The organism is Streptomyces sp. NPDC059816 (genome assembly GCF_042732055.1).
GTDB lineage: Bacteria > Actinomycetota > Actinomycetes > Streptomycetales > Streptomycetaceae > Streptomyces.
In genome coordinates, this window is sequence record NZ_JBHWIQ010000001.1 from 56,447 (window position 1) to 165,344 (window position 108,898).

Consider the following 108,898-nt stretch of genomic DNA (forward strand, 5'->3'; position numbering starts at 1 on the left):
GTCGTGAGCCCGAGGACCGGGCCCGACAGCACCGGCCAGCGACGGACCAGCAGGGCCAGCGGCACCGCCACGAGCACGCCGATCAGCACCGACACGGCGGTGATCGCGAGGTGTTCGAGCGTCGCGTCCACCAGTTCCTGGCTGCGGGAGCGTACGTACTCCCCGCAGATCCAGTCGTTCGCCACCAGACAGTCGCGCGTGCTCATCCGAACACCCCTCCCCCCGTTCCTCCCCGGCCACGACCACCCGGGGCTCCCCGTGCAGCCGGTCCCGCCGGTCTTCCCGCAATCCCGGTTTCCCCGCTTTTCCGGCGGGCACTCCTCGAACGTACATCTGACAACCTTGGACATTCGGTCGTGCTGGCGACCTTAACCCCGGCCACTGACAACCACCGGCGCGGCCCGTACCGGTGCAACACGGCCTTCACACTTCCCGTACCCCTGGGGGACTGCATGATCCGGTTCGAGAACGTGAGCAAGCGTTACCCCGACGGCACCACGGCCGTGGACGACCTCTCGTTCGAGGTCGCGGCCGGCGAACTGGTCACGCTGGTCGGCCCGTCGGGCTGCGGGAAGACCACGACGATGAAGATGGTGAACCGGCTCGTCGACCCGTCGAGCGGCCGGATACTCCTGGACGGCGCCGACATCGCCGACGGCGACCCGGTCGAACTGCGGCGCCGCATCGGCTACGTCATCCAACAGGTGGGGCTGTTCCCGCACCGCACGGTCCTCGACAACACGGCCACCGTCCCGCACCTGCTGGGCGTGCGGCGGGCGAAGGCGCGCGAACGGGCCGCGGAACTCCTCGACCTGGTGGGCCTCGACCCCTCGGTCTACGGCGACCGCTACCCCGACCAGCTCTCCGGCGGCCAGCGCCAGCGCGTCGGCGTGGCCCGCGCACTGGCCGCCGACCCGCCGGTGCTGCTGATGGACGAGCCCTTCGGCGCGGTCGACCCGGTGGTCCGCGAACGCCTCCAGTCGGAGTTCCTGCGCCTCCAGCAGTCGGTGCGCAAGACCGTGCTCTTCGTCACCCACGACCTGGAGGAGGCCGTCCGGCTCGGTGACCGGATCGCCGTGTACGGGCAGGGGCGCATCGAACAGTTCGACGTCCCGGCGACCGTGCTGGGCGCCCCGGCCAACGACTACGTGGCCGACTTCGTCGGCGCGGACCGGGGCCTGAAGCGGCTGTCGGTGACGCCGATCGAGGAGGGCGACCTGGAACAGCCCCCCGTGGTGCGGCTGGACGACGCGCTCCCCCGGGAACTCGACGCGCGCTGGGCGGTCGTCCTGGACTCCGCGGGCGCCCTGCACGGCTGGCTCTCCGCGGAACGGGCCCGACAGAGCACCGGCACGGTCCGCGAGCACGCCCGCCGGATGGAGGCGTGGCTCCCGGTGGGCGCCTCGCTGAAGCAGGCGTTCGCGACGATGCTCCAGCACGACGCGGGCTGGATCGCCGTGCTCGACGACACCGGCGCAGGGGGTGCCGGGCGGTTCCTGGGGGTGCTCACCCCGGCCGGGCTGCACGAGGCGCTGCGCAGGTCCACGGCGGCCCAGCTGCGGGACGTGCCCCGTACCGAGGTGGCGCTGGAGACGGTGTCCGGGAACTGACCCGTCCCCGGTTGCCGCAGGGGGACCGGGGCGGCCGGAGGGACCGGCACCGCCCGCGCGGGCCTACGCTGGGAGCATGAACCAGTTCCCAGGCCGCGGACGAGTCGCCGGACTGCCCGAGTGGGACCGCTGCGCGGTCATGGGCGTCGTCAACGTGACCCCGGACTCCTTCTCCGACGGAGGCCGGTGGTTCGACACCACCGCCGCCGTCAAGCACGGCCTCGACCTGGTCGGCCAGGGCGCCGACCTGGTCGACGTCGGGGGCGAGTCCACCCGGCCCGGGGCCCGTCGGGTCGACGAGGACGAGGAACTGCGCCGGGTCGTCCCCGTGGTGCGCCAGCTGGCCGCCGAGGGGGTCGCGGTCTCCGTGGACACCATGCGCGCCAGCGTCGCCGAACGGTCGCTCGCGGCGGGCGCCCTCCTGGTCAACGACGTCAGCGGCGGCCTCGCCGACCCCGCCATGGTCCCGGTGGTCGCGGCGGCGGGCGCCCCCTTCGTGGTGATGCACTGGCGCGGCTTCCTGGAGGGCCCCCAGATCCGGGGCGTCTACGCCGACGTCGTCACCGAGGTGGTGGACGAGCTCCGCACCCGGGTGGACGCCGTGATAGCCGGCGGGGTGGCCGCCGACCGGATAGTCGTGGACCCCGGCCTCGGCTTCTCCAAGGACGTCGACCACGACCTGGCGCTCCTGGCCCGGCTGGACCGGCTGCGCGCCCTCGGCCACCCGGTGCTGGTCGCCGCCTCCCGCAAACGTTTCCTGGGGCGGGTCCTCGCGGGCCCCGAGGGCGCCCCGCCACCGGCCCGCGAGCGGGACGCGGCCACCGCCGCCGTCTCCGCGATCGCCGCCCACGGCGGCGCCTGGGCCGTCCGCGTCCACGAGGTGCGGGCCACGGCCGACGCCGTCCGGGTCGCCCGCGCCGTCGAGGGAGCCCGATGAGCACTCCCGGTACGCCCGGTACGCCCGGCACGCCCGACGGCCCCGCGGGTCCCGACGGACCGGCCGGTCCGCAGGCCCCCCGCACCGAGCGGGACGAGGTCGAACTCGCCAACACCGCCTTCTACGAGGCGTTGGAACGGGGCGACTTCGACGCCCTGTCCGACGTCTGGCTGGACGAACGCGACCTGTCCGACGTCTCGGGCCCGGCGCCGGAGATCTCCTGCGTGCACCCCGGGTGGTCCCCGCTCACCGGCCGCGGCGAAGTCCTCAGGTCCTATGCGCTGATCATGGCGAACACCGAGTACATCCAGTTCTTCCTGACCGACCTCTTGGTCTCCGTGTCCGGCGGGACCGCCCTGGTGACCTGCACCGAGAACATCCTCAGCGGTGGCCCCGCCCCCGAGGACGGCGGCGAGCTGGGGCCCCTGGTGGGGCAGCTCGTGGTCGCCACGAACGTGTTCCACCACACCCCGCTGGGCTGGAAGCTCTGGTCGCACCACGCCTCCCCCGTGCTCTCCGAGGCGGTCGGCGACCCGGACGGCGAGCCCGGTGAGCCCACCGGTTGACCCCGGTCGGACGCGTCCGGGCCTGCCCACCCCGCGGACGGGTGCCGCCGGCGGGCCCGGGTAGCCTCGTTCGACATCCCATTTCGACGACGAGCAGGAGGACGGGCGTGGATCGTGTCGCGCTGCGCGGCCTGAAGGCCCGTGGGCACCACGGCGTGTTTCCCCGGGAACGCGAGGAGGGTCAGACGTTCCTCGTGGACGTGACCCTGGGCCTCGACACCCGTCCGGCGGCGGCCGGCGACGACCTGGAGAAGACCGTCCACTACGGCATCGTCGCCGAGGAGGTCGTCGCCATCGTCGAGGGCGAGCCGGTCAACCTGGTCGAAACGCTCGCCGAACGCATCGCCACCGCCTGTCTGGGCCACGACGCCGTCCAGGAGGTCGAGGTGTGCGTCCACAAGCCGGACGCGCCCATCACCGTCCCCTTCGACGACGTGACCGTCACCATCACCCGGAGCCGCGTATGACAGCCCAGCCGGACCCCACCGTGCAGCCGGTGCCCGCCTCGGTGACCGCGCAGGTGGACGCCGCCGACACCACCCTCAGCAACCCGAAGCTCGCCGTGCTCTCCCTCGGCAGCAACCTGGGCAACCGTCTGGAGACCCTCCAGGGGGCCGTCGACGCCCTGGAGGACACCCCCGGACTGCGGGTCACCGCGGTCTCCCCCGTCTACGAGACCGAGCCCTGGGGCGTCGAGCCCGGCTCCCAGCCCTCGTACTTCAACGCCGTCGTCATCGTCCGGACCACCCTGCCGCCCGGTTCGCTGCTGGAGCGCGCCCAGGCGATCGAAGAGGCCCACCAGCGGGTGCGGGACGAGCGGTGGGGACCGCGCACCCTGGACGTCGACATCGTCACCTACGCCGACGTGGTCTCCGACGACCCGCAGCTCACCCTCCCCCACCCCCGGGCCCACCAGCGCGCCTTCGTCCTGGCCCCCTGGCACGACGTCGACCCCGTCGCCGAGCTGCCCGGCCACGGCGCCGTCGCCGCACTGCTGGCGGGTCTCACCCCCGGCGCCGTCACCCCGCGCGGCGACCTGGAACTCCAGTTGCCCGAGTAGTCGTTAAGGTCAACCGAGGGCACCACCACCGGCTGCCCCCACCACCGGCCACCGGGCCGGTCGTAGGACGGCTGTAGGACTGCCGTAGGACTGAAGGGACGACGTGAATCAGCTGCGCATCAGGACCCTGCTCGGTCTCTTCGTCGGGACCGGGGTCGTGTCCTGGGCGGGAGCCCGCCTGTGGGACTCCGTCGGCACCCTGCCGGGCGTGCCGCTCGCCGCGCCGATCGTGCTCGCGGTGATCGCGGCGGTGCTCACCGCCACCGCCCTGTCGCTACGGGCGCGGCTGCGCGCCCAGCGGGACCGGGAGCCCGGGGCGAAGGGCGTCGACCCGTTGATGGCGGCGCGGGCCCTGGTCTTCGGCCAGTCCAGTGCGCTGGTCGCGGCGCTGATCTCGGGGCTCTACGGCGGGATCGGCATCTTCCTGCTCGGCTCCCTCGACGTCCCGGTCCGTCGTGACCAGGCCGTCTACGCCGGGTTCTCGGTGCTCGCCGGAATCGCCGTGGTGGCCGCCGCGCTCTTCCTCGAACGCGTCTGCAAGCTCCCCGAGGACGACGACACCCCCCACCCCCCGGGCACCGAGGCCCGCGGGGTCTGAGCGCCCGCTCCCCGGGCGCCGCACCGGCCTCGGCTCACCTCGCCAGGATCAGGCTCATCGCCTCCGCGCGGGTCGTCGCGTCCCGCAGCTGCCCGCGCACCGCGGACGTCGTGGTCTTGGCGCCCGGCTTGCGGATGCCCCGTACTGACATGCACATGTGCTCGGCCTCCACCACGACGATCGCGCCACGGGCCTCCAGGATGCGCATCAGCGAGTCGGCGATCTGGGTGGTCAGCCGCTCCTGCACCTGGGGGCGGCGGGCGTAGACCTCGACCAGCCGGGCCAGCTTCGACAGCCCGGTGATCTTGCCGGACTCGGCCGGGATGTACCCGACGTGGGCGACGCCGTGGAAGGGCAGCAGGTGGTGCTCGCAGAGGCTGACGATCTCGATGTCCTTCACCAGGACCATCTCGTCGTGTCCGAGGTCGAACGTCGTCGTCAGGACGTCCTCCGGCTGTTGCCACAGCCCGCCCAGGATCTCCCGGTACGCGCGGGCGACCCGGGCCGGGGTGTCCCGCAGGCCCTCCCGGTCGGGGTCCTCCCCCACGGCGATGAGCAGCTCCCGGACGGCGTCCTCCGCGCGCTTCGCGTCGAACTCGCCTATCGTGCCCTCGCCGTCCAGCGTCACGGGGTCGGTCATGGTCTGCCTCGTTCCTTAGCCGTACAGACGGGTACGTGCGGGACACACGAAAATGCCGCGCCCCCCAAGAGTAACTAGGGGGACGCGGCACACATTCCGAGCCCGATGGACACCGGCGCGGCCACGGAACGGGGCGGGTGGGCCCCGTGGCGGTCGCGCCGGCGACGCGCGGTCAGCTGTCCGCGCGGCCTTCCTCCTGCGGGGACGGGGCCTCGGCCGGGGCGACCGGGGTCGCATCGGCCTTGGTCGTCAGCGACGGGGTGGCGCCGCCGGCGCCGTTCGTCAGCGACAGTTCCTTCGGGGAGAGGACCGGCGGACGCGTCGAGGGCGTACGCCGCGAGGAACCCGTCCACGCCGGGCGGGCCGGGCGCTTGATCAGGGAGGAGAAGATCTCGGCGATCTCCTCCTTGCCCAGGGTCTCCCGCTCCAGCAGCTGGAGCACCAGGTTGTCGAGGACGTCGCGGTTCTCGACGAGGATCTCCCACGCCTCGTTGTGCGCGTTCTCGATGAGCTTCTTGACTTCTTCGTCGACGAGCGCGGCGACCTCTTCCGAGTAGTCGCGCTGGTGACCCATCTCCCGGCCGAGGAACGGCTCGGTGTTGTCGCCGCCGAACTTGATCGCGCCCAGACGCTCGGTCATGCCGTACTGCGTGACCATCGCGCGAGCGGTGGTCGTGGCCTTCTCGATGTCGTTGGCCGCGCCGGTCGTCGGGTCGTGGAAGACCAGTTCCTCCGCCGCGCGCCCGCCCAGCATGTACGCGAGCTGGTCGAGCATCTCGTTGCGCGTGGTGGAGTACTTGTCCTCCTCGGGGAGGACCATCGTGTAGCCGAGGGCCCGGCCGCGCGACAGGATCGTGATCTTGTGGACCGGGTCGGAGTTGGGCGAAGCCGCCGCGACCAGGGCGTGTCCGCCCTCGTGGTACGCGGTGATCTTCTTTTCCTTGTCCGACATGATCCGGGTCCGCTTCTGCGGGCCCGCCACGACGCGGTCGATGGCCTCGTCGAGCATGTGGTTGTCGATCAGCTTCAGGTCGCTACGGGCGGTGAGCAGGGCGGCCTCGTTGAGGACGTTGCTCAGGTCCGCGCCGGTGAAGCCGGGGGTGCGACGGGCGACGGCCGAGAGGTCGACGTCCGGTGCGACCGGCTTGCCCTTCTGGTGGACCTTGAGGATCTCCAGCCGGCCCTGCATGTCGGGACGGTCGACCGCGATCTGCCGGTCGAAACGGCCCGGACGCAGCAGCGCCGGGTCGAGGATGTCGGGCCGGTTGGTGGCGGCGATCAGGATGACGCCGCCCTTCACGTCGAAGCCGTCCATCTCCACGAGCAGCTGGTTCAGCGTCTGCTCGCGCTCGTCGTGGCCACCGCCGAGACCGGCGCCGCGGTGGCGACCGACCGCGTCGATCTCGTCGACGAAGACGATCGCCGGGGCGTTCGCCTTGGCCTGCTCGAAGAGGTCACGGACCCGGGAGGCACCGACACCGACGAACATCTCGACGAAGTCGGAACCCGAGATCGAGTAGAACGGCACCCCGGCCTCGCCGGCGACGGCGCGGGCCAGGAGCGTCTTGCCCGTTCCGGGGGGGCCGTACAGCAGCACGCCCTTGGGGATCTTGGCGCCGACGGCCTGGAACTTCGCCGGCTCCTGGAGGAACTCCTTGATCTCGTGGAGTTCCTCGACGGCCTCGTCGGAGCCCGCCACGTCGGCGAACGTCGTCTTCGGGGTGTCCTTGGTGATGAGCTTGGCCTTCGACTTCCCGAAGTTCATCACTCGGGAGCCGCCGCCCTGCATCTGGTTCATCAGGAACAGGAAGACGACCACGATGAGGACGAAGGGCAGCAGGGAGAGCAGGATGCCGAGGAAGGGGTTGTCCTTCGAGGGCTGGACGGTGTAACCGTCGGGGATCTGCTTGTCCTGGTACTTGGCCTGGAGGTCGGCAGCGAGGTCGGCGCCCTGGTCACCGATGTAGCTCGCCTGGACCTTGGTCTGGCCCTCGACCTTCTGGCCGTCCTTCAGCGTGATCTTGATCGTCTGGGAGTTGCCCGTGGTGAGCTGGGCAGACTTCACCTGGTTGTTACTGATGGCCTGGATGACCTGGCCGGTGTCCACCGTCTTGTAGCCGCCGGACGAGCCGACGACCTGCATCAACACGACCACGGCGAGGACGGCCAGCACGATCCACATCACGGGCCCACGGAAGTATCGCTTCACGTCCATCCATACGGAGCGGTGCCGCCCCGTCCCTCCTGCCATAGTGAGTTTGATAAAGACTGTTCTTCGGACGGTACCCCAGCATTGTCACCCGAAGCCGCAGCGTGCTGGTGCCAATCCCGCGGCAATGCCGCGGTGATCCCGCCTCCGCTTGCTCCAACGGCGGGAAGGCCCCGAGGGTTCCCGGGCCCCCCGTCCGCCCGGCCCGGGGGCCGTGCCGAACGGCTCAGCCGCCGTACACGTGGGGCGCGAGCGTACCCACGAACGGCAGGTTGCGGTACTTCTCCGCGTAGTCGAGGCCGTAGCCGACGACGAACTCGTTGGGGATGTCGAAGCCGACCCACTCGACGTCGATCGCGACCTTGGCGGCCTCCGGCTTGCGCAGCAGCGTGCACACCTTGAGGGTCGCCGGTTCACGGGAGCCGAGGTTGGAGATCAACCAGGACAGGGTCAGCCCGGAGTCGATGATGTCCTCGACGATCAGGACGTGCTTGCCCTTGATGTCGGTGTCGAGGTCCTTGAGGATGCGCACCACCCCGGAGGACTGGGTGCCCGCGCCGTACGACGACACCGCCATCCAGTCCATCGTGACGGGGGTGGACAGCGCGCGTGCCAGGTCCGCCATCACCATCACAGCGCCCTTCAGGACACCGACGATCAGAAGGTCCTTGCCCGCGTACTCCGCGTCGATCTTCGCGGCCAGCTCAGCCAGCTTCGCGTCGATCTCTTCCTTGGTGATGAGCACCGACTGGAGGTCGGTGCCCATGTCTTTCGCGTCCACCCGCATCACTTTCGGTCGTCCGAGCCGCTGCCGGGCCCGCCCGGGCCCGGCTCAGCTTTGCCGGATCACCAGTCTGCCACCCTGCCGCTGGGCCACGACCCGGCCGGGGAGATTGATGGCGCCCTGTCCCCGCCAACCGGTGATGAGACGGTCGACCTCCTCGATGTGCCGGGCGAAGAGGGAACCCGCGGGGGCGCCCGCATCGATGGCCGCGCGGCGCAGCACGCGCCGGCGCACGGCGGACGGCAGGGCGTACAACTTGGCGCACTCGAGGAGCCCGGACGGGTCACGGACCGCGCTGTCGGCCTGGGCGGCCCAGGAGTCCAGGGCGTCGGCGTCGTCCCGGGACAGCTGGGCCGTCCGGGCCAGCGCCTCCACGACCCCCTTGCCGAGCGCCTTCTCCAGCGCGGGCAGGCCCTCGTGGCGCAGCCGGGACCTGGTGTAGGCGGGGTCGGTGTTGTGCGGGTCGTCCCACACCGGCAGGTGTTGGACGAGGCACGCCTTGCGGGCGGTCTGTCGGTCGAGGTGCAGGAACGGGCGTCGGTAGCGGCCGGCAGCGCCCGAGACCGCGGCCATCCCGGACAGCGAGCGGATGCCGGAGCCCCGGGCGAGGCCCAACAGGACGGTCTCGGCCTGGTCGTCGCGGGTGTGGCCGAGCAGCACGGCGACCGCCCCGTGCCGCTCGGCGGCGGCGTCCAGGGCGGCGTAGCGGGCGTCCCGCGCGGCGGCCTCGGGTCCGCCGTCGCGGCCCACCCTCACGCCGACGGCCTCGACCGGGGCGAGACCGAGGGCGGTGAGACGGGCGGCCACCTCGTCGGCGCGGGCCGCGGAACCGGGCTGGAGTCCGTGGTCGACGGTGATGCCGCCGGCCCGGATGTCGAGCTTGGGGGCCTCGAAGGCGAGTGCGGAGGCCAGCGCCACCGAGTCGGCGCCGCCGGAGCAGGCGACGAGCACCAGGGGGGAGGAGGTCGCGGCGGTCCGCGGCGCGCGGGGCGTGCGCGAGGGCGTACGGGGTGGGGGTGCGCTGGCGGCCGGGGGTGCGGGGTCCGCGCGCAGATCGTGTTCGGTGAGCAGGTCGTGGAGGACGCGGCGGACCGCCAGGCGTATCGCCGCGACCGCAGGATGGGGACCCATGTCCGGTTCCCTTCGTGAAGTTCGGGGGTGGGGGCTCGGATCTGTCGACCGATCTCCGGGCTGTCCGGGGTCACCGGAACCTCGTGGATCGGGGCGCCCTTCCGGATCGCCGGGATCACCGGGATCTCCGGGCCGACCGCCGGCGTGCTCCCGGGAGTCCCCGGGTGCGCCGCCCGTGATCGTGCTGCCGTTCGGTCTCCGGACGACCGGAACGGGCCGCTGTGCCGCCGCGCCCGGTCACTCAGAGTGTGTCGATGGTGACAGAGCCGAGCCGTTCCCCGAGCATTGCACGCCTGTCAGGGGCTCACGGTCCCTCGGACGGGTGATTGCGAAGGCGTTCCCCTGCCGTCGGCCGCCGGGGGTTCACGCCTCTGCCTTACCGTGCACCCGCGCGATCCAGTCCGCCGGTTTGCTGATCTCCGCCTTGGTGGGCAGCGTGTTCGGGGAGGTCCAGGCACGGTTGAAACCGTCCATGCCGACCTGGTCGACCACGGCCCGCACGAAGCGTTCGCCGTCGCGGTACTGGCGGAGCTTGGCGTCGAGTCCGAGGAGCTTGCGCAGGGCCTGGTCGAGTCGGGAGGCGCCGCGCGCACGGCGCTGCTGGAACTTCTCCCGGATCTCCGCGACGGACGGGACCACCGCCGGGCCCACTCCGTCCATGACGTAGTCGGCGTGCCCTTCGAGCAGCGACATCACGGCCGTCAGCCGGCCCAGGACCTCGCGCTGCGCCGGGGTCTGCACCAGTTCGACGAGCGACCGGCCGCCGTCGTCCTCCTCGCCCTCCGGGCGGCCCCCGGCGAGCGACTGCGCCGCTTCCCTGATGCGTTCGAGGAACGTCATCGGGTCCACATCGGTCTCGGCCAGGAACGTCTGGATCTCGCCCTCCAGATGGTCGCGCAGCCAGGGGACGGCGGTGAACTGGGTCCGGTGGGTCTCCTCGTGGAGGCACACCCAGAGGCGGAAGTCGCGCGGGTTGACGTCCAGCTCGCGTTCCACGTGGACGATGTTCGGCGCCACCAGGAGCAGTCGGCCGCCGCCGTTGGCGCCGGCCGGCAGTTCCCGGGTGGCCGGGGCGAAGGTCTCGTACTGGCCGAGAACCCGGGACGACAGGAACGAGAGCAGCATGCCCAGTTCCACGCCGGTGACCTTGCCGCCGACCGCGCCCAGGACCGCGCCGCCCGGGGTGCTGCCGCGGCGCTCCTGCATCTTCTCCAACAGGGGTTTCAGGATCTCGCGGAAGCCCGCGACGTTCGCCCGGACCCAGCCCGGGCGGTCCACCACCAGGACGGGGGTGTCGTGTTCGACCGGGTGTTCCGGTCCGACCATGCGGGTGTAGTTCCGCACGTGTTCCTCGGACGACTTGGCGTGCCGACGCAGTTCGGCGACGATCGCTCGCGCCTCGTCCCGGCTCACTTCGGGGCCCGGTCGCACGAGTCGGGTCGCGGTCGCCACCGCGAGGTTCCAGTCGACCATCTCCGCACCACCGATGCTCGTCATGCGTCAACGGTACGGGACCCGTGCGGGTCCCTGCGGGGCTTGGGGGGTTCGGGGGGTGGTCGTGGCGGTTCCCCGCGGGTGCGTGGGGTGTTGCCCGCGCAGTTCCCCGCGCCCCCTCGGTGCGTCCCGCTGCGCGTGCGTGGTTCGGCTCGGGTGCGCTGATGGTTCGCGCAGTTCCCCGCGCCCCTATCGGGGCACACCTGTGGCAGCGGCGTCGGAAGGTGCCCCGTCAGGGGCGCGGGGAACTGCGCAACACCACAGCGCACGGCACGCGACCGCGCACGCCCAGCGGAGCGTTTATGCGCAGCCGCAGGCGACGAGCGTCGCGGCCATGCGGTCGAGACGCGACTGCGCGGCAGCGGGGTCCGCCGCGGGACCGTCCGTCATGAAGGAGAACGCGAGCAGCCGGCCGTCCCGGTCGACGACCGTCCCGGCCAGCGCGTGCACCCCCGTGAGCGTCCCGGTCTTCGCCCGGACCAACCCCGTGCCCTCCGCACCCGCACCGGAGGAGTAACGATTTCTCAGAGTTCCGGTGAAGCCGGCGACCGGCAGCCCGGTGAGCGCCGGGCGCAGCTCGGGGCTGTCCGGCCGGGCGGCCCGGGCGAGCAGCGCGGTCAGGGTGCCGGGCGACAGCCGGTCGGCCCGGGCGAGCCCGCTGCCGTCCGCGAACCGCACCCCGCCCAGCGGGACCCCGACCTTGTCGAGCTCCTGCTTTATGGCCGCGCCGCCGCCCTTGAAGCTCGCCTCCCGGCCCGCGGCGATCGCCGTCTGCCGGGCCAGCGCCTCGGCGAGGTCGTTGTCGCTGTACGTGAGCATCCGCTCGACCAGGGCCGCCACGGGCGGCGAGGTGACCGCGGCCACCGCACGGGCGCCGCCGGCCGCCTTCCTGGAGGCCGGTGCGCCCTTGACCTCGACGCCCCGGTCGGCGAGCAGCTCGGCGAACCGGTCGGCCGCGTCCTTCGCCGGGTCCGCGCTGCGGGGCGCGGGGCCGCTGGAGGAGTCGTCGAGGCGTCCCTCGTCCACCATCAGGGCGGTGACGGTGGAGATGTTGTCGTTGCGCCCGATGGGGTGAACCGGGGGCCCGGCGTACAGGGAGGTGTCGTACGCGAGCCGCACCTCGCGGGTGCCGGTCTTCGTCAGGGCGCGCGCCGTGCGGTCGGCGAGGTCGCGCAGGGAGGCGTTGCCGCGGGCGTCCGCGCGCGCGGTGAGGGTCGGGTCGCCGCCGCCGACGAGGACCAGCCGGGCCGGGTCCTTGCCGGCGGCCGGTTCGAGGACGGTCCGGGTGCTGATCCGGTGCTCGGGCCCGGCGGCGGCCAGGGCGGCGACCGCGGTCGCGACCTTGGTGGTCGAGGCGGGGGTGAGCGCGTCGGCGGGGTCCTTGCCCCAGAGCAGTTCGCCGGTGGCCGCGTCCACGACGGCCGCCGCGGTGCGGGTCCCCGGGGGCGCCTCCTTCAGCAGGGGCCCCAGGCGGTCGGCGAGGACGCTGCCGCGCGGCAGGGGGTCACGGGCGTCCGGCACCCCCAGCGCGTCGAGCACTACGGGGGCGCGCGGTGGGACCTTGCGCGCCCGGGCTCCCGAGCCCCCGGCGGCCTCGTGATGTGCGCCACCCCCGGAGCGCAGCGCATCGGCCCAGTCACGTTCCGCCGTACGCTGGCCCGACGCATCCCACGGGCCCGCGATCGCCAGGGATCCGGCCGCCAGCGCCAGACCGGCCACGGCGGCACCCGTCGTGACCTGCCAGGTCCCGAGCTCCGTCGGACGTAGCGTCCGGACCGCGGTGAGCAGCGCCTTCGAGCGCTCCACGAGCCGTCTGACGTGCAGCGACGGCTTCGGCTCCGGCAGCTCCGGCACGACCGACCAGCCCCTTTCGCGATCACACACATGCGTGAGGGACACTTAACCACTGCGTCTTGCCGGGGGTATGACATCCCGGCGGACCCCGACCACCATCCGGGCGGGGGCGGGGGGCCGTACGGCGGTAGCCGCCCCCGGGCGCCGACCGCGTCGGACGCCCCGAGGGGTGGCCCCCGCGGGCGGCAGGGCGTTGTCAGAATTATGGGCTGATCATGGAGGAGCCACCGGTGGAGTTCGACGTCACGATCGAGATTCCGAAGGGTTCGCGCAACAAGTACGAGGTGGACCACGAGACCGGTCGCATCCGCCTCGACCGTCGACTGTTCACGTCGACGAGCTACCCGGCGGACTACGGTTTCGTGGAGAACACCCTCGGCGAGGACGGTGACCCGCTGGATGCGCTCGTCATCCTGGACGAGCCGACCTTCCCGGGTTGTCTGATCCGTTGCCGGGCGATCGGCATGTTCCGCATGACCGACGAGGCGGGCGGCGACGACAAGCTGCTGTGCGTGCCCGCGTCCGACCCGCGGGTGGAGCACCTGCGGGACATCCACCACGTGTCCGAGTTCGACCGCCTGGAGATCCAGCACTTCTTCGAGGTCTACAAGGACCTGGAGCCGGGCAAGTCGGTCGAGGGCGCCGACTGGGTGGGCCGCAGCGAGGCCGAGGCCGAGATCGAGCGGTCCTACGAGCGGCTCAAGGAGCAGGGCGGCCACTGACGGTCGCAGCCGTACGCCAACGGGCCGTGCGTCCCCCATTCGGGGGGCGCACGGCCCGTTCCGTTGGGGGCGCGCATACTGAGCGTGCGCAACGGGACCGCTGTGCGGGAACCGTACGGACCTCCGGGAACGGCAGGACGTGACGGCCCGCTTCCCGGGTACGCGGTCCCCATGCGGCCGTTCCCCGGGCGAGCCCGTACGGCGCCTTCCCCGTGCGGTTCCCGGGTCCGCGTGGAACAAGTGGAAGACGGACGGGAGAGGCGGCACGCGGGCACGGTACGGAGAGGGGTGCGGTGAGCGAGCGGAAGACCCCGGGAGCACGGAACGCCCCGGAGCAGACGGGCCGGTCGGCCTCCGTCGAACCGGGCGGCGGTCCGGTGGACACGAAACCGGTGGCCGACGAGGCGCACAGCGCCTTCAGCCAGCCGACCGGGGTGCAGCCGCAACCGGCGGCGGCCGACGAGGACTCCCAGACGACGTCCGAGTTCACGGTGCCCGAGGGCGTTCCCGAGCCGTCCGTCACCGAAGCCGCCGAGACCGCCGCTTCAGGGGGGTCCGCGTTCAGCACGCCGCGCACCTACCGTGCCAAGACCGCGCCGCCCGCCTTCACGCCGCCCTCCGGGATGCCCCTGGTCCGGCTGACCGAGGAGGCGCCCTGGCAGGACCGCATGCGGACCATGCTGCGGATGTCGGTCACCGAGCGCCCCGCGCCCGAGGCGGTGCAGCGGCACGAGGACGACGCCGGGCCCGCGGTGCCCCGGGTGCTCGACCTGACCCTGCGGATCGGAGAACTGCTGCTCGCGGGCGGCGAGGGCGCCGAGGACGTGGAGGCGGCGATGTTCGCCGTCTGCCGTTCGTACGGGCTCGACCGCTGCGAGCCGACCGTGACGTTCACCCTGCTGTCCATCTCGCACCAGCCGTCGCTGGTCGAGGACCCCGTGACGGCGTCCCGCACGGTGCGCCGGCGCGGCACCGACTACACCCGGTTGGCGGCCGTCTTCCGGCTGGTGGACGACATCAGCGATCCGGGGCACGAGGTGTCGCTGGAGGAGGCGTACCGGCGGCTCGCGGAGATCCGCCGCAACCGGCACCCCTACCCCGGGTGGGTGCTGACCGCGGCGAGCGGGGTGCTGGCGGGCTCGGCCTCCGTCCTCGTCGGCGGTGACCTGCTGGTGTTCGTGGCGGCGGCGGTCGGCGCGATGCTCGGGGACCGACTGGCGTGGCTGTGCGCGGGGCGCGGGCTGCCGGAGTTCTACCAGTTCATCGTGGCGGCGACCCCGCCCGCCGCGATCGGGGTGGCCCTCACCCTCGCCCACGCGGAGGTACGGGCCTCGGCGGTGATCACCGGCGGACTGTTCGCGCTGCTGCCCGGACGGGCGCTGGTGGCCGGGGTGCAGGACGGGCTCACCGGCTTCTACATCACCGCGGCGGCCCGGCTGCTGGAGGTCACATACTTCTTCGTCGGCATCGTCACGGGCGTGCTGCTGATCCTGTACTTCGGGGTGCGGTTCGGTGCGGAGCTCAATCCGGACGCCGCGCTGTTGGTCATCGAGCGGCCCCTCTGGCAGATCGCGGCGTCGATGATGCTGACCCTGGCCTTCGCGGTGCTGTTGCAGCAGGAGCGGTCCACCGTGCTCGCGGTGACCCTCAACGGGGGCGTCGCCTGGGTCGTGTACGGGGCGATGCACTACGCGGGCGGGATCTCGCCGGTGGCGTCCACGGCGGTGGCCGCGGGGCTGGTGGGGCTGTTCGGGCAGTTGCTGTCGCGGTACCGGTACGCGTCGGCGCTGCCGTACGTGACGGCGGCGATCGGGCCGCTGTTGCCGGGGTCGGCGACGTACTTCGGGCTGCTGGGGATCGCGCAGAACGAGTTGGACGCGGGGCTGGTGTCGCTCACGAAGGCCGCGGCGCTGGCCATTGCGATCGCCATCGGGGTGAATCTCGGGTCGGAGGTGTCGCGGCTGTTCCTGCGGGTGCCGGGTGCGGGGGCGCGGCGGGCCGCGAAACGTACGCGCGGCTTCTAGTGGACCCGTTCGCGGCGGGTGGCGCTTTCCCCTGCGGGTGCGCGGTCCTGATCGGGTGCGTCCCGCTGCGCGTGCGTGGTCCTGCGGGCGTGCGCTCCGGATTCGCGCAGTTCCCCGCGCCCCTATCGGGGCCCGCCTGTGGCCCGACGGCATCGGAAAGTGCCCCGTCAGGGGCGCGGGGAACTGCGCGAGCAGCCACGACGCACCCGCACGGAGCCACGCACCCGATCAGGGGCGCGGGGAACTGCGCGAACCCTCGGCGCACCCGAGCCGGACCGCACACGCCGAGCAGGACGTACCCAAAGGGGCGCGGGGAAATGCGTGGGAACCGCTAGCGGTCAGCGGTTTTGTCGGGGTTCGGGGCCGGGACGGGCCCCGCAGCCCCACGCTTCCTCCGGGCACGGAGGAACTCGACGACGATCGGGACGACCGACAGCAGGACGATCCCGATGAGCATCAGCTCGATGTTCTCGCGAACCCACTCGCGCTTGCCGAGCCACGCCCCGAGGAGCGTGACCCCCGCGCCCCACAGGACACCGCCGATGACGTTGAAGGTGATGAACGAGCGGTACCGCATCCCGCTGACGCCCGCGATGATCGGCGTGAACGTCCGCACGATGGGCACGAACCGCGCCAGCACCAGCGACTTGGGACCGTGCTTCTCGAAGAACTCGTGCGCCTTGAGCACGTTCTCCTGCTTGAAGAAGCGGGAGTCCGGCCGGTTGAAGAGCGCGGGGCCCACCTTCTTGCCGAAGAGGTAGCCCACCTGGTCGCCCGCGATCGCCGCGACGCAGATCAGGGTGCAGATCAGCCACAGGTCCATGGTGAGCGTCCCGGTGGTCACCAGGAGGCCCGTCGTGAACAGCAGGGAGTCCCCCGGCAGGAAGAAGCCGAAGAAGAGGCCGGACTCGGCGAAGACGATGATCAGCAGGCCGTAGATCCCGAACTCGTTGAGCAGGAAGTTCGGGTCCAGCCAGCTCGGGCCGAGCGCAAGCGTCGTCACGGTGGTGGGCTCCTGAGGGGTGAGGGGGGGCAACGGGCGGGCACGGTGCGGGCCCAAGCTACCAACGCCCGACCGTCACGCACCGTCGTCGGAGCCCCCTCAGGATGCACCCACCGGCGAGCCGGGCAAAGCTGGGCAGGGAGTATTAAAAGAACACCAGGCACATCAGCCACACCAGCCACATGGATCGGCACGACGACAGGGAGTGAGTGTGGGCATCGATGAGTACGGGGGCGGGTTGAACCCCCAGTCGGACGTCCTCGTCGTCACGACGAACGACGTGCCGGGTCACCGGGTGGACCGGGTGATCGGCGAGGTCTTCGGCCTCACCGTGCGCTCGCGGCACCTGGGCAGCCAGATCGGCGCGGGACTGAAGTCCATGATCGGCGGCGAGCTGAAGGGCCTCACCAAGACCCTGGTGGAGACCCGCAACCAGGCGATGGAGCGGCTCATCGAGCAGGCCCGCGCCCGGGGCGCCAATGCGGTCCTGATGTTCCGCTTCGACGTGACGGAGGCCGCCGACGTCGGTACCGAGGTGTGCGCGTACGGCACGGCCTGCGTGATCGCCCCGCTGTGACCGCCCGGCGGCACCGTGGTGGAGCCGGGCGGCGGTGCGGGGTGCGGACCGGCGACTACTTCCAGACCCACAGCTGGTAGGGCGCGAAGGAGTCGCACCGCCACCGGTCGATGAGCTGCATCTGCGGCGAGGACAGGTAGGTGCCGATCTGCACGCAGTGCGCGTACGACGTGTGCGGGCCGAAGGTGACCCAACCGGTGGCGCCCGGCGGGGGCGCGGCGTGCGCGGTGGGGGCGGTGAGCAATCCGGCGGTCGCCAGGGACACGGCGACCGCGGCGGTGGAGAGCGTTCTGCGCAAGGACACGGTGCACACTCCTTCTTCACCAGTGCCCGCCGGAGCCACTGCTCCGGCGGGTTGCGTGAAGCATCCCGCCGCGCGCCCCCCGGGACAACGGGAAGCGCACGTTCCCATTCGTTCGGCGCCCCCCCCGGGTGGCGGGGCGCGCCGGTGCCTCACACGTGCCGGGCGGCGTTCGCCAGCATCGCGTCCCGCAGGTAGCCGGCGAGCCCCGGTTCGATCGCCTCGTACGTGGCGGTGAACCGCTCGTCGGCCACGTACATCTCGCCGAGCGCCACGTGCATCTCGTAGCCGCAGGCGTAGGACGTGTCGGAGATGAACCGGCGGTGGTCCTCGGCGACGTCCATCGCGGCCGGCGAGTCGGCCTCGACCCCCTGGACCAGCAGGTCCCCCATCCTGCGGTGGATCGCGGCGAACTCGCGGCCGACCCGCGCCCAGTCGTCCTTGGTGTACGCGCCGGTCCTGCGCCGCGACTCGCGGTGGGCTTCGGTGCCGCCCCAGCGTTCTTGGACCTCCTCCTCGTGGGCGTCCGGGTCGAAGTCCCCGAACACCTCGAACTTCTCTTCCGGTGTCAGGTCGATGCCCATGCTCCGTGCCTCCATTGCGGTCTCCACCGCGGCCGCCATGAGCCGCAGTCGGTCGATGCGGGCGGTGAGCAGGTCGTGCTGGCGCCGCAGGTGCTCGCGCGGGTCCGCGTCCGGGTCGTCCAGCAGGACGGCGACCTCCTCCAGCGGGAACCCGAGTTCCCGGTAGAAGAGGATCTGCTGGAGCCGGTCGAGATCGGCCTCGCCGTAGCGGCGGTGCCCCGCGGGGCTGCGCTCACTCGGTGGGAGCAGCCCGATCTCGTCGTAGTGGTGCAGCGTGCGCACCGTGACCCCGGCGAACCCGGCGACCCGCCCCACGGAGTAGCTCATGCCCCCGCCCTTCCTCGTGACGTCTCCCACGGTGCCTCCTCACGTCGCGTTAGGTGCAAGCCGGTCCTACGGTGGTGCATGGGCCCCCGGCGCGCGGCCCCCGTGGGACGGCCCCCACGCCCACGGCTCCCCACACCCACCGGAGGCGACCGTGTCGCTGCACCGAGGTGCCGATCAGTCCGCCGGGCGCAGCCTGTCGGTGAACCCCTTCTACGGTGACGCGAACCCGCTGGGCGACATGCTCGACGCACCGCCGGCGCACCGGTTGCCGGACGGTCCGCTGTCCCCGACGGCCGCCTACCAGCTGGTGCACGACGAGCTGATGCTCGACGGCAACGCGCGGCTGAACCTGGCGACCTTCGTCACCACCTGGATGGAACCGCAGGCCGGGGTGCTGATGGCCGAGTGCCGCGACAAGAACATGATCGACAAGGACGAGTACCCGCGGACCGCCGAACTGGAGCGGCGGTGCGTGGTGATGTTGGCCGACCTGTGGAACGCCCCCGATCCGGGCACCGCCGTCGGCTGTTCGACCACCGGTTCCAGCGAGGCGTGCATGCTGGCCGGGATGGCGCTGAAGCGGCGCTGGGCCCTGCGCAACGCCGACCGCTACCCGTCCCCGCAGGCGCGTCCCAATCTGGTGATGGGCGTCAACGTGCAGGTGTGCTGGGAGAAGTTCTGCACCTTCTGGGAGGTGGAGGCCCGCCAGGTCCCCATGGAGGGTGACCGCTTCCACCTCGATCCGGCCGCTGCGGCGGCGCTGTGCGACGAGAACACCATCGGGGTGGTGACCGTGCTGGGCTCGACCTTCGACGGCTCCTACGAGCCGGTGGCCGAGGTGTGCGCGGCGCTTGACGAGCTCAAGGAGCGCACCGGTCTCGACGTTCCGGTCCATGTCGACGGGGCCTCCGGGGCGATGGTCGCGCCCTTCCTCGATCCGGAGCTGGTGTGGGACTTCCGGCTGCCGCGGGTCGCCTCGATCAACACGTCCGGGCACAAGTACGGGCTGGTGTACCCGGGGGTGGGCTGGGCGCTGTGGCGCTCGCCCGCCGAGCTGCCCGAGGAGTTGGTCTTCCGGGTGAACTACCTGGGCGGGGACATGCCGACCTTCGCGCTGAACTTCTCCCGGCCGGGCGCCCAGGTGGTGGCGCAGTACTACACCTTCCTGCGGCTGGGCTTCAGCGGCTTCCGGGCGGTGCAGCAGTCGACGCGGGACGTCGCCCGGGGGCTCGCCGAACGGATCGAGGCCCTCGGTGACTTCCGGTTGCTGACCCGGGGCGACCAACTGCCGGTGTTCGCGTTCACCACGGCCGACGAGGTGCGGGCGTTCGACGTGTTCGACGTGTCGCGACGGCTGCGGGAAGGGGGCTGGCTGGTGCCCGCGTACACCTTCCCCGCCCACCGGGAGGACCTGGCGGTGCTGCGCGTGGTGTGCCGCAACGGGTTCTCGGCGGACCTGGCGGCGCTCTTCATGGCGGACCTGGAGCGGTTGCTGCCGGAGCTGCGGCAGCAGGACGGCCCGGCGGTGAAGGACCGGGCCGCCGCGACGGGCTTCCACCACTGAGCCGGGCCCACCGGGCCGGACCGGTGCGGTGGGGGAACGGCCGTCGCAACCCCCGGCCACCTGGGGCCGTCGCGGCCCTCGGCTATCTGCTGAGCGCCCCGAACCTGCGGACGGCCAGCGGGAAGAACACCACGAGCAGGGCCAGCGGCCAGAGCACGGCCAGGAGTGGTGCGTGTTCGGCCGCCCAGCCCATCGTTTCTGCCTCCGCCGCCGGGCCCGCCGGGCCGCCGGCGGCCCCGAACAGGTCCCGCACCGCGGTCGCGGTCGCCGACATCGGGTTCCACTCGACCACCGCGCCCAGCCAGGACGGCATCGCCCCGGGCGTCGCGAACGCGTTGGACAGGAACCCGAACGGCCAGACGAGCACCTGCACCGTCTGCACGAGTTCCGGGCGCCCCGCGACCATCGCGAGGTGGATGCCGAGCCACAGCATCGCGAACCGGAGCAGGAGCAGCAGCCCGAGCGCGCCCAGGAAGCCCGCGAAGGTGCCGTGCGCCCGCCAGCCCACGGCGAGGCCGACCGCGAGCATGACGGTGAGCGCGGCGAGGGACTGGAGCATGTCGGCGACCGCCCGCCCCACCAGGACCGCGCCGTTCGCCATCGGCATCGAACGGAAGCGGTCGATCACGCCCTTGTTGAGGTCCTGGGTGACCGCGATCATGGTCGACTCCAGGCCGAACGTCATGGAGAGCACCAGCATCCCGGGCAGCAGGTAGGTGAGGTAGTCGCCCTCTACCGCGCGACCGCCGCCGACCAGGTAGCCGAACATCAGCAGCAGCATCACCGGGAACAGCAGCCCCACCACGACCTGGACCGGTCGTCGGGCCCAGTGCGCCAGTTCGCGTCGGGTCATGGTCCAGCAGTCGGTCAGTGCCGGGGCGACGCCCGTCCCCTGTCGGCTCATGCCGTCGCCCCCTTCGTCAGGTGCAGGAAGACCTCGTCGAGGGTGGGCCGGCGGATCGCGACGTCCTCCGCCTCGATGCCGGACCGTTCCAGTGCGCGTACGGCCGCGGTGAGCGCGGCCATCCGGTCGATCACGGGCACGCTGGCCAGTCGGCGGTCCGGGTCGACCGTGGCCCCGTCCGGCAGCAGCCGCGCCACGGCGTCGAGTCGGGTGCCGTCCCGTACGACGACGTCGAGCCGGTCGCCGCCGGCGCGTGCCTTCAGCGCGTCGACCGTGCCGTCGGCGATCACCCGGCCGCCGTCCACCACCGAGACGTGGTCGGCGAGTTGGTCGGCCTCCTCCAGGTACTGGGTGGTGAGCAGGACGGTGGTCCCACCGCCGACCAGGGCGCGCACCGAGTCCCACACCTCGGCGCGGCCCCGCGGGTCGAGGCCCGTGGTGGGCTCGTCCAGGAAGAGGACCTCGGGGTCGGTGATCAGGCTCGCGGCGAGGTCGAGCCGGCGCCGCATGCCGCCGCTGTACTGCTTGACGGGTTTGCTGCCGGTGTCCGTGAGCCCGAACCTGGTCAGGAGTTCCCCGGACCGTGCGCGTGCTCCCCCGGCGCCCAGGCGGTACAGCCGGCCGAACATCTCCAGGTTCTGTCGGCCGCTCACCTCTTCGTCCAGCGCTGCGTGTTGGCCGAGCAGTCCGATCCTGCGGCGGACGGCGTCGGCTTCGGTCCGCACGTCGTGCCCGGCCACCGTGACGCGGCCCGCATCGGGCCTGAGCAGGGTGGCGAGGATGCGCACCAGGGTGCTCTTGCCCGCGCCGTTGGGCCCGAGGACGGCGTGCACGGTGCCCCGGGCCACCGTCAGGTCGATCCCGCCCAGCGCCCGTTTCGCGCCGTACTTCTTCTGCGCCCCCTGGACCACGATCGCGTCATGACTCACCGAACCCCCACTAATCAAGCTTGACTACTTGGTCGATCGGTGAAGGTACTGCCCGCGAGGGCGACTGGTCAAACTTGATTAGCAGAATTCTTTCTCGGCGGCCCACTCCGGGGTTCGATTCCGCACGGAGGGCGCCCTACGTCAGCGACGGTCCCCCGGGTGCACCTCGCCCGTGGCGTACGGATTGGCCTCGCCCTCCGCGAGCACGCCCACGAACGGCTCCCCCTCGCCCGCGAAGGCGTAGGCGCCGCCCTCGATGCGTCCGATCAGCTCCCGGGTCCACTGAGCGCCCCCGTCGGCCGAGTGGAGCCAGAAGTTCATGATCTCGCCGATGTGCTGGAACTGTCCGGGCCCCTTCTCGGGCGCGTAGTACTCCAGCACCGCCGCCCGCCACTCCTCGATGGCCCGCACCCGCCGCCCCAGCAGTTCCACGACCTCGCCGCGGGGCAGGGAGACCATGAAGCCGAGGGCCGCCGACAGGACGTCCGGCTTCTGGTCGTACGAGGTCAGCGCCTCGCGCAGCAGGGCGAAGAACTCCTCGTCGCCGCGCGGGGTCACCTCGTACTCCACCCGGGGCGGGCCGCCGACCGTCGAGGGCGCCACCTCGTGCGCCAACAGCAGCTCCTGCTTGGCCATCTGCTTCAGCGCGTGGTAGATCGACCCCGGCTTGGCGTTGGACCACTCATGGGCTCCCCAGTACTCCAGGTCGTTGCGCACCTGGTAGCCGTGGGCCCGCCCGTGGCCGCGGACCGCACCGAGGACGAGCAGCCGGATCGCCGACATCCCACACCCACCGCCTTCAACGGAACTCTGCTGGTCAACTTTGACCAGACTAACCCCGTTCGGCTGCGACCAACGCGAAAGCCGTCTTCCCGTCCAGGGACTCACGGATGATGTCGGCATGTCCCGCGTGCCGGGCCAGTTCCTCCACCAGGTGCAGCATCAGCCAACGCATCGACACCGCAGCGTCCTTGGGGAACCAGGGGGCCTCCGGCAGCGGGAAGGTGTCGTCCAGGCTGGGCACCGACCGGAGGAACTCCTCGGTCTCCTCGGCGACGCCCGCCCAGTGGGCCAGCGTGCCCGCCACGGTCTCGTCGCCCACCAGCCGGAAGCCGTTCTGCCAGTCCTCTTCGGTCTTGATCTGCTCGTTCGGGCGCTGCTGGGCCATCCGCAACCACGACAACTCGGCTCCGGCGGCATGTTTGACCAGCCCCGACAGCGAGAGTTCACTGGCGCTCGGGACGCGGGCCGCCTGCTCGTCGGTGAGGCCGAGCACCGCGCGCCGCAGCGCCCCGCGCTGGGCCTCCACGAAGGCGAGGAGCGCACCGCGCTCGTCGCCGTGGGCTTCCGCAGATACATGAGTGACCATGAGTGCCGCCTCCGAGTGATGCCGTTCCTGCTGGACATCTCCCACACTAGGCAGCCATGAGGTCAGCCACGGTCCTAAATGAGTCAGGGAGGCGAAGCAGCCGACGCGGACGCGGGGGGATGGTTCAGAACGGGAACGGGGGGCGTTCGCGCTGTACGGAGATCCACTTCCAGGTGGTGAACGCCTCGATCGTCGCCTCGCCGCCCAACCGGCCGGGCCCCGAGTGCTTCTGGCCGCCGTAGGCGACCAGCGGATCGTCCTGGATGGTGCTCCCGTTGACGTGGAACATGCCCGTGTCGACGCGCCGGGCGAACGCCACCCCGCGCTCGGCGTCGGCGGTGTGCACGGCCCCGCCGAGCCCGTAGGGGGTGTCGTTGACGATCCGGACCGCCTCGTCCTCCCCGTCGAAGGGGATGAGCAGGGCGACGGGGCCGAAGACCTCCTGCCGCAGCAGCGGGGAGTCCGCGGGCAGGCCGGTGAGGACGGTCGGCTCCACCAGGTTGCCCACCGTGGAACCGTGCACCAGCGCGGTGGCCCCCTCGGCGAGCGCCTGGTCCACCAGGTTGCCGAGGGCCTCCGCCTGGAAGTCGTTGATCACCGGGCCGATGTGGGTCGCCGGATCGCGCGGGTCACCGACGCGCAGCGCACGCACCCGGGCCAGGAACCGCCGGGTGAACTCGGGCTCCAACCTGCGGTCCACCAGGATGCGGTTGGCCGCCATGCAGACCTGGCCCTGGTAGACGTAGCGGCTGAACACCGCCGCGTCCACGGCGTAGTCGAGGCCCTGTTCGTCGAGGTCGTCCAGCACCACCAGGGCGCTGTTGCCGCTGAGTTCGAGGACGCAGCGCTTGAGGTGGCTCGCGGTGACGGCGGCGACGTGGCGGCCCACCCGGTCCGATCCGGCGAACGACACCACCTTGGGCACCGGGTGCTCCAGCAGCGCGTCACCGATCTCCGCGATGTCGGTCACCAGGACGTTCAGCAGCCCGGCCGGCAGCCCGGCCTCGGCGAAGATCCGGGCGATCAACCCGCCGCCGACCACCGGGGTGTTCTGGTTCGGCTTGATCACCACCGCATTGCCCAGGGCGATCGCGGGTGCAACGGACTTGAGGGTGATCAGGAAGGGGAAGTTGAACGGACTGATCACGGCGACGACGCCCACCGGGACGCGGTAGAGGCGGTTCTCCCTGCTCTGCTCCGTCGAGGGCAGGATCTGCCCCTCGGGACGCATGGCCAGGTGGATCGCCTCGCGCAGGAACTCCTTGGCGAGGTGCACCTCGTGCTCCGCCTTGGCCCGGGTGCCGCCGAGTTCGTCGATGATCGCCTCGACTATCTCGCCCTCGATGTCCTCGGTGATCCGCAGCGCCCGCTCCAGCACCCCGCGACGCGCGTAGGGGCCGGCCTGGGCCCACGCCGGCTGGGCCCGCTCGGCGGCCCGGTAGGCGGCGTCGACCTCGACGCGCGTGGCGACGGTCAGGGAGGCCAACTTCTCGCCGTTGTACGGGTTGAAGTCGATGATGTCCCAGGAACCGCTGCCCGTCCGCCACTCACCGTCGATGAACTGGTGGGCCAGGTCAGTGAAGAAGGACATACGATCCCCAACCGCAGAAGGCATGCGCGGGCGCCGGTGCCCGATGAGACGTCTGAGACGTCATCGTACTGGTGTCTTACGACAATTGGAGCAGTCCACGGAGCAGGTCCCGGGTGTCCGACGGACCGGGGCTGTCCGCCGTGAGCTGTTCCATGACGTTTGCGTACTGTGTGACCTCGTCCGGCTTGTCGACGTAGAGGGCACTGGTGAGCTGTTCCAGGTACACCACGTCGGAGAGGTCCGACTCGGGGAAGCTCAACATCGTGAAACTGCCACTCTCGCCGGCGTGCCCGCCGAAGCTGAACGGCATCACCTGGAGGGTGACGTTGGGCCGCTCCGACACCTCGATGAGGTGCTGGAGTTGGCCGCGCATCACCTGGCGGTCCCCGTACGGCCTGCGCAACGCCGCCTCGTCCAGCACCACGTGGAAGGTCGGGGGGCGTTCGGCCACCAGCACCTTCTGCCGTTCCAGGCGCAGCGCCACCCGGCGGTCGACGTCCGCCCGGCTCGCCCCGCCGCGCGACACCACGGCGTGCGCGTACGCCTCGGTCTGGAGCAGACCGTGGACGAACTGCACCTCGTAGACGCGGATCAGCGAAGCGGCGCCCTCCAGTCCCACGTACGTCTGGAACCAGCCCGGCAGCACGTCCGAGTAACTGTGCCACCAGCCCGTGACGTTGGCCTCCTTGGCGAGGGCGAGGAGCGGCCCGCGCTCCGCGTCGTCGGTCACTCCGTAGAGGGTCAGCAGGTCCTCGACATCCCTGGCCTTGAAGCTCACCCGTCCCAACTCCATGCGGCTGATCTTCGATTCGGAGGCACGAATCGAGTACCCGGCCCGCTCCCGGGTGATCCCGCGCGACTCCCGCAGGCGCCTGAGTTGCGAACCCAGCAGGATGCGGCGCACCACCGAGCCACCCCCGGCGCTCTGGCCCTGGGGGTCTCCCCATGACTCGCCTGCGGTCACTTCGTCAGCCTCCCCAACGTCTTCAGGTGGCGAAGTCTGCCACTAAAACCTTCCAGCCCGTACTCATTCGGTTACGGAAAGGGGAAAGCGGGCGCGGGGGCACGACGAGAAGTACGCGGAAGAAATCGTTGCCAAGGCATATGGTCCAGTCCAAAACCGGCTCGTGCACGTGCATCTGCCCTTGCATCTGCTGTACGCATTGGGAACCATGGTCGACGCACCACCGAGCAACCGGAGTACCGCCACGGCCGCGAATCCACGGGAGTGCCTCGCATGGGGACGAACGGATCGACCATGCTGGAGCCGTTAAGGCAGGGGCTTCCCCCCATCGACCCGACGGCGGTGTCCAGCGCCACCTCGTGTGCGCTGTCCGCCCGTTACGAGGCGGTCGGCGAAGCGCGGCGGTTCACCCGGCGCACGCTCACCGAGTGGCGCGCGGACGAACGCTTCGACGACGTCTGTCTGGTCGTGTCGGAACTCGTCACCAATGCGATGCGCCACGCGCTTCCGCAGGACGCCCGCCCCGGAGAAGTTCTTCCGGTGCGGCTCCATCTGATGCGCTGGACGCAGCGGTTGGTGTGCGCGGTGCGCGATCCGAGCGACGCGACGCCCGTCCCCGGCCACTCGGGGCTGCTGGGTGCCGCGGGTCCGGGGGACGGTGACCATCCCGAGGAGTTCGCCGCCGAGTCGGGGCGCGGACTGTTCCTGGTGGACTCCTTCAGCGACAGCTGGGGGTGGCACCCGCTGACCGCCGCACCGGGCGGCAAGGTCGTCTGGGCGCTGTTCCGCCTCTGAAGGCTCCGGTGCGGTCCGTGACCCTCACCCGCGCAGTTCCCCGCGCCCCTATCGGGGCGCACCCGCACGGGACCGCGTACCCGCAGCAGGACGCGCCCGATCAGGGGCGCGGGGAACTGCGCGAAGCAACCGCGCACGCGCAGCGGAACGCACCAAAGCACGCGCACCGCGCGGACGGTTCGCTTTCCGTCCGCACACGTCGACGGGGACGCCACCCACCGCGCCGAACTCCCGTTCCGCGCGGCGGCGAACCGTGCGCGGAAGGTCAGGAACCCGCTACCAGGTGGTCGAACTCGCCGTCCTTGACGCCCAGCAGCATCGCCTCGATCTCCGCGCGCGTGTAGACCAGCGCGGGGCCGTCGGGGAAACGGGAGTTGCGCATCGCGACCGCCCCGTCCGGCAGCCGGGCGAACTCCACACAGGACCCCTGCGAGTTGCTGTGCCGGCTCTTCTGCCACACCACCCCTTGAAGCTGTGTGGCGGCCATGCCGTTGGACACGTCATGCACGGGTCGCTCCCAGTGGCGCAGAGGCTGAAGTGGCGTTTGCTGCAACGGTCAACTGACCCGGATCATAGCTGTGTTTCACGTGCACGCGCGCAAGCATATGCACGTGCACGCGGGGTGGTGTCACGACTACGGACCATGATCATGTTCCGACCCGTCGATCGAGGGGGGTGCCACCGCCCATCGGACGGCCGTCACCCCATCTGACATGCATACGTCACCCGATATCCATGATCGAGGGCCGGGCACCACCACCGCAGGCCGAATTCGCGTCACCTCCACTCGTGGGACAAGACGCGGCCCGGCCCGATCCTGTTGCGCCGTGCCCGGCGGCGGCCTCCCTATCCTGTGGCCGTGAGCTGGCTCCGGGCACTGCGGGTGTCCGCCCGATCCGGGTTGACCATCGAGCGGAAACGGCTGGAACCGCTCCTTGCGCTGCGCGCCGCCGGTGGGCTCGCCCTGGTCATCGCCCTCGGGCTGTGGACCCTGGGACCCGTCGCCGCCGTGAGCTCCGCCTTCGGGGCGTTCCAGGCGGCCATCGCCACCTTCCAGCGCAGTTGGCGCCCGAGCCCCGAACTGGCGGTCGTCTCCGGCGCGAGCCTCGCCGTCTCCAGCTTCCTCGGGTACGTCACCCGGCCGCACCTCGGGCTGTTCCTCGCGCTGCTGGCGGCCTGGACCTTCCTCGCCGGTCTGACCTGGGCGGTCGGCCCCACCATCGGGCTGATCGCCTCCACCAACGTGGCGATCATGCTGATCACCATCACCCTGCCCACCTCGGTCGCCCAAGCGGCCCTGCACGCCGCGATGATGGTCCTCGGCGGGCTGGTGCAGGCGGCGCTGCTGGTGCTCTTCCCGATCCGCCGGTGGGGCGCCCAGCGCGACGCCCTCGCGGACGCGCTCGCCGCCGTGGCGGACTACGCGCGGCGCCTGCGGAACGACCCCGTGGCCCCCTTCGACCCGCGCCCCCTGATGGAGGCGAGGGCCGCCGCCGCGGTGACCGCCCGACAGGCCCGCCGCCGCCCCGCCGAGCTGCACGGCACCCGCCCCCTGGCGGAACGCGTCCGCCCGGTACTCGCCGCACTGGCCGACCCGGCGCTCGGGGTGCCCGCGCAGGGGCCCGGGCGGGACCGGGTGCGCGAACTGCTCGCCGCCGCCGGCGCCGTCCTGGACGCCACCGCGCACGCCGTCCGCAGCGCCGCCCCGGTGCACGTGCCGGCCTGGGCGGTGGCCGCGTTCCGCACCCCCGACACCGGTGCGCTGCTGTCCGGGCCGGCCCGGCGGGCCGCGCTCCGGCTCGGTGCGCTGCTGGACGAGATGGCGCAGGTCGCGGCCGGCGCGGGCACGGACACCGCACCCGCCCAAGGGGGCGACCGGGGTGCGCTGGTGCGGCCCTCGCTGACGGAACTCGCCCCCGCGGCCGTCGCCACCGTGCGCCGCGAGCTGCGACGGGGCTCCCCCGTCCTGCGGCACGCGATCCGGGTCACCGTCGTCACCTGCGTCGGGTACCTGGCCGGGGCCCTCCTCGACCTGGGGCACGGGTACTGGGCCCCGCTGACCTCCGTGATGGTGATGCGCCCCGATTTCTCCCAGACGTACGTACGGGCCGTAGGCCGGTTCGGCGGCACCCTGCTCGGGGTGGCGCTGGCCACCGCACTGGTGCAGTCGGCCCGGCCCGGCAGCCTCGCCCTCGGGGCGCTCGCCGTGCTGTGCGCCGGGCTGATGTACCTGCTGCTGCGCACCGGACAGTTCGCCGCACAGGCGTGCGTCGCCGCGTACGTCGTCCTGCTGCTCGGCATGGGCGGCGAGGGCTGGACCCAGACGGTGCCGGAACGGGTGCTGCTGACCCTGTTCGGCGGGCTGCTCGCGATGCTGTCGTACGCGCTCTACCCGGCCTGGGAGACGCCCCGGCTGCGCTACCGGCTCGCCGACTGGCTCACCGCGGTGGGCCGGTACGCCGCGACCGTCCTGGAGCGGTACGCGGTCCCGGCCGGGCCGGGGGAACCGGCCCGGCCGCTGGCCCGCAGCGGCGACCCGGGCCAGCGGGTGCGGGAAGCGCTGCGCGACGCCCGCACGGCACGCGCCGCGTGGCACGACTCGGTGGAACGGGCCGCCGTCGAGCCCGTGCGGCACCGGGGCCCGGCACCCGAACGGACCGAGGCCGCCGAGGAGGCGCTGGCCCGGGTCGGCCGGGCGGCGATCCTGCTGGAGGCGCTGCTCCCGGAGCGCGGCAGCACCCCCGTACCGGAGGCCGCGCACCTCGCCGACGTGCTGCGCACCACCGTGGACGGGGCGGCCCGGGCGGTGCGCGAGCGACGGGTCCCCGACTGGGAGCCCCTGCGGGCGGCGCTCGGCGCGCCCCCCGACGTACCGGGGACGGGGCCCGCACGCGCCGAGGAGTACGTGCGGCACGGGGCCCGGCTGCTGCTGGCGGCCCTGGAGGACTTCGGCAGCGCCCTGGACGGCGGGAAGGACGTGCTGCCCGCGGGAACTCAGCCGGTGCAGCGGGCCGACCGGACCGACGGCGAGCCCCCGGGCGCGGGGCGACGCACGGGCTGACCTGCGAGGCGGCGCACTGCGCGACCGTACGGAGCGAGCGCGAGGCGGGTACGGATCGCAGCATACTTGAAAACGGTATTCATTTTCAGTACAGTAGCGGCATGGCTCGCAACGAACTCCGTCCGATCATCAAACTCAGGTCCACGGCGGGCACCGGCTACACGTACGTGACCCGCAAGAACCGGCGGAACGACCCCGACCGACTCTCACTGCGCAAGTTCGACCCGGTCGCGGGCCGCCACGTGTCGTTCCGCGAGGAGCGCTGACCGACACCGCAGACCCGGCCCCGTAGCCCCATGGCAACCGGGCACACCCCGTCGTCCCGGGAAGGACACAGGTACCGCCATGAAGCCCACCATCCACCCCCCGTACGGGCCGGTCGTCTTCCGCGACCGGGCCGCCGGCCACGCCTTCCTCACCCGGTCCACCGCGACCAGCGACAAGACGGTCGTCTGGGAGGACGGCGCCACCTACCCGGTGGTCGACGTGGAGATCTCCAGCGCCAGCCACCCCTTCTACACCGGCACCGCGCGCGTGCTCGACACCGCGGGGCGCGTGGAGCGCTTCGAGCGCCGGTACGGGCGGCGCGCACCGCGTTGACCTCGGCTCACGCCGCACCACGACGGCCCCGGAGCGCTCACCTCCGGGGCCGTCGCACGTCCGCGCCCGGGGCCCGTGCGGCAGTCAGTCGCGGCGCCGGTCCACCGCCCGGCCGCGCTCCCCGAGGGACACCTCGTCCGCCGCCCGGGTGCCCTCGTGCCAGCCCGCCTCGTCCGTCACGCCCCGCAGCCGGGTGCTGGTGGTCCGCGGGAACAACCGCTCCGCGTGGTCGGTCACGGCCACCTCGCGGGCCGCGAGCACCGGCAGGGAGTCCGGCGCCTCGGCGGTGACCCGGCGGGCGGTCACCGTGAGGCGGTCGCCCACCCGGTGGGCGTAGGCGGCGAGGAACGACTGACGGAAGGTCTTCGTCCGTTTCCGTCCGGCGGCCCGCTGCCCGGCCTCCGCACGGGTCATCGCCGTCGTCCCCTGGACCAGCAGCGAGGTGTACAGCAGCTCGACCGCGTCCAGGTCGGAGGCGAAGCCGACCACCGTGGAGAAACCCAGCTCGCCGTTCCAGACGGCACGGCAGTGGTTGGCCGTGGCGACGGTGTCCAGCAACACGGCCTTCGCCGTCTCGTACGGGGCGTCCACCCCGATCCGACAGGCCCCGGGCGCCGTCTTCGCCCGGGTGCGGGACGCCAACAGGGCCTCGTCCACGCTGTGTCGCGCCATGAGCTCCTGGGCCTTCGCGCTGAGCGCCTCCGCCTCTTCGGGGAACGTCGTCGCCTCCGCCTTCGCCAGCAGCGCCCTGATCCGCCCCAGCGCCTTCGGCTCCCCGGCCACGGGGGCGGGCAGCGGGTCCCCGGGGACGGGCCCGACCGGCTCGATCGCGGGCAGCCGCAGCAGCAGCCGGTACAGCTCCAGGACGGCGGTGGCCCACGAGAAGCGGTCCGGGTGGTCGCGCAGCGAACGCGCAGCCCCGCCGGCCACCGGGTCCGCCCCCGCGCCGTCCGCCTCGTCCAGGGCGCTCAGCTGTTCGTCCCAGCGCGGCGGCAACCGTTCGTAGCGCGCGGTCTCGCCCAGGACGAGGCGGACCGCGAGGCGGACGTGCGGCTCGTCCAGCTCCCGGCGCACCCACCGCACCACATCGGCCGGCTGCCAGCCGCGACGCCAGGCACCGCTGACGAACTCCCGCCCCCTACGCACGAGTTCGGGGTCGGCGTCCGGAGCGGCGGCGAGCAGCGAGGCCCCGGCGTCCAGGCCGGCGTCCCCGTCGACGTACAGGGCCGCAGCGAACGCCCGGCTGACCACGTCGTCGCCGTCCGGCCCGATGCCCTGGCCCCGTTGGCCGTCGGCCGCCGAACCGGCACCGCGGCCCGCGGATCGACCCCGGGGCCGGTCGCGTCCCGTCGTCATCGACGCGCCCCCGCCGTGCGCTGGACCATCGAGGTGCCTCCTTCTGGCGGTCGTCCCGGTCGCGACCGCTCACCAGGATGGTCGCAGCCCCGACGCAGGTTGGTCGCAGCCCCGACGGCCGAACCCCTCGACCGCTCCTCCTTCCGGAAAGTTATCCACACCCTGTGGACAGTCTTTTTCCGTCGAGACCCGGCGTCACCACTGTTGTCAGTGTTGTCAGTGGGTGGTGCCAGAATCGAAACGTGATCGAACGGTGGGCCCTGGCGCCGACCGAGGACGGCGGCGCGGAGCTGGTCCCCCTCGGCGACGACGGGCTGCCCGCCGCCGAGCCCGTGCACGAGTCGGACATGGTGACCGCCGTGCGGTCCCGCCCTTCGGTGACCCGGTGGATCTGGCGCTCGACCACCGAGGTCCACCCCCGACTCCTGGCCGCCGGGGTGCACGTGCCCCGGTGCTACGACGTCGAAGCAGCCGAAGCGCTGCTCCTCGGGCACGAGGGCCGCCTCGGCGAACCCCGTTCGGCCGCGGCGGCCTGGGCCCGGCTGCACGGCCACCCCGTCCCGCCCGACCCCCCGCAACGCTCGGCGGAACCCGGCGCACAGTCCTCACTGTTCGAGCCGCGGCCCGCACTCCTGCCGCTGACGGCCCTCCTGGAGGTGTACGCCGAGCAGCAGCGCCGCCACGCCGCCACCGCCCACCCGGACCGGATGCGACTGCTCACCGCGGCCGAGTCGGCGGGGACGCTGGTCGCCTCCGAGATGAACGCGACGGGCCTGCCCTGGCGCGCCGACGTCCACCGCGAGGTGCTGCACGAACTGCTCGGCGAGCGGTACGCGGGCGGGGAGCCGCGGCGCCTGGCCGAACTGGCGGACGAGGTGTCGGCCGCGTTCGGACACCGGGTGCGCCCCGACCTCCCGGCGGACGTGGTGAAGGCGTTCGCCCGGGCGGGCACGAAGGTGCGGTCCACCCGGCGCTGGGAGTTGGAGGAGGTCGACCACCCCGCGGTGCGGCCCCTCATCGAGTACAAGAAGCTGTACCGCATCCATGTGGCGCACGGCTGGTCGTGGCTGGCGGACTGGGTGCGCGACGGCCGGTTCCGCCCCGAGTACCTGCCCGGCGGCACGGTCACCGGCCGCTGGGTCACCAACGGCGGCGGCGCCCTCCAGATCCCCAAGGTGATCCGCCGCGCCGCGGTCGCCGACCCCGGCTGGCGCCTGGTGGTGGCCGACGCCGACCAGATGGAGCCCCGGGTGCTGGCCGCGATCTCCCGCGACCCCGGTCTGATGGAGGTCGCCGGCCGGCCCACCGACCTGTACCAGGAGGTGTCGGAGCGGGCCTTCGCCGGCGACCGCGAACAGGCGAAGCTCGCCGTCCTCGGCGCGATCTACGGCCAGACCTCGGGCGACGGCCTGAAGAACCTCGCCGCGCTGCGGCGCCGGTTCCCGAAGGCGGTGGAGTACGTGGACCGGGCGGCCCGCGCCGGCGAGGAGGGCCGGCTCGTCCGCACCTGGCTGGGCCGGACCTGTCCCCCCGCGGCGGGCTCCGGTGACGCGGACCTGGAGGAGGCGGGCCTGCCCCAACCCGCAAACAAGCCGGACGAGCCGGACACCACCGGGGACGGCGGATTCACCCCCGGCTACGCCTCGACCAACACCCGCGCCCGGGGCCGCTTCACCCGCAACTTCGTGGTCCAGGGCAGTGCGGCGGACTGGACCCTGCTGCTCCTGGCCGCCCTGCGCGCCGCCTGCGCCGACCTCCGGGCCGAGCTGGTGTTCTTCCAGCACGACGAGGTCATCGTGCACTGCCCCGCGGAGGAGGTCCCCCGGGTCACGGCGGCGATCCGGGACGCCGCCGCCACCGCCGCCCACCTCACCTTCGGTCCGACCCCCGTGCGCTTCCCGTTCACCACGGCGGCGGTGGAGTGCTACGCCGACGCGAAGTGACCGGGCCCGCAAGGACACGGGGGCGTAGGGGCACACGGGCGTCGATGTCAGTGGTCGGGCCTACGGTTCTCCCATGGCGCAGAGCGAGGTGACCCGAACCGAGGTCCTCCAGGCCCTGGCGGAGTACGACCGCCTGGGCCGTGACGCGTTCCTCGACCGGTACGGGTTCCAGCGCGCCCGCACGTACCTGCTGGTGCACGAGGGCCGGTCCTACGATTCCAAGGCCGTGCTCGGTGCGGCCCACGGCTTCCTCCCCGGGCGCCGGCCGCTGCGGGCACGGGACCTCTCCGGCGGGGCGGACCACGCCGTCCGAGTACTGCGGGCGTTGGGGTTCGAGGTCGTGCGGGCGTCGTTCGGCGAGGAGGAGCTGATGGCCCTCGTCACCCGTCTGAAGGTGAGTCACCACCCCGTGGACGGGCCCTCGCGGTACCAGCCGCTCACCCTGCTCTGGGCCATCGGCCGCGCCGTCAACGACGGGCAACGGCTGCTGCCGTGGACGAGCACCGACGAGCGGTTGAAACCCCTGCTCGCAGCCCACGGCCGCCCGCACCAGCGCAACCGCCCGGAGTACCCGTTGGCCGCGCTCCACCGGGCCAAACTGTGGGACATGGCCGACGTCGAGGGCCCCGTACCCCCCGCGCACGGCGACGCGGAGCTCAAGGCGTGGTTCACCCGACAGCGCCCCACCAGTGGCCTCGTCGCACCGGTGCACGACCTGGTGCGCCGGTCCGGTCTGGCCCGGCTGCGGGCCGTCGACCACCTGTTGGCCACGTACTTCGGCGATCTGGACCACGCACCGCTGCTGGCGGACGTCGGGCTGGACGGCGACCGCATGGCCGACGACCTCGACCCCGCGCCCGGCCCCGACGCACCTGCCGGTCCCGCCGTACCCGTCATGCCGACCGGGCCGGTCATACCGGTCATACCGATCTACGAGGAGGCCCCGGCCGCGCCCCGCGACCCGCTCGTCCTGGCCGCGAACTACGAACGCCTCTGTCGGCTCGTCGAGGGCGGGGAAGCGGAGCGGCACGGCCGCCGCACGGACCGGACGACGAGCCGCCCGGTGCGTTCGGCCTCGGCCCGCCGAGCGGTGCTCGAACGCAGCGAGGGCCGTTGCGAGAACCCCGGGTGCCCGGGGCAGCCGGTGGACGTGACCGACCGGGGAACGGCGATCCTGGAGATCGATCACGTGGACCCGCTCGCGGACGGGGGGCGGGACCACCCCGCCGGGATGATCGCCCTCTGCCCCAACTGTCACGCGGTGAAGACGCGGGGCAGGACCAGGCACCGCCTCGCGGAACGACTGCTCGCCGTGGCGCGAGAGCGGCACACCGCGCTGTTGAACCGGGACGCCTGACCCTCCGACCTCCTCGGATGCGCCGAGCACGGCCGGCGAATCGTGACAGAGCGCTCATAGGAAACCTCGCCGACCAGCGGGGGGAACAGGCATTCGCTCGGTCGGTGAAAGGTTGTAGGAAAAAAGCACTTTCCTTGCGTTGCGTTTCTCACGTAAGACACACCTCGACACGCCTCCCGAAGCGCGTGACACGCTCTGATACTTCCGGCAGGGGCAAAAGGTCACGGAAGAGAAACGGTGGAACCGCATCGGAGGGGGGTCCCCCACCGGGTGGGAACCACGGCTTCCTCGGTTCCGCACAACCGTCATGGTGTCCCCGGCATCTCCTCGGGGGGAGAGCGCCGCACAGGACAGCGCAGAGGAGCCAGGCGAGGTATGAACGCGCACCATCGTGGAGGGGCGGACGAGGACGGGTTCGACGCCGCGGACCTGTGGGTACGCAACCCGCAGACCGGCGCGTACGAGCTACGCCTCGACGACGCACAGGAGCCACCCGCAGACCGGGGGGGACACAGCGGTGCCCCGGCCCCCGACCGACCGCTCCCCGGGCAGCGGGGCCGGCGGCGCAGGAACGACACGTACGAGGAGCCGGGCGCCCCCTTCGGTGAGCCCGACGACTACGGCGACCGCTACGAAGACGAGCGGGCCGAGCGGGGCGGCAGGGGCCGGCGGGGGCGGCGCAACGACGAGGGCGCCGGGGTCGACGCGGACGACCGCAGGTACGACGCCTCCGACAACGACGCCGATGCCGCGGACGATGCCGATGCCGATGCCGACGGTGGCCGGACGCGGGTGGGGAATCGTTCCGGCGGCTCCCGCAGCCGCAACCGGTCCCGGTCCCGTTCCGCACAGCCGTCCGCGCCGGGCTCCCGTGGCGACGAGAACGCCGCGGAGGCGAGCGGCCGGCGGGGGCGCAAGCCGAAGAAGTCGCGGAAGAAGAAGGTCCTGATGTGGACCGGCGGAATCCTGGGCGTGGTGCTGGTGGGCACCTCCGCCGGCGCCTATTACCTCTACGAGCGGCTCGGCGGCAACATCGACACCGTCGACATCGGGGACGCCGGCAGCGGCAACAAGAAGCTGTCGGGGCGCCCGTTGAACATCCTGGTCCTCGGCACCGACAAGCGCACCGGCAAGGGGAACGCCGGTTACGGGGACAAGGGCAGCGCGGGCCACGCCGACACCACGTTCCTGTTCCACGTGGCCGCCGACCGGACGAACGCGACCGCGCTGAGCATCCCCCGCGACCTCATCACCGACATACCGGACTGCCCGACCAAGCAGCCGGACGGGTCCGAGGAGGTCATACCCGGCACCCCGGGCACCCGCTTCAACAACTCCTTCGGACAGGAGGGGCGGGACCCGGGGTGCACCATGCGGACGGTCGCGGAGATCACCGGACTGGAGCTGGACCACTTCATGATGGTGGACTTCAACGCCGTCAAGACCCTGACCTCCGCGCTCAACGGCGTGGAGGTCTGCCTGGACAATCCGGTGCGGGACGTGAAGGCCAAGCTCAACCTGGGGGCCGGGTCGCACACCATCGAGGGCGAGGACGCGCTCGCCTTCGTCCGCAGCCGCGCGGCCACCAAGAACGGCAGCGACCTCGACCGCATCGAGATGCAGCAGAAGTTCGTGGCCTCGGTGATCCGCAAGGCGAAGAGCGACTTCCTCGACAGCCCGACGAAGATGTTCTCGCTCGCGGACGCCATGACGAAGAACCTCACCGTGGACACCGGCATCGGCACCGTCCCCAAACTCACGGCGCTCGCCAAGGAATTGGGCCGCATCGACCTGAAGAACATCAGCTTCACCACCGTCCCGGTGATCGACAACCCGGCGGAGAAGACCCCGATCACCGTCGTCCTCGACCCCAACCGCGCGCCGCAGATCTTCGACGTCCTCAAGAACGACGTGTCGTTGACGGAGGTCAAGAAGAAGGAGAAGGCCGCCAAGAGCAAGCAGGACGCCGTGCTGAAGGGCCCTCGCGCGAAGCCCTCGGAGATCAGCGTCGACGTGTACAACGGCGGGGAGTTGGTGGGCGCCGCCAGCACCACCGTCACCTGGCTGGTGGACGCGCAGGGCGTGGCCGGCGCCGCCAACAAGAGCAACGCGCCCGCGAAGGCGGCGAAGACGACCTTGGCGTACACCCCCGACCAGGTGGCGCAGGCCCGTGCGGTTGCCGATCTGATGGGGCTCCCCGCGAAGGCCCTCAAGCCGCGGACGGGACCGGACGCGACCTCGAAGGACCCCATGACGTTGACGCTCGGTGCCGACTTCAAGGGGCCGGGCATCCCGATCAAACCGTCGAACAAGCCCCCCAAGGGAGTGAAGAAGGTGCAGGGCGACACGAAGATGTGCGCCGCCTAGCACACCGTCCACGAGAACAACAGCGGTGACGCACCGCTCCATCGGGTCGTTGGAAGCGTGTACGCGGTCGGTTCCCCCGCCGATCGCCACACCCCCACACCACCCCGGGAGATGCCGTTGCTCGGTCCCGCCACGTCCGCGTCGTCCAAAACGGACGTCAGGAGTTACGCCGCCTCCTACATCGGTTACGCGCTGTTCGCCACCCGCTGGCTCCAAGCCCCCCTGTACTTCGGGCTGGTGGCCGCGCAGGGCGTCTACGTCTACAAATTCTTCAACGAACTGTGGCACCTGATCGCCCACATCATGAGCGGGCAGGCCGACGAGACGCACGTCATGCTCGCCGTGCTGAAGCTGGTCGACGTCGTGATGATCGCCAACCTGCTCATCATGGTGATCGTCGGCGGGTACGAGACCTTCGTCTCCCGCATCGGTCTCCAGGGCCACCGCGACCAGCCGGAGTGGCTGTCCCACGTCAACTCCAACGTCCTCAAGGTGAAGCTCGCGACCGCCATCGTGGGCATCTCCTCGGTGCACCTGCTCCAGATGTTCGTGGACGTCGCCCACACCTCGCAGCACTCGCTGCTGTGGGGGACGGTGATCCACATGGCGTTCATCCTGTCGGCGGCGATCCTCGCCTACATGTCGGGCCCGATGGAGTCCCACAACCGCCAAGACCCCGGTCACGACGACGGCGGTGACCACGGCTACGGCTACGGCGACGACCACGGGCCCGACGACGGGGACGCGCGGCGCCGGGCCCACCCCCGCAAGACCTACGGGAAGCGCCCGACGCCGGCGGATCACACCAGGCCCGTCGAACCGGTGGCGGACGGCGTCCCCGGCCCCTTTGACCCGTCCCCGTGGACGGTCCGGCAGACCGGTCCGGACGCGCCGGCGGCCGGCGGCCACCCGGAAGACGCCCACGCCGTCCGCCCGGCGGCCGCGACCCGCCGGAGCACCATCCCCCCGCAGGGTTCCTCCCGCGACCGTGCGGACGCGCCCGTCCCCGCCACCGCGGAGGACCGTCTCCACGCCGCCGGCTTCCCCTCCCGCAAGACGCTGGAGGACTTCGCCGGTGACCAACAGCGGCCCCAGGAACGGAAGACGATCGCCCGCCTGGGCACCCTCGGCTTCGTGGACGACCGCGCCAACGCGGTGTTCCTCGGCCCGCCCGGCACCGGCAAGACCCACCTCGCCGTCGCCCTCGGCGTACGGGCCTGCCGCGCGGGGCACGCGGTGCTGTTCGCCACGGGCGCGGAGTGGGCCGCCCGGCTCGCCGCCGCCCGTTCCGCGGGACGGCTCACCGAGGAGATCGCCCGACTCGACCGGTACCCGGTGATCGTCGTGGACGAGATCGGGTACGTGTCGTTCACCCCGGACGAGACGCAGTTGTTGTTCCGGCTGGTCTCCCACCGGTACGAGCGGACGTCCGTCGTCGTCACCAGCGACAAGCCGTTCGCCCGCTGGACGGAGGTCTTCGGGGACACCCCCGTGACCACCGCCCTGCTGGACCGACTGGTCCACCACGCCGAGGTCGTCACCCTCCAGGGGGGCAGCTACCGCACCCGGGGCCACGACCGGCCGGCGGCGTTCCACGCGGAAGGCCGCTGACCGACCGGGCCGCCGAGCCCGGCCGCCCCCGGAACGGGACCGGGACCGCAACGGAACCGGAACCGCTGGTCACCCGCCCGGGGGCACTCCACCGTCCGCGGCGCGTGCCGCCAGGACGGCGGCCTCCGTGTCCTCGGCGACCAGGTCGTGGTTGAGTTCGAAGGCCGCCGCGGCGCCCGCGCCCGCCGCCGTCACCAGGAGGGCCCGTGGGTCGACCGCGTTGCCGACCGCCCACACCCCCGGCACCGCGGTCCGACCGGACGGCCCGACCGGGACCGGTCCCCCCTCGTCCCGGACGCAGCCGAGCCGGGTCAGCAGTTCGTCCCGCGGCACCATGCGGGGGAAGACGAAGACCGCCGTCCGCGGCACCGTCCGGCCGTCCGCCAGTTCCACCCCGGACAGTCGCCCGCCCTCGGAGGTGAGGGCCTTGACCTCGCCCGCCACGATGCGCACCCCGCGGGCGTCCAGCCGTTCCCGGTCGTCCTCGGACAGCCGCAGGGTGTGCGCGAACAGCACCACGTCCGGCGACCACTGGCGCAGCAACAGCGCCTGGGCGACGGCGCCCTGCCCCGTACCGAGGACCCCCAGGGGCTGGTCACGCACCTCGTGGCCGTGGCAGTAGGGGCAGTGCAGCACCCCGGCGCCCCAGTGCTCCCGCACCCCGGGGAGCTCGGGCAGTTCGTCGCGCAGCCCGGTGGCGACGAGGACCCGGCGGGCGAGCAGCACCGCGCCGCCGTCCAGCCGGACCACGAACCCGGGCTCGATGTGTTCGACCCGGCCGCGGAGCAGTTCGGCCCCGTACCCGGCGACCTCCGCCCGTCCCAGGGCGAGGAGTTCCGCGGGGGGCGTGCCGTCGCGGGTGAGGAATCCGTGCGCGTGCTCGGCCGGTGCGTTGCGCGGCTCCCCCGCGTCGACCACCGCGACCCGGCGGCGGGCCCGGGCCAGGACGAGCGCGGCGCTCAGCCCGGCCGCCCCGCCCCCGACGACCACCACGTCGTAGGTCCCCGGACCCGTCGACCCCGCACCGGTCGTCTTCCCTGTGTCATCCCTCGTGTCGCCCATCGCGATCACCTCCACCGGCAGCCTGCGCCGGGAGTCCCGGTACGGGCAAACATTGTTGCCGTTTCCGCGAAAAGTGATCGGGGCGGCCGGTCAGGGGGTGGCGGTCGCCGGGGCGGTCCTGCGCACCGAACCCATGGCCCGGGCCACGGTGATCTCGATGACGACCCGCTGGGGGTTGACCCGGGGGGTCCGGTAGCGCTCGGTGTACCGGGCCTCCGCGTCCGCGACGGACTCCGGATCGTCGCGGACCACGGCCGGCCCCTCCAGCGTCGACCAGCGGCGCCCGTCCACCTGGCCGACGGAGGCCCGCGCCCCGGCCCCGGCGGCGAGCACGTTGCGCACCTTGCGGCTGGTGGCGCTGGAGATCACCCGGGCGATCCCGGCGTCGGGGTCGTAGGTCACGCCCACGGGCACCAGGTGGTGCGAGCCGTCGGGGCGGGCGGTCGACAGGAAACCGATGTGCCGCTCCCGCCAGAAATCGAGGAACTCCGGTGCATCACCGGCACGTTGGGCACGGGCGTCGCCTCCGGACACGGTGGTCGGGGCGGGGACGGGGTCCGGTGCGGACATCGGGTGACTCCCAAGGTGGTGCGGGGGGGTGCAGGGGTACGGGTCGGGGTCAGGACTCGGAGGGGTGGACGCTGATCACCTTCCCCTTGACGTCGGCCTTGAGGTATCCGCCGCCGTACTCGTCGGCGAAGTAGACGGACAGGTTCGTCGGGGTGCCGAAGGCGGTGCTGGGCGGGTTGACGATCAGGTAGCGGGAGGTCGGCTCCGCAACCTTGAGGTCCTTCTCCGCACGCTTCAACAGCCCCGGAACGACGTCCCAGTCGAACTGCCGCAGCGACACCGGACGGTCACTGCCCGGGAGGGTGCCGCTCGCGGGCAGCTTCATCACGCCCGTGTCGACGCGGTACAGGTAGCGGTCGAACTTCCGGTCGCTGCCCTTGAGCAGGACGGTGGCGGAGACGTGCTCCGGATAGACGGTGAGGGCGCCGACCCGGTCGGACCCGGTCTCCTCGCGCAGTCGCGCGAGCGCGAACCGGATGCCGTCGGGGGTGAGCAGGTCCCTGCTCTTCGGCTTCGGCTTCCCGTCGGAGGCCGGGGCGGCCGGCGGCTGCGAGGCCGTGGTGGTGCCCCCGCCGGTCGGGGCGCTGCGGGCGGGGTCGGCACCGGCGTCGCCGGCGTCGCCCGGTCGCGGCAGGAACTGCCACAGCAGGGCGCCCAGGACCAGGGTGCTCAGCGCGGAGGCCCCGACCGCGATCCGGCGGGACCGTCGCCGCCGCGTATCGGGCCCGGTGGCGGTGCCCGTGCCCGTGGTGACGGCGGTGACGTGCGGAGGGGCGTACGGGTTCCCGGGCGGGGTGCCCGTGGGCGGGGTGCCGATCTGCGGGGTGCCGGGCGGGGGCGTGAGCCGGTACGAGGTGGCGGGGCCTTGTGCGGTGCCCGTCACCGCGGGCGGCGGAGGGGTCCCGTACGGCACCGTGCCGTGCACCGGGTACGCCGTGTCCCGGGCGGCGGCGTCGGCGAGCATCCGGTCCATGGTGTCCGGATCGGGGCGGGCGGCGGGGTCCTTGACCAGCAGGGCGGCCAGCACGGGGGTGAGCGCCCCGGCCCTGGTCGGCGGCGGCAACTCCTCGTTGAGGACCGCGGCGAGCGTCGCGAGGGTGGTGGCCCGGCGCAGCGGATGGTGGCCCTCGACCGCCACGTACAACATCATCGCCAGCGACCACAGGTCGGACGCGGACCCCCCGTGCTCGCCGGTGATCCGCTCGGGGGCCATGAAGTCGGGCGTCCCGATGATGGACCCGGTGGCGGTCAGCACCGTCGACTCGCGGATCGCGGCGATGCCGAAGTCGGTGAGGACGGGCCGGCCGTCCGGACGCAGCAGGACGTTCGCGGGCTTGACGTCCCGGTGCTGGATGCCGACGGCGTGCGCGGCGCGCAGCGCGGCCAGCAACTCCCGGCCGAGGACGGCCGCTTCGGCGGGCGCCATCGGTCCGCGCCCCAGCCGGTCCTGCAACGAACCGCCGGTCACCAGCTCCATCACGAGCCAGGGGTACGGGGTGTCGCCGCCGTCGCCATCACTGTCCACGATGTGGTGGATGGTGACGACGTTCGGGTGCTCGATGCGGGCCAGTGCACGGGCCTCGCGCAGCACCCGGGCGCGCAGCAGCCGGGCCGCCTCGGGGTCGTACTCGGCGAGGTCCGGGTCCGAGGTGCGCACCTCCTTCAGTGCGACGGCGCGATCGAGGACCAGGTCCCTGGCCCGCCACACCATGCCCATGCCGCCACCGCCGAGCCGGGCCTCCAGTGCGAAACGCCCGTCGATGACCCGTCTTCCGGTATCCCCACCACCGCTCATGGCCCGGAGCATACGAGACGACGGGGCGCCGTCCGGCCTGGGTCACCTGCCGATGCGACCGCCGTCCTCGGGCCACACCGCCACGACCGCGGGGCGCACCAGCGTGCCCGGCCCTTCGGGCCAGGTGCTCCCGGGCCGTTCGGCCGTGGCGCCGTCCGTCTCGCCGGGGTGCTGGACGGCGACCAGCACCCGGCGTTCCTGCACGACGGGCCCGCAGGTCTCGGCGCCGACCGGGACGGTGAGGAACTGCTTGAGCTCCCCGCGCCGTTCGCCGTGGGTGGCGACCCCGAAGAGGCCGTCGTTGACGCCGAGGTTGTTGCCGTCCGTGGAGATCCACATGTGGCCGTGGGGGTCGAAGGTGATGTTGTCGGGGCAGGAGATCGGGCTCACCCGGTCCTTGGGGAATCCGGCGAAGTAGGTGGCCGGGTCCTGCGGGTCCCCGGCGACGAGGAAGAGGCGCCAGACGAACGTGTCGCGGGCCGGATCGTTCCCGTGCTCGACGAGTTCCAGGATCTGCCCGTGCTTGTTGAGGTGGCGCGGGTTGGCCTCGTCCGCTCCGGGTCTGCCGGGTTTGCCCCGCTCGCTGTTGTTGGTCAGCGCCACGTACACGCGGCCCGTGCGCGGGGAGGGCTGTACGTCCTCGGGGCGGTCCATCTTGGTGGCGCCCACCCGGTCGGCGGCGAGCCGGGTGAAGACGTGGACCTCCTCGGCCGTCATCCCCGGGACGTGGGACACGTCGCCGGTGACGAGCGGGATCCAGGTGCCGGTCCCGTCGAACTCGCCGTCCTGCGGGTGGATTCCGCTGCCGTCGACCTCGCCGGGGCTGTCGCCGGTGAGTCGGGCGACGTAGAGGGTGCCCTCGTCCAGGAGGGTGAGGTTGTGTGCGCGGGCGGCCCGTGAGCGGCCCTTGCGCATCCGTTTCGACGAGACGAACTTGTAGAAGTACTCGAAGCGTTCGTCGTCACCGAGGTACACCACGGGGCGACCGTCGTGGGTGAGCCGGGGTTGGGCGCCCTCGTGCTTGAACCGGCCGAGCGCCGTCCGTTTGCGCGGCACCGAGTCGGGGTCGTACGGGTCCAGTTCGACCACCCAGCCGAAGCGGTGGCACTCGTTGGGCTCCCGGGTGGCGTCGAAGCGTTCGTCGAACCGCTCCCACTTGCGTTCGGTGGCGCCCCGCGGGAGCCCGTACCGCCGGTCCGTCTCACGGCCCGCGTGGGCGAAGTACATGTTGATGTTCTCCTCGCCGTGCAGGGTGGTGCCCCACGGCGTCTCCCCGCCCGCGCAGTTGTTGAAGGTGCCGAGCACGCTCGTACCGCTCGGGTCGGCCGTGGTCCGCAGCAGGGCGGCGCCGGCGGCCGGACCCGTCAGGCGCATCGGCGTCGAGGCGGTGACCCGCCGGTTGAGCCGGTGCCCGAGCACGGGGCGCAGCCGGCCGGAGCCGCGCTCCTCCTGCACCACGACCACGGACAGGCCGTGCGCCGCCCAGGCGGTCTCCACCTGTTCCCGGGTCGGGTTCTCGGCGTCGTACCCGCGGAACATCAACCACTCGCTGGTGTACTCGTGATTGGCCACCATGACCTGGCGGCCCGGTTCCCCGGGCAGCGGGAGCAGCGAGAGGAAGTCGTTGTTGTAACCGAACTGGCGGGCCTGGACGCGCGCCGACTGGCGGTCCGGGTCGAAGTCCGGGACGCCCGGGAAGAGGGGGTCGCCCCACTTGATCACGATGTCCTGCCGGTACCCCGGCGGGACGACCACGGCGTCCAGGGTGTTGGGCTGCACGGGCGTGAACCGCAGCCCGCGCGCCCCGTCCCGCCGCCCGCCGCCGGGGTGGCGGGGCCGGGCGGCGGCCGGGGACGCCCCGGTCACCGCCCCGACCCCGACCGCGGCGGCCACCGTCAGCACCGCCGCGCCGCGCACCACCGCACGCCGGGACACGGCATCGGCGATCACGTCCCCGGCGTACGCGTTGGAGCTGGTGTTGGGCACCTCCTGGAAGCAGGCGTCACCGCAGCGGTAGCGGCAGGTGAGCGCGGAACGTCCACCCGGGTGCGGGATGTCGTGGTGCAGCAACGGCAGCGGTCGGTACACGGTTCCTCCTCTGGCGCGGGCGCGCCGGTGGCCGGGTCGAGCGGTTCTGCGGTGCGGACGGGGCGGGGGCGGGGGCGGCGAGGACGGGTGGCGCGGTGTTACAGCAGTGCCGCGCCGAGGACCAGGACGAAGGCGAGTGCGGTGAGGCCCTGGACGAGGGTGGCCGCGGTCTGGGCGCGGTACGCGGTCTTGACGTCCATCCCGGAGAACTGCGAGACGACCCAGAAGTACGAGTCGTTGACGTGGCTGACGACCATCGCCCCCGCGCCGATCGCGAGCACCGCCATGACCTGCCCGATCGGGATCGAGCCGAGCGTCCCGTCGAGCCCCAGCGCCGGCAGCAGCGGCTGGGCCAGGGTCGACGTGATGATCAGCGCTGCGGTGCTGCTGCCCTGCGCGGTCTTGAGCAGCGCGGCGAGACCGAAGAGGACCAGCAGCGCGGTGACCCCGCCGACCGCCGAGCCGTCGCCGATCAGGGACGCGATGTAGTCGGCGATCGGGGTGCCCTTGATGACCGCGCCGAACGCGCCGCCCGCACCGGTGATCACCAGGATCGGGGCGGCGTCGACGAGCCCTTCGGCGACCCAGGTGGTGAGGGCCTTGGCGTCGTACTTCGGCGGCAGCAGCGCCAGGGCGAGCAGGACGCCGATGAGCAGGGCGTTGACGGGTGCGCCGAGGTCGGTGAGGAAGGCCCCGAAGGTGCCCTCCACCAGGGTGCCGCCGCCGGAGGGGAAGGAGGCGACGGAGCCGATCGCCATCAGCGCGATGGGCACCAGGATCGGGGCGAGGGCCCGGCCGATGCTGGGCAGGCGCTCGAACTGCTCCTTGTACTCCTCGAAGGTCTGCTCGGCGTCGGGGAGCTTGCTCTTCAGGTCGCCGGTGCGGCGCAGTGCCCAGAACAGGCCCGCGCCGGCGGCGGCCAGGGAGACGGGGATGCTGAAGAGGATGACCCAGATCAGCCCGTCGGACCCGATGCCCACGTTGCCCGCGGCGGCGATCGGGCCGGGCGTCGGGGGGACGAAGGTGTGGGAGGCGTACAGGCCGGTGGCGAGTGCCGTGCCGAGGACGACCGGGTTCTTGCCCGTCTTGCGGGCGATCGAGCGCTGGAGCGGCGAGAGGACGACGTAACCGGAGTCGCAGAAGACCGGCACCGAGACGACCCAGCCCATGACGGACATGGCGAGGGCGGGGTGCCGCTTGCCTATGACCTTCAGGACCCCTTCGGCGAGGGTGACGGCGGCTCCGGTGCGTTCCAGCACCTTGCCGATGATGGTGCCGAAGAGGATCACCAGCCCGATGCTGGCGAGGATGCCGCCGAAGCCCTCCGCGATGGTGCCGCCGAGGTTGTCGACGAACTTCCGGTCCGCGTCCGTGACCGCGCCGATCCCCATGGCCATCAGGCCGAAGGCGTAGGTGGAGAGCACGATGGAGAGGAAGGGGTGCAGACGGAACTTCCCGCACAGAACGATGATGAGCCCGATGCTCACCGCCAGGGCGGCGAGGAGGGCGGGACCTACGGTGTCCATGGTGCTCCTGCGAGTGGGTGGGAACGAACGGGGACGGGGACGGGACCGTCGGCGGGGCACGGGCCGGTCGGGGAACGCAGGGCATGGGGGTGCCCGGGTGGGGTGCGGGGGGGAGTGAAGGGGGCTTGCGGGGTGTACGGGCGTACGGGGTGGGGGGCCGGTGTCAGGAGGCCCGGAGTCGGACCACCTGTTCGGCCGCTTCGGCCAGCAGCGCGGGGGCGGACCGGGTCATCTCGGCGAGGGTGCGGGGACCGTCGGCGATGCTGAACGCGGCGGTCAGCCCCAGGTCGTGGAGGTCGGAGAGCGGGGGGACGAGCTGGCCGGCGAGGACCACGGCGGGCGCCCGGTGCTCGGCGGCGAGCCGGGCGACGTGGGAGACCACCTTGCCGCCGGCGCTCTGCCGGTCCAACCGGCCCTCGCCGGTGATCACCAGATCGGCGCCGGCGAGGGCGGCCGGGAGTCCGACGGCCGCGGCGACGAGTTCGCAGCCGGGCAGCGCCGTGGCGTCCAGGACGGCCAGCATCCCGCCGCAGGTGCCCCCGGCGGCGCCGGCTCCGGGAAGGTGGTGGACCGAGGCGCCGCACTCCTCGGCGAGCACGTCCGCGAAGCGGGTCAGCGCCCGGTCGAGCAGTTCCACCTCGGCGGGGGTCGCACCCTTCTGGGGACCGAAGACCGCGGCGGCGCCCTCCGGCCCGACCAGGGGGTTCGTCACGTCGCAGGCGATGCGGAAGCGGGTCGCACGGACCGCTTCGGGCAGCGCGTCCAGGTCGATCCGGGCGAGGTCGAGCAGGGCCGCGCCACCGGGCGGCAGCTCCTGCCCGCGGGCGTCCAGGAACCGTGCGCCCAGGGCGCGCAGCAACCCGGTGCCCCCGTCGGTGCTCGCGCTGCCGCCGACGCAGACGAGGACGTCGCGCGCGCCGCGGTGGATCGCGTCGGCGATCAGTCGGCCGGTGCCCGTGGTGTCCGCGCGCAGCGGAGCCAGTCCGTCGGGCGGGAGCAGCGGCAGACCGGAGGCGGCGGCGAGTTCGACCACGGCCGAGGTGGCGTCGGCGCCGAGCAGGTACCGGGCGGTGACCGGGGCGCCCAGCGGGCCGCTGACCTCCAGCCGGACCTCCTGACCGCCGGTGGCCGCGCCGATGCAGTCGAGGGTGCCCTCCCCGCCGTCCGCCATGGGGATGCGGACCACCTCGGCGTCGGGGACGGCCCGGAGCACGCCGACGCCGATGGCCTCGCACACGGCCGCGGCGGTGAGGGAGCCCTTGAAGGAGTCCGGAGCGATGACGACGCGCAAGAGAAACAGCCCTTCCTTAGGCGTGTTCTGGGGTGTGCCGGAACTCTAGGCACTTCCCCCGCCGGACAGAACTGGCGCGGTGAACGGTCTTTGCCCACGGTTCGGGCCGGCGTTTTATGCACGGTGCACAATCGCTCACGGACCGGTGGTCCCCGCTCACCCGCGCGGTCGGCCGCCGTCCCCCCGCGGGGGCGCGTCCGGGGCCTCCCGGTCGATCTCGTCGGCGTGCAGGGCGGTCCGGAGCACGAAGGCGTCCCGGAACACCCGGGGGTCCCGGCCGGTCAGCTCGGAGATCCGGCGCAGCCGGTAGGTCAGCGTGTTGCGGTGCACCCGCAGCCGCTCGGCGGCCTCCAGGACCCCGCAGTCCTGGGCGAAGTACACGTGGAGCGTGTGGCGCAGCTCGGCGGAGAGCGCGCCGAGCACCCGGTCGACCGCCGCGGTCCGGTCCGCCCGGTCGAGCCGGGCGAGCAGCACCGGCACTTCGAGGTCCCGCAGGGTGGTGGGCCCGGTGAACCCGGAACGGAGCGCGAGCCCGGCCCGCGCCACCAGGTCGGTGAGTTCGGTGAAGCCCTGCGCGGACCCGGCGTCCAGCACCGCCGCGGTCGGGTGCACCGCGCCCGGTCCGGTCAGCCGGTGCCGCACCGCGGCGGACGCCCCGCTGCCGGCCACCACCCACGTCCGGGCGTCGGCGTCCGGGGCGATCAGCGCCAGTTGTTCGTCCACCTCCAGCTGCCGGTACGGGTCACGGGGTTCCGTCGACGGCCGGAACGGGCCGCCGCGCACCACGAGCAGCGCGTACGGGGCGCGCAGTCGGCAGCCGCCCAGTTGTTGGCGCTGTTGCCAGCTCTGCTCGGTCAGCCGTCCGGCGATCAGGTCCTCCAGCAGCTGGCGGCGCACCTGGTGCCGCCAGCCGGCCTCTCCGAGGAACGCCTCCTGCATGACCATCAGCTCCGCGAGCCGGACGACCGCCCGGGCGATCTCCCCCACGACGGCCGGCTCTCCCTGGACGCCGACGACGCCGACGGTCCGGCCGTCGACCGTCAGCGGGAGGTTCACCCCGGCGCGGGTGCCGCCCCACTCTTCGGCCTCGCCGGCGCTCACCGACAGCGGGGCGCCCGTGCGCAGGACCCGCAGGGCCCCGCCGTGCACGGTGCCCACACGGGAACGGTCACTGCTGGCGATGATCACCCCGTGCTCGTTCATGACGTTGACCCGGACCCCGAGCCGGGCCACCACGTCGTCGACGATCGCCTGAGCGTTGGACTCTGCAATCATCCGGGGACTCTATAGCGTGCCGGCCGACCGTTCGCGGACCGCTTCGGGAGCCGGGTCCCCTTCCGTGAGGTTGCGGTAGCGCCGGCCCGCGTAGACGAGCGGCCCGTCGGTGTCGTCGGTGGGCTCGGCCCGGACGTCGGTCGCCTCGGCGACCACCAGGGTGTGGTCGCCGACCTCGATCCGCCGGGTCACCGCACAGCTGAAGACGGCTGCGCTGCCCTCCAGTTCCGGTCCGCCGCCACCGGGGGACGGCCGGTGCGCCACCCCCGTGAACTCCTCCTCGCCGAACGCGCGGCGCCGGGTGAAGCGGTCGGCCAGGGCGTGTTGCCCGGCGGTGAGGACGTTCACGGTGAAGCGACCGGTCCGTTCGATGACGCCCTCGGTGCGGCTGCCGCGCTTCAGCGAGATCAGCACGGTGGGCGGGTCGAGCGACACCGAGAGCAGGGAGTTGACGGTCATGCCGTGCGGTCCCCGGGGGCTCTGGGTGGTGATGACCGCGACGCCCGTCGCCCAGTGGCGCATCGCCGCCCGGAACGCGCCGGGGTCCGCGGTGTCCGGCGGGCGGGGCGGGGTCACCACGCGGGGGCCAGCGGCGCGGCGGACTCCAGCGCGGGGAAGTGCGGGACGACCTCCGCCACGAGCTGCGCCACCACCTCCGCCGCCGGCCGGCGACCGTGCTGCACGCCGAGGGCGCCGTGGTTGACCCCGGCGGCCTTCCAGCGGCCGAGCAGTTCGAGCAGCCCCTCCGTGCCGGTGCGCAGGACGAAGCCGCCGCGCAACGGGGTCGGCGGGTGCTTCGGGTCCTCGACCAGGTCGATCCACTCGTTGGTGGCGACCGGCCGGAACTCCTGCCCGGGGACCAGGTTCCGCCAGGTCTCGATCTTGCGGCCGAGGGCGCGGGGACCTTCGGCGGTGGCGGTGGCCATCGGATAGACCAGCCAGCCGTCCGCATGCTCGGCGATCCACTGCGGGGACTGCTGGGAGGAGCCCGTGACCAGCAGCGGTATCCGTCCGTTCACCGGCTTCGGCAGCAGGTGGGCGCCGCCCGGCCCACCCGGCTGCGTCCCCTCCAGCAGCCCGCGGAAGGCGTCGACCCCCTCCCGGTACCGGGCGCCGCGCGCCGCGTGGTCCAGGCCGTACGCGGGGAACTCGACCGGGCGGTCGCCGGAGGCCGCACCGAGCACCAGGCGCCCGCCGGAGAGGTGGTCCACCGAGGCCGCCTGCTTGGCCAGGTCGATGGGGTGCCGCAGCGGGAAGACCACGCTGCCGGTGGCGAGGGAGATGCGGGAGGTGTGCGCGGCGATCCAGGTCAGCGCGGTCCACGGGTCGTACACCTGGCCCACGTCACCGAAGGAGGGGTCGGCCAAAGGCACGTCCCGGACCCAGGCGGCGGCGAAACCCCCGCGGTCGGCCTGCCGGACGACCTCGGTGTGCCCGCGCAGCGCGGTCATGTCCCCCGCGTACGGCCACAGGGGCAGGAAGAGCCCCACGGTCAGTTCCCCCGGGGCGAACATGCGCCCGTAGCCGGGGTGGCCCGCCCATCCGGACGCCGGTGCTGCTGCTGTCATCGTGCTCATCCACTCTCTGGTTGGAACGTTCAGTCCAGAGCGTACGACATCCTGGACCGAACGTTCCAACCAGTAGGATCGGAGTCATGACAGCCACCGCACCGCCGCCGCACCGTGCGTCCGACGCCGACACCCGCCGCCGGATCATCCGCGCCACGGCCGCCCTGCTCCAGCAGCAGGGGTACGAGAGCACCTCGGTCAAGCGCATCGCCGGCGCCGCCCAGGCGTCACCCAGCTCCGTCTACCACTTCTTCCCCGGCGGCAAGCAGGAGCTCGCCATCGAGGCCATGCACCACGGCGCGCAGGAGTTCGGCGAGATGCTCGCCCGGGGGCTCGCCTCCGCCGCCGACCCGGCCGAGGCCACGGCCGCCTGCGCCCTGCTGCTCGCCGACGACCTCAGACGGTCTCAGTGGACCGACGGCTGCCCGGTCGCGGTCACCGCGCTGGAGACCATCGGCCGGGTTCCCGGACTCCAGGAGGCCGCGACCCGGGCACTCACCCAGTGGCAGGACCTCGTCACGGCCAAGCTGACGGGGAGCGGCATCGCGCCCCAGGTCGCCCGCTCCCTCGCCGGAACGGTCATCAGCATGCTGGAGGGCGCCGAACTGCTCAGCCGGGTCACCGCGGACGACACCCCCCTGCGGGACGCGGCCGTCCACCTCGCGCAACTCGTCCGGGCTGCTCCCCGGGGGTGACCTCAGCGCGGCGCGGGCCCCAACGCGTCCCAGCCGGAAGGCGGTTCGGGGCTACGGGGAGGCTGCCCGGCGCCCGGGTTGCCGTTCGGGTGCTGATTGATCCAGGACAGGCCGCCCAGGTCGAAGCGGTGCCGGGCCCGGGTGACGGCCACATAGGCGAGACGGGCCTCGGCGTCGACGATGTCGCCGGGCAACGGGTCCCCGTTCGCATCGGTCTCCTCCTGGTCGACCGGCTCCTCGAAGTCCTCCCCGATCCGCACGGAGGCCCACTCCCGGCCCTTCGACTTGTGGGCGGTGGAGACGACGACCTCGGCCCCCTGCTCCGCGGCCAACCGGTCCACCGCCGCCAGGATGACCTCCACCCCGTACTCGTCGACCAGATCGACCAGGGGCAACAGGTCCCGCCCCGACGGGTCGTACTCGGCGTACTCCTGGAGTTCGCCCCAGTTCTCGAAGAGTATGAGCTCCGGGTGGCTGCTGCGCCTGCCGGCCTTCAGGTCGCGGGCGGCCCGGGCCAGCGCGCGCAACGCCTCGCCCCCGCCGACCAGGGCGACGCGACGGCCCGCCGCCAACTGACGCATCACTTCGAGCACGGCCCCCACATTGGACCGGCACAGGATCGCGTCCGGCCGGTCCAGCCGTTCGAGCCGGGTGTCGACTGTCGGGGTGCCGGCGAGCCGGATCGGCGAGTCGACGATGTGCAACCACCGGTTGGCCTCCTCGGCGAGCGCGGCACCGAACCGGAAGGACTGGGAGAGGGCCAACTGCGTACCGTCGAAGTCGCTCATCACGTCACGCGCCCCGCGCCAGCCGTAGATGGCCTGGGCGGAGTCACCCACCATCACCAACTGGCAGTGTTCCCGCTGTGAGTTGAAGACCTGCTCGACCACCGGGTTGGTGTCCTGCGCCTCGTCCAGCATCAGGAAGTCCGCCTTGATCCGCGGTTCGGTCAGGGCCCAGAGCTTCAGGTAGTGGTCGTGGTCGAAGCGGACGACACCCTCCCGCGGGTTCTGGAGGTCGTCCCACGCCTTGGCCGCGTACGGCAGCACGACGTCGACGAGTTGGGCGTGCTGGTCCGCGGCCTCGACCCCGCGCAACGCGGGAACGTGGTGCCGCTTGATGGTCCGGTCGGCGGACTGGCAGAAACGGGTGACGGTACGCAGCACCGTGTAGGAGAGCGCCTTGTTGGTGACGTTGCGGTCGCCGATCCGGACCCGCATGTTGACGGCGATGCCCAGGGACGCGCCCGTCTTCCAGCCCGGCACCCGGGGCGCGTTCATCCGGTCCCCGTACCGGTGGCCCACGGCGCCGAAGGCGAGTGCGTGCGCGGTCTTGCACCGCACGCTCGCGGGGAACTTGCCGGCGGCGTCGGTCGCGATCGACTTGTTGAACGCGATGTACCGGCCGGGTCGGGCCGTGCTGGCGGCGAGCATCGCCAGGGTCGTCGTCTTCCCGGTCCCCGCGCCCGCCTGGAGGACCACGTGGTCCCCGCGACGGAAGGCGTCGACGGCGGCGCTCTGCTCTGGGGTGGGTGCGGGCATGGTGCTCCTCGGCGACAGGTGTACGGTTCACGGCACCATCGCACGGTGGCACACGAGAACGTCACGCGTCCGGCGATCAACGAACCCATCGGGACGAACCGGGCCCATCTGAGTCGAGACCAGCCATGTCTTCAGTCCGATCTGGCCACCAACGACACGTTCGCCCACGCAGCCCACGACCACTACACCCGTCAACCGCCCCTCCACACGGCCGCCCCCGCCGGCAACGGCCTCTCCACCGGCACCGAACTCACCCTGGGCCTCGACAGCAACGCCTCGAACGCCGTGCTGCGGCCCGCCACGGGCTCCGCGAGGCCCTGCCTGGGACCTCGTCCAGCGCCAACGGGAGCGGGACCGGCTGCGTGAGCTGACCGAGGACGCGGAAGCCGAGCACGGCGCCGACTCACATGAGGAGCACGCCGACCTTCGTCAACTCCACGACCGGCGTGTCCACTCCGTCGGCGAAGAGTCGCAACCCCAGGCCGAGAAGGGAGCGTGGGCGCGTCCTCGCCCCGCAGGACGAGCGGGGGTAATCGTGTGATGCACAGGCCCCGGCCCACGGGGGCGGTCTCCGGTCAGTGGGCCGGCGCCAGGTCCGGACCGCGACTCAAGGTGCGGACGACGACCCCGAGCACCTGGTCCACCGGGCAGGGCCCGTAGTGCCGCGAGTCCGTGCTGAACACGCTGTCCCCCACCACCGCGAGCTGGCCCGCCGGCACCGGCCGTTCCTGGAACGGGTCGCCGGCGAGCGCCACCGCCCGCTTGATGTACCACTCGGTGGCCGACAGGTCCCCCGAGACCGGCGGCTTGCCCCGCCAGGCGGTGTCCGCGTCGGGGCAGGCGACCACCACGATGTCGTCCCGCCGCAGGTCGCGCGCCCCGCGCCGGATCAGCACCCGGTCACCGTCGCGCAGGGTGGGCAGCATGCTCCCGCCGCGCACGGTCACCGCGACGTACCCGGTCCGTACCCGCCACGCGGCGACGGCGGCGACGGCCCCCGCGGCAACCGCGGCGACGGCGAGGGCCGCGGAACGCCTCATGCGACCTTGCCGTCCCGCAATTGGACCACCCGGTCGCAGCGGGCCACCACGTCCGGGTCGTGGGTGGCGATCACCACCGTCGTCCCGTGTCGTTCCCGCAGTCCCATCAGCAGGTCGAGGACCTCCTCGCTGGACCGGGAGTCCAGATTGCCCGTCGGCTCGTCCGCGAGGATCAACCGCGGCCCCCCGATCAGGGCGCGCGCCACGGCGACGCGTTGCTGCTGGCCGCCCGACAGCTTCGACGGCAGGAAATCCTCCCGCCCCTCCAGGCCCACCGAGGACAGCAGTTCACGGGCCCGGGTCCGCCGGTCGAAGTCCACCCGGTACGGCAGCACCGGCGCGATCACGTTGTCCAGTGCGGTCAGCGTGGGCAGCAGGTGGAACCGTTGGAAGACGAAGCCCACCCGCCGCCGGTACGCGGCGAGTTCCGACCGCTTCAGCGCGGTGATGCGTTCCCCGGCCACGTCGATCGTGCCCGCGTCGGCCTCCTCCAACGCCCCCAGGAGGTACAGCAGGGTCGACTTGCCCGAACCGGAGGGACCGGTCAGGGCGACCGTCTCGCCCTCCTCGATCCGTAGGTCCACCTCGTCGCAGGCCCGCACCGGGGTTCCGGACCCGCCGGCGTACGTCTTGCACAGCCCGCTCACCTCGACCACGGGGTCCTTCCCCGCCCCGGGGTCCTTCTCGCCCTCCGACGGGGTCGCCCCGCCTTGCGGTCCGCTCACACCGTCACCTCCTCGTCGTCGGTGTACTCGTTGCACTCGGTGTCCTCGGCGCGTTCGGTGTATCCAGCTGCCTGGAGCGCGAACAGTCGCGCGTACTCGCCGCCCTGTGCGATGAGTTGAGCATGACTGCCGCACTCGCTGATTCTTCCTTCCGCGAGGACCACGATGCGGTCGGCCCGGCGTGCGGTGCCCAGCCGGTGGGAGATCAGCAGACTCGTCGCACCCTCCCGGTAGGCCCGCAGCCGCTCGTGCAGCTGCTGTTCCGCGGCGGGGTCGAGACCGGTCGTGGGTTCGTCCAGGATGAGGAGGTCGCGACCCTCGCGCAGCATCGCACGGGCCAGGGCGAGGCGCTGCCACTGCCCGCCGGACAGGGCCACCCCCGCCGAGGGTTCGCCCGTCTCCTCGTCGTCCGGTTCGGGGAACGTCCGGGACAACAACGTACGGTATCCGCGCGGTAGTTCGGTGATGAAGTCATGGGCGCCCGCGCGGCGTGCGGCGGCGGCGATGCGTTCGGGGTCGTGCAGATGGGGCAGGTCCCCGATGCCGATGTTGTCCGTCGCCGACAGGTCGTAGTCCACCCGGTCCTGGAACACGGCGCTGACCCGGTCCCGCAGCGCGGCCGGATCCACCTCGCGGATGTCCGTGCCGTCCCAGCGGATGGTGCCCCGGGTCGGGTCGTACAGCCGGCACAGCAGCTTGACCAGGGTCGACTTCCCTGCGCCGTTCAGCCCGATCAGGGCCACCGACTCGCCGCGGCCGATCGTCAGGTCCACCCCGCGCAGCACCCACGGCCCGTCGTCGCGGTAGCGGAACCACACGTCGTCCAACTCGATGCGGTCGGCCAGCGGGTGCACGGGCACCGGTTCGGTCCGGACCGGCAGGTCGGCGGGGAGCCGGCCCACGTCCACGTAGTGCCGGAAGGTGAGCAGCCCGTGGTACCCGCCGGTGACATGGCCGATCGTCGCGGAGAGCGCGCCCTGCACCCCGGCGGTGGCCGCGAGGTAGGCGGAGACGTCCCCGACCCCGAACCGCCCGGACAGCGCGCCCTGCACCATCCACACCAGGCCGCCCGCGGCGATCAGCGCGCCCAGGGCGGCCGGCGGCGACTGGAGGCCCACCTCTGTGCGTTCGTAGCGTTCCTCGGCGGCGTTGATCTCCCGGGTCTCGGCGTCCATCCGGCCGAGCAGGAAGGCGCCGGCCCCGAACAGCCGCACCTCCTTCACCGCGGACAGGTCCAGCATCAACGCCTGGTAGAAGAGCTGGCGCCGGTTGCGCGGGCTGATCGTCCACGTCAGCACCGCCATGCGCCGGGTGAGCGAGATCTGCGCCAGCAGGGCCGGGACCGCCGCGGCGATCGTCACCGCCGTCAGCCAGGGGGAGACCGCGGCGAGCACCGCCACCATGCCCACGATCGCGATGGTCTGCTGCACCAGGCCGAACAGTGCACCGGTGATCTGGTGGGGCGCGCTGATCGCCGAGTCCTGGGCCAGCCGCAACCGGTCCAGGAACTGCGGGTCCTCGAACCGCGAGAGGCCGACGAACCCGTTCACCTTGCCGTAGAGCCGCTGCTGGGCCAGGTAGACGATGCCGCGCTGGAGCCGGGCCTGGGTGTAGTTCGCCGCGAACGGCAGGACGACCATCAGCGCCGTCACCGTGCCGATGCCCACCGCGAGCGCCACGGGGGACGGGCCTTCGGTCTTCCCGCCGTCCGCGAGCGCGTCGAACAGCCACTTGGTGAGCAGGGTGATCGCGACCGGCAACAGCCCCTGCACGATGGTCAGCAGGACCTGGCAGACGACGGTGACGGGCCCCGCGCGCCAGGTCAGCGCCAGGGCCGCCGCCGCGCCGGTGACCGTGCCCCGTAGCCCGCCCAGCCGGTGCACCCCGGCGTCCCGGCCGTCGCTCACGCGGGCAGCTGGTCCAGCACCGGGTGGGTGCCCGCCTCGGCGTAGGTGACGGTGCCGTCCGGGTCGACCATGACCGTGGTGGGCGCGGCCTTGATCGCGTACCCGGTGGTCAGCGGGCCCGAGGACTCCTCCAGCAGCACCCGGGCGACCCCGACCAGGGGGGCGGCCATGGAACGGGCGGTCTCCTGGTCACCGGCGATCACCACCACCATCTGGTCGACGTCCATCCCGGTGCGCCGGGCGAACTCGGGCAGGTCCCCGGCCGCGGCGACACAGGCGGAACAGTCGGTGGACAGGAACGTCAGCGCGGCTTCCCGGCCGCGCAGGGCGTCCGAGGTGACGGTCGAGCCGTCGAGGGCGACCCCGGTGAGGGCGGGCAGCGGCTCGCCCACCGGCGGCCCCGACGGCAGGTTCCCGAAGCCTTCGAGGCTCCGGTGCGGCTGTTTGCGTTCCTCCTCGTGGCGGCGCAGTCGTCGGATGACGGCGAGGATCAGCACCAGGTTGAGCGCGGTGACGGTGCCCAGCAGCAACAGTGCCAGGGACAGGTAGATCATGCCCATTTCCCTTTCGTCGCAGGTGAGTCGGAGATCCTTCGGTGTGCGCCGCACGGTGGCGCCGCACCGTCTGCACGGCACGGGCCGCACCGCACGGGGTGCGCGGTGGTCAAGGAGTGGCCAGGAGGTCGGCGATGTCGTCGAAGAAGGCGGTCACCGCGGTGATCAGCGCGGCCGTCAGCACGCACAGGACCACGGCGGGCAGCGCCGGTGACGTGCCCGAGGCCACGGCGCTCCCCCACAGCCCGAGGACCGCGAGGCCCAGCAGGGGCGCGTTGCGGACGATGTGGCGGGGTCCCAGCCGCGCCGTCGGTCGGCCGAAGCAGGCGCACGCCACCTCGGTGCGGGTGACGGTGGCCAGCACGGCCATCGCGGTGAAGCCCGCGGTCAGGGCGGTGGCGGCCACGAGCCCGAGCTGCGCCGCGGTCGCCGGGCCGAGCAGCGCCAGCCCGGTGACGGCCTCCGCCGCGATCAGGGCGAGGGCCGCCGGCCGGGCCAGCCGGCGGGCGCCGGGGCCGATCCGGCGCAGCAGCCCGTCCACCATGGCCCGGGTGTCATCGAGGGCGCGGACCTTGGCGACGGCGGACACCAGGAGGACTCCGGCGAGGGCCAGCCGCGCCGTGAGGAGCACGTACGTCATACGCCCTCCTCCGCCAGCAGCCGGGCCGTGGAGCGGCGGCGGCGGAGCAGTACGGGGACCAGGCTGGCGAGCGCGGACAGGGCCGTGCCCGCGGCGATCACGCTCAGGGCGGGGACGACCAGTTCCGTGCCGCCTCCGGTGGGTGCCAGCCAGAGGGCGGCGACCGTGCCGAGCAGCGTTCCGGTGAGCGAGCCGACGAAGCCGATGAGGGCGCCTTCGAGGAGGACGAGTCGGGTGGTCACCCGTTCGTCCCAGCCGACGGCGCGCAGCAGGGCGAACTCGGCCGCGCGGTCCTGGACGCCGAGGTACATGACGTCGCCCACGGCCACCGTGGAGAGGAGCACCATCGTGGCCACCGCGGCGAGGTCGGTGGTGCGGACCTGTACCGAGATGGTTTCGCCCAGCACCGAGCCGGCGAGGGTGCCGCGGAAGGTGGCGGTGGCCGCGACGAGCAGGAGGGTCGCGGCTGCGGCTGTGGCCACGGCGGCGGCTCCGAGCAGGCTCCGGCCCCGGGCCCGTACCGCGCCCGCCAGCGCCATGCCCGTCACCCCGGCGAACATGCGGGTCCGTCGTCCGGTGGTGGCGGCCGACCGCAGCGCGCTGACGGGGCGGGCCCGGGCTGCCGACCACGCCGGCACGGCGCCGCTGACCACGGCGACGGCCAGGGCGACGGGCACCGCGAGCAGCGCCCGGCCGGGCGGCACGTCGATGTCGAGCGCCCGCCCCGCCGCCCAGGCCGTGCCCGTGCCCAACACCCCGGCGACGGCTCCGAGGAGCAGCAGTTCGCCGAGGACGACGGTGAAGAGGTGCCGTGGTCGCCAGCCGACGGCGGTGAGGAGGCCCAGTTCCGCGCGTCGGGTCCGCACCGAGGCCGCGGCGGCGTTGGCGACGAAGAGGGTGCAGACGACGAGGACCAGGGTGAGCAGGACGAGGGACTTGGTGTCGGACGCCTTGATGATCTGGGTGGCGACGTTCTTCTTGCTCCACCATTCGGTGAGCCGGAGTTCGGGGCGCCCGTTCTCCCCGGCCGGCAGGACGACCTGCTGGGCGACGGGGGAGGAACCGAGGACGATGTCGACGTGGAGTCCGGTGCGTTCGCGGATCTCCTCGGCGGCCACGCGCACCCGCTCGCGGGACACCTCGTCGGCGCCGGTGACCCCGGCGACCCGGACCCGGATCGCCGAGACGGGCGCGATGTTCTGCCGGTAGGAGAGGTGGTTGTGGTCGGCGAGCCACCGCACCGACTCCATCGAGATCAGGGCGGAGGGCGGCTGCTGGACGTAGGCGGTGGGCGAGGAGGCGGGCCGCAGGGCCCGGCCGTCCAGCAGGGCGCGGGAGCGGGTGTCCGCTCCGGAGAGGGCGGGCTCGCCGTAGGTGCCGAGGGGGAGCCGGCTGGCCGCGTCGTACTCGGGCAGCTGCTGGGGGTCGAAGGTGCCGACGACCTTGGGCAGGGGGCTTCCCCACGGCCGGTTCTGGCCGAGCGGCATGAGCCGGCGGAACCAGGTGTCCTGGCCGTCGAGCGGCAGGACCGTCTCGTCGTGCTCGGGGCGTTCGACGGTACGGGGGCGCAGGGTGCCCCCGTCGGTGCGGTCGTAGGCGACCGGGCTGGTGGGCCGGAAGAGGAGGCCGCCCAACTCGTCGACCTTGCCGACGCGTTGCCGCGGTTTGAGCGATCCGGCTTCGAATCGCTTGCGGGTCACCGGGCGGTCCTCGCCGCGGCGGGTGAGGGTGACGGAGAGTTCGAGGTCCCGGGCGGCGCGGTCGGAGCGCAGCACCTGTACGGCGGAGGCCGGGTCGTCGGCCGGTCGGGAGGTGACGGGCGTCGGGGCCTTCGGGCTCAGGTAATCGCCCTCGGTCACCGCGGTGTCGAGACCGAAGAGTCGGGATTCGGCCTCCGGGTCGACGCCCGCGACGAGGCGGGTGGTCGGGAAGCCGGTGTAGACCAGCGTCTGGGGGCCGAACTTCCCGTCGCCGCTGAGGGGTTCCAGGTCCGTGACGCCCGCCCACGACAGGCAGGTCACGACGTTGACGAGTTGGGTGGTGTGCTCCTCCACCCGGACGCCGCCCTTGCACACCTCGCGGCGCCGGCCCGAGGGGAGGACCTCGAAGTAGCGGTTGGTCTGCGCCGACTCGAAGTCGGCCCCGCCCGCACTGGGGCGCGTCACGGTGGGGCCGCGGCGGGCTTCCAGCCGGTGCGGGGTGATGAAGACGGCCCGTCGTTCCTGTCGGACGGTCGACAGCCCGCCGTCGTACTTCCAGACGCGGTCCAGTTCGAAGGTCGCCCGGGTGCCCCGGGGGACCAGCTTCGCGAGGTCGATGAGCGTGACGCTGGTGTCCGACTCGTGTCCTAGGGCGGCGAAGGGTGCGGCGACCTCGACGCCGGGGGTGCGGCGTACGGCGCCGACCTGGTCGAAGGTGATGCCGCCGTAGATGTCGGTGAGCGAGTTAGGCCGGATCAGCCCTGCGCTCCGCTCCAGTTCCTGCACCGCTTTCCCGGGGCGGACGAGGATGTCGTAGGGGCCACGGCTCTTGGCGATGGTGCCGGTGACGGTGAGCTTGCTGGATTCGGTGGTGGCGGTCAGCACCACGAAGGAGGAGACCGCCACGAGCATGCCGGTGAGGAGGGCCGCGGACCGGGCCCACTGGCGCACCGCGTGGTGCCACAGCAGACGGAGCAAGGGCCCTCCTCGTCGGATCAGTTACAGCGGGTGCGCGGACCGGTCAACACAGGCCGCAGTACGTCCACGGGGTGCAGTAGCGAACGGGACAGGCGCTGCCGCCCCAGAAACAGCAGCGGGAGTTGTACTTGTGGTCCTGGCAGGCGCTGTTCTCCCGCGCGGCGTTCATGCACGAGCCGCTGGGGCAGTAGCCGAGGCACGGTTTCGGGCCTTCGGCCGAGGCTTCGGTCTCGGGTGCGAGCTTGCCGAGCAGGGTGTCGCCGAGTCGGTTCAGGAACTTCATGGTTCGCCTCACTTCTCGTCGGTCGTCGGTGCCCTGGGCGGTGGTGGTGGCCCGGTTCCGTGGGTTCGGTTCCGTGGAGTTCGGTCCCCGGGGTTGCTGCACTTTCGAGCCAGGGACGGAGTGGCCACCCTGAAACGCACGTAGGAGTAGACCATTCGCTCACGGTCACCACAACGAGTTGATCAGCCAATGCGACGGGAGTTGCAGGGCAAGGCGGCTGTGCAAGCACTTCCCTCCTGGGACGGAGAGTGCGGGTGCCCGATGTGCGCCGCGTCGGGCACGGAACGCGCCCTGCTCAAAACGGTCTTCGGGCGCCCCGGTCCTCAGGAGCGTGCGAGGAGTCCGCGTTCCAGGGCGACGACGACGGCCCGGGTGCGGTCGCTGACGTCGAGCTTCGCGAAGACCCGCAGGAGGTGCGTCTTCACCGTGGCCTCGCCGATGACCAGCCGGCGGCCGATCTCGGCGTTGGACAGGCCGTCGGCGACGGCACTCAGCACGTCCCGCTCCCGGGCGGTGAGCGCGACCGGCTCGGGGCGGCGCATCCGGGCCACCAGCCGCTCCGCGACCTTGGGCGCGAGGACCGTCTCGCCGCGCGCCGCCGAGCGGATGGCGTCGGCCAGCTGCTCGCGGGTGGTGTCCTTGAGCAGATAGCCGACGGCGCCGGCCTCCACGGCCCGTTCGATCTCCACGTCCGTGTCGTACGTGGTGAGGATCAGCACCCGGGTGGGCACCGGCAGAGCGACGATCTCGGCGGTGGCGGCCACCCCGTCGAGCACCGGCATGCGCAGGTCGAGGAGGGCCACGTCGGGGGCCAGCCGCGCGACGAGGCCGACGCCCTCACGGCCGTCGCTCGCTTCGCCGACGATCTCCATGGTGGGCTCGTGGGCCAGCAGGGCGACGACTCCGGCGCGCATCACGGCGTGGTCGTCGACCACGACCACGCGGATGCGGCCACCTTCGGTCCCGGTGTCGGTCTCGGTCATGGTCAGTCCTGACTGTGCGTGGGAAGGCTGGCGAGGACACGGGTGCCGTCCCCGAGGGAGCTGGTGACGGAGAGCGCCCCGTCGAGTTCGGCCAGCCGTCGACGCATGCCGTCGAGACCGAATCCGCGGGAGTCCTCGACGACGAAGCCGCGCCCGTCGTCGGTGATCTCCAACTCGACGCCGTCCTCCAGTGCGGTGAGGACGACGCCGACGGTGGAGGCGCCGGAGTGTTTGCGCACATTGGCGAGGGACTCCTGCGTGCAGCGCAGCAAGGCGACGCGGGTGCGCTGGTCCAGCCCGATGTCGGGGAGTTCGGCGGTGACGGTGAGGCCGGTGTCCTGGACGAAACGGTCCAGGGTCCTGCGCAGGGTGGTGGCCAGCGAGCCGGGCGCGACACCGCTCTCGGGAGCGGAACCGACGAGCACCCGGGCCTCGGCCAGGTTCTCGCGCGCGGTCTGCTCGATGGAGGTGAGCTGCTCGGCGCAGCGCACGGGGTCGGTGACGGTGGCGGCGCGGGCGGCCTCCGCCAGCACCACGATGGAGGCGAAGCCCTGGGCGAGGGTGTCGTGGATCTCCCGGGCGAGTCGCTCGCGTTCCTCGGCCGCCCCCTGTCGCTGATACACGGCTGCCAATTCCTCCTGTGTCATGGCCAGTTCGGCGGTGAGTCGTTCCTGTCGTTCGTTGCTCTGACCGACGAAGCGGTAGACCCACACCCCTAGGAGGACCCCGGCGACATAGGCCACGATGGTGAACACCGCGTTGCCGGAGAGGACTTGCGGGCTCCAGCCCTGGCCGAACGTGGCGCCCAGCACGGTGAGTGCCGCAGCGGCCCCGCTGAGCGTGATCGCCTCCCGCGGGGCCTGCGTGAAGAACCAGAACTGCGGCAGGGACACCACGAAGAAGGCGGCCCCGCCGTCCAGGAGGTACGACGTCGCGCCCAGGACGAGGGCGAGGACGGCGAGGTAGGTGCGGGGGCGCAGGACGGAGTTGTCCGGCCGGACGAGGACGACGAGGTGGCACAGGGCGATCAGGACGAGCAGGGCGAGCAGCCCGTACCGCCGGGCCGGCGCGGCGTCGAGCACGGCGACGGCCGGGGGCAGCAGTCCGAACGGGATCCAGCCGGCCGAGTTCCAGCGACGGATACGGTCCGGGCTGAGCCGGTCGCCCGGCTGCTGCTGCCACTGAGCCACCGTGATTCACCTCGTTGGTCAGGGAGTTGAGGGTGCGTCGGTCCGGTCGATCAGCCTACCGATTCCAGCGGGCGGGGGGCCTTTTCGGCGGTTCCGCGAGCACGGCGCACCCCGCGGGAGGGCCACCAGTTGGCCTCGCCGAGCAGCAGCATCATGGACGGCAGGACCAGCATCCGGATCACGAAGGCGTCCAGGAGGACGGCGACCGCGAGGCTGAAGCCGATCTGCTTCATCTCGATCAGGTGCAGGGCGGCGAAGCTGGCGAAGACCGTGACCATGACCACCGCCGCGCTGGTCACCACGCCCGCCGAGCTGCCGATTCCCTCGATCACGGCCTTGCGGGTCGGGACCCCGTTCAGGGCGGCCTCCCGGATCCGGCTGATCACGAAGACCTGGTAGTCCATCGACAGGCCGAACAGGATCACGAAGAGGAACAGCGGGACGCGGGAGCCGATCGAGCCGGTGGAGGTGAAGTCGACCAGCCCTTCGGCCCAGGTGTGCTGGAAGACCAGGACGAGGATGCCGAGCGAGGCGGCGGCGGACAGCAGGTTGAGGACGATGCCGACCAGCCCGAGGACCACGGAGCGGAACGCCCAGACGGTCATGGCGAAGGTGACCAGGAGCAGCGCCCCGATGATGAGCGGCAGCTTCTGTTCCTGGTGGGCGGGGTAGTCGGTGTAGCGGGCGACGTCACCGGTGACCGCGGTCTCGGCGCCCTCGACCTGTCCGATGGTCTTCGGGACGAACGTGTCGCGGATGTCTTGGAGCGAGGACTGCGCCTCGTCGCTGCTGACGTAGTGCGGGACCTGGAGTTGGAGCAGGCTGATCCGCCGGTCGGGCGAGGTGTTCAGCTGGGAGTCCCCGCTCAGCCGCGGGTCGTCCTCGACGTCGGCGGCGAGTTCACGCAGGGCGGCGGTGACCTCGGGCGCACGGTCGGCGTCGGCACGGACGACGACCTGGTGCATGGACTTCAGATCCGGGAAGGCCGCGTTCAGCCGGTCGTAGACCTGCATGGCCTCGATGGTGCGGGAGTGCGTCTCCCGGCCCATGTCGGTGAGCTTCAGGTTGAGGATCGGGGCGGCGAGGGCGAGCAGCGCGAACACGGTGACGGTAAGCGTGGCGACGGGCCGCTTGACGACGGGACGCAGCACGGCTGCGGTGAGTCGGCCGGGGCCCGACTTGTGGGTCCGCTGCTTCTTCGGCGCGAGCCCACGGACCGCCCGGCGCTCGGCCCGCCGCTCGGCGCGCATGCCCAGCTTGGCGAGGAGGGCGGGCAACACCGTCAGGGAGCTGATGACGGCGACGAGGGTGACGAGGATCGCGCCGGTGGCGATGGAGGAGAAGATGACGTCGTCGGCGAGGTAGAGCGTGGCGCTGGAGACGGCGACGGCGAGACCGGAGACGACGACGGCCCGACCGGAGGTGGCGGCGGCGAGCTCGACGATGGCCTGCGAGCTCAGCTTGCCGTTGGCACGGGCCCGTTCCTCACGTTCGCGCTTGAGGTAGAAGAGCGTGTAGTCGACGCCGACGGCCAGGCCGATCAGCAGGATGATGTTGGTGCCGATGCCGTTGTCGGGGAAGACGTGCGAGGCCACCATCGACAGGCCGACGGCCGCGACGATCGAGGACAGGGCGAGCAGCAGCGGCACGAGGGCCATCGCCACGGAGCTGAAGACCAGCAGCAGGGTGATGAGGGTGACCGGCAGGGCGATCATCTCGGTGCGGGCGAGGTCGTCGCCGCGCAGTTTGTCGACGCCCTTGCTGATGGAGGGCGATCCGGTCTCCTCGATGCGCAGTCCGGGGTTGGCCTCCTGCACGGCCGCGGACTGTTCGAGCAGCGCGTCGACCCGCTTCTTGCCCTCCAGCTCCGGGCCCTTCAGGGTGACGGTGACCCGCACCGCCGTGTCGTCCGCGCTGCGCACCGGGTCGGCGACGGTGAGCACCTCGGGCAGGGTGCGCATCCGAGTGGCGACGTCGACGGCGGCGGCGTCGGCTGCTGCGAGGTCGATCTTTCCGGTGCCCGGCTTCGCGGTGATCAGGACGTGTTCGACGGGGCGCTGTTGTAACCCGCCCTCCGCGGCGATCTCCTCGCCGCGTCCTGCCTCGCCGATGCGGAAGTCCTCGGTGGTCGCCGGGTTGGCGCCGACGGTGATGCCGATGCCGAGGCACAGGACGACGAACACGAGCCAGCCGACGATGCCCTTCCAGGGGTGGGCGGCGCTCCAACGGGCCATGCGTACGGGGAGATTCTTCATGGCATCCATGCTCTTCGTCCGAGCGGTGGCGCCGACAGCAGCGACCGGTTGAACTTGGGGTCCACCGACTGGTGGACCCCGTTGCGCGGCCGGAGACCGGGGCGATCAGGAGAAGCGGCGGACGAAGACGTCGGACGTGCCGTTGGTGTCGCCGGGGACGATGCCGTCGGCCGCGGACTGGAAGACCACCTCGCGTCCGCCGGCGCTGACCGAGTCGACCTCGGCGGTGGCGGGCTGGTCGGAGACGGTCTCGTCGGCGCCCGTCTGGAGGTCGCGCAGGACGAGCGACGGTCCGCCCGTCCCGCTCGGGGTGTACAGCAGGTAGCGGCCGGTGGGGTCGATGGCCACGCCCTGCACGTTCGCCACCCGTTGGGCGTGGCCCGAGGCGACGTCGTGGACGTAGGTGTCGGAGCCCGAGAGGTAGACGACCTTGTTGCCGTCGTCGCTGAGCTGGACGAGCGACGCGCTCGTGGACGGTCCCTCAAGGGGGCCCGACGTGGTGCCGGTGGTCCGGTCCCACAGGTAGACGCCCTCGGTCCGGTACGCGAGGTCCTGGTAGGCGACGTGGCGGCCGTCGCCGCTGATGGACGGCCGGGCCGGGGCCGAGGTGTTGAGGACGGCGATGGTTTCGCTGCCGCCGTTGCGGTCCGCGACCACGACGTGCCGGTTCAGCGGCGGGTGGAGCAGGAGGCCGAAGGCGAGGTGGCGGCCGTCCGCGCTCAGCGACGGTTGGTTGCAGCGGCCACAGGTGACCGGAAGCAGGCCCAGGTCCAGCGAGTGCTGCTGGATCCGCTCGGCGGTCATCCCCTGCCTCGGGGCGTTGGCGGCGACCTGTCTCCCGTCGCCGCTGATCGCCGGGGTCCAGCCCTCGCTCAGGGGCTCCGTCCTGGTCTGCCCCGCCTGCCGGTCGCGGACGTACACCGCGTTGCCGCCCTGTGCCGGGCCGTTCTTCAGCGACGTGAAGACGATGCTGCGGCCGTCGGGCGTGATCGAGGCGGCGCCGTAGCCTTCGTCGGTCGCGACGCTGATCCTCTCGACACCGACGCTGGAACCGCCCGTCGCGACCGTCGGCCCGGGTGGCGCGGCGGTGGCGACGGTGGGCGCCACCAGCGTGACGGCGCAGACGACGACCGTCGCGCTCAGGGTGGACCGCACACGTTGGGTGGTGCTCCGGTTCGGGATTCCCCTCATGCTCTCCCCTCGGGCAGGACACGACGTCTCTCCTCCGGAAACCTCCACCGGAGGGACCGTCAAGCATGCAACCGCGGTGGGCGCCGCGGAGTCAATGCATCACCCACCGTATGCACGACATCCCGTCACTTTCCCCGGGGGGAGACACTCCCCATGCGATGGACGTGCGCCCACCTGGAAGCGGGCCTCTCTCGCGCCCTCGGCAACTCCCGCCTCGCCGCCCGCTGGTGAGGGCCGAGGCTCAGTCGTCGCCGCACTCCGTAACGACGAACTGCGTCCCCTCAAGCACCCCTCCGACACGCACCTCTGCCCACTTGGCGAGCAGGTCCGGTCGGCCTTCGATCCGGTTCAACAGATCGGCGATCTCATCAGCGCTCGGCGACGTGGGGAGCACGCAGCGAACGACCGAACTACCCGTCGCGCTGCTGCACTCCTCGTAGTCCTCGTTGGGGTCATCGGGTACCCAACGGCCGATCTCGACGTTCCAGAGATCGGCGCCGTCGCCACCGGGTTCCGGCGCGTGGACCGACAGGTAGTACCCGTCTGCGTCGTACGGCTCAGCAAAGATCTCAAGGTTGGCCTCTTCCAGACCTCCCATCATGTCCGGGAACCGGGAGCAGGCGGTGACCAACACCCGCAGGTTCGCGATGGCCTCCGCACGCTCCTCCGGAGTGATCCCTTCTTCCAGACGATCCAGCCGCTCACGTGCCTCACGGCTCAGCATGTCCACTCCGCCGTCATACGTCACGAACGGCTGCCCGAAGTCCCAGGAGCGCCGGTCCTCCGTCTCGGGCACGGAAGTTCCCTCCGTGTACTCGGCGAGCGCCTCGGACAACTGGCGCGCCTCCGATTCCAGTTCCGCGTTGATCGCGATACGGATCGGCTCGGGCACCGCCGTCAGGGCTCCGTCCAGATCGGCGAGCGCCCGGTGCAGTTCCAGACAGGCGTACTCGTACCACAGGCTGTGCGCACCGCCCAGAAGACCGACGCGTGAAGCCGGGTCGGTCAGCGCTGCAAGGTGCTTCGTTGGATAGTGCGCCACCCCACGGTCACGACGATCGTGCACGCTCACCGGAACGGTGGTGAGGGCGGAGATCCGATTGAGCGCGTCAACGATCGGTGCCGCAAGGGCGGATGTGGCGAGGCTCGTCACCGTCGACGATCCGACGCCGCCCGGCCCCTGGTAAGTCGCCAGGATCTGCGTCTTCCCGCGGTTCGCGTGCTGAGAGTAAACGGTCATGAGAACGCCTTTCGACCACCGGGCCGAGACAGCACGGTGGTCACGGAAGAATGCGGAGAGAGGTGGTGGCGAGGGCGCGTTCCGACGCTCCGTACCTCGAAGAAACCGGCGGTGGCCCAGGTCCTGTCCCGAGCTCCTTGCCTCCGTGCACCTTAGGCGCAGGTATACCGAGCCACAACCGGATTGCCCGGCTTCGTTGGAGCAGGTGGCTGCCGGCAAGCCTGCCCGATCGGCGGAGAGCGCGCCGGAGCTTCGAGCTCTCGATGGTGACTACGGATCCAACGCCCCGCAACGACGTCGCCCCCGGCGTTCGCCGGCACCGGCTGAACGAGCTGGAGCCGGAGCGTCTGGAAACGATGTACGCCGCCGTGCAACTCGTTTCTCCTTCGGGAGGGCTCGGGAGCTGCCGCAGCGGTGGGATGAACAAGGGCGGGATGCGAGCTGTCCAGGGTGTGGCGGCGCCGTCGCACCCCGGAAAAGCGAAAAACCCCAGGTCACGGCGAGTGAGTCCTGGGGTCCTTCAGAGCCGCCTTCGGGATTCGAACCCGAGACCTACGCATTACGAGTGCGTTGCTCTGGCCATCTGAGCTAAGGCGGCTGGCGTGTGCACCAGGATGTGGTGCGCGACGGAGGAAAGTCTACACAGTTTCGACTAGTGCTCCGGACCACCCCCGGGAGGGTGGCCCGGGCACCGCTACGAGCAGCGCTTCCCGTCAGCGGGCGGAGTACCGGTGAGGAGGTAGCGGTCGATCACCGAGTCGACGCAGGTGGATCCGCGCCCGTACGCGGTGTGGCCATCGCCGTCGTAGGTGAGCAGGACCCCGGAGGCGAGCTGGTCGGCGAGGGCCTCGGACCAGCGGTACGGGGTCGCCGGGTCCCGGGTGGTGCCGACGACCAGGATCGGAGCGGCGCCCCGGGCCTCGATGCGGCGGGGGGCGCCGGTCGCGGGGACCGGCCAGTACGCGCAGTTCAGTGCGGACCAGGCCAGCCCCTCGCCGAAGACGGGCGACGCCTCCTCGAAGTCGGGCAGCGCCACCTCGACCTCCTCCGGCGAGGTGAAGGCCGCGGGCAGGTCGAGACAGTTGACCGCGGCGTTGGCGAACATCAGGTTCCCGTACTCGCCGTCGGCACCGCGCTCGAAGTAACCGTCCGAGAGGGCCAGCAGGCCGCTGCCGTCGCGTTTGTCCAGGGCGGCGGTCAGGGCCGAACGCAGCCGGGGCCACGTCCCCTCGTCGTACATCGCCGCGATCACCCCCGTCGTGGCCAGCGCCTCGCCCAGCTCCCGGCCGCCCTTCGCGGCGGGCACGGGTGCGCGGTCCAGTGCGCGGAAGAACGCCTTCAGCCGCGGGCCTGCCTGCGCGGCCGAGCGACCCAGCGGACAGGACGACCGCCGGACGCAGTCCTTCGCGAAGGACCCGAACGCCGCCTCGAACCCGGCCGTCTGGTCCGTGTTCATGCGCCGCGCGGGCAGCGACGGGTCCAGCGCACCGTCCAGCACCAGCCGTCCGACCCGGGCCGGGAACAGCCCCGCGTACGTCGCACCGAGGAACGTCCCGTACGACGCGCCCACGAAGGTGAGTCGTCGGTCGCCCAGGGCCGCCCGCACCAGGTCCATGTCCCGCGCGGCCTCGACCGTCGACACATGGGGCAGCACCCGTTCGGAACGGCTCGCGCAGCCCTTGCCGAACTCCTTGAACGAGGCCACCAGGGCCTGCCGTTCCCGCTGGTCGTCCGGGGTGACGTCGGTCCGCGTGTACGCGTCCATCCGGGCGCCGTCGAGACAGCGCACCGCCTCGCTGCGGGCCACCCCGCGCGGGTCGACGGCCACCATGTCGTAGCGCGCCCGCACCTCGTCCGGGTAGCCCACCCCCGCGTACGACTGGAGGTAGCCGACCGCGGAGCCGCCGGGGCCGCCCGGGTTGACCAGCAGCGACCCGAGGCGCCGGCCCGGTCCGGTGGCCTTCTTGCGGGCGACGGCGAGCTTCACGTCACCGGACCCGGGGTGGCCGTAGTCCAGCGGGGCGCGCAGCGTCGCGCACTGGAATCCGGCGGTGGCGCACTCCCGCCAGTTCGGCTTCTGCGCGTAGTACGGGGCCAGCGCCTCGGGCGTGCGGCTCGGCAGGGCGCCCGCCAGCGACACCTCGGTGGTGGAGCCGCTCACGGCGCAGCCCGGCAACAGCAGTGCCGCGACCGCCAGCAGGGCACCCGCCGCCCGTCGGCCGCGCGGCCGACGGCCACGGGAAGGCGGGCGCCCGGGGGACGGACCACGGGGCGGGCTCCCCGGGGCACGGCCGGACGGGGCAGGCGGAGGGGCCCCCACGGGGTGCGGACCACGACGGATGATGCTCGTACGCATCCACCGAGACTACGTTCCGCGGTCGAACCCTCACGCAGGGTCTTCGGTCAATCGGCTCGTACGAGTGAACGGGAGGTCGGCGGGGTGCCCGGACGTCAACCGGCCCGCACGGCCTTCGTCAACCGGCCCGCAGGGCCCTCGTCATCCCGCCCGCAGGGCCATCGTCATCGCCTCGACCGCCAGCAGCGGGGCGACGTTGCTGTCCAGAGCGTCCCGGCACGCCGAGATCGCCTCGATCCTGCGCAGGGTCGCCTCCGCGGTGCCCTCCTGGGCCAGCCGCTCCAGGGCGTCCTGCCGGTCGGTGTTCGCGAGGGCGAGTCGGGTGCCGAGCTGGAGCGCGAGCACATCGCGGTAGAACCCGGTCAGTTCGGTGAGCGCGCGGTCCAGGCTGTCGCGCTGGGTCCGGGTCCGGCGCCGCTTCTGCCGGTCCTCCAACTCCTTCATCACGCCCGCCGTGCCGCGGGGCATCCGACCGCCCTGCGCCGCGCCGAGCGCCGTCTTGAGTTCCTCGGTCTCCTTGACGTCGAGTTCCTCGGACATCTCCTTGGCGTCCTCGGCCGCCGCGTCGATCAGTTCCTGCGCGGCCCGCAGACAGCCGCCGACGTCCGCCACCCGCAGCGGCAGCTTGAGGACCGCGGCCCGCCGCTCCCGGGCCCGCGGGTCGGTGGCCAGGCGGCGGGCGCGACCGATGTGTCCCTGGGTGGCCCGGGCCGCGGCGGCTGCCGCTTCCGGCTCGATGCCGTCGCGGCGGACCAGGACGTCCGCCACGGCGTCCACCGGCGGGGTGCGCAGGGTGAGGTGGCGGCACCGGGACCGGATGGTCGGGAGCACGTCCTCCAGGGAAGGGGCGCAGAGCAGCCAGACCGTGCGGGGCGCGGGTTCCTCCACCGCCTTCAGCAGGACGTTCCCGGCGCCCTCGGTCAACCGGTCGGCGTCCTCCAGGACGATGACCTGCCAGCGGCCCACTGCCGGCGAGAGCTGGGCCCTGCGGACCAGTTCCCTGGTCTCCTTCACCCCGATCGACAGCAGGTCCGTGCGGATGATCTCCACGTCCGCGTGCGTCCCGACCAGGGTGGTGTGGCAGCCGTCGCAGAAGCCGCAGCCGGGGGCGCCGCCGAGGGCCCGGTCCGGGCTGACGCACTGGAGCGCGGCGGCGAACGCCCGGGCGGCCGTCGCCCTGCCGGACCCGGGCGGGCCGGTGAACAGCCAGGCGTGCGTCATCCGGGAGCCCTCGGAGGCGGTGCCCGCAGTGGTGCCGTCGCCGGGGGTGCCGCCCTGCGCCGCCGTCACGAGTGCGTCGGCGTCCCGGGCGGCGCCGGCGAGCTGTCCGCTCACCCGCTCCTGGCCCACCAAGTCGTCCCACACGGTCAAGGGGCTGCCGCCTTCGTGTCTCCCGCGTACGCGTGACGTACGTCTGCGCGCTCCATTGTGGACGACGCCACCGACAGCCCCGGCCGCCCCGGACGTCCAGGGGTCATCGACCGCCCCGGCCGTCGTGGCCCTCCCGCGGGTCGTGGCCGAAGCGGTTCCGGCCGTCGCGGGCGTCCCGGTCGTCGCGCGGGCCGAGCAGTTCGTCCGCGAGGCTCGGGAGGTCGTCGAGCGGGGTCTCCTCCGCCCAGTCCGGCCGCGGTCGCCGCCGGGGCACGCCCTGCTCGTCCAGCTGCGGCAGCTCGGCCGTGCGGTCGTTGGGCCCCAGGAGGCCCCCGGCGCCGGCACCGCCCCCGGCACCGCCCCCGACCGGCTTCCCGGCTTCGGGCGACGCAGCGGGGCGGTCGGTGCGCGCGTCACGGAACTCGTCGCGGAAGTAGCCGGGCGGTACGCGGTGCGTCGAGCGCCGGGCCGCCTGTTCCTCGGTCACCTGCGGCAGCACCGCGGTGTCCTCCTCGGAGCCGTCCGGCCGGACGGGCGGCAGGACCGCCGTCTCGTCCGCCGCGCCGGGCGGGACGCGGGGCAGCGTCGCCGTGTCGTCGTCCGCTCCGGCCGGACGCGCGCCGGGCTCCGCCACGACGGGGGTCGGTACGGTCACCTCGGCGTCCGGCGAACCGAGCCGGGGGTCCACCGGCCGGCGCGGCTCCTCGGGCGCGGGGGCCCCTTCCGCCCGCTCGGCCTCGACAGCCGCACGGGATTGAGCCGCGCGCCGCGCCGCATCCGCCTTGCGCACCTCGTCGGCCTTACGAGCCGCGTTCGCCTTGCGCACCGCGTCGGCCTTACGCGATTCCTCCGCCTGGCGCGCCTCTTCCGCCAACCGGGCTTCCTCGGCCAGCCGCGCTTCCTCGACCTTGCGGGCCTCCTCGGCCAGCCGGGCCTCTTCCGCCCGACGGGCGTCCTCCGCCTTGCGGGCCTCAGCGGCCCGCCGCGCGGCTTCCGCCGCTTCCGCCGCCGCGGCGGCCCGCCGCGCCTCCTCGGCCTTCAGCAGCGCCTCTTCCGCCTTGCGCTGCCGTTCCAGCCGGCGGGCCTCCGCCTCCGCCTGGAGCCGGGCCTCCTCCTCGGCCTGACGACGCTTGCGCTCCTCCTCCTCGGCGCGCACGCGTTCCTCGGCGAGCCGCTTGCGCTCCGCCTCCTCGGCCCGCTGCCGCTCCTCCTCCTCGCGGCGACGGGCCTCCTCCGCCTTGCGGCGGGCCTCCTCGGCCTGGCGTTCGGCCTCGCGGCGCTGCGCCTCCTCCAGCTCGCGGCGCTTGCGCTCCTCCTCCTCGGCGCGCAGCTTGGCGAGCTGTTCCTGCCGCTCGCGCTCCAGCCGCTCCTCCTCGGCCTTGCGCGCGGCCTCCTCCTCGGCCTGGCGGCGGGCCTCCTCCTCGGCGGCCTTGCGCGCCTCCTCCTGGGCCTTGATCTCGGCCTCGGAGAGCGGCAGCAGCACGTCGAGCCGGTTGCGGATCACCGTGGTGACGGTCTCCGGCTCCTGCCCCGCGTCGACCACCAGGTAGCGGCCGGGCGCGGCGGCGGCCAGGGTCAGGAAGCCGGCGCGCACCCGGGCGTGGAACTCCAGGGGTTCCGACTCCAGCCGGTCCGGCGCCTCGGTGAAGCGCTCACGGGCGGCCTCGGGGTCGACGTCCAGCAGGACGGTGAGGTGCGGGACGAGCCCGTCGGTGGCCCAGCGGGAGATCCGGGCGACCTCGGTGGGCGACAGGTCGCGGCCGGCGCCCTGGTAGGCGACGGAGGAGTCGATGTACCGGTCGGAGATCACCACGGCGCCCCGGGAGAGCGCGGGCCGGACCACCGTGTCGACGTGTTCCGCCCGGTCGGCCGCGTACAGCAGGGCCTCGGCGCGGTGGGACAGTCCGGCGTCGGAGACGTCCAGCAGGATCGACCGCAGTCGCTTGCCGACCGGGGTGGCGCCCGGTTCGCGGGTGACGACGACCTCGTGGCCCTTGCCGCGGATCCACTCGGCGAGCGCTTCGGCCTGGGTGGACTTGCCGGCGCCGTCGCCGCCCTCCAGGGCGATGAAGTAGCCGGTCTCGGCCGGTGCCTGTGCGGGGTCCGAGCCGCGCAGCGCGTCCAGCAGGTCCTGGCGCAGCGGTACGCCCGAGCGGTCGTCGGCACGGGCCAGGACGAGGGCCGCGACGGGCAGCAGCAGGGCGCCGACGAGCATGAGCGTGAAGCCCGCGCCGCCGTGGTCGAAGACGAACTTGCCGTTCTCCAGGCGGTGCGGTCCGATCAGTCCGGCCAGGACCGGGGCCGTCACCGCGCCCAGGGCCACGAAGACGCGCACCACGGCGTGCAGGTGGTCGGTGGTGCGGGCGCGGCGGTACTCCTCGGTCTCCAGGTCGATCAGGCCGTGCCCGGTGTGGGCGGCGACCCCGGCGGCGGTGCCGGTGAGGGCCATGATCAGCAGGACCGTCGTCACGTCCGGGACGAGGCCCGCCGCGAGCAGGGCGACGCCGGTGACGGCGATGGCCAGGGCGAACAGTCGGCGCCGGGACAGCGAGGGCAGCACGGCGTGGCCGACCCGGATGCCGAGGGCGGTGCCCCCGGTCAGGGCGAGTACCAGCAGGCCGTACAGGACGGGCCCGCCCCCGAGGTCGGCGGCGTGCAGCACGGCGACGCCGACCGCGGCGGCGACCGCTGCGGCGACGGCCGCGCAGGCCAGGACCAGCAGGGTGATCGCCCCGGTGCGGCCCTGGTCGGGGCCGGTGCCGGTACGCGGCCGGCGCAGCCCTTCGAGCGGCGAGCGCGCGCGGGGGGTCGGGGTGGCGGGGAAGCTGAGGAACCAGACGACGGACAGCGAGGCGGCGAACAGTCCGGCGGCGGCGTACGAGGCGAGGGCCGCCTGGTGGGCGCCGAACCAGTCGATGCCCGCACCGAGCAGGTTGCCCACCAGGGTGACCACGACGAGCGCGGCGGCGGCGAGCGGCACGGCGGCGAAGCCGGTGCGCAGGGACAGGCTCCGCAGCGCTCCGAGGTGGTCGGGCAGCGGTCGGACGGCGGTGCCCTCCGGCGGGGGCGCGGGCAGCAGGGCGGGGGCCGCGCTCTCCCGGCAGACCGCCCAGAAGCGTTCGGCGACGCCGGTGACGAAGGTGGTGACCAGGAGCAGCGTGACGGCGTTGCCGGGGGTCCAGTCGAGCCACAGGGGGGCCACGACCAGCAGGGCGACGCGCAGCCCGTCGGCGGTGATCATGGTCCAGCGGCGGTCCAGCAGTCCGCCGGGTGAGGTGAGCGAGGTGAGCGGGCCGAGCAGGACCGCGCCGGTCAGCAGCGTCGCGAACAGGCGGACGCCGAGGACGGCCGCGACGGCCAGTGCGGCGCCCCGGTAGTCGCCGCCGAAGGAGGCCTCGGACACCGCTGCCCGCAGGGTCAGCAGCACCAGGACGAGCAGGGCGAGGGCGTCGCCGACACCCCCGATGAGCTGGGCGCCCCAGAGGCGCTTGAGGGGGGCGTTCCGCAACAGGGCGCGGATGGCACGCTCTCGGGAATCGGCGACCAGGGCGGTGTCGGGGGCCGGATTCCCGGCCGTTGGCTGCTCGGCTCGGGTCATCCTGACAGCCTATCGGCCCTTGCTGACACCGGGTTCCGGACGGAACCCGGCCGGGTGGTCCGCGGGGCCGCCCACCGGGTCGGGCGGGCGGCGCCGCGTACGTCGTACGGCGCGGTGGGGCGCCGTACGACGGACGACCTGCGGAGCGGGTCAGCCCTCGGGGGCGGCCTCCGGGGCCTTCGCCGTGGCCGTGGCGGTGGCCTTCGCTGTGGCCTTCTTCACCGTCTTCTTCGCTGCCGCCTTCTTGGCCGGAGCGGCGGTCTTCTTGGCGGCGGCCTTCTTGGCCGTCGCGGCCGTGGCGGCGGTCTTCTTGGCCGCCGTCTTCTTCGCGGGCGCCTTCTTGGCGGCCTTCTTCGCCGTCTTCTTGGCGGGTGCCTTGGCCCGCTTCTCGGCGAGGAGTTCGTAGCCCCGCTCCGGGGTGATCTCCTCGACGCTGTCCGCGGCCCGCAGCGTCGCGTTGGTCTCCCCGTCGGTGACGTACGCGCCGAAGCGGCCGTCCTTCACCACCACGGGCTGGCCGCTGACGGGGTCCTCGCCGAGTTCCTTGAGGGGCGGCTTCGCCGCGGCGCGACCGCGCTGCTTGGGCTGCGCGTAGATCGCGAGCGCCTCGTCCAGGGTGATGGTGAAGAGCTGATCCTCGGCGGTGAGCGACCGCGAGTCGGTGCCCTTCTTGAGGTAGGGCCCGTAGCGGCCGTTCTGCGCGGTGATCTCGACGCCCTCGGCGTCCGTCCCGACGACCCTGGGCAGCGACATGAGCTTGAGCGCGTCCTGGAGGGTGACGGTGTCCAGGGACATCGTCTTGAAGAGGGACGCGGTGCGCGGCTTGACGGCGTTCTTGCCGGTCTTCGGGGTGCCCTCGGGCAGCACCTCGGTGACGTACGGACCGTACCGGCCGTCCTTGGCGACGATCGGGTGGCCGCTGATCGGGTCGGTGCCCAGTTCGAAGTCACCGCTGGGCTTGGCGAGCAGTTCCTCCGCGTAGGCGACGGTCAGCTCGTCGGGTGCGAGGTCCTCGGGGACGTCCGCCCGCTGGTGGCCCTCGGCGTCCCGCTCCCCGCGCTCGACGTAGGGACCGTAGCGGCCCACGCGCAGCACGATGCCGTCGCCGACCGGGAAGGACGACACCTCGCGGGCGTCGATGGCGCCCAGGTCGGTGACGAGTTCCTTGAGGCCGCCGAGGTGGTCCCCGTCGCCGTTGCCCGCTTCGGCGGCGCGGCCGGTGTCCCCGACCGGAGCAGGGCCCTCACCGAAGTAGAACCGTCGCAGCCACGGCACGGCCTGTGCCTCACCGCTGGCGATGCGGTCGAGGTCGTCCTCCATCTTGGCGGTGAAGTCGTAGTCGACGAGCCGCCCGAAGTGCTTCTCCAGGAGGTTGACCACGGCGAACGACAGGAAGGACGGGACGAGCGCGGTGCCCTTCTTGAAGACGTAACCGCGGTCCAGGATCGTGCCGATGATCGACGCGTACGTGGACGGGCGGCCGATCTCGCGCTCTTCGAGTTCCTTGACGAGGCTGGCCTCGGTGTAGCGGGCGGGCGGCTTGGTGGCGTGCCCGTCGACGGACAGCGCGTCGGCGGACAGCGGGTCGCCCTCGGAGACCTGCGGCAGCCTGCGCTCGCGGTCGTCCAGCTCGGCGTTCGGGTCGTCGGCGCCCTCGACGTACGCCTTGAGGAAGCCGTGGAACGTGATCGTCTTGCCGGAGGCGGAGAACTCGACGCCCCGGCCGTCGCTCGCGGTGCCGGCGATCTTGACGGTGACCGAGTTGCCGACGGCGTCCTTCATCTGGGAGGCGACGGTGCGCTTCCAGATGAGCTCGTAGAGCCGGAACTGGTCGCCGGTCAGGCCCGTGGCGGCCGGGGTGCGGAAACGATCACCCGACGGGCGGATCGCCTCGTGCGCCTCCTGGGCGTTCTTGACCTTGCCGGCGTAGGTGCGCGGCTTGTCGGGCAGGTAGTCGGCCCCGTACAGCTGGGTGACCTGGGCGCGGGCGGCGGCGACGGCCGTCTCGCTGAGGGTCGTGGAGTCCGTACGCATGTACGTGATGAAGCCGTTCTCGTACAGCTTCTGCGCGACCTGCATCGTGGCCTTCGCACCGAAGCCGAGCTTGCGGCTCGCCTCCTGCTGGAGGGTCGTGGTGCGGAACGGGGCGTACGGGGAGCGGCGGTACGGCTTGGACTCGACGGAGCGGACGGAGAAACGCGTCTGCTCCAGGGCCGCGGCGAGCGCCCGGGCGTTCGTCTCGTCGAGGTGCAGGGTGTTCGCGCCCTTGAGCTGCCCGAGCGAGTCGAAGTCGCGACCCTGCGCGACCCGCTTGCCGTCGACGCCGGTGAGCCGGGCGACCAGGGAGGCGGGGTCCGAGGCGTCCCCGGCACGGCCGGTGCCGAAGGTGCCGGTGAGGTCCCAGTACTCGGCGGAGCGGAACGCGATGCGCTCGCGCTCCCGTTCCACGACGAGCCGGGTGGCGACCGACTGGACGCGGCCCGCCGACAGCCGCGGCATGACCTTCTTCCACAGGACGGGCGACACCTCGTAGCCGTAGAGGCGGTCGAGGATGCGGCGGGTCTCCTGGGCGTCGACCAGCTTCTTGTTCAGCTGGCGCGGGTTGGCGACGGCATCGCGGATCGCGTCCTTGGTGATCTCGTGGAACACCATGCGGTGCACGGGGATCTTCGGCTTCAGCACCTCTTGGAGGTGCCAGGCGATGGCCTCGCCCTCGCGGTCCTCATCGGTGGCGAGGAAGAGCTCGGTGGACTCGCTGAGCAGGTCCTTGAGCTTCTTGACCTGTGCCTTCTTGTCGGCGTTGACCACGTAGATGGGCTGGAAGTCGTGTTCGACGTCCACGCCGAGGCGGCGGACCTCACCCGTGTACTTCTCCGGGACCTCGGCGGCCCCGCTGGGCAGGTCGCGGATGTGCCCGACGCTCGCCTCGACGATGTAGCCGGGGCCGAGGTAGCCCTTGATCGTCTTCGCCTTGGCAGGCGACTCGACGATCACGAGTCGGCGGCCGCCCTGTGCGGTCTCGCTGGTCGGGGACAACTTCGCTCTTCTCTCCGGTCGGCGCTCGATGACGCTGCGTTACGTCACGGTGGCAGGTGCGGAACGGATGTCCACACGCTGACGCTGCGGAGTGTGACGGTACATCCCGCCCCCGTGTCAAACGGGAAAAGCCCGCAACGGCCACTCGAACGGTAACCCGACTACCACCTTTCCTGCCGCCCGGAGTGTCGACAGGTCCTTCCGGCGCAGTGCGCAGGGTGATCTTCCCGTGGGTTTCGGCCGCCCCGCGCAGCCACTCCACGCGGCCTGCCGGGGGTTCCCGTTCGAAGCGAGCGGCACCCGCGGGGCCCGGCTCACACCCGGGTGAAGCACCAGGCCGCCAGGGTCAGCGCGACCACCCCGACCCCGGTCGCGACCGTCACGGACACCGCCCGGTCGACCCCGTCCGCGACGGGCAGACCCTGTCGCAGCCGGGTCCCCGTCCACACCAACAACGCAGCCCCGAACAGGGCGAACACCAATCCCGCGAAGATCGCCGGCGCACTTTCCATGGCACAGAGCCTCCCGTTCCGCGGTCCCCAGCGGTGGGAGGCTGGCAGGTACGGAAGTCGGCGCGGCGAACCGCGGGTGAACGCCGCCCGCCCTTCGGGGTGAACCGTCGCGCACCGCCTCGGTCCGGGCGACCGCCCCCGCCGGCAGGGGGTGCTCAGCCGCCGGCCGGCTCCAGGAAACCCTGCTCGACGAGTGACCGGATCTGGGCGGGGGTCCGCGAGCGCAGCGCCACCGGGTCCTCACCGAGGAGCTGGGCGATGGCGTCGATGATGCGTCCGGCGCTCATCGAGCCGTCGCACACCCCGGCGAACCCGGCGCCCACGGTGTCGACCCGGGTGGCCCGTCGCATCCCGCGGTTCTGCCGCAGCACCACGTGCTCCGGGTCCTCCGCGCCGGGCAGTCCGACCTGCTCCTGCACCACCTCGTCCGCGAGCCGGAAGTGCCCGGCGAGCAGCGCGGCGTCATCGTGTGCGCGCAGGTAGTCCTGGCGGGCGAAGTGGGCGCGGACGACGTCTCCGAGGGGCTGCTCCACGGGGTGCGGCCACTCCTCCACGGTCACCGAGGGGCGCGGCGCGTCGCTCCTGCGCAGGGTGATCCAGCCGAAGCCGACCGCGCGGGTCCCGAGCGCGGCGAACTCGTCGAGCCAGGCGTCGTACCGGGCCGCGTACGCCACCGGGTCGGTACGGTGGTCGCCGGCGTCCCTGAGCCACAGTTCGGCGTACTGGGTGACGTCCTGCACCTCGCGCTGCACGATCCACGCGTCGCAGCCGCGGGGCACCCAGGAGCGGACCCGCTCGGTCCACTCCTCGCCCTCCACGTGCTGCCAGTTGGCGAGGACCTGCGCGTACCCGCCGGGGTTCAGCCGGTCGCCCGCCTGCTGGACCAGCGCACGGCACAGCGCGTCCCCGCTCATGCCCCCGTCGCGGTAGGTGAGTCGGGCGCCGGGCGAGATCACGAAGGGCGGGTTGGAGACGATCAGGTCGTACCCGCGGTCGGCGACCGGTTCGAACAACGACCCCTCCAGCAGCTCCGCCGCGGGGGCGCCGGAGAGGGCGAGGGTGAGCCGGGTGACGTGCAGGGCACGCGGGTTGAGGTCCGTGGCGGTGACCCGGGTGGCGTGCCGGGAGGCGTGCAGCGCCTGGATGCCCGATCCGGTGCCCAGGTCGAGCGCGGCGCCGACCGTGGTGCGCACGGTGATCCCGGCGAGGGTCGTGGACGCGCCCCCCACCCCGAGGACCACGCCCTCCTCGGCCGGTCCGCCGTCCGCGCCGACCGCTCCGCCGGCGCCGCCGACCGCGCAGCCGAGGTCCGAGACGATGAACCAGTCCTCGCCCTCGGGTCCGCCGTACGGACGGACGTCGACGGTCGCCGCGAACTCGTCCCCGCCGACCTCGGTGAGCCAGCCGGTCGCCTCGCAGGCGGCGACCGGCAGGACGTCCGCGAGTCGGGCCCGGGACACCGGCTGTTGCAGGAGGAACAGCCGGACGAGGGTCTCCAGCGGGCTGTCGCCGCGGCTGGCGCGCAGCGCGGGCACGGTCTCGCCGCGGGCCAGCGCCGCGTAGGCGGGCGCCCCCAGCAGCTCCAACAGGCCGTCGGCGGTGAAGTCGGCGCCGAGCAGGGCCGTCCGGAGCGCCTCCACGACACCGCCCGGGGCGTCGGAAGCGCTAGGGGTGGCGGGGGCACTGGGGGCACCGGGGGTGCTGGAGACACCTGGGACATCAGGTGCGTGGGGGGCGCTGGGGGTGTCGGGGGTGTCGGAACCAGCAGTTCCGTCGAGCACGGGCAGCCGCGAGAGAGTCACCCGCCCATTGTCCCCCGCCGGTCCGGCCGGGGACGGCCCCGGACCCGCCGACCGGTGGTGGGCCCGGTCCCCGCCGGCGAGCCGACCCGCCGGCCCGCTCGTGGAGTGTCCCCGGACGGCGGGTGCGCGGGGGCGGGCACGACGACGCCCGCCTCCCGGTGGGCGCCGGCCCCTCGGACGGGGACGGGCACTCCACGGGGAGACGGGCGGACGCGGAACGGGTACGGGAACGGGGTGCGACCGACCGCCTGGTGCGACGGGCCGGCCGGGGTCGACGAGCCAGCGGGGGTGACGGGCCGCCTGGTCCGTCAGGCCGCCGGGGTGACGGACCGGCCGGGGGTGACGGACCGGCCGGGGTGGCTCGGTGGGCCGGCCTCGGGCGGACCGGTGGGGTCAGCCGCTGGCGGCGGCCGGGGACGCGCCCGCCGTCTTGCAGCTCTCCTGCTTCCGCATGGCCTCGCCCACTTCGCCCTCCTCCAGCTTCTTCAAGGCGTCGTTCCCGCTGCGGCTGAGCTTGATCAGCTCGCCGGCGACATCGTCGAGGCCGCTGGCGAACTGCCCCTGGTCCTCGGTGTCCAAGCCGTCGACCTGCTTCTTCAGCCCCGCGTACGCCGTGGAGATGGCGTTCAGCTCCTTGACGGCGTTCTGCTGCTTGGTCTCGCCGCCGTCGACGGGCGGCGCCCCGGCCTTGTCCACGGCCGCACCGATCGCCTTGTACGCGTCGGACATGTCCTGGAACGCCTTGGAGTCCGTCGACTTGACGTCCTCCGGCTTGCTGTTGTCGGCGGTCTGCGCCTGGATCGCCTTGTTGGCGCCCTCGATCTTCTTCGCCTGCGGTTGGACGGAGTCGCAGACCGACTTGGCCCAGGAGTCGAGCTTCTCGTTGCCGTCGTCGCTGCATCCCGACAGAGCCAGTACGAGTACCGCACCGCCGGACAGTGCGACTGCGAGCTTCTTGTTCACCGGATCGGTCCCTTCCATGGCCTCTCGGCCCCGGAACATACACGCCGGCCGCCGGCCGATCGCCCGCGGGCTGTCCGCTGCACCCGCTATTGAAGCCATTTGCACCAAGAGGGGTACGGGGCGGGGGAGAGAAGATTCACGACCGCGTCGATCCGCGGTCAGGGCGCCACCGCCGCACCGCCCGCCGCGGCCGGCCGTCGAGCGCCTCCGCCGCCCGGTCCGTCGCCCCGGTGGCCGTCGTCGCCGCCCCCGTCTCCCCCACGGTCTCCCCCGCGCCCTCCGTCGCCGTCCAGCGCGGTGCCCCGCCGATGGGAGATCCCGACGGCCGTGCCGATCACCGCGAGGGCGAGGGCCGCGGTCAGGGCGCGGACGGCCGGGTTGGCGTCCTTGCCGTAGCTGAAGGCGACGACGGCGGGCGCGATGAGCAGCGCCACCAGGTTCATCACCTTGAGCAGCGGGTTGATCGCCGGCCCCGCGGTGTCCTTGAAGGGGTCGCCGACCGTGTCACCGATCACCGTCGCCGCGTGTGCCGCGCTCCCCTTGCCGCCGTGCGCGCCGTCCTCGACGAGTTTCTTGGCGTTGTCCCACGCGCCACCGGAGTTGGCGAGGAACACCGCCATCAGGGTGCCCGTCCCGATCGCCCCCGCGAGGAACGCGCCGAGCGGCCCCACCCCGAGGGTGAAGCCGATCACCACGGGGGCCAGGACCGCCAGCAGCCCCGGGGTCGCCAACTCGCGCAGTGCGTCCCTGGTGCAGATGTCGACCACCCGCCCGTACTCGGGCCGTTCGGTGTGGTCCATGATCCCGGGCCGCTCCCGGAACTGCCGCCGCACCTCCTGGACCACGGCGCCCGCCGACCGGGACACCGCGCTGATCGCGAGCCCCGCGAACAGGAACACCACGGCCGCCCCGGCGATCAGCCCGACCAGGTTGTTGGGCTGGGAGACGTCCATCACCAGGTCCAACGGGCCACCGGGACCGACCCGTTCGCCCACGTCCGCCGCCGCCGTGGCAATGGCGTCCCGGTAGGAGCCGAAGAGGGCCGCCGCCGCGAGGACCGCCGTGGCGATGGCGATGCCCTTGGTGATCGCCTTGGTGGTGTTGCCGACGGCGTCGAGTTCGGTGAGCACCCGGGCGCCCTCGCCCTGGACGTCCCCGGACATCTCGGCGATGCCCTGCGCGTTGTCCGTGACCGGCCCGAAGGTGTCCATCGCGACGATGACGCCGACCGTGGTCAACAACCCGGTGCCGGCGAGCGCCACCGCGAACAGCGCCAACGTGATGGACGCGCCGCCGAGCAGGAACGCCCCGTACACCGTGAGGCCGATGAGCAGTGCGGTGTACACGGCCGACTCCAGGCCCAGGGCGACCCCGGCCAGGACCACGGTGGCCGGACCGGTGCGCGAGGCCCCGGCGACGTCCCGGACGGGGCGACGGCCGGTTTCCGTGAAGTGGCCGGTGAGTTGCTGGATCAGCGCGGCCAGCACGATGCCGATCGCGACGGCGGTGAGGGCGAGGACCCGCGGGTCACCGTCGTGGCCCCGGACGGCGGCGTCCGTGACGCCTTCGAGGTCCGCGTACGAGGACGGCAGGTACGCGGCCACCGCCACGGCGACGAGCAGCAGGGAGAGGGTCGCGGAGACGAAGAAGCCCCGGTTGATCGCCGTCAGACCGCTGCGGTCCTTGCGGCGCGGAACCACCGCGAAGATCCCGATCATCGCGGTGACCACCCCGATCGCCGGCACGATCAGCGGGAACGCCAGGCCGGCGTCGCCGAAGGCCGCTTCGCCGAGGATCAGTGCGGCGACGAGGGTCACCGCGTACGACTCGAAGAGGTCGGCGGCCATGCCCGCGCAGTCCCCCACGTTGTCGCCCACGTTGTCGGCGATGGTCGCGGCGTTGCGGGGGTCGTCCTCCGGGATGCCCTGTTCGACCTTGCCGACCAGATCGGCCCCGACGTCCGCGGCCTTGGTGAAGATCCCGCCGCCCACCCTCATGAACATGGCGATGAGGGCGGCGCCCAGGCCGAAGCCCTCCAGCACCTTGGGGGCGTCCGCCGCGTACACCAGCACCACGCAGCAGGCGCCGAGCAGACCGAGCCCCACCGTGAACATGCCGACGAACCCGCCGGTGCGGAACGCGATCCGCATCGCCCGGTGCGCGACGACGCTGCGGTCCCTTTCCGGCTCGGCCTTTTCCGAAGTGGCCGTGCGGGCCGCCGCGGCCACCCGCACATTGCTGCGGACGGCGAGTCGCATTCCCGCATATCCGGTGGTCGCCGAGAACACCGCGCCGACCAGGAAGAAGACCGAACGGCCGGCCCGCTGATTCCAGTCGTCCGCGGGAAGCAGGAGCAGCAGGAAGAACACCACCACCGCGAAGAAGGCGAGTGTGCGCATTTGGCGGGCCAGATAGGCGTTCGCGCCTTCCTGCACGGCAGCGGCGATCTTCTTCATGCGGTCGGTGCCCTGGTCCGCCGCGAGGACCTGGCGCGCCAGGACCGCCGCCACCAGCAGCGCAGCCAGTGCCACGGCCGCGATGGCCACGACGATCAGACGGTTCTCACCGGTCAGGACCGCGGCGGCGGAGGGTGTGGAAGGGCCGATTTCCAGCCGGCGGGAAAGCTCCGCCATTCGTCCTCCTTGAGGCTGGGACGTAGCTCAAGCTGTCGACGGTTCGCGGGATTCGACCCGGTCACAGCAGGTGACGCTGCCGGGTGAGGGGAATTCTCTGTTCTTCGCATCCGCACGAGCAACGTAATGGCTGGGATGCGGTTTACCGGAAAGGGCCCGGGTGTGTGTCGGGTGGTGTTTTCCCGAGGACGCGCCCATTCGGGTGGACCCACCCGTTCGGATGAGCCCCGCCCTGCGGATGAGTCCAGCCGTTCGGGTGGACAGGGCCGTTCGAGTGGGCACGGCCCGGGACGTCGGAGCTCGCCGTTCGGGCGCCGCAGTCACTCGCGGGCAGGGGGCCTTGTTCGGGCACAGGCGGTCGCGAGCCGTGGGGCCGGGGCGTGTGCGTGGGGCCCGAGGCGCGGCTCGGTGTCACGGTGGCCGTACGGCAGCAGGAACGCTGCGCAGGGGAGGGTGTGCGCCGCCGCGGGAAGGCCCCGTCCGGCGGGCAGGAGGTCAGTGTCCCGGCTTGGGCCAGGTCATGCGGATGGAGCCACCGGACTCACCGGCGGTGACCTCGACCTCGTCCACCAGACCGCTGATCACCGCGAGGCCCATCTCGTCCTCGCTCTCGGCGCTCTCACCGGAGATGACGGCGTCCGGACCGGAACGGGGCGCTTCGTCCTCCACCTCGATCGAGAACTGCTTCTCCTCCTCGATCAGGCGCACCTGGACCGGCGCGTCGATCCCCGCACTCTGGTGCAGACCGACCGCGCGGGTGCACGCCTCGCCGACCGCCAACCGCACCTCGTCGAGCACGGCCTCCTCGACCCCGGCCCGACGGGCCACGGCCGCCGCGACGAGACGGGCGGTCCGCACGTGCTCGGGGAGTGCGCTGAAGCGGAGTTCGACGGTTGTCATACGTCCCCCTCGGACGGGCCGGCGTGCTGTGCGGGGGACCGGGCCCGGGGCCCGGTCCCCCAGGGTCGTGCTGCCTCCCGGGACGGGCCCGGGAGCTAGATCGATCGGTATCAGTCGGTCGCCGCGACGGCTTCCTCGACCGAGGTGTGGATCGGGAACACCTTGGTCAAACCGGTGATGCGGAAGATCTTGAGGATGCGCTCCTGGTTGCACACCAGGCGCAGCGAGCCCTCATGGGCCCGCACCCTCTTCAGGCCGCCCACCAACACGCCGAGTCCGGTGGAGTCGAGGAAGTCGACGCCCTCCATGTCCACGACGAGGTGGAAGCTGCCGTCGTTCACCAGCTCGACCAGCTGCTCCCGCAGCTTGGGCGCGGTATATACATCGATTTCGCCACCGACCTCGACGACCGTACGATCGCCGACGGTACGGGTCGACAGGGACAGGTCCACGGATCCTCCAGCACCTTGCTATCGAGCGGTCGCCCCTAGGGACACCTCGGCTTGAACCCCCGGGACGGATCGCCAGCCGCGTGGGCATTCAATCATGGAGCGCCCCCGAGACGACGGGGACAACCAAAGCCGTAGGAGCCCTGGGGGCGCCTAACAGTGATTGTCCACCAGACCAGTGACACACTCGGTGCCAATGGCCGATTTGACTAATCTTCCTCGCCCTTCCGGACCGGGGGCAGATGCCGGTGACGCCCCTGACGTCGTCCTCGGCCGTCTCGCCGCGCGGCAAGGGAGAGCCACCCGCATCACTCATACGGAGCACTTGCCCCCGCGTGCGGGCCGTCATGCCGAGTGGCCCGAGGGGATTCGGCCGGAGATCACCGCTGCGCTGCACACCGCGGGCGTCGACCGCCCCTGGGCCCACCAGGCGACCGCCGCGGAGCACGCCCTGGCCGGCGAGTCGGTCGTGGTCGCCACCGGGACGGCCTCCGGCAAGTCGCTGGCGTACCTCGTCCCCATCCTGTCCGCGCTGCTGGACGGCTCCGAGGCGCCGAACGGCCGGGGGGCCACGGCCCTGTACCTGGCCCCGACGAAGGCGCTCGCGGCCGACCAGCACCGTTCCGTACGGGATCTGGCCGCTCCGCTGGGCAAGGCGGTGCGCCCCGCGGTCTACGACGGCGACACCCCGTTCGAGGAACGCGAGTGGATACGCCAGTACGGCAACTACGTCCTCACCAATCCGGACATGCTGCACCGCGGCATCCTCCCCTCGCACCCGCGCTGGTCGTCGTTCCTGCGGGCCCTGCGGTACGTGGTGATCGACGAGTGCCACACCTACCGCGGCGTCTTCGGCTCGCACGTCGCCCAGGTGCTGCGCCGACTGCGCCGGCTGTGCGCCCGCTACGGGTCCGAACCGGTGTTCCTGCTGGCCTCGGCCACCGCCGCCGAGCCGGCCGCTGCTGCGGGCCGGCTGACGGGGGTGCCGGTGCGGGAAGTGGCGGACGACGCCTCGCCGCGGGGCGCGGTGGTGTTCGCCCTGTGGGAGCCGCCGCTGACCGAACTGCACGGGGAGAAGGGCGCTCCGGTGCGCCGCACGGCCACCGCGGAGACCGCCGACCTGCTGACCGACCTGGTCCGCGACGGGGTGCGCACCGTCGCGTTCGTCCGGTCCCGACGCGGCTCCGAACTGATCTCCGTGATCGCCCAGGACCGGCTCGCCGAGGTCGACCGTTCGTTGGCCCGCCGGGTCGCCGCCTACCGGGGCGGCTACCTCCCCGAGGAACGCCGGGCCCTGGAACGCGCGCTGCACTCGGGCGAGTTGCTGGGGCTCGCCGCGACGACCGCCCTCGAACTCGGCATCGACGTCTCCGGCCTGGACGCCGTCCTCATCTGCGGCTACCCCGGCACCCGGGCGTCCCTGTGGCAGCAGGCGGGCCGGGCCGGACGCTCCGGTACGGGTGCCCTCGCGGTCCTCGTCGCCCGTGACGACCCCCTGGACACGTATCTCGTCCACCATCCGGAGGCCCTCTTCGACCAGCCGGTGGAGTCGACGGTCCTCGACCCCGACAATCCGTACGTCCTCGCACCGCACCTGTGTGCCGCCGCCGCCGAGATCCCGCTCACCGACGAGGACCTGTCCCTGTTCGGCCCCGCGGCCCCCGAACTGCTGCCCCAGCTGGAGGCGGCGAAGCTGCTGCGGCGGCGCGCCTCGGCCTGGCACTGGACGCGCCGCGAACGGGCCGCCGACCTGACCGACATCCGCGGCGGCGGAGGAACACCGGTCCAGATCGTGGAGGCCGACACCGGGCGGCTGCTCGGCACGGTCGACGCCTCCGCCGCGCACACCTCCGTCCACGAGGGGGCCGTGCACCTGCACCAGGGCCGCACCTACCTGGTCCGGCAGTTGGACCTGGACGACTCCGTCGCGCTCGTCGAGCAGGCGGCCCCGACCTACTCCACGGTCGCCCGTGACGTGACGTCGGTGTCCGTCCTGGAGACCGACGTCGAGGTCCCCTGGGGCTCCGCCCGGCTCGCCTACGGGTCCGTGGAGGTCACCAACCAGGTCGTGTCGTTCCTCCGCCGCCGGCTCGTCACCGGTGAGGTGCTCGGCGAGACCAAGCTGGACCTGCCGCCGCGCACCCTGCGGACCCGCGCCGTGTGGTGGACCGTCACCGAGGACCAGCTCGACGCCGCCCGGATCGGCCCCGAACAGCTCGCGGGCGCCCTGCACGCCGCCGAGCACGCCGCCATCGGGATGCTCCCGCTCTTCGCCACCTGCGACCGTTGGGACATCGGTGGCGTCTCCGTCACGCTGCACGCCGACACCCTGCTGCCCACCGTCTTCGTGTACGACGGCCACCCCGGCGGCGCTGGCTTCGCTGAGCGCGCCTTCCGGACCGCCCGGGACTGGCTCACCGCCACCCGGGAGGCCATCGGGGCCTGCGAGTGCGCGGCCGGGTGCCCGTCCTGCATCCAGTCGCCCAAGTGCGGCAACGGCAACGAGCCGCTGCACAAGCGGGGTGCGCTGCGGCTGCTCACCACGCTCCTCGCCGACGCCCCGCAGCAGGACCCGGACCCGGACGGGAACACCGGCTGACGCCGCCTCCTGAGGTCCTGCCCGAGCCCGGGCCCGGGCGCCGAACAGCCCCGTCCCCAGGGCCGTCCGCACCTCGGCGACCTCCCCGTCCAGCACGCACCGCACGACCCGCGCACCGTTCGCCCCGGCGACCGTCCGCGCACGGGCACAGGCCGCCTCCCGGCCCCGCGTCCAGTGGTCGGCTGCGGCGAGCACGGCCAGGTCGGCCGCAGCCGCGACCCGGTGGCGCACCACCACGGCCTGGCCCACGGCCAGCAACGCCACGAACACCGTTGCCAACACCGCGATGCCCGTGACGGCCCACACCGAGGCCGCGCCCCGGTCCGCGGCTCCCGATCCGGCCCCGTCCCGCCGCCGACCGGGCCGCCGCTGCTGTCGCCGTTGTCGCCGCTGAGGGCACTGAGGGGTCTGCGACGGACCGTTCACCGCACCGCCTCCTCCGCAGCCGCCACCGCGGCGTGCCGCAGTCGCAGGAGGGGCAGGGCGTCCGGGCCCGGCGCCGGGGCGACGACCTCCACCCGGACGAGACCGCCCTCCCGTCGCACCGTGACCCGGGCACCCGACGGCGCCGCCCGGTGCACCGCGGCCAACACCACGGCGTCCGGGTCCTGTCGGGCCGCGGCCCGAGCACCCGCCCGCGCCGCGTCCACGCACTGGATCTGTGCGGCAGCCGCGAGCAGCGCCCACACCAGGCCCACCGTGAACACCACCAGGACCGGCAGGACGACCGCCGATTCCGCCGTCACGAACCCTTGGTCAGCGCACCGGAGCCGCCGCGAGCCGCCGGGCCCCACCGCAGCGGACCCCACCGGGGGCGCGGGGCCCACCGGGGGCACGGGACCCACCGCTACGGGCCCCCACGGCACGAACCCCACCGCCACAGACCGTTCCGTCCGCTCAGAGCTGGACATCGAGGGCCCGCGCCACGAGGCCGTGCAGCGCGGCGCGCACCCGGTCACCGGTGACCACCTTGTACAACAGCCCGGCGAACCCCACCGCGGCGATCAGCCCCACCGCGTACTCCGAGGTGACGATCCCCCGTTCCCGGTGGTGTCCCCGTACCGCGTTCCGCGTCACCGCGGCCACCGCTCGGCCGCCTGCGGCGCGCAGCCGCCGGACCCGTCCTTTCACCCGCTCCATGTGGACCCCCGTCACCCGTGCCATGTTCGATCCCCCGCCGCTCTCGTCCGTGCTTGGTCGATCCTCGAAACCCTGTGCCGTGCCGTCGTGCTGACGCTGTATCAGTCGCTCACCCTCCGTCCCCGCCGAGCAGGCGTCCTGCGAGTCCGATGACCACGGGCAGCACACCGATGACGACGAACGCGGGCAGGAAGCACAGCCCCACGGGTGCCGTGATCAGCACGCCCGCCCGCCGGGCGCGGGCCGTCTGGACCCGGGCCCAGCGGGCCCGCACCTCGGCGGCGTACCGCGCCACGGGCACGGCGGCCGGAGCACCCGACTCGCCCGCGCGCGCCAGCAGCAGGGCGAGCGCCCGCCCGTCCGGGAGGGCGGCCAACTCCCGCCAGGCGTCGGTGGGTCGGGCGCCGAGACGCACTTCCCCGGCACCGCGGGACAGGGCCGAACCGACCGGCCCGCCCAGCGACTCACCGACCGCCCGCGCCGCCACCACCGGCTGCGCCCCCGCCGCGACGCAGGCAGCCAACAGATCGGCCGCCAGGGGGAGTTCCGCGCCCGCTGACGGGGGCGCGTTCGATCCGGCCGCCGGCCGACGCCGGTCGAACCACCGGGCACCGGCCGCGGTCAACGCTCCGACCACCACTCCGGCGACCCCCTCCACCAGGAGGAACCCGGCGCAGCCGGCACCGACGGTCACCACCCAGCGCCGTGCCCCGGCGGCTTCCGACCGCCACCGGGCCGGCCGGTCCACCGCCCGTCTCAGCAACCCCGCGCCCCGAGCCGCCGGCACCCGGGAGCCGGCCTGCTCCCCCGACAGCCGGGCCCACCGCGCGGCGGACCGTTTACGACGCCCCATCACCCTTCCTCCCTCACCACTCGATCCACCCGACCGCGCAGCCGTCACGCCCCGGCGCTGCGCACGATCCGCAGCGCCCACCACAGCCCCGCCGCCTCCAACGCCCCGCCCACCGCCAGGCACCCCAGTCCGCCCGCGGTGTGCAGCAGCACCCGCAGCGGATCGGCACCCAGCGCCCAGCCGAGCACCAGCCCCACCAGGGGGAGTCCGGCGAGCATCACGGCGGTGGCCCGCGCCGCCGCGCACCCCGCCCGCAGATCGCCCCGCAGGTCCCGCTCGGCGCGGAGGGCCGCCTCCACCCGTTCCAGCCCCGCGGCGAGCCCGGCGCCCTGGTCCACCGCCACCCGCCAGCAGGCGGCGAGCCCCCGCAGTCCCTCGCCGCCCGGTTCCCGTGCGGCGGCACCCAGTGCACCCGGCACGTCCCCGCCGAACCTCGCCGCGGCGAGCACCCGCTCCGCCGCCATGCCGAGCCCGCCGTCGGGTCCCCCCGCCAGAGCCGCCAACGCCTCCCCCGGTTGCCGTCCCGCCCGCACCTCGCCGACCAGCGCCCCGCACAGGGCGATCACCTCGTCGGCACGCCGCTCCCCGGCCACCCGCCGGGCGCGTTCGCGCAGGGCCCGGCGCACCACGGGCACCGACAGGGCAGCCAGTAGCAGCGGTACGGGTGACTCACCGGCGAGGGCGACCACTGCCCCTGCGGCCAGGACCCATGCCTCGGGTCCGACGAGCCCGCGCAACCGGGCCACCACCGGTCCGCCCGTGCCGTGCACGACACGACCGACGACAGCACTCCGTCCAGCGCCGGGGAAGGCCACCCCGATCCCACCGGGCGCCGGGGCGGGCACGAGCGCCCGTGACCGCCGCACCCGCACCGTCCGCCGGTCCCGTGCCGTGAGGACCGCGCCACCCGCGCACACCACGGCCACCCACACCAGGACCGCCGTGCCGAACGCTCCGGGGGCCGTCGCCCCGGCCCCGCTCACCGGGACTCCCCCAGCAGCTCCCGCAGCCGGGGCCACCCTCGCTCACGGGCGAACCCCTGGGGCGCCCACCGGAGTGCGGGAGCCGTCATTACGAGCCCCGAGGGGTCCCGTCCGAGGACGCTCACCTCGGCGATCCGCCGATGTCCCCGCCGGTCGCGCACCAGGTGGAGCACCACCGCCACGGCTGCCGCGAGTTGACTGTGCAGCGCGGGGCGGCCGAGCCCCGCCGCCGAGGCCAGGGCCTCCATCCGGGCGGGCACGTCGGCGGCCGTGTTGGCGTGCACCGTGCCCGAACCGCCCTCGTGGCCGGTGTTGAGCGCGGCGAGCAGGTCCAGCACCTCGCCGCCGCGCACCTCACCGACGACGAGCCGGTCGGGCCGCATCCGCAGGGCCTGGCGGACGAGGTCCTGGAGGGTCACCAGCCCCGCGCCCTCCTGGTTCGCCGGGCGGGCCTCCAGTCGCACCACGTGCGGGTGGTCGGGGCGCAGCTCCGCGGAGTCCTCGGCGAGGACGATGCGTTCGTCCGGGGGGACCAGACCGAGCAACGTACTCAGCAGGGTGGTCTTGCCGGTGCCCGTGCCGCCGCTCACCAGGTACGACAGCCGGGCGTCCAACAGGGCCCGCAGCACCCGGTCGCCGCCGGGCGGCACCGTCCCGGCCGCCGCCAGTTCGGCCAGTGTGAACGCCCTCGGCCGGGCCACCCGGAGCGAGAGACAGGTCGAGCCGACCGCGACGGGCGGCAGCACCGCGTGCAGCCGGGTGCCGTCGGGCAGCCGGGCGTCGACCCAGGGGCGGGCGTCGTCGAGGCGCCGCCCGGCCGCCGCGGCCAGCCGTTGGGCGAGCCGCCGGACGGCCGCCGCGTCGGGGAAACCGATCCCGGTGAGTTGGAGGCCGCGCCCCCGGTCGGCCCAGACCCGGTCGGGTGCGGACACCAGGACGTCGGTGACCGCCGGGTCGGCGAGCAGCGGGTCCAGGGGGCCGGTGCCGACGAGTTCGGACCGCAGCTGCTCGGTGGTGCCGAGCACCTCGGCGTCCCCGAGGACCACGGACTGAGCGCGCAGGGCCTCGGCGACGTGCGCGGGGGTGGCGTCGAGCCCGCTGCGGGCGAGCCACTGCCGTACGCCGTCGAGCAGGCGCTCACCGACCACCGTGCTCATCCGCCCGCTCCGTCCGCACCACTGTCCGCGCCGCCGTCCGCGCCGGTGGACGAGCCGCTGGACGAGCCGTCGCCGGGCGCTGCCCGTTCCCAGAACGCGGTGCAGAACCGGGCGAGCGGGCTCCGGGGGTCGTGGCCCGGCGGCCGTCCGTCCTCCTGAGCGGTCGACAGCCCGGCCTCGCGCGGGAGTTCACCCGCGTACGGCAGTCCCAACAGACGGGCCGTGCCCGGGCCGTCGGGACCGCCGCGCTCCGGTCGGCCGGCCGGGACGACCAACCTCAGGTCCCGCAGCACCGGGCGGACGGCCGCCGCCACCCGGCCCGCCGCCGCCACCGCGCGCAGGCCGCCGGCCACCACCAGGAGTCCGACGTCCACTTGGGCGAGGGCCTGGGCCGAGACGCCGTCGACCCGGCGCGGCAGGTCCACCACGACGACCCCGCCCCGGCGGCGGGCGGCGGCCAGCACCGCGCGCACGGCGGGGGGCGGCACCGGGACGGGCTCACCCCGGTCCCAGCTGAGGACCCGCACCCCGTGCAGCGCGGGCAGTGCCTCCTCCAACGCGGCGCCGCCGACCCGGCCCCGGGAGCCCGCGAAGGCCGGCCAGCGCAAGCCGTCGACGTCCTCCCCGCCGAGCGCGACGTCCAGCCCTCCGCCGAGCGGGTCGGCGTCGACCAGCAGGGTGCGGCGGCCGGCCCGGGCCGAGGTCACCGCGAGGGCGCAGGCGAGCGTGGAGGCGCCGACGCCACCGCTGCCGCCGAGCACGCCGACCGTCAGGGCGGGCCGGTCCGCTCCTTCGGCGACGTCGGCGATCCGGTCGACCAGCCATTCCTCGCCGTCCGGCAGCACGAGTGCGTGGTCCGCGCCGATCTCGACCGCGTGCCGCCACCGCTCGGGGTCGGCGGGCGCCCGGCTCACCAGCACCACGTGGCGCCTGCGGGTGGTGGCCCGCAGCCGGGGGACGGCGTCGGGCCCCACGAGGACCAGCGGGGCGGAGTCCCAACGGGCGGGCTCCGGCGGGCCGGGCCTCACCTCGGCGCGGGCGCCCGCCGCGGCGCACAGCCGCAGCAGGTCGTCGAGGAGGGCCGGATCCTCGGTGAGCACCAACGGGCCTCCGGGGTCACGTGATCGCCCCGCCGGGTCCGCTGCGGGCACCGGTGTGACCCGGCGCACCGGAGCCGCCCGGGCCAGCCCCTCACCGGAGGAACGCCCCACCTCCCCCGACCCGCGCCCCGCCCCGTACGCCGGTTCCGCCCCCGGGGCCGTCCCCGACCCGTACTCGGCCCCCGATCCGTATACGGGTCCCGCCCCGTTCTTCCCCGTGCCGTCCATTCCGATCCCAGCCCCTCGTTCCGTACGCCCGGTGCACGCCGGACGCGACCTGCGTGCCCCTGCACGCGCTCCCTTGCTCGGCGCCCGCCCGGGGCCCACCGGACCCCGGGGGTCCGTGAATCCCGAACGTGGAGTTCCGTTCTCCGCGATACGCACGGCCGTCAGAATCCGGCCATGTGGACCGCGCCATAGCGAACCGTGGGAACTCCGTGGTCGACCGCGTGGGAATCACGATGCGCGGATCCCGGAAAACGTGTGGATCTTGGTCAAATACCGTGGACAAGGCCGCCCCTGTGAATAACTTCATCACCCAAATCAGTGACAGCGACGGCGGCGACCTGACCCCCACAGCGCAGCCCTCTCGTCACTCTGAGTGACGGCATGGGGGAGCGTGAGACCGAGGCGTCGGAGCCGGCGCAGCGGCGAGAAGGTCATCGAGCCACGGGAGAAAGGGGACCAAACCGGTCCGGACATGCGACGACCCCCGCCGGGGGGGAGAGCGGGGGTCGTCCCCACGGCCGACTCGGGGGGGGAGGAGTCGGGCCGGGTTAGCACGGTCGCGAACGATCCGTGACTTCCATGGTGTACCCGAAGGCCCTCGCAGGCAAACCCACACGCCCCGGCTTACGCCGAATGGTGGGCGCCTATGCTCAAGCCGTGGAAAACCACTCGTTGCCCCGCACAGCTGCCTTCTTTGACCTGGACAAGACGGTCATTGCGAAGTCGAGCACGCTCACCTTCAGCAAGTCGTTCTATCACGGTGGCCTGATCAACCGGCGGGACGTGCTGCGCACCGCGTACACGCAGTTCGTGTTCCTCGCCGGCGGCGCCGATCACGACCAGATGGAACGCATGCGCGAATACCTGTCCGCGCTCTGCCGGGGCTGGAACGTACGACAGGTGCAGGAGATCGTCGCCGAGACGCTGCACGACCTCATCGACCCGATCATCTACGACGAGGCGGCGTCCCTGATCGAGGAACACCACACGGCCGGGCGGGACGTCGTGATCGTCTCGACGTCCGGCGCCGAAGTGGTGGAGCCCATCGGGGAGTTGCTCGGCGCCGACCGGGTCGTGGCCACCCGGATGGTCGTCGGCGAGGACGGCTGCTTCACCGGGGAGGTGGAGTACTACGCCTACGGCCCGACCAAGGCCGAGGCGATCCGGGAGCTGGCCGCGACCGAGGGGTACGACCTGGCCCGCTGTTACGCGTACAGCGACTCCATCACCGATCTGCCGATGCTGGAGGCGGTCGGCCATCCGCACGCGGTGAACCCGGACCGGGCGCTGCGCCGCGAGGCGGTCGCGCGCAGCTGGCCGATCCTCGACTTCCACCGTCCGGTGCGGCTCAAACAGCGCATCCCCGCACTGCGGGTCCCGCCGCGCCCCGCCCTGGTCGCCGCCGCGGCCGTCGGTGCCGCCGCGGCGGCCGGACTCGTCTGGTACGCCAGCAGGCGCCGCACACCGGTCGCCTGAACGAAGCGCCCCCGCGCTCGCCCCGACCGCCCCACAACATGTCCACTTCCGCACCTTTTAGGGGTAAAGGTAAAGAAGTGGGGCGAGGGGTTCCGCTTCCCTGCGGACAGGAGTACAAAGGAGTCAACGGCCCGCGAGACCAAGGGCATCCGAGAGGATCACCCGAAGACAGCAACCGTGGCCCCACGGACCGAGCATGGAAACCGGGCACCCACGCGACGTCGACCCGTCGAATACGGGCCAGCCGCACCAGGTGACGGGCGAAGCACCCGACCTGATGGGCAACACTTCGAGGACGCTTGGTAACCGGGTGGACATGCCAGCGGCGGTACGGATCCTCGTACCGCCGCAACCCCGTTCAGGGCAGCCCGTTCACACCCCGCCGGCGCGACGACGCCGCCGCGCACCCGCACCGCACCGCACCGCACCGCACCGCACCAGCAGCTCACGGCACCAGCCGACCGCCGCATCAGGCCGGCGCACCGCGTCAGGCGGCCCCGCGCTGCAACGCCTCGCAGACCGCCGTCGACTCCCGTACCCCCAGCTCCACCGAACGGCCGCAGTGGGCGATCCACTCGGCCACCCCCTCCGGAGTGCCCGACGCGTACCCCGCGAGCGCCGCCGCGTAGGACGCCCGCCCCTGCTCCGCGTGCCCCACCTCGGCCGGGCAGACGGCCTTCGGGTCCAACCCGCTGCCCACCAGGACGATCCGCTCGGCCGCCCGTGCGACGAGCCCGTTGTACGAACCGAAGGGCCGCACCGCCAGCAGCTCGCCGTGCACCACGGCCGCGGTGACCAGGGCCGGCGCCGAACCGCCCGCGACGATCAGCCCCGCGAGCCCGTCGAGCCGCGCGGCCACCTCGTCGGCACCCGGCAACGGCAGCTCGATCAGCGGCTCGTCCACCGGCTCGCCCGACAGCCGCGGACGCCCCACCGCCCCGTCCTGCCGGGCGGCGGCCACCAGGTGCAGCCTGGCCAGCACCCGCAACGGGGACTGCCGCCAGACGGAGAGGAGTTGGCCGGCCTCGGCGCCCAACCTCAGGGCGGCACCCACCGCGCGGGACTCGTCGTCCACACCGAAGTCACTGCGCCGGCGCACCTCTTCCAACGCCCAGTCGGCCCCGGCGAGCGCGGCGGAACCACGGGCTCCGCGCAGTGCCGCCTCCGAGGTGACCTCGTTGCTCCGCCTGCGCATGACGCGGTGCCCGTAGACGCGGTCCACCGCCTTGCGCACGGCCGCCACGGATTCGGCCACCCGGGGCAGCTCCCCGAGGGCGACGAGCGGATCGACCTGCGCACCTGACGTACTCATGGGTACGACCCTACGCACCCCGTGCCGCCGCCCCACGAAGGAGTGGTCTTCTTCACGTCCGGCCCGGTCCGGCCGAGGGGAGCCCACTAAGCTTACTGAACATGAAAACTGCTTTCGTTGGGAAGGGCGGCAGCGGCAAGACCACCCTGTCGTCGCTCTTCGTCCGGCATCTCGCCGCGACCGGCGCGCCGGTCATCGCGATCGACGCGGACATCAACCAGCACCTGGGGGCCGCCCTCGGCCTCGACGACGAGACCTCGGCCCGGCTGCCCGCCATGGGCGCGCGGCTGCCGATGATCAAGGACTACCTGCGCGGCTCGAACCCGCGCATCGCCTCCGCCGACACCATGGTGAAGACCACGCCCCCCGGCGAGGGCTCGCGACTGCTGCGGGTCCGGGAGAACAACCCGGTGTACGACGCCTGCGCCCACCCGGTGGAACTCGACGGCTCCACCGTCCGTTTGATGGTCACCGGGCCGTTCACGGAGGCCGACCTCGGAGTCGCCTGCTACCACTCCAAGACGGGCGCGGTGGAGCTGTGCCTGAATCACCTGGTCGACGGTCGCGACGAGTACGTGGTGGTCGACATGACCGCGGGGTCCGACTCCTTCGCCTCGGGCATGTTCACCCGCTTCGACATGACGTTCCTGGTCGCGGAGCCGACCCGCAAGGGGGTCTCCGTCTACCGCCAGTACAAGGAGTACGCACGTGACTTCGGGGTCGCGCTGCACGTCATCGGCAACAAGGTGCAGGGCCCCGACGACATCGACTTCCTGCACCAGGAGGTCGGCGACGACCTGCTGGTGACCGTGGGGCACTCGGACTGGGTGCGGTCCATGGAGAAGGGGCGCCCGCCGCGGTTCGAGCTCCTGGAGGACGTCAACCGCGCCGCCCTGCACGCACTCCAGAAGGCCGCCGACGCGACCTACGGCACCCGCGACTGGGAGCGCTACACCCGCCAGACGGTCCAGTTCCACCTGCGCAACGCCAAGTCCTGGGGCAACGAACGCACGGGGATCGACCTGGCCACCCAGGTCGATCCCGCCTTCGTGCTGCGCGAGCAGTCGATCGACGCGCCCCAGCCCGTCTGAGGCCGTCGACCGCACGGCCGGGGGCGGGCCTCCCGCAGGGGCGGCCCGCCCGGGGCGTCAGCGTTCGCCGGTGGCCGGCGCCCCGGGCACGCCCTTGGGCGCCGGTGCGGGTCGGGCCGAGAGGTGGGACGCCCAGCCGCCCTTGGGGGCCTGACCGACCTTCAGGGTGCGCAGCTTGTCGAGGGTGCCCGGGTCCTGGGCGTCGAGCCAGTCGGTGAGTTGCCGGAAGGACACGCACCGCACGTCCTTCTTGGTGCACACCGACTCGATGGTCTCCTCGATGGCGCGCATGTAGGTGCCGCCGTTCCAGGACTCGAAGTGGTTGCCGATGATCAGCGGCGCCCGATTGCCCTCGTAGGCCCGGTCGAAGCCCTGGAGGAGGCCGTCGCGCATCTGGTCCCCCCAGTACTCGTGCATCGACGGGTCGCCCTGCGAGGTCGTACCGGACTGGTTGACCATGAAGTTGTAGTCCATGGTCAACGTCTCGAAGGAGCGGCCGGGAACGGGGACGAGTTGCATGGACAGGTCCCACAGTCCTTCCTTCTTCTTCGGCCAGACCTGGTCGTTGACGCCGCTGGTGTCGTAGCGGAAGCCCAGTTCACGGGCGGCCTTCATGAAGTTCTTCTGCCCTTCGAGGCAGGGGGTGCGGGCGCCGATGAGTTCCTTGTCGTAGTCGAAGGGCAGCGGATCGGCCCCCTTGAGACCGGTGTTGGTCTTCCAGTTCGTCACGAAGGACTTGGCCTGCGCGATCTCGCTCTTCCACTCGTCGACCGACCACTGTCCGACACCGCCGCTGCTGCCGCAGAAGTGGCCGTTGAAGTGGGTGCCGACCTCGTTGCCCTCCAGCCAGGCGCCCCGGAGTTGGTCGACGGTGTCCTTGATGCCCTGGACGTCGTTGAAGCCGATGTCGGAGCTGCCCGTGTTGTGCTGCGGCGGGTCGTATAGTTTCCGCTTCTCCTCCGGGAGCATGTACACGCCACTGAGGAAGTACGTCATCGTGGCGTTGTTGGCCTTCGACACCTTCCGGAAGTGCGAGAACAGTCGCTGACTGTCCTCGCCCGCACCGTCCCAGGAGAAGACGACGAACTGCGGCGGGCGTTGACCGGGCTTCAACCGTTCGGGGCGCGGGAGCTTCGGTTGGGGGCCGGTGAAGGCGGTGGACCCATCGCCGATCAGCTTGACCGCGTTCCTGGGCGCGGGGGCCGCGGACGCCTTCTTCTCCCCCGAACCGGTCTTCCGGGCTCCGGCGCTGTCGGGGTCGCCGCAGCCGGACAGGGCCATGGCGCAGGTCGCGGTCACGGCCAGGCCCGCGGCGATCCTCTGGGTGGCGGCCATCCGCCCACCTTCTTCCTGTACGACAAATCTGGGCGCCGCCAACGTCGCACGGGAACGTCAATACATTTGTATGACAAGCCGATAAAAATGCCTATTCACTCACCTAGGTGATTATTTGCGATCCCTAAGGCAAATGTTCGGCACGTCTCTTTACTCTGGATGACGATCCATTTACCAACAGTTGAGTCATCCCGCCGCTGCAACGCCGTGACCCCACGACCGCGAGCCCGCCTCCGCCCTCCGTGGGACCGGGGGCCCCTGTCCGCGACCGCGCCGCCCCGGAGGAGACGGGACATGCCAGCCTGCCCCCACCCCGCCCACGCCCCTCACACCCCCCACACCCCCCACACCGCTCACGTCGACGACGAGTCCGGGCACACCGCCTGCGCCCACCCGCCCCGCGGACCGCACGCCGGGCACCCCCTCGCCAGCGGCATCAGCGCGTTCCAACGCCATACGGCCCCCCTGGTACGGGGAGAGCTGGCGAGGCTCGCCCGCGAGGGACAACGCCCCTCCCAACTCTTCCTCGCCTGCGCCGACTCCCGACTCGTCACGTCGATGATCACGTCCAGCCGGCCGGGCGACCTGTTCGTCGTCCGCAACGTCGGCAATCTGGTACCCCGCCCCGGCGCCCAACGCGGCGACGACTCCGTGGCGGCGGCCATCGAGTACGCCGTCGACGTGCTGGAGGTCCGCTCGATCACCGTGTGCGGACACTCCGGATGCGGGGCGATGCAGGCACTCCTGTCCACCGAAGCCGACGGAACAAACACGGATACGGATACGAGTACGAGTACGGAGCCGACACCGCTGCGCCGCTGGCTCCGGCACGGCCTGCCCAGCCTGGAGCGGATGCGCACCCCCGCCGCCGCACCGCCCCGCCTCTCCTGGCGCCCACCCGTCGACGCCGTCGAACAGCTCTGCCTCACCAATGTGCTGCAACAGCTCGCCCACCTAAGGGAACACCCGTCCGTCGCCCGACGGCTCGCGCGCCGACCCCTCGACCTGCACGGGATGTACTTCCACGTCGGCGAGGCCCAGTCCTATCTCCTGGACGAGCCGGAGGCCACGTTCACCCAGGTCACCGCCGTGGAGGACCCCCCGGCCAACCGCCGCGCCCCCGCCCCCCACACCTGACCGGCACCCTGGGCACACACCGTCCACCCAACCGCGACATACGTCACACAGGTCTAAACCAATTTTCGGCCAGCCCTTGTCAGCGGCCGTTGCTTCTGGTGAGCTGTGGCGCGGGACACAGCGGACCGGACCTCCTGGGAAAGGGAGAAGTCGTGAGCAACGAAAGCCTGGCCAATCTGCTGCGAGAAGACCGCAGATTCGTGCCTCCCGCCGAGCTGGCAGCACACGCCAACGTGACCGCGGAGGCGTACGAGCAGGCCAAGGCTGACAGGCTCGGCTTCTGGGCCGAGCAGGCCCGCCGGCTGAACTGGGCGACCGAGCCCACCGAGACGCTCGACTGGTCGAACCCCCCGTTCGCCAAGTGGTTCCAGGACGGCAAGCTCAACGTCGCCTACAACTGCGTCGACCGCCATGTGGAGGCCGGCAACGGCGACCGCGTCGCCATCCACTTCGAGGGCGAGCCGGGTGACGGCCGGGCCGTGACGTACGCCCAGCTCAAGGACGAGGTCTCGCAGGCCGCCCACGCCCTCACCGAACTGGGCGTCACCAAGGGCGACCGGGTCGCCGTCTACCTGCCGATGATCCCCGAGGCGGTCGTCGCGATGCTCGCGTGCGCCCGCATCGGCGCCGCGCACTCCGTGGTCTTCGGCGGCTTCTCCGCCGACGCCATCGCGGCCCGCATCCAGGACGCCAGCGCCAAGGTGGTCATCACCGCCGACGGCGGCTACCGCCGCGGCAAGCCCTCCGCCCTCAAGCCCGCCGTCGACGACGCGCTCGGCCGGGTCGAGGGAGTCGAGAAGGTCCTCGTCGTCCGCCGCACCGGTGAGGACGTCGCCTGGACCGAGGGCCGCGACGTGTGGTGGCACGAGATCACCGCCCGTCAGTCCACCGAGCACACCCCCGAGGCGTTCGACGCCGAGCACCCGTTGTTCATCCTCTACACCTCGGGCACCACCGGGAAGCCCAAGGGCATCCTGCACACCTCCGGCGGCTACCTCACCCAGGCCGCGTACACGCACCACGCCGTGTTCGACCTCAAGCCGGAGACCGACGTCTACTGGTGCACGGCCGACATCGGCTGGGTCACCGGCCACTCGTACATCACCTACGGCCCGCTCGCGAACGGCGCCACCCAGGTCATGTACGAGGGCACCCCGGACACCCCGCACCAGGGCCGGTTCTGGGAGATCGTCCAGAAGTACGGCGTGACGATCCTGTACACCGCGCCGACCGCGATCCGCACCTTCATGAAGTGGGGCGACGACATCCCGGCCAAGTTCGACCTGAGCAGCCTGCGGGTGCTCGGGTCGGTCGGCGAGCCGATCAACCCCGAGGCATGGATCTGGTACCGCAAGCACATCGGCGGCGACCGCTGTCCGATCGTCGACACCTGGTGGCAGACCGAGACCGGCGCCATGATGATCGCGCCGCTGCCCGGCGTCACGGAGACCAAGCCGGGCTCCGCGCAGCGAGCCCTGCCGGGCATCTCCGCGACCGTCGTGGACGACGAGGCCCGCGAGGTTCCCGACGGGGGCGGCGGCTACCTGGTCCTCACCGAGCCGTGGCCGTCGATGCTGCGCACCATCTGGGGCGACGACCAGCGCTTCCTCGACACCTACTGGTCCCGCTTCGAGGGCCGGTACTTCGCGGGCGACGGCGCCAAGAAGGACGAGGACGGCGACATCTGGCTGCTCGGCCGGGTGGACGACGTGATGCTCGTGTCCGGGCACAACATCTCCACCACCGAGGTCGAGTCCGCGCTGGTCTCCCACCCGTCGGTGGCCGAGGCGGCGGTCGTCGGCGCGGCGGACGAGACGACGGGTCAGGCCATCGTCGCCTTCGTGATCCTGCGCGGCAGCGCCGACGCCGACGACGAGAACCTCGTCGCCGACCTGCGCAACCACGTGGGCCGGACCCTCGGTCCGATCGCCAAGCCGAAGCGCGTCCTGCCGGTGGCCGAACTGCCCAAGACCCGCTCCGGCAAGATCATGCGGCGGCTGCTACGCGACGTCGCGGAGAACCGGGAGCTGGGTGACGTCACCACGCTGACCGACTCCTCGGTCATGGACCTCATCCAGACCAAGCTGCCGGCCGCGTCCAGCGAGGACTGAACACCCCCGGCACCCTGAGCGCCCGAAAGGGGCGTCCGGTCCGCGCACGCACCGCGTCGCGCGCCGGACGCCCCTTTCCTGCGTAGAGTGAAGATCATCCATGACGCCCGTCGCACCACCGGGTAAGCTGTCCGTCGCGTCAAGGTCACGTCAAGAATCGGCGAACCGGACCACCGCACCGCGGTGGTGCCGTGCCCGCCGTCGGGGTCCACCCCGAACCGACCGACCGGGTCCGTCCCGGTCGCCTCGACGCCGCGAGAACTACAGGTGCGCCGGGAAGTCTGGTCGGCAGCGCAGTCAGCGACCCGTTGGCCGTGCTCGCCGAACACGACCCGGAGGTCCTCACCCGTGGCCGCGCCCCGTTCCCCCCGCACCTTCCTCGGACGCCTCTCCCTGCCCGAGCGGAACTTCGTCGCGGAGGCCCTGCGCACCGAAACCGTCGGCGGCGTCCTGCTCCTCGTCGCCGCGGTCACCGCCCTGGTGTGGGTGAACACCCCCCTGCGGGACAGCTACGAGGCGGTGCGCGACTTCCACTTCGGACCCGCCGCCCTCGGCCTCGACCTGTCGGTCCAGCACTGGGCCGCCGACGGGCTCCTCGCGATCTTCTTCTTCGTCGCCGGCATCGAACTGAAACGCGAACTCGTCGCCGGGGACCTGCGCGACCCCAAGGCCGCCGTCCTCCCCGTGGTCGCCGCCCTGTGCGGCATGGCCGTCCCGGCCCTCGTGTACGTCGTCACCAACCTCAGCGGCGGCGGCTCCCTCACCGGCTGGGCGGTGCCCACCGCCACGGACATCGCCTTCGCGCTCGCGGTCCTCGCCGTCATCGGCACCTCGCTGCCGTCCGCGCTGCGCGCGTTCCTGCTGACGCTCGCCGTCGTCGACGACCTGTTCGCCATCCTGATCATCGCGATCTTCTTCACCAGCGAACTGGACTTCGCGGCCCTGGCCGGCGCGTTCCTGGGACTCGTCGTCTTCTGGCTGCTGCTGCGCAAGGGCGTCCGCGGTTGGTACGTGTACGTACCGCTGGGCCTGGTCATCTGGGGCCTGATGTACAACAGCGGCGTCCACGCCACCGTCGCCGGGGTCGCCATGGGCCTGATGCTGCGCTGCACCCGGCGCGAGGGCGAGGCCCACTCCCCGGGCGAACACATCGAACACCTGGTGCGCCCGATCTCGGCGGGTCTCGCCGTACCGCTGTTCGCGCTGTTCAGCGCCGGCGTGCCGATCTCCGGCGGGGCGCTCGCCGAGGTCTTCACCCAGCCCGAGACGCTCGGCGTCGCGCTCGGGCTGGTGCTCGGCAAGGCCCTGGGCATCTTCGGCGGCACCTGGCTCACCGCCCGTTTCACCCGGGCCTCCCTCAGCGAGGAACTCGCCTGGCCCGACGTGTTCGCGGTGGCGACGCTCGCCGGCATCGGCTTCACCGTCTCGCTGCTGATCGGCGAGCTGGCGTTCGCCGACGACCCCGCCCTCACCGCCGAGGTCAAGGCGGCCGTCCTGACCGGTTCCCTGATCGCGGCCCTGCTCGCCGGTGTGCTGCTGAAGATCCGCAACCGCACGTACCAGCGGCTGTGGGCCGACGAGGAGCGCGACGACGACCTCGACGGCATCCCCGACGTCTACGAGCAGGACAACCCGGAGTACCACCTGAGGATGGCCGAGATCCACGAACGGAAGGCCGCCGAACACCGCAGGCTCGCGAAAGTGATGGCCGGGGCAGGCGACGGGGGCGACAGTCCGGCATGATCTGACATCAAAGCGTCATCGTCGCCCCGTCGGGCGGCGGCGCCCGGCGGCCCCGGACCACCACTGCTCCGGAGCACCGGCCGGACCAGACGGACGCACCGGAACGACGGACACACCGCAACAGAGGGAGTACGCGATGAGCGCACCGGAGGCCCCCGTGGGCGCCGACCGCAGCCTCGGCACCTTGGTGGCCAGCGCCACCAGCGAGATGTCGGCGCTGGTGCACGACGAGATCGCGCTGGCCAAGGCCCAGCTGCGCCAGGACGTCAAGCGCGGCGCGTTCAGCGGCGGCGCGTTCGCCGCGGCCGGCACCGTGCTGCTGTTCTCACTGCCGATGCTGAGCTTCGCGCTGGCGTACGGCATCCAGGCGTGGAGCGGCTGGCACCTCTCCGTCTGCTTCCTGCTGTCGTTCGCCGCGAACGTCCTGGTCGCCGTGGTCCTCGGCCTGATCGGCGTGGCGTTCGCCAAGAAGGCGAAGAAGGGCAAGGGCCCGCAGAAAGTGGCCGCTTCGGCCAAGCAGACGGCCGCCGTGCTCCAGCACGCCAAGCCCCACCCGCGTCCGTTGGCCAAGGACGACGAGTTCCTCGACACGCCCGAGCTTGTGGCACGCTCGTCCTCATGACCGACCCGGCCACCCCCTCGGCGCAGCCGCCCTCGCCCGTACGGATCGAGGGCCCCTGGACGCATCGCGACGTCGCCGCCAACGGGGCGCGCTTCCACGTCGCGGAGCTCGGCGAGGGGCCGCTGGTCCTGTTGCTCCACGGGTTCCCCCAGTTCTGGTGGGCCTGGCGGCACCAGCTGGTCGCGCTCGCCGACGCCGGGTTCCGGGCCGTGGCGATGGACCTGCGCGGGGTCGGCGGCAGCGACCGCACCCCGCGCGGTTACGACCCGGCGAACCTCGCCCTGGACATCACCGGGGTGGTCCGCTCCCTCGGGGAGCACGACGCGGCCCTCGTCGGGCACGACCTCGGCGGCTATCTGGCCTGGACGGCCGCGGTGATGCGGCCCAAGCTGGTCCGGCGACTCGCCGTGTCCTCGATGCCGCACCCGCGGCGCTGGCGTTCGGCGATGCTGTCGGACGTCCGGCAGACCGCGGCCGGCTCCAGCGTGTGGGGCTTCCAACGGCCCTGGCTACCGGAACGTCAGCTGGTCGCCGATGACGGGGCCCTGGTGGGGCGTCTGATCCGGGACTGGTCCGGGCCCCGGATCGACGCGTTCCCCGACCCGGTGGTGGACGCGTACCAGCGGGCGATGTGCATCCCCTCCACCGCGCACTGCTCGATCGAGCCGTACCGGTGGATGGTGCGCTCGCTCGCCCGGCCGGACGGCTTCCAGTTCAACCGTCGGATGAAGCGGCCGGTGCGGGTGCCGACGCTGCACCTGCACGGTTCCCTCGATCCGATCATGCGCACGCGCAGCGCCGCGGGTTCGGGACAGTACGTGGAGGCGCCCTACCGGTGGCGGCTGTTCGACGGGGTCGGGCACTTCCCGCACGAGGAGGACCCGGTGGCGTTCTCCACCGAGTTGGTCAACTGGTTGAAGGACCCCGAGCCGGACCGCTGAGCGGCGCCGAAGACGCACAGCCAATTGCCGCGCGCATAGGCCAATTGGGGGCGCGCGGGGCGGTTACCGACCTTGGGCACAGGGCACACGTCGGTTATGGGCTGGACGCACGACCACAGTGACGCAGCACGCGAGGGCCGCTCGGGTTCCGGACCGGGGTCCCTCCAACGGAGCGGTACGCGCCGGGTGGGCGAGAGCCCCGGCGGACGGGCCATCGGCATCCCGCGCATCCTGCGCCGCCGCGCCCGCTGGGTGTCCGCCCGGCTCCGCCATCCCCGCCCCTGACCGGCGCCTCCCGCAGGTAGCTCCCGCCCGGCTGCGGACTACAGGGCGCAGCCCTGGCTGTCCACCTGCTGGTTGGCCTTCCGGCCCGCCTCGACGTCCTCGCGGACCTCGTCGGCGGTCAGGGCGTACCCCGTGTCGGGATCGTCCAGGGACTTGGCGAAGATCACTCCGTAGACCCGTCCGTCGGGCGTCAGCAGGGGTCCCCCCGAGTTGCCCTGACGCACCGTCGCGTACAGCGAGTACACATCGCGGTGGACGGTGCCCCGGTGGTAGATGTCGGGCCCGTTCGCGGTGATCCTGGCCCGGACGCGGGCCTCCTGCACGTCGTACGCCCCGTTCTCGGGGAAGCCCGCGACGATCGCCCCCGCCCCGCTCTTCGCCTCCCGGTCCGTGACGAACTGGAGTGCGGGGGCCTTCAGCTGGGGCACGTCGAGCACGGCGATGTCCCGCTCCCAGTCGTAGAGCACGACCTTGGCGTCGTAGAGCCGGCCCTCTCCGCCTATCTGGACGGTGGGCTCCTCGACCCCGCCGACCACGTGCGCATTGGTCATGACCCGCCGCTCGGCGAAGACGAAGCCGGTGCCTTCGAGGACCTTGTTGCAGCTCTGCGCGGTGCCCAGGACCTTCACGATGGAGCGCTTCGCATGGGCGGCGACCGCACTGTCGGCGAGCGCCGGATCGGGCGGCTTGACCTCGTTGATGGGCTCGTTGGCGAAGGGGCTGAAGACCTGCGGGAAGCCGTTCTGCGCGAGCACGGACGAGAAGTCGGCGAACCAGGTGTCGGCCTGCTCGGGCAGCGCCCGGGAGATCCCGAGGAGCACCTTGGAGCTGCGCACCTCCTTGCCGACGGTGGGCATCGTCGTCCCGGCCAGGGCGGACCCGATCAGCCAGGCCACCAGCAGCATCGCGACGACGTTGACGAGGGCGCCGCCGGTGGCGTCGAGGGCCCGCGCGGGCGACCAGGTGATGTGGCGGCGCAGCCGGTTGCCCAGGTGGGTGGTGAACGCCTGCCCGACGGAGGCGCAGACGATGACGATCACCACTGCGACGATGGCCGCGGTCGTCCCGACCTCGGCGTCGTCCGTGGTGCTGTCCCAGACGACCGGGAGCAGGTAGACGGCGACCAGGCCGCCGCCGAGGAATCCGATCACCGACAGGATGCCGACGACGAAGCCCTGTCGGTAGCCGACGACGGCGAACCACACGGCTGCCACCAACAGCAGGATGTCCAGCACATTCACCGTTCCACGCCTCGCCTTGCCTCGCCGTCCACCGTGGTCCCCGTCCGGTCGCCCACTGTTTCACGCACGCCAGTCGAGGGGGACCTGCCGGGACGGGTCCCAGGGGCGCTCCCAGCCGGCGAAGTGCAGCAGCCGGTCGATGACTCCGGCGGTGAAGCCCCACACCAGGGCCCGCTCCACGAGGAACGCGGGACCGGTGTGGCCCATCGGGTGGACGGCGGTGGCCCGCTTCGCGGGGTCCGTCAGGTCCGCCACGGGAACCGTGAACACCCGGGCGGTCTCGGCCGGGTCGACCACCCCGACCGGGCTGGGCTCGCGCCACCAGCCGAGGACGGGGGTGACGACGAACTGGCTGACGGGGATGTAGAGCTTGGGCAGCACGCCGAAGATCTGCACCCCCTCGGGATCGAGCCCCGTCTCCTCCCACGCCTCCCGCAGTGCGGCCCGCACTGGGCCGTCCCCCTGCGGATCGCCGTCGGCGGGGTCGAGCGCACCGCCCGGGAAGGCGGGCTGGCCGGCGTGGGAGCGCAACGAGCCGGCGCGTTCCATCAGCAGCAGTTCGGGGCCGCGCTCGCCCTCGCCGAAGAGGACCAGGACGGCGGACTGGCGGCCCGCGCCGTCCGCCGGGGGGAGGAAGCGGCTGAGTTGCGGGGGCTGGACGGTCTCGGCGGCCAGGGCCACGGGGGCGAGCCAGGGCGGCAGTCCGCCACTGCTGACCTCGACCGGGCCCGGGCCCCCTCCCGGGCCGGGGCGGTCGTCGGTGCCCGCTGCTACGCCCGCGCGTTCCGCGCCGACCCCGCCACCGGTCCTGCCGGTGCCGGCACCACTGCCACCGCCACTGCCGTTGCTGCCCGTGTGTGTCATCGACACCCCCGTCCCTGTGGACACAACGCGCGTCCGCCCCCGTATCGTTCCGGCCCGACGCGCCGAGCGCGGGCGCCCCCGCGGTCCCGGCCGCCCCAAAAGCCCCGGGCGCCCCGGACATCCGGGCGGGCCCCGGCGGGTGCGGAGCGCGTCATCCGGCCTTCCCGGCGTCCGCGCCGGTGGCCGTCCCGGTGGCCGCGCCCAGCGGGGGCGCGGGCCGACCGCCCGCCTCCAGGTAGGACCGCGGCGGGTTCAACCGCTGCCCCGGGTAGCCGCCCTTCTCGTACTTGAGCAGCTTCTCGGCCTTGTCCGGGTCGGTCTCGCCCTCCCCGTACGCGGGGCACAGCGGGGCGATCGGACAGGCACCGCAGGCGGGCTTGCGCGCATGGCAGATGCGGCGGCCGTGGAAGATCACCCGGTGCGACAGCATGGTCCAGTCGCTCTTCGGGAAGAGCGCGCCGACCGCGGCCTCGACCTTGTCCGGGTCGGTCTCCTCCGTCCACTTCCAGCGTCGCACCAGCCGCCCGAAGTGGGTGTCCACCGTGATCCCGGGCCGCCCGAAGGCGTTGCCCAGCACCACGAACGCGGTCTTGCGGCCGACCCCGGGCAGCTTGACCAGCTCCTCCAGGGTGCCGGGGACCTCCCCGTCGTGTTCGTCCCGCAGGGCGGCGGCCAGGCCGATGATCGACCTGGTCTTGGCCCGGAAGAACCCGGTGGGGCGGATCAGCTCCTCCACCCGTTCGGGGTCGGCGGTGGCGAGGTCCTCGGGCTTCGGATAGGCGGCGAAGAGCGCCGGGGTGGTCTGGTTGACCCTCAGGTCCGTCGTCTGCGCGGACAGGACGGTGGCCACCAGGAGCTGGAAGCTGTCCTCGAAGTCCAGCTCCGGATGCGCGTACGGGTAGACCTCGGCGAGCTCCCGGTTGATCCGCCGGGCCCGTCGGACGAGGGCGGTACGGGACTCGGACCGCTGCCCCCCGGCAGCCTTCCCGGCCGACCCGGCGGCCCTCCCCGCGGCACCGGGCCCGGCGGTCGCCGCAGCACCCCGAACCCCTGAACCCCTCGACCGTTTTGCCGCATTTGCGGCAAGCCCGGACGATTGTTCGCCCACAGCGGAATCCCCTCGTGCGGCCACCTGCGCAGCCCCCTTGGCCTGTGCTCTCACCGGCGTTTTGGACACTCGGCCAGCCTAAAGCCCGGCACCGACACCCGCCCGGGACCTGGAGGATCGGCCCCCAATTGGCCCCCACGGGCACTGTGCGGGACGTACGTACGGCAGACTTGTGACTGATCACACTGTTTGGACCGTCCGGCAAGATGGGGAGCACGGACCCCTGAGTCAGGTCGACAAGGAGAGAACTCGTGGACGACGTTCTGCGGCGCGCCCCGCTCTTCGCGGCGCTCGATGACGAGCAGGCCGCGGAGCTGCGCGCCTCCATGAGTGAGGTGACCCTCGCGCGTGGTGACGCCCTCTTCCACGAGGGCGACCCCGGGGACCGCCTGTACGTGGTCACCGAGGGCAAGGTGAAGCTCCACCGGACGTCCCCGGACGGCCGGGAGAACATGCTGGCGGTACTCGGCCCCGGCGAGCTGATCGGCGAGCTGTCGCTGTTCGACCCCGGACCGCGCACGGCCACCGCCACCGCGCTGACCGAGGTCAAGCTGCTCGGCCTCGGCCACGGCGACCTCCAGCCCTGGCTGAACGCCCGCCCCGAGGTGGCCGCCGCACTGCTGCGCGCCGTCGCCCGGCGCCTGCGCAAGACCAACGACCAGATGTCCGACCTGGTCTTCTCCGATGTGCCCGGCCGGGTCGCCCGCGCCCTGCTCGACCTGTCCCGCCGGTTCGGCGTGCAGTCCGAGGAGGGCATCCACGTGGTGCACGACCTCACCCAGGAGGAGTTGGCCCAGCTCGTCGGCGCGTCCCGCGAGACGGTCAACAAGGCGCTGGCCGACTTCGCCGGCCGGGGCTGGCTGCGGCTGGAGGCCCGTGCGGTGATCCTGCTGGACGTGGAACGCCTGGCGAAGCGCTCGCGCTGAGCCCCCGACGGCGCCGAGCCGTCCCCTGAACGCCGAGGAGCGCCCCGTGAGGTCACGGGGGGCGCCACGGCGGTAGGGGCCCCCCCGGGCCGGGCCG

The 108,898-nt window shown here is 72.6% G+C and carries 91 protein-coding genes, 1 tRNA gene and 2 pseudogenes (1 of these 94 only partly in view); 30 read left to right on the forward strand and 64 right to left on the reverse strand.

What is annotated here, in order from left to right; translation table 11 throughout:
- Window positions 1-206, reverse strand: partial view of an ABC transporter permease gene (locus tag ACFV88_RS00250; RefSeq protein ID WP_385484127.1) — the 5' end (the start) only. It extends 529 nt beyond the left edge of the window; 206 of the gene's 735 nt are visible here — the first part of the coding sequence; it begins with the start codon at window positions 204-206; its stop codon lies off the left edge, out of view.
- A 246-nt stretch (window positions 207-452) separates the two neighbouring features.
- Between ACFV88_RS00250 and ACFV88_RS00255 the strand changes: the two genes are divergently transcribed.
- The 6 genes from ACFV88_RS00255 (at window position 453) to ACFV88_RS00280 (ending at window position 4,771) form a co-directional block, all read left to right on the forward strand.
- Entirely contained in the window at window positions 453-1,610 is a 1,158-nt protein-coding gene (locus ACFV88_RS00255; protein ID WP_385484130.1) for an ABC transporter ATP-binding protein, read from the forward strand.
- Between the two features lie 76 nt (window positions 1,611-1,686).
- Window positions 1,687-2,547: a dihydropteroate synthase gene (gene folP / locus ACFV88_RS00260; RefSeq protein ID WP_385484133.1), complete on the forward strand. Its 861-nt coding sequence runs from the start codon at window positions 1,687-1,689 to the stop codon at window positions 2,545-2,547.
- Window positions 2,544-3,113: a nuclear transport factor 2 family protein gene (locus ACFV88_RS00265; protein WP_385484136.1), complete on the forward strand. Its 570-nt coding sequence runs from the start codon at window positions 2,544-2,546 to the stop codon at window positions 3,111-3,113. The genes folP and ACFV88_RS00265 overlap by 4 nt, the downstream gene beginning before the upstream one ends.
- Before the next feature lie 107 nt (window positions 3,114-3,220).
- Window positions 3,221-3,580: a dihydroneopterin aldolase gene (gene folB / locus ACFV88_RS00270; protein ID WP_385484139.1), complete on the forward strand. Its 360-nt coding sequence runs from the start codon at window positions 3,221-3,223 to the stop codon at window positions 3,578-3,580.
- Entirely contained in the window at window positions 3,577-4,173 is a 597-nt protein-coding gene (gene folK, locus ACFV88_RS00275; RefSeq protein ID WP_385484142.1) for a 2-amino-4-hydroxy-6-hydroxymethyldihydropteridine diphosphokinase, read from the forward strand. The genes folB and folK overlap by 4 nt, the downstream gene beginning before the upstream one ends.
- Window positions 4,174-4,276: 103 nt before the next feature.
- Window positions 4,277-4,771: a DUF3180 domain-containing protein gene (locus ACFV88_RS00280; protein ID WP_385484145.1), complete on the forward strand. Its 495-nt coding sequence runs from the start codon at window positions 4,277-4,279 to the stop codon at window positions 4,769-4,771.
- 34 nt (window positions 4,772-4,805) lie between these two features.
- Here ACFV88_RS00280 and folE read toward each other — a convergent pair whose 3' ends face one another.
- The 6 genes from folE to dacB all read right to left on the reverse strand — a co-directional run bounded on the left by folE (window position 4,806) and on the right by dacB (window position 12,874).
- Window positions 4,806-5,411, reverse strand: coding sequence for a GTP cyclohydrolase I FolE (gene folE / locus ACFV88_RS00285; protein WP_385484148.1), 606 nt, complete (start codon window positions 5,409-5,411; stop codon window positions 4,806-4,808).
- A gap of 172 nt (window positions 5,412-5,583) precedes the next feature.
- Window positions 5,584-7,626 (reverse strand): ATP-dependent zinc metalloprotease FtsH, encoded by a 2,043-nt coding sequence (gene ftsH, locus ACFV88_RS00290; RefSeq protein WP_385484150.1) that lies wholly within the window; start codon window positions 7,624-7,626, stop codon window positions 5,584-5,586.
- A gap of 220 nt (window positions 7,627-7,846) precedes the next feature.
- Window positions 7,847-8,407: a hypoxanthine phosphoribosyltransferase gene (gene hpt, locus ACFV88_RS00295; protein WP_385484153.1), complete on the reverse strand. Its 561-nt coding sequence runs from the start codon at window positions 8,405-8,407 to the stop codon at window positions 7,847-7,849.
- Between the two features lie 45 nt (window positions 8,408-8,452).
- Window positions 8,453-9,535, reverse strand: a complete 1,083-nt coding sequence (gene tilS / locus ACFV88_RS00300) for a tRNA lysidine(34) synthetase TilS (RefSeq protein ID WP_385484155.1) — start codon at window positions 9,533-9,535, stop codon at window positions 8,453-8,455.
- A 363-nt stretch (window positions 9,536-9,898) separates the two neighbouring features.
- A complete protein-coding gene (locus ACFV88_RS00305; protein ID WP_385484158.1) occupies window positions 9,899-11,032 on the reverse strand; it encodes a zinc-dependent metalloprotease in 1,134 nt (377 codons plus the stop codon).
- A gap of 297 nt (window positions 11,033-11,329) precedes the next feature.
- Window positions 11,330-12,874: a D-alanyl-D-alanine carboxypeptidase/D-alanyl-D-alanine-endopeptidase gene (gene dacB / locus ACFV88_RS00310; RefSeq protein WP_385485150.1), complete on the reverse strand. Its 1,545-nt coding sequence runs from the start codon at window positions 12,872-12,874 to the stop codon at window positions 11,330-11,332.
- Window positions 12,875-13,113: 239 nt separating this feature from the next.
- Here dacB and ACFV88_RS00315 point away from each other — a divergent pair, with 239 nt between their 5' ends.
- Complete coding sequence (locus ACFV88_RS00315) at window positions 13,114-13,605, forward strand: inorganic diphosphatase (protein ID WP_385485152.1); 492 nt, start codon at window positions 13,114-13,116, stop codon at window positions 13,603-13,605.
- A gap of 293 nt (window positions 13,606-13,898) precedes the next feature.
- On the forward strand, window positions 13,899-15,629 hold the full coding sequence (locus ACFV88_RS00320) for a threonine/serine exporter family protein (RefSeq protein ID WP_385484161.1): 1,731 nt from the start codon (window positions 13,899-13,901) through the stop codon (window positions 15,627-15,629).
- Window positions 15,630-15,960: 331 nt separating this feature from the next.
- Here ACFV88_RS00320 and ACFV88_RS00325 read toward each other — a convergent pair whose 3' ends face one another.
- A complete protein-coding gene (locus tag ACFV88_RS00325; RefSeq protein ID WP_385484164.1) occupies window positions 15,961-16,632 on the reverse strand; it encodes a DedA family protein in 672 nt (223 codons plus the stop codon).
- A 211-nt stretch (window positions 16,633-16,843) separates the two neighbouring features.
- On the opposite strand from ACFV88_RS00325, the gene ACFV88_RS00330 reads away from it, so the two are divergent.
- Window positions 16,844-17,209: a YbjQ family protein gene (locus tag ACFV88_RS00330; protein ID WP_385484167.1), complete on the forward strand. Its 366-nt coding sequence runs from the start codon at window positions 16,844-16,846 to the stop codon at window positions 17,207-17,209.
- Window positions 17,210-17,264: 55 nt separating this feature from the next.
- Here ACFV88_RS00330 and ACFV88_RS00335 read toward each other — a convergent pair whose 3' ends face one another.
- A complete protein-coding gene (locus ACFV88_RS00335; RefSeq protein ID WP_385484170.1) occupies window positions 17,265-17,513 on the reverse strand; it encodes a hypothetical protein in 249 nt (82 codons plus the stop codon).
- Between the two features lie 149 nt (window positions 17,514-17,662).
- A complete protein-coding gene (locus ACFV88_RS00340; RefSeq protein WP_385484173.1) occupies window positions 17,663-18,421 on the reverse strand; it encodes a MerR family transcriptional regulator in 759 nt (252 codons plus the stop codon).
- A 151-nt stretch (window positions 18,422-18,572) separates the two neighbouring features.
- On the opposite strand from ACFV88_RS00340, the gene ACFV88_RS00345 reads away from it, so the two are divergent.
- Window positions 18,573-19,985, forward strand: coding sequence for a glutamate decarboxylase (locus tag ACFV88_RS00345; RefSeq protein ID WP_385484176.1), 1,413 nt, complete (start codon window positions 18,573-18,575; stop codon window positions 19,983-19,985).
- An 82-nt stretch (window positions 19,986-20,067) separates the two neighbouring features.
- On the opposite strand, the gene ACFV88_RS00350 is transcribed toward ACFV88_RS00345, so the two are convergent.
- The 6 genes from ACFV88_RS00350 to ACFV88_RS00375 form a co-directional block, all read right to left on the reverse strand.
- Window positions 20,068-20,889, reverse strand: coding sequence for an ABC transporter permease (locus ACFV88_RS00350; protein WP_385484179.1), 822 nt, complete (start codon window positions 20,887-20,889; stop codon window positions 20,068-20,070).
- Entirely contained in the window at window positions 20,886-21,818 is a 933-nt protein-coding gene (locus ACFV88_RS00355; RefSeq protein WP_385484182.1) for an ATP-binding cassette domain-containing protein, read from the reverse strand. The genes ACFV88_RS00350 and ACFV88_RS00355 overlap by 4 nt, the downstream gene beginning before the upstream one ends.
- A 141-nt stretch (window positions 21,819-21,959) precedes the next feature.
- A complete protein-coding gene (locus tag ACFV88_RS00360; protein WP_385484185.1) occupies window positions 21,960-22,601 on the reverse strand; it encodes a PadR family transcriptional regulator in 642 nt (213 codons plus the stop codon).
- 49 nt (window positions 22,602-22,650) lie between these two features.
- Window positions 22,651-23,187, reverse strand: a complete 537-nt coding sequence (locus tag ACFV88_RS00365) for a DinB family protein (protein ID WP_385484188.1) — start codon at window positions 23,185-23,187, stop codon at window positions 22,651-22,653.
- A 124-nt stretch (window positions 23,188-23,311) separates the two neighbouring features.
- The gene (locus ACFV88_RS00370; protein ID WP_385484190.1) at window positions 23,312-24,778 is read right to left on the reverse strand and encodes an aldehyde dehydrogenase family protein; all 1,467 of its coding nucleotides are present in this window, start codon (window positions 24,776-24,778) and stop codon (window positions 23,312-23,314) included.
- A 76-nt stretch (window positions 24,779-24,854) separates the two neighbouring features.
- Complete coding sequence (locus ACFV88_RS00375; RefSeq protein ID WP_385484193.1) at window positions 24,855-25,742, reverse strand: helix-turn-helix domain-containing protein; 888 nt, start codon at window positions 25,740-25,742, stop codon at window positions 24,855-24,857.
- A 273-nt stretch (window positions 25,743-26,015) separates the two neighbouring features.
- Here ACFV88_RS00375 and ACFV88_RS00380 point away from each other — a divergent pair, with 273 nt between their 5' ends.
- A complete protein-coding gene (locus tag ACFV88_RS00380) occupies window positions 26,016-26,537 on the forward strand; it encodes an ATP-binding protein (RefSeq protein WP_385484196.1) in 522 nt (173 codons plus the stop codon).
- Between the two features lie 265 nt (window positions 26,538-26,802).
- Here the strand turns inward: ACFV88_RS00380 and ACFV88_RS00385 are convergent, their stop codons facing one another.
- Window positions 26,803-27,024, reverse strand: a complete 222-nt coding sequence (locus tag ACFV88_RS00385; protein ID WP_385485154.1) for a DUF397 domain-containing protein — start codon at window positions 27,022-27,024, stop codon at window positions 26,803-26,805.
- A gap of 372 nt (window positions 27,025-27,396) precedes the next feature.
- Between ACFV88_RS00385 and ACFV88_RS00390 the strand changes: the two genes are divergently transcribed.
- The 3 genes from ACFV88_RS00390 to ACFV88_RS00400 all read left to right on the forward strand — a co-directional run bounded on the left by ACFV88_RS00390 (window position 27,397) and on the right by ACFV88_RS00400 (window position 30,198).
- Window positions 27,397-29,598, forward strand: a complete 2,202-nt coding sequence (locus ACFV88_RS00390; RefSeq protein WP_385484199.1) for an FUSC family protein — start codon at window positions 27,397-27,399, stop codon at window positions 29,596-29,598.
- Window positions 29,599-29,699: 101 nt separating this feature from the next.
- Window positions 29,700-29,864 carry a 50S ribosomal protein L33 gene (gene rpmG, locus ACFV88_RS00395; RefSeq protein ID WP_385484202.1) on the forward strand — a complete coding sequence of 55 codons (165 nt, stop codon included), beginning with the start codon at window positions 29,700-29,702 and terminating at the stop codon, window positions 29,862-29,864.
- A 79-nt stretch (window positions 29,865-29,943) separates the two neighbouring features.
- Entirely contained in the window at window positions 29,944-30,198 is a 255-nt protein-coding gene (locus ACFV88_RS00400) for a type B 50S ribosomal protein L31 (protein WP_385484205.1), read from the forward strand.
- An 84-nt stretch (window positions 30,199-30,282) separates the two neighbouring features.
- On the opposite strand, the gene ACFV88_RS00405 is transcribed toward ACFV88_RS00400, so the two are convergent.
- Window positions 30,283-31,554, reverse strand: coding sequence for a DUF2786 domain-containing protein (locus ACFV88_RS00405; protein WP_385484208.1), 1,272 nt, complete (start codon window positions 31,552-31,554; stop codon window positions 30,283-30,285).
- A gap of 242 nt (window positions 31,555-31,796) precedes the next feature.
- Here ACFV88_RS00405 and ACFV88_RS00410 point away from each other — a divergent pair, with 242 nt between their 5' ends.
- From ACFV88_RS00410 to istB, 4 genes are all read left to right on the forward strand, one after another.
- Window positions 31,797-33,497, forward strand: a complete 1,701-nt coding sequence (locus tag ACFV88_RS00410) for a bifunctional 3'-5' exonuclease/DNA polymerase (RefSeq protein ID WP_385484211.1) — start codon at window positions 31,797-31,799, stop codon at window positions 33,495-33,497.
- A gap of 73 nt (window positions 33,498-33,570) precedes the next feature.
- Complete coding sequence (locus tag ACFV88_RS00415; RefSeq protein ID WP_385484214.1) at window positions 33,571-34,854, forward strand: HNH endonuclease; 1,284 nt, start codon at window positions 33,571-33,573, stop codon at window positions 34,852-34,854.
- Window positions 34,855-35,229: 375 nt separating this feature from the next.
- Window positions 35,230-37,221, forward strand: coding sequence for an LCP family protein (locus tag ACFV88_RS00420; RefSeq protein WP_385484217.1), 1,992 nt, complete (start codon window positions 35,230-35,232; stop codon window positions 37,219-37,221).
- Between the two features lie 111 nt (window positions 37,222-37,332).
- Entirely contained in the window at window positions 37,333-38,832 is a 1,500-nt protein-coding gene (gene istB / locus ACFV88_RS00425) for an IS21-like element helper ATPase IstB (RefSeq protein ID WP_385484220.1), read from the forward strand.
- Window positions 38,833-38,901: 69 nt separating this feature from the next.
- Here the strand turns inward: istB and ACFV88_RS00430 are convergent, their stop codons facing one another.
- The 9 genes from ACFV88_RS00430 to ACFV88_RS00470 form a co-directional block, all read right to left on the reverse strand.
- Entirely contained in the window at window positions 38,902-39,894 is a 993-nt protein-coding gene (locus ACFV88_RS00430) for an NAD(P)/FAD-dependent oxidoreductase (protein ID WP_385484223.1), read from the reverse strand.
- A 90-nt stretch (window positions 39,895-39,984) separates the two neighbouring features.
- A complete protein-coding gene (locus ACFV88_RS00435; protein ID WP_385484225.1) occupies window positions 39,985-40,464 on the reverse strand; it encodes a pyridoxamine 5'-phosphate oxidase family protein in 480 nt (159 codons plus the stop codon).
- A gap of 49 nt (window positions 40,465-40,513) precedes the next feature.
- On the reverse strand, window positions 40,514-42,259 hold the full coding sequence (locus ACFV88_RS00440) for a protein kinase (RefSeq protein WP_385484228.1): 1,746 nt from the start codon (window positions 42,257-42,259) through the stop codon (window positions 40,514-40,516).
- A gap of 42 nt (window positions 42,260-42,301) precedes the next feature.
- Entirely contained in the window at window positions 42,302-44,347 is a 2,046-nt protein-coding gene (locus tag ACFV88_RS00445) for a PhoX family protein (RefSeq protein ID WP_385484231.1), read from the reverse strand.
- Window positions 44,348-44,445: 98 nt separating this feature from the next.
- On the reverse strand, window positions 44,446-45,873 hold the full coding sequence (locus ACFV88_RS00450) for a GntP family permease (RefSeq protein WP_385484234.1): 1,428 nt from the start codon (window positions 45,871-45,873) through the stop codon (window positions 44,446-44,448).
- Between the two features lie 163 nt (window positions 45,874-46,036).
- The gene (locus ACFV88_RS00455) at window positions 46,037-47,164 is read right to left on the reverse strand and encodes a glycerate kinase (RefSeq protein WP_385484237.1); all 1,128 of its coding nucleotides are present in this window, start codon (window positions 47,162-47,164) and stop codon (window positions 46,037-46,039) included.
- Between the two features lie 156 nt (window positions 47,165-47,320).
- Window positions 47,321-48,439, reverse strand: coding sequence for a CdaR family transcriptional regulator (locus ACFV88_RS00460; protein ID WP_385484240.1), 1,119 nt, complete (start codon window positions 48,437-48,439; stop codon window positions 47,321-47,323).
- A gap of 9 nt (window positions 48,440-48,448) precedes the next feature.
- Window positions 48,449-49,015: a flavin reductase family protein gene (locus ACFV88_RS00465; protein WP_385484242.1), complete on the reverse strand. Its 567-nt coding sequence runs from the start codon at window positions 49,013-49,015 to the stop codon at window positions 48,449-48,451.
- Window positions 49,012-50,016 (reverse strand): LLM class oxidoreductase, encoded by a 1,005-nt coding sequence (locus ACFV88_RS00470; protein ID WP_385484245.1) that lies wholly within the window; start codon window positions 50,014-50,016, stop codon window positions 49,012-49,014. The genes ACFV88_RS00465 and ACFV88_RS00470 overlap by 4 nt, the downstream gene beginning before the upstream one ends.
- Before the next feature lie 77 nt (window positions 50,017-50,093).
- Here ACFV88_RS00470 and ACFV88_RS00475 point away from each other — a divergent pair, with 77 nt between their 5' ends.
- Window positions 50,094-50,702: a TetR/AcrR family transcriptional regulator gene (locus ACFV88_RS00475; protein ID WP_385484248.1), complete on the forward strand. Its 609-nt coding sequence runs from the start codon at window positions 50,094-50,096 to the stop codon at window positions 50,700-50,702.
- 2 nt (window positions 50,703-50,704) lie between these two features.
- On the opposite strand, the gene ACFV88_RS00480 is transcribed toward ACFV88_RS00475, so the two are convergent.
- The gene (locus ACFV88_RS00480) at window positions 50,705-52,243 is read right to left on the reverse strand and encodes a UvrD-helicase domain-containing protein (protein ID WP_385484251.1); all 1,539 of its coding nucleotides are present in this window, start codon (window positions 52,241-52,243) and stop codon (window positions 50,705-50,707) included.
- A gap of 45 nt (window positions 52,244-52,288) precedes the next feature.
- On the opposite strand from ACFV88_RS00480, the gene ACFV88_RS00485 reads away from it, so the two are divergent.
- The gene (locus tag ACFV88_RS00485; protein ID WP_385484254.1) at window positions 52,289-52,609 is read left to right on the forward strand and encodes a hypothetical protein; all 321 of its coding nucleotides are present in this window, start codon (window positions 52,289-52,291) and stop codon (window positions 52,607-52,609) included.
- A 37-nt stretch (window positions 52,610-52,646) separates the two neighbouring features.
- Here the strand turns inward: ACFV88_RS00485 and ACFV88_RS00490 are convergent, their stop codons facing one another.
- From ACFV88_RS00490 to bldG, 24 genes are all read right to left on the reverse strand, one after another.
- Entirely contained in the window at window positions 52,647-52,724 is a 78-nt protein-coding gene (locus tag ACFV88_RS00490) for a DUF5708 family protein (protein WP_385485156.1), read from the reverse strand.
- 94 nt (window positions 52,725-52,818) lie between these two features.
- Complete coding sequence (locus ACFV88_RS00495; protein WP_385484257.1) at window positions 52,819-53,283, reverse strand: S26 family signal peptidase; 465 nt, start codon at window positions 53,281-53,283, stop codon at window positions 52,819-52,821.
- Window positions 53,280-54,008 carry an ABC transporter ATP-binding protein gene (locus ACFV88_RS00500; RefSeq protein ID WP_385484260.1) on the reverse strand — a complete coding sequence of 243 codons (729 nt, stop codon included), beginning with the start codon at window positions 54,006-54,008 and terminating at the stop codon, window positions 53,280-53,282. Before ACFV88_RS00500 ends, ACFV88_RS00495 begins: the two co-directional genes overlap by 4 nt.
- The gene (locus ACFV88_RS00505) at window positions 54,005-55,915 is read right to left on the reverse strand and encodes an ABC transporter ATP-binding protein (protein ID WP_385484263.1); all 1,911 of its coding nucleotides are present in this window, start codon (window positions 55,913-55,915) and stop codon (window positions 54,005-54,007) included. The genes ACFV88_RS00500 and ACFV88_RS00505 overlap by 4 nt, the downstream gene beginning before the upstream one ends.
- A complete protein-coding gene (locus tag ACFV88_RS00510; protein ID WP_385484266.1) occupies window positions 55,912-56,469 on the reverse strand; it encodes a TlpA family protein disulfide reductase in 558 nt (185 codons plus the stop codon). Before ACFV88_RS00510 ends, ACFV88_RS00505 begins: the two co-directional genes overlap by 4 nt.
- A gap of 109 nt (window positions 56,470-56,578) precedes the next feature.
- The gene (locus ACFV88_RS00515) at window positions 56,579-57,109 is read right to left on the reverse strand and encodes a MauE/DoxX family redox-associated membrane protein (protein ID WP_385484269.1); all 531 of its coding nucleotides are present in this window, start codon (window positions 57,107-57,109) and stop codon (window positions 56,579-56,581) included.
- Window positions 57,106-59,787 (reverse strand): ABC transporter permease, encoded by a 2,682-nt coding sequence (locus ACFV88_RS00520; protein WP_385484272.1) that lies wholly within the window; start codon window positions 59,785-59,787, stop codon window positions 57,106-57,108. Before ACFV88_RS00520 ends, ACFV88_RS00515 begins: the two co-directional genes overlap by 4 nt.
- A 43-nt stretch (window positions 59,788-59,830) precedes the next feature.
- Window positions 59,831-60,070, reverse strand: coding sequence for a hypothetical protein (locus tag ACFV88_RS00525; protein WP_385484275.1), 240 nt, complete (start codon window positions 60,068-60,070; stop codon window positions 59,831-59,833).
- Between the two features lie 323 nt (window positions 60,071-60,393).
- Window positions 60,394-61,053 (reverse strand): response regulator, encoded by a 660-nt coding sequence (locus ACFV88_RS00530; RefSeq protein WP_385484278.1) that lies wholly within the window; start codon window positions 61,051-61,053, stop codon window positions 60,394-60,396.
- Window positions 61,054-61,055: 2 nt separating this feature from the next.
- On the reverse strand, window positions 61,056-62,243 hold the full coding sequence (locus ACFV88_RS00535; protein WP_385484281.1) for a sensor histidine kinase: 1,188 nt from the start codon (window positions 62,241-62,243) through the stop codon (window positions 61,056-61,058).
- 50 nt (window positions 62,244-62,293) lie between these two features.
- Window positions 62,294-64,498, reverse strand: coding sequence for an MMPL family transporter (locus ACFV88_RS00540; protein ID WP_385484284.1), 2,205 nt, complete (start codon window positions 64,496-64,498; stop codon window positions 62,294-62,296).
- 105 nt (window positions 64,499-64,603) lie between these two features.
- Complete coding sequence (locus ACFV88_RS00545; protein WP_385484287.1) at window positions 64,604-65,689, reverse strand: TolB family protein; 1,086 nt, start codon at window positions 65,687-65,689, stop codon at window positions 64,604-64,606.
- Window positions 65,690-65,930: 241 nt separating this feature from the next.
- Entirely contained in the window at window positions 65,931-66,842 is a 912-nt protein-coding gene (locus tag ACFV88_RS00550; RefSeq protein ID WP_385484290.1) for a hypothetical protein, read from the reverse strand.
- 611 nt (window positions 66,843-67,453) lie between these two features.
- Window positions 67,454-67,527 (reverse strand) — tRNA-Thr (locus tag ACFV88_RS00555).
- 96 nt (window positions 67,528-67,623) lie between these two features.
- Complete coding sequence (locus ACFV88_RS00560) at window positions 67,624-69,129, reverse strand: alpha/beta hydrolase (protein WP_385485158.1); 1,506 nt, start codon at window positions 69,127-69,129, stop codon at window positions 67,624-67,626.
- 297 nt (window positions 69,130-69,426) lie between these two features.
- On the reverse strand, window positions 69,427-70,656 hold the full coding sequence (locus ACFV88_RS00565) for a DNA polymerase III subunit delta' (RefSeq protein ID WP_385484293.1): 1,230 nt from the start codon (window positions 70,654-70,656) through the stop codon (window positions 69,427-69,429).
- A 103-nt stretch (window positions 70,657-70,759) separates the two neighbouring features.
- Window positions 70,760-74,254, reverse strand: coding sequence for a dTMP kinase (gene tmk, locus ACFV88_RS00570; protein ID WP_385484296.1), 3,495 nt, complete (start codon window positions 74,252-74,254; stop codon window positions 70,760-70,762).
- Between the two features lie 150 nt (window positions 74,255-74,404).
- Complete coding sequence (gene topA, locus ACFV88_RS00575) at window positions 74,405-77,290, reverse strand: type I DNA topoisomerase (RefSeq protein ID WP_385484299.1); 2,886 nt, start codon at window positions 77,288-77,290, stop codon at window positions 74,405-74,407.
- A gap of 314 nt (window positions 77,291-77,604) precedes the next feature.
- Window positions 77,605-77,802 carry a hypothetical protein gene (locus ACFV88_RS00580; protein WP_385484301.1) on the reverse strand — a complete coding sequence of 66 codons (198 nt, stop codon included), beginning with the start codon at window positions 77,800-77,802 and terminating at the stop codon, window positions 77,605-77,607.
- 155 nt (window positions 77,803-77,957) lie between these two features.
- Entirely contained in the window at window positions 77,958-79,442 is a 1,485-nt protein-coding gene (locus ACFV88_RS00585; RefSeq protein ID WP_385485160.1) for a methyltransferase, read from the reverse strand.
- 555 nt (window positions 79,443-79,997) lie between these two features.
- The gene (locus tag ACFV88_RS00590; RefSeq protein ID WP_385484304.1) at window positions 79,998-80,567 is read right to left on the reverse strand and encodes a small secreted protein; all 570 of its coding nucleotides are present in this window, start codon (window positions 80,565-80,567) and stop codon (window positions 79,998-80,000) included.
- 158 nt (window positions 80,568-80,725) lie between these two features.
- Window positions 80,726-83,200, reverse strand: coding sequence for a sodium-translocating pyrophosphatase (locus tag ACFV88_RS00595; RefSeq protein ID WP_385484307.1), 2,475 nt, complete (start codon window positions 83,198-83,200; stop codon window positions 80,726-80,728).
- Between the two features lie 495 nt (window positions 83,201-83,695).
- On the reverse strand, window positions 83,696-84,100 hold the full coding sequence (locus tag ACFV88_RS00600; protein WP_385484310.1) for an ATP-binding protein: 405 nt from the start codon (window positions 84,098-84,100) through the stop codon (window positions 83,696-83,698).
- A 110-nt stretch (window positions 84,101-84,210) separates the two neighbouring features.
- The gene (bldG, locus tag ACFV88_RS00605; RefSeq protein ID WP_003975386.1) at window positions 84,211-84,552 is read right to left on the reverse strand and encodes an anti-sigma factor antagonist BldG; all 342 of its coding nucleotides are present in this window, start codon (window positions 84,550-84,552) and stop codon (window positions 84,211-84,213) included.
- Between the two features lie 193 nt (window positions 84,553-84,745).
- On the opposite strand from bldG, the gene ACFV88_RS00610 reads away from it, so the two are divergent.
- Window positions 84,746-87,148 carry a DEAD/DEAH box helicase gene (locus ACFV88_RS00610; RefSeq protein ID WP_385484313.1) on the forward strand — a complete coding sequence of 801 codons (2,403 nt, stop codon included), beginning with the start codon at window positions 84,746-84,748 and terminating at the stop codon, window positions 87,146-87,148.
- A 24-nt stretch (window positions 87,149-87,172) separates the two neighbouring features.
- Here ACFV88_RS00610 and ACFV88_RS00615 read toward each other — a convergent pair.
- The 7 genes and pseudogenes from ACFV88_RS00615 to ssd all read right to left on the reverse strand — a co-directional run.
- Window positions 87,173-87,574 (reverse strand): annotated as a pseudogene (locus tag ACFV88_RS00615) (Rv3654c family TadE-like protein); the annotation flags it as partial.
- Entirely contained in the window at window positions 87,571-87,894 is a 324-nt protein-coding gene (locus ACFV88_RS00620) for a TadE family type IV pilus minor pilin (protein WP_385484316.1), read from the reverse strand. The gene ACFV88_RS00620 and the pseudogene ACFV88_RS00615, both read right to left, overlap by 4 nt.
- Window positions 87,895-88,045: 151 nt before the next feature.
- Window positions 88,046-88,312 carry a DUF4244 domain-containing protein gene (locus tag ACFV88_RS00625; protein WP_385484319.1) on the reverse strand — a complete coding sequence of 89 codons (267 nt, stop codon included), beginning with the start codon at window positions 88,310-88,312 and terminating at the stop codon, window positions 88,046-88,048.
- An 85-nt stretch (window positions 88,313-88,397) separates the two neighbouring features.
- Window positions 88,398-89,141, reverse strand: coding sequence for a type II secretion system F family protein (locus tag ACFV88_RS00630; protein WP_385484322.1), 744 nt, complete (start codon window positions 89,139-89,141; stop codon window positions 88,398-88,400).
- Window positions 89,142-89,185: 44 nt separating this feature from the next.
- Window positions 89,186-90,124, reverse strand: a complete 939-nt coding sequence (locus ACFV88_RS00635) for a type II secretion system F family protein (protein ID WP_385484325.1) — start codon at window positions 90,122-90,124, stop codon at window positions 89,186-89,188.
- Window positions 90,121-91,281 (reverse strand): TadA family conjugal transfer-associated ATPase, encoded by a 1,161-nt coding sequence (locus ACFV88_RS00640; protein ID WP_385484327.1) that lies wholly within the window; start codon window positions 91,279-91,281, stop codon window positions 90,121-90,123. Before ACFV88_RS00640 ends, ACFV88_RS00635 begins: the two co-directional genes overlap by 4 nt.
- Window positions 91,278-92,609 carry a septum site-determining protein Ssd gene (ssd, locus tag ACFV88_RS00645; protein ID WP_385484330.1) on the reverse strand — a complete coding sequence of 444 codons (1,332 nt, stop codon included), beginning with the start codon at window positions 92,607-92,609 and terminating at the stop codon, window positions 91,278-91,280. The genes ACFV88_RS00640 and ssd overlap by 4 nt, the downstream gene beginning before the upstream one ends.
- Before the next feature lie 633 nt (window positions 92,610-93,242).
- Between ssd and ACFV88_RS00650 the strand changes: the two genes are divergently transcribed.
- Window positions 93,243-94,085: an HAD family hydrolase gene (locus ACFV88_RS00650; RefSeq protein WP_385484333.1), complete on the forward strand. Its 843-nt coding sequence runs from the start codon at window positions 93,243-93,245 to the stop codon at window positions 94,083-94,085.
- Between the two features lie 487 nt (window positions 94,086-94,572).
- Here the strand turns inward: ACFV88_RS00650 and ACFV88_RS00655 are convergent, their stop codons facing one another.
- Window positions 94,573-95,397, reverse strand: a complete 825-nt coding sequence (locus ACFV88_RS00655) for an oxidoreductase (protein ID WP_385484335.1) — start codon at window positions 95,395-95,397, stop codon at window positions 94,573-94,575.
- Between the two features lie 101 nt (window positions 95,398-95,498).
- Between ACFV88_RS00655 and ACFV88_RS00660 the strand changes: the two genes are divergently transcribed.
- The gene (locus ACFV88_RS00660; RefSeq protein WP_385484338.1) at window positions 95,499-96,488 is read left to right on the forward strand and encodes an ATP-binding protein; all 990 of its coding nucleotides are present in this window, start codon (window positions 95,499-95,501) and stop codon (window positions 96,486-96,488) included.
- Window positions 96,489-96,545: 57 nt separating this feature from the next.
- Here ACFV88_RS00660 and ACFV88_RS00665 read toward each other — a convergent pair whose 3' ends face one another.
- On the reverse strand, window positions 96,546-97,823 hold the full coding sequence (locus ACFV88_RS00665) for a hypothetical protein (RefSeq protein ID WP_385484340.1): 1,278 nt from the start codon (window positions 97,821-97,823) through the stop codon (window positions 96,546-96,548).
- Between the two features lie 312 nt (window positions 97,824-98,135).
- Between ACFV88_RS00665 and ACFV88_RS00670 the strand changes: the two are divergent.
- From ACFV88_RS00670 to ACFV88_RS00695, 6 genes and pseudogenes are all read left to right on the forward strand, one after another.
- Window positions 98,136-98,960: pseudogene (locus ACFV88_RS00670) on the forward strand (carbonic anhydrase); the annotation flags it as partial.
- Between the two features lie 152 nt (window positions 98,961-99,112).
- Window positions 99,113-101,071 carry an acetate--CoA ligase gene (acs, locus tag ACFV88_RS00675; RefSeq protein WP_385484343.1) on the forward strand — a complete coding sequence of 653 codons (1,959 nt, stop codon included), beginning with the start codon at window positions 99,113-99,115 and terminating at the stop codon, window positions 101,069-101,071.
- Window positions 101,072-101,419: 348 nt separating this feature from the next.
- Window positions 101,420-102,814, forward strand: coding sequence for a Na+/H+ antiporter NhaA (gene nhaA / locus ACFV88_RS00680; RefSeq protein ID WP_385484345.1), 1,395 nt, complete (start codon window positions 101,420-101,422; stop codon window positions 102,812-102,814).
- 136 nt (window positions 102,815-102,950) lie between these two features.
- A complete protein-coding gene (locus ACFV88_RS00685) occupies window positions 102,951-103,436 on the forward strand; it encodes a phage holin family protein (RefSeq protein WP_385484348.1) in 486 nt (161 codons plus the stop codon).
- Complete coding sequence (locus ACFV88_RS00690) at window positions 103,433-104,377, forward strand: alpha/beta fold hydrolase (RefSeq protein WP_385484351.1); 945 nt, start codon at window positions 103,433-103,435, stop codon at window positions 104,375-104,377. The genes ACFV88_RS00685 and ACFV88_RS00690 overlap by 4 nt, the downstream gene beginning before the upstream one ends.
- Before the next feature lie 96 nt (window positions 104,378-104,473).
- Window positions 104,474-104,662, forward strand: coding sequence for a hypothetical protein (locus tag ACFV88_RS00695; RefSeq protein ID WP_385484354.1), 189 nt, complete (start codon window positions 104,474-104,476; stop codon window positions 104,660-104,662).
- Between the two features lie 38 nt (window positions 104,663-104,700).
- Here the strand turns inward: ACFV88_RS00695 and ACFV88_RS00700 are convergent, their stop codons facing one another.
- The 3 genes from ACFV88_RS00700 to nth all read right to left on the reverse strand — a co-directional run bounded on the left by ACFV88_RS00700 (window position 104,701) and on the right by nth (window position 107,875).
- Window positions 104,701-105,903: a MarP family serine protease gene (locus tag ACFV88_RS00700; RefSeq protein ID WP_385484357.1), complete on the reverse strand. Its 1,203-nt coding sequence runs from the start codon at window positions 105,901-105,903 to the stop codon at window positions 104,701-104,703.
- 60 nt (window positions 105,904-105,963) lie between these two features.
- On the reverse strand, window positions 105,964-106,767 hold the full coding sequence (locus ACFV88_RS00705; protein WP_385484360.1) for an NUDIX hydrolase: 804 nt from the start codon (window positions 106,765-106,767) through the stop codon (window positions 105,964-105,966).
- Between the two features lie 151 nt (window positions 106,768-106,918).
- Complete coding sequence (gene nth / locus ACFV88_RS00710) at window positions 106,919-107,875, reverse strand: endonuclease III (RefSeq protein WP_385484363.1); 957 nt, start codon at window positions 107,873-107,875, stop codon at window positions 106,919-106,921.
- Window positions 107,876-108,126: 251 nt separating this feature from the next.
- Between nth and ACFV88_RS00715 the strand changes: the two genes are divergently transcribed.
- A complete protein-coding gene (locus ACFV88_RS00715; RefSeq protein WP_006382668.1) occupies window positions 108,127-108,801 on the forward strand; it encodes a Crp/Fnr family transcriptional regulator in 675 nt (224 codons plus the stop codon).
- Window positions 108,802-108,898: the final 97 nt, after the last annotated feature.

Excerpts from the sequence above, each read along its gene's own strand:
- ACFV88_RS00255 (WP_385484130.1), top strand. The coding sequence starts at position 453 with ATGATCCGGTTCGAGAACGTGAGCAAGCGTTACCCCGACGGCACCACG.
- folP (WP_385484133.1), top strand. The coding sequence starts at position 1,687 with ATGAACCAGTTCCCAGGCCGCGGACGAGTCGCCGGACTGCCCGAGTGG.
- ACFV88_RS00265 (WP_385484136.1), top strand. The coding sequence starts at position 2,544 with ATGAGCACTCCCGGTACGCCCGGTACGCCCGGCACGCCCGACGGCCCC.
- folK (WP_385484142.1), top strand. The coding sequence starts at position 3,577 with ATGACAGCCCAGCCGGACCCCACCGTGCAGCCGGTGCCCGCCTCGGTG.
- folE (WP_385484148.1), bottom strand. The coding sequence starts at position 5,411 with ATGACCGACCCCGTGACGCTGGACGGCGAGGGCACGATAGGCGAGTTC.
- ftsH (WP_385484150.1), bottom strand. The coding sequence starts at position 7,626 with ATGGACGTGAAGCGATACTTCCGTGGGCCCGTGATGTGGATCGTGCTG.
- hpt (WP_385484153.1), bottom strand. The coding sequence starts at position 8,407 with ATGCGGGTGGACGCGAAAGACATGGGCACCGACCTCCAGTCGGTGCTC.
- tilS (WP_385484155.1), bottom strand. The coding sequence starts at position 9,535 with ATGGGTCCCCATCCTGCGGTCGCGGCGATACGCCTGGCGGTCCGCCGC.
- ACFV88_RS00305 (WP_385484158.1), bottom strand. The coding sequence starts at position 11,032 with ATGACGAGCATCGGTGGTGCGGAGATGGTCGACTGGAACCTCGCGGTG.
- ACFV88_RS00340 (WP_385484173.1), bottom strand. The coding sequence starts at position 18,421 with ATGAGCTACTCCGTGGGGCGGGTCGCCGGGTTCGCCGGGGTCACGGTG.
- ACFV88_RS00350 (WP_385484179.1), bottom strand. The coding sequence starts at position 20,889 with ATGAGCCGACAGGGGACGGGCGTCGCCCCGGCACTGACCGACTGCTGG.
- ACFV88_RS00360 (WP_385484185.1), bottom strand. The coding sequence starts at position 22,601 with ATGTCGGCGATCCGGCTGCTCGTCCTCGGTGCGGTCCGCGGCCACGGG.
- ACFV88_RS00365 (WP_385484188.1), bottom strand. The coding sequence starts at position 23,187 with ATGGTCACTCATGTATCTGCGGAAGCCCACGGCGACGAGCGCGGTGCG.
- ACFV88_RS00370 (WP_385484190.1), bottom strand. The coding sequence starts at position 24,778 with ATGTCCTTCTTCACTGACCTGGCCCACCAGTTCATCGACGGTGAGTGG.
- ACFV88_RS00380 (WP_385484196.1), top strand. The coding sequence starts at position 26,016 with ATGGGGACGAACGGATCGACCATGCTGGAGCCGTTAAGGCAGGGGCTT.
- ACFV88_RS00385 (WP_385485154.1), bottom strand. The coding sequence starts at position 27,024 with ATGGCCGCCACACAGCTTCAAGGGGTGGTGTGGCAGAAGAGCCGGCAC.
- rpmG (WP_385484202.1), top strand. The coding sequence starts at position 29,700 with ATGGCTCGCAACGAACTCCGTCCGATCATCAAACTCAGGTCCACGGCG.
- ACFV88_RS00400 (WP_385484205.1), top strand. The coding sequence starts at position 29,944 with ATGAAGCCCACCATCCACCCCCCGTACGGGCCGGTCGTCTTCCGCGAC.
- ACFV88_RS00405 (WP_385484208.1), bottom strand. The coding sequence starts at position 31,554 with ATGACGACGGGACGCGACCGGCCCCGGGGTCGATCCGCGGGCCGCGGT.
- ACFV88_RS00415 (WP_385484214.1), top strand. The coding sequence starts at position 33,571 with ATGGCGCAGAGCGAGGTGACCCGAACCGAGGTCCTCCAGGCCCTGGCG.
- ACFV88_RS00420 (WP_385484217.1), top strand. The coding sequence starts at position 35,230 with ATGAACGCGCACCATCGTGGAGGGGCGGACGAGGACGGGTTCGACGCC.
- istB (WP_385484220.1), top strand. The coding sequence starts at position 37,333 with ATGCCGTTGCTCGGTCCCGCCACGTCCGCGTCGTCCAAAACGGACGTC.
- ACFV88_RS00430 (WP_385484223.1), bottom strand. The coding sequence starts at position 39,894 with ATGGGCGACACGAGGGATGACACAGGGAAGACGACCGGTGCGGGGTCG.
- ACFV88_RS00435 (WP_385484225.1), bottom strand. The coding sequence starts at position 40,464 with ATGTCCGCACCGGACCCCGTCCCCGCCCCGACCACCGTGTCCGGAGGC.
- ACFV88_RS00440 (WP_385484228.1), bottom strand. The coding sequence starts at position 42,259 with ATGAGCGGTGGTGGGGATACCGGAAGACGGGTCATCGACGGGCGTTTC.
- ACFV88_RS00450 (WP_385484234.1), bottom strand. The coding sequence starts at position 45,873 with ATGGACACCGTAGGTCCCGCCCTCCTCGCCGCCCTGGCGGTGAGCATC.
- ACFV88_RS00460 (WP_385484240.1), bottom strand. The coding sequence starts at position 48,439 with ATGATTGCAGAGTCCAACGCTCAGGCGATCGTCGACGACGTGGTGGCC.
- ACFV88_RS00470 (WP_385484245.1), bottom strand. The coding sequence starts at position 50,016 with ATGAGCACGATGACAGCAGCAGCACCGGCGTCCGGATGGGCGGGCCAC.
- ACFV88_RS00475 (WP_385484248.1), top strand. The coding sequence starts at position 50,094 with ATGACAGCCACCGCACCGCCGCCGCACCGTGCGTCCGACGCCGACACC.
- ACFV88_RS00480 (WP_385484251.1), bottom strand. The coding sequence starts at position 52,243 with ATGCCCGCACCCACCCCAGAGCAGAGCGCCGCCGTCGACGCCTTCCGT.
- ACFV88_RS00495 (WP_385484257.1), bottom strand. The coding sequence starts at position 53,283 with ATGAGGCGTTCCGCGGCCCTCGCCGTCGCCGCGGTTGCCGCGGGGGCC.
- ACFV88_RS00510 (WP_385484266.1), bottom strand. The coding sequence starts at position 56,469 with ATGATCTACCTGTCCCTGGCACTGTTGCTGCTGGGCACCGTCACCGCG.
- ACFV88_RS00515 (WP_385484269.1), bottom strand. The coding sequence starts at position 57,109 with ATGACGTACGTGCTCCTCACGGCGCGGCTGGCCCTCGCCGGAGTCCTC.
- ACFV88_RS00525 (WP_385484275.1), bottom strand. The coding sequence starts at position 60,070 with ATGAAGTTCCTGAACCGACTCGGCGACACCCTGCTCGGCAAGCTCGCA.
- ACFV88_RS00530 (WP_385484278.1), bottom strand. The coding sequence starts at position 61,053 with ATGACCGAGACCGACACCGGGACCGAAGGTGGCCGCATCCGCGTGGTC.
- ACFV88_RS00540 (WP_385484284.1), bottom strand. The coding sequence starts at position 64,498 with ATGAAGAATCTCCCCGTACGCATGGCCCGTTGGAGCGCCGCCCACCCC.
- ACFV88_RS00545 (WP_385484287.1), bottom strand. The coding sequence starts at position 65,689 with ATGAGGGGAATCCCGAACCGGAGCACCACCCAACGTGTGCGGTCCACC.
- tmk (WP_385484296.1), bottom strand. The coding sequence starts at position 74,254 with ATGACCCGAGCCGAGCAGCCAACGGCCGGGAATCCGGCCCCCGACACC.
- ACFV88_RS00580 (WP_385484301.1), bottom strand. The coding sequence starts at position 77,802 with ATGGAAAGTGCGCCGGCGATCTTCGCGGGATTGGTGTTCGCCCTGTTC.
- ACFV88_RS00595 (WP_385484307.1), bottom strand. The coding sequence starts at position 83,200 with ATGGCGGAGCTTTCCCGCCGGCTGGAAATCGGCCCTTCCACACCCTCC.
- ACFV88_RS00600 (WP_385484310.1), bottom strand. The coding sequence starts at position 84,100 with ATGACAACCGTCGAACTCCGCTTCAGCGCACTCCCCGAGCACGTGCGG.
- ACFV88_RS00610 (WP_385484313.1), top strand. The coding sequence starts at position 84,746 with ATGGCCGATTTGACTAATCTTCCTCGCCCTTCCGGACCGGGGGCAGAT.
- ACFV88_RS00625 (WP_385484319.1), bottom strand. The coding sequence starts at position 88,312 with ATGGCACGGGTGACGGGGGTCCACATGGAGCGGGTGAAAGGACGGGTC.
- ACFV88_RS00630 (WP_385484322.1), bottom strand. The coding sequence starts at position 89,141 with ATGGGGCGTCGTAAACGGTCCGCCGCGCGGTGGGCCCGGCTGTCGGGG.
- ACFV88_RS00640 (WP_385484327.1), bottom strand. The coding sequence starts at position 91,281 with ATGAGCACGGTGGTCGGTGAGCGCCTGCTCGACGGCGTACGGCAGTGG.
- ssd (WP_385484330.1), bottom strand. The coding sequence starts at position 92,609 with ATGGACGGCACGGGGAAGAACGGGGCGGGACCCGTATACGGATCGGGG.
- ACFV88_RS00650 (WP_385484333.1), top strand. The coding sequence starts at position 93,243 with ATGGTGGGCGCCTATGCTCAAGCCGTGGAAAACCACTCGTTGCCCCGC.
- ACFV88_RS00655 (WP_385484335.1), bottom strand. The coding sequence starts at position 95,397 with ATGAGTACGTCAGGTGCGCAGGTCGATCCGCTCGTCGCCCTCGGGGAG.
- ACFV88_RS00660 (WP_385484338.1), top strand. The coding sequence starts at position 95,499 with ATGAAAACTGCTTTCGTTGGGAAGGGCGGCAGCGGCAAGACCACCCTG.
- ACFV88_RS00665 (WP_385484340.1), bottom strand. The coding sequence starts at position 97,823 with ATGGCCGCCACCCAGAGGATCGCCGCGGGCCTGGCCGTGACCGCGACC.
- ACFV88_RS00685 (WP_385484348.1), top strand. The coding sequence starts at position 102,951 with ATGAGCGCACCGGAGGCCCCCGTGGGCGCCGACCGCAGCCTCGGCACC.
- ACFV88_RS00690 (WP_385484351.1), top strand. The coding sequence starts at position 103,433 with ATGACCGACCCGGCCACCCCCTCGGCGCAGCCGCCCTCGCCCGTACGG.
- ACFV88_RS00695 (WP_385484354.1), top strand. The coding sequence starts at position 104,474 with ATGGGCTGGACGCACGACCACAGTGACGCAGCACGCGAGGGCCGCTCG.
- ACFV88_RS00705 (WP_385484360.1), bottom strand. The coding sequence starts at position 106,767 with ATGACACACACGGGCAGCAACGGCAGTGGCGGTGGCAGTGGTGCCGGC.